General features: G+C 38.2%; 102 protein-coding genes and 1 other RNA gene (1 of these 103 only partly in view). 42 read left to right on the top strand and 61 right to left on the bottom strand.

The window, feature by feature from the left end:
• Positions 1-47: 47 nt before the first annotated feature.
• Positions 48-1,472 carry an NCS1 family nucleobase:cation symporter-1 gene (locus DM558_RS08780; RefSeq protein ID WP_407644314.1) on the bottom strand — a complete coding sequence of 475 codons (1,425 nt, stop codon included), beginning with the start codon at positions 1,470-1,472 and terminating at the stop codon, positions 48-50.
• Positions 1,473-1,837: 365 nt separating this feature from the next.
• On the opposite strand from DM558_RS08780, the gene DM558_RS08785 reads away from it, so the two are divergent.
• The 7 genes from DM558_RS08785 to DM558_RS08815 all read left to right on the top strand — a co-directional run bounded on the left by DM558_RS08785 (position 1,838) and on the right by DM558_RS08815 (position 7,453).
• Complete coding sequence (locus DM558_RS08785; protein ID WP_127163546.1) at positions 1,838-2,227, top strand: DUF423 domain-containing protein; 390 nt, start codon at positions 1,838-1,840, stop codon at positions 2,225-2,227.
• A gap of 9 nt (positions 2,228-2,236) precedes the next feature.
• Complete coding sequence (thiS, locus tag DM558_RS08790; protein WP_177412507.1) at positions 2,237-2,437, top strand: sulfur carrier protein ThiS; 201 nt, start codon at positions 2,237-2,239, stop codon at positions 2,435-2,437.
• A 16-nt stretch (positions 2,438-2,453) separates the two neighbouring features.
• On the top strand, positions 2,454-3,245 hold the full coding sequence (locus DM558_RS08795) for a thiazole synthase (protein WP_127163548.1): 792 nt from the start codon (positions 2,454-2,456) through the stop codon (positions 3,243-3,245).
• 404 nt (positions 3,246-3,649) lie between these two features.
• A complete protein-coding gene (trmB, locus tag DM558_RS08800; RefSeq protein WP_228411857.1) occupies positions 3,650-4,342 on the top strand; it encodes a tRNA (guanosine(46)-N7)-methyltransferase TrmB in 693 nt (230 codons plus the stop codon).
• Between the two features lies 1 nt (position 4,343).
• Entirely contained in the window at positions 4,344-5,489 is a 1,146-nt protein-coding gene (gene earP / locus DM558_RS08805) for an elongation factor P maturation arginine rhamnosyltransferase EarP (protein WP_127163550.1), read from the top strand.
• Positions 5,490-5,550: 61 nt separating this feature from the next.
• Entirely contained in the window at positions 5,551-6,117 is a 567-nt protein-coding gene (efp, locus tag DM558_RS08810; RefSeq protein WP_127163552.1) for an elongation factor P, read from the top strand.
• A 109-nt stretch (positions 6,118-6,226) separates the two neighbouring features.
• Entirely contained in the window at positions 6,227-7,453 is a 1,227-nt protein-coding gene (locus DM558_RS08815) for a hypothetical protein (RefSeq protein ID WP_127163554.1), read from the top strand.
• 278 nt (positions 7,454-7,731) lie between these two features.
• On the opposite strand, the gene msrA is transcribed toward DM558_RS08815, so the two are convergent.
• The 3 genes from msrA to panD form a co-directional block, all read right to left on the bottom strand.
• On the bottom strand, positions 7,732-8,289 hold the full coding sequence (msrA, locus tag DM558_RS08820) for a peptide-methionine (S)-S-oxide reductase MsrA (protein WP_127163556.1): 558 nt from the start codon (positions 8,287-8,289) through the stop codon (positions 7,732-7,734).
• Positions 8,290-8,341: 52 nt separating this feature from the next.
• The gene (locus DM558_RS08825; protein ID WP_127163557.1) at positions 8,342-8,818 is read right to left on the bottom strand and encodes a multidrug/biocide efflux PACE transporter; all 477 of its coding nucleotides are present in this window, start codon (positions 8,816-8,818) and stop codon (positions 8,342-8,344) included.
• A 380-nt stretch (positions 8,819-9,198) separates the two neighbouring features.
• A complete protein-coding gene (panD, locus tag DM558_RS08830; protein ID WP_127163559.1) occupies positions 9,199-9,648 on the bottom strand; it encodes an aspartate 1-decarboxylase in 450 nt (149 codons plus the stop codon).
• Between the two features lie 252 nt (positions 9,649-9,900).
• On the opposite strand from panD, the gene DM558_RS08835 reads away from it, so the two are divergent.
• Positions 9,901-10,104, top strand: coding sequence for a hypothetical protein (locus DM558_RS08835; protein ID WP_127163561.1), 204 nt, complete (start codon positions 9,901-9,903; stop codon positions 10,102-10,104).
• Positions 10,105-10,171: 67 nt separating this feature from the next.
• Here DM558_RS08835 and aceF read toward each other — a convergent pair whose 3' ends face one another.
• The 6 genes from aceF to rnd all read right to left on the bottom strand — a co-directional run bounded on the left by aceF (position 10,172) and on the right by rnd (position 18,309).
• A complete protein-coding gene (gene aceF, locus DM558_RS08840; protein ID WP_127163563.1) occupies positions 10,172-12,094 on the bottom strand; it encodes a dihydrolipoyllysine-residue acetyltransferase in 1,923 nt (640 codons plus the stop codon).
• A gap of 26 nt (positions 12,095-12,120) precedes the next feature.
• Positions 12,121-14,775: a pyruvate dehydrogenase (acetyl-transferring), homodimeric type gene (gene aceE, locus DM558_RS08845; RefSeq protein ID WP_127163565.1), complete on the bottom strand. Its 2,655-nt coding sequence runs from the start codon at positions 14,773-14,775 to the stop codon at positions 12,121-12,123.
• A 233-nt stretch (positions 14,776-15,008) separates the two neighbouring features.
• Positions 15,009-15,938 carry a lipid A biosynthesis lauroyl acyltransferase gene (locus DM558_RS08850; RefSeq protein WP_127163567.1) on the bottom strand — a complete coding sequence of 310 codons (930 nt, stop codon included), beginning with the start codon at positions 15,936-15,938 and terminating at the stop codon, positions 15,009-15,011.
• A complete protein-coding gene (locus DM558_RS08855; RefSeq protein WP_127163569.1) occupies positions 15,938-16,876 on the bottom strand; it encodes a D-2-hydroxyacid dehydrogenase in 939 nt (312 codons plus the stop codon). The genes DM558_RS08850 and DM558_RS08855 overlap by 1 nt, the downstream gene beginning before the upstream one ends.
• Positions 16,873-17,181: a YcgL domain-containing protein gene (locus DM558_RS08860; protein ID WP_127163571.1), complete on the bottom strand. Its 309-nt coding sequence runs from the start codon at positions 17,179-17,181 to the stop codon at positions 16,873-16,875. Before DM558_RS08860 ends, DM558_RS08855 begins: the two co-directional genes overlap by 4 nt.
• Positions 17,182-17,193: 12 nt before the next feature.
• On the bottom strand, positions 17,194-18,309 hold the full coding sequence (gene rnd, locus DM558_RS08865; RefSeq protein ID WP_127163573.1) for a ribonuclease D: 1,116 nt from the start codon (positions 18,307-18,309) through the stop codon (positions 17,194-17,196).
• A gap of 129 nt (positions 18,310-18,438) precedes the next feature.
• Between rnd and DM558_RS08870 the strand changes: the two genes are divergently transcribed.
• Positions 18,439-19,128: a lipopolysaccharide kinase InaA family protein gene (locus DM558_RS08870; protein WP_164731429.1), complete on the top strand. Its 690-nt coding sequence runs from the start codon at positions 18,439-18,441 to the stop codon at positions 19,126-19,128.
• On the opposite strand, the gene DM558_RS08875 is transcribed toward DM558_RS08870, so the two are convergent.
• The 5 genes from DM558_RS08875 to recO all read right to left on the bottom strand — a co-directional run bounded on the left by DM558_RS08875 (position 19,122) and on the right by recO (position 23,578).
• Positions 19,122-19,901, bottom strand: coding sequence for an ABC transporter ATP-binding protein (locus DM558_RS08875; protein ID WP_127163577.1), 780 nt, complete (start codon positions 19,899-19,901; stop codon positions 19,122-19,124). The genes DM558_RS08870 and DM558_RS08875 overlap by 7 nt on opposite strands.
• Positions 19,901-20,965, bottom strand: coding sequence for a FecCD family ABC transporter permease (locus tag DM558_RS08880; RefSeq protein ID WP_127163579.1), 1,065 nt, complete (start codon positions 20,963-20,965; stop codon positions 19,901-19,903). The genes DM558_RS08875 and DM558_RS08880 overlap by 1 nt, the downstream gene beginning before the upstream one ends.
• The gene (locus DM558_RS08885; protein ID WP_228411722.1) at positions 20,962-22,080 is read right to left on the bottom strand and encodes an ABC transporter substrate-binding protein; all 1,119 of its coding nucleotides are present in this window, start codon (positions 22,078-22,080) and stop codon (positions 20,962-20,964) included. Before DM558_RS08885 ends, DM558_RS08880 begins: the two co-directional genes overlap by 4 nt.
• A 105-nt stretch (positions 22,081-22,185) precedes the next feature.
• Positions 22,186-22,884, bottom strand: a complete 699-nt coding sequence (locus DM558_RS08890) for a VIT1/CCC1 transporter family protein (protein ID WP_127163581.1) — start codon at positions 22,882-22,884, stop codon at positions 22,186-22,188.
• Between the two features lie 4 nt (positions 22,885-22,888).
• On the bottom strand, positions 22,889-23,578 hold the full coding sequence (recO, locus tag DM558_RS08895) for a DNA repair protein RecO (protein ID WP_127163583.1): 690 nt from the start codon (positions 23,576-23,578) through the stop codon (positions 22,889-22,891).
• 133 nt (positions 23,579-23,711) lie between these two features.
• Between recO and DM558_RS08900 the strand changes: the two genes are divergently transcribed.
• Complete coding sequence (locus DM558_RS08900; RefSeq protein ID WP_164731430.1) at positions 23,712-24,806, top strand: J domain-containing protein; 1,095 nt, start codon at positions 23,712-23,714, stop codon at positions 24,804-24,806.
• On the opposite strand, the gene holA is transcribed toward DM558_RS08900, so the two are convergent.
• The 9 genes from holA to dksA all read right to left on the bottom strand — a co-directional run bounded on the left by holA (position 24,799) and on the right by dksA (position 34,643).
• Entirely contained in the window at positions 24,799-25,836 is a 1,038-nt protein-coding gene (holA, locus tag DM558_RS08905; protein ID WP_127163587.1) for a DNA polymerase III subunit delta, read from the bottom strand. The genes DM558_RS08900 and holA overlap by 8 nt on opposite strands.
• A 46-nt stretch (positions 25,837-25,882) precedes the next feature.
• Entirely contained in the window at positions 25,883-26,506 is a 624-nt protein-coding gene (locus DM558_RS08910) for a hypothetical protein (RefSeq protein ID WP_164731431.1), read from the bottom strand.
• Positions 26,507-26,538: 32 nt separating this feature from the next.
• Positions 26,539-29,145 (bottom strand): leucine--tRNA ligase, encoded by a 2,607-nt coding sequence (leuS, locus tag DM558_RS08915; RefSeq protein WP_127164856.1) that lies wholly within the window; start codon positions 29,143-29,145, stop codon positions 26,539-26,541.
• Positions 29,146-29,260: 115 nt separating this feature from the next.
• Positions 29,261-29,812 (bottom strand): NADPH-dependent FMN reductase, encoded by a 552-nt coding sequence (locus DM558_RS08920; RefSeq protein WP_127163591.1) that lies wholly within the window; start codon positions 29,810-29,812, stop codon positions 29,261-29,263.
• Positions 29,813-29,875: 63 nt separating this feature from the next.
• Entirely contained in the window at positions 29,876-31,285 is a 1,410-nt protein-coding gene (gene thrC / locus DM558_RS08925; RefSeq protein WP_127163593.1) for a threonine synthase, read from the bottom strand.
• Positions 31,286-31,301: 16 nt separating this feature from the next.
• On the bottom strand, positions 31,302-32,606 hold the full coding sequence (locus tag DM558_RS08930; RefSeq protein ID WP_109702043.1) for a homoserine dehydrogenase: 1,305 nt from the start codon (positions 32,604-32,606) through the stop codon (positions 31,302-31,304).
• Between the two features lie 78 nt (positions 32,607-32,684).
• On the bottom strand, positions 32,685-33,218 hold the full coding sequence (locus DM558_RS08935) for an outer membrane lipoprotein (protein ID WP_228411723.1): 534 nt from the start codon (positions 33,216-33,218) through the stop codon (positions 32,685-32,687).
• Positions 33,219-33,349: 131 nt separating this feature from the next.
• Positions 33,350-34,201, bottom strand: a complete 852-nt coding sequence (locus DM558_RS08940) for a glutamate--tRNA ligase family protein (RefSeq protein ID WP_127163594.1) — start codon at positions 34,199-34,201, stop codon at positions 33,350-33,352.
• A gap of 13 nt (positions 34,202-34,214) precedes the next feature.
• Complete coding sequence (dksA, locus tag DM558_RS08945) at positions 34,215-34,643, bottom strand: RNA polymerase-binding protein DksA (protein WP_228411859.1); 429 nt, start codon at positions 34,641-34,643, stop codon at positions 34,215-34,217.
• Between the two features lie 353 nt (positions 34,644-34,996).
• Between dksA and DM558_RS08950 the strand changes: the two genes are divergently transcribed.
• The 4 genes from DM558_RS08950 (at position 34,997) to DM558_RS08965 (ending at position 38,614) form a co-directional block, all read left to right on the top strand.
• Positions 34,997-36,169: a pyridoxal phosphate-dependent aminotransferase gene (locus tag DM558_RS08950; protein ID WP_127163596.1), complete on the top strand. Its 1,173-nt coding sequence runs from the start codon at positions 34,997-34,999 to the stop codon at positions 36,167-36,169.
• 3 nt (positions 36,170-36,172) lie between these two features.
• Positions 36,173-36,886, top strand: coding sequence for a DNA/RNA nuclease SfsA (gene sfsA / locus DM558_RS08955; protein WP_109702040.1), 714 nt, complete (start codon positions 36,173-36,175; stop codon positions 36,884-36,886).
• Between the two features lie 121 nt (positions 36,887-37,007).
• Positions 37,008-37,673, top strand: a complete 666-nt coding sequence (locus DM558_RS08960; protein WP_127163598.1) for a fumarylacetoacetate hydrolase family protein — start codon at positions 37,008-37,010, stop codon at positions 37,671-37,673.
• An 11-nt stretch (positions 37,674-37,684) separates the two neighbouring features.
• Positions 37,685-38,614, top strand: a complete 930-nt coding sequence (locus tag DM558_RS08965) for an SdiA-regulated domain-containing protein (protein WP_127163600.1) — start codon at positions 37,685-37,687, stop codon at positions 38,612-38,614.
• Here DM558_RS08965 and yccS read toward each other — a convergent pair.
• The gene (yccS, locus tag DM558_RS08970) at positions 38,607-40,805 is read right to left on the bottom strand and encodes a YccS family putative transporter (protein ID WP_127163601.1); all 2,199 of its coding nucleotides are present in this window, start codon (positions 40,803-40,805) and stop codon (positions 38,607-38,609) included. The two genes, DM558_RS08965 and yccS, sit on opposite strands and share 8 nt — an antisense overlap.
• Before the next feature lie 167 nt (positions 40,806-40,972).
• Between yccS and DM558_RS08975 the strand changes: the two genes are divergently transcribed.
• Entirely contained in the window at positions 40,973-42,208 is a 1,236-nt protein-coding gene (locus DM558_RS08975; protein WP_127163603.1) for a BaiN/RdsA family NAD(P)/FAD-dependent oxidoreductase, read from the top strand.
• On the opposite strand, the gene DM558_RS08980 is transcribed toward DM558_RS08975, so the two are convergent.
• Positions 42,186-42,806 carry an rRNA large subunit pseudouridine synthase E gene (locus DM558_RS08980; RefSeq protein ID WP_127163605.1) on the bottom strand — a complete coding sequence of 207 codons (621 nt, stop codon included), beginning with the start codon at positions 42,804-42,806 and terminating at the stop codon, positions 42,186-42,188. The genes DM558_RS08975 and DM558_RS08980 overlap by 23 nt on opposite strands.
• Positions 42,807-43,072: 266 nt before the next feature.
• Here DM558_RS08980 and DM558_RS08985 point away from each other — a divergent pair, with 266 nt between their 5' ends.
• Both DM558_RS08985 and DM558_RS08990 read left to right on the top strand, forming a co-directional pair.
• Positions 43,073-43,516: a transcriptional regulator, SarA/Rot family gene (locus DM558_RS08985; RefSeq protein WP_127163607.1), complete on the top strand. Its 444-nt coding sequence runs from the start codon at positions 43,073-43,075 to the stop codon at positions 43,514-43,516.
• Complete coding sequence (locus DM558_RS08990; protein ID WP_127163609.1) at positions 43,500-45,752, top strand: ATP-binding cassette domain-containing protein; 2,253 nt, start codon at positions 43,500-43,502, stop codon at positions 45,750-45,752. The genes DM558_RS08985 and DM558_RS08990 overlap by 17 nt, the downstream gene beginning before the upstream one ends.
• Before the next feature lie 158 nt (positions 45,753-45,910).
• Here DM558_RS08990 and DM558_RS08995 read toward each other — a convergent pair whose 3' ends face one another.
• Complete coding sequence (locus DM558_RS08995) at positions 45,911-46,849, bottom strand: LysR family transcriptional regulator (RefSeq protein WP_127163611.1); 939 nt, start codon at positions 46,847-46,849, stop codon at positions 45,911-45,913.
• Positions 46,850-46,960: 111 nt separating this feature from the next.
• On the opposite strand from DM558_RS08995, the gene DM558_RS09000 reads away from it, so the two are divergent.
• On the top strand, positions 46,961-47,707 hold the full coding sequence (locus DM558_RS09000; RefSeq protein WP_127163613.1) for an SDR family NAD(P)-dependent oxidoreductase: 747 nt from the start codon (positions 46,961-46,963) through the stop codon (positions 47,705-47,707).
• Between the two features lie 155 nt (positions 47,708-47,862).
• On the opposite strand, the gene DM558_RS09005 is transcribed toward DM558_RS09000, so the two are convergent.
• A complete protein-coding gene (locus DM558_RS09005; RefSeq protein WP_127163615.1) occupies positions 47,863-48,774 on the bottom strand; it encodes a LysR family transcriptional regulator in 912 nt (303 codons plus the stop codon).
• Between the two features lie 93 nt (positions 48,775-48,867).
• On the opposite strand from DM558_RS09005, the gene DM558_RS09010 reads away from it, so the two are divergent.
• Entirely contained in the window at positions 48,868-49,938 is a 1,071-nt protein-coding gene (locus DM558_RS09010) for an NADH:flavin oxidoreductase/NADH oxidase (RefSeq protein WP_127163617.1), read from the top strand.
• Positions 49,939-50,343: 405 nt separating this feature from the next.
• Here the strand turns inward: DM558_RS09010 and DM558_RS09015 are convergent, their stop codons facing one another.
• Entirely contained in the window at positions 50,344-51,357 is a 1,014-nt protein-coding gene (locus DM558_RS09015; protein ID WP_127163619.1) for a helix-turn-helix domain-containing protein, read from the bottom strand.
• A gap of 146 nt (positions 51,358-51,503) precedes the next feature.
• On the opposite strand from DM558_RS09015, the gene DM558_RS09020 reads away from it, so the two are divergent.
• Complete coding sequence (locus DM558_RS09020) at positions 51,504-52,445, top strand: alpha/beta hydrolase (RefSeq protein ID WP_127163621.1); 942 nt, start codon at positions 51,504-51,506, stop codon at positions 52,443-52,445.
• Positions 52,446-52,475: 30 nt separating this feature from the next.
• Positions 52,476-54,698, top strand: coding sequence for a TonB-dependent siderophore receptor (locus tag DM558_RS09025; protein WP_194295041.1), 2,223 nt, complete (start codon positions 52,476-52,478; stop codon positions 54,696-54,698).
• A 51-nt stretch (positions 54,699-54,749) separates the two neighbouring features.
• On the opposite strand, the gene DM558_RS09030 is transcribed toward DM558_RS09025, so the two are convergent.
• Together DM558_RS09030 and DM558_RS09035 are read right to left on the bottom strand one after the other, a co-directional pair.
• A complete protein-coding gene (locus DM558_RS09030; protein ID WP_127163623.1) occupies positions 54,750-56,804 on the bottom strand; it encodes a sensor histidine kinase in 2,055 nt (684 codons plus the stop codon).
• A gap of 2 nt (positions 56,805-56,806) precedes the next feature.
• On the bottom strand, positions 56,807-57,532 hold the full coding sequence (locus DM558_RS09035; RefSeq protein ID WP_228411724.1) for a response regulator transcription factor: 726 nt from the start codon (positions 57,530-57,532) through the stop codon (positions 56,807-56,809).
• 162 nt (positions 57,533-57,694) lie between these two features.
• Between DM558_RS09035 and DM558_RS09040 the strand changes: the two genes are divergently transcribed.
• The 3 genes from DM558_RS09040 (at position 57,695) to DM558_RS09050 (ending at position 61,413) form a co-directional block, all read left to right on the top strand.
• Positions 57,695-58,825, top strand: a complete 1,131-nt coding sequence (locus DM558_RS09040) for an SPFH domain-containing protein (protein WP_127163625.1) — start codon at positions 57,695-57,697, stop codon at positions 58,823-58,825.
• Positions 58,826-58,869: 44 nt separating this feature from the next.
• Complete coding sequence (locus tag DM558_RS09045) at positions 58,870-60,342, top strand: hypothetical protein (RefSeq protein WP_127163627.1); 1,473 nt, start codon at positions 58,870-58,872, stop codon at positions 60,340-60,342.
• A gap of 108 nt (positions 60,343-60,450) precedes the next feature.
• Positions 60,451-61,413, top strand: coding sequence for an alcohol dehydrogenase catalytic domain-containing protein (locus DM558_RS09050; RefSeq protein WP_127163629.1), 963 nt, complete (start codon positions 60,451-60,453; stop codon positions 61,411-61,413).
• Between the two features lie 32 nt (positions 61,414-61,445).
• On the opposite strand, the gene mgtA is transcribed toward DM558_RS09050, so the two are convergent.
• The 3 genes from mgtA to DM558_RS09060 all read right to left on the bottom strand — a co-directional run bounded on the left by mgtA (position 61,446) and on the right by DM558_RS09060 (position 64,660).
• Positions 61,446-64,163, bottom strand: a complete 2,718-nt coding sequence (gene mgtA, locus DM558_RS09055; protein ID WP_127163631.1) for a magnesium-translocating P-type ATPase — start codon at positions 64,161-64,163, stop codon at positions 61,446-61,448.
• A gap of 53 nt (positions 64,164-64,216) precedes the next feature.
• Positions 64,217-64,345, bottom strand: a complete 129-nt coding sequence (locus tag DM558_RS15925) for a hypothetical protein (protein WP_267128179.1) — start codon at positions 64,343-64,345, stop codon at positions 64,217-64,219.
• Between the two features lie 99 nt (positions 64,346-64,444).
• Positions 64,445-64,660 (bottom strand): hypothetical protein, encoded by a 216-nt coding sequence (locus DM558_RS09060; RefSeq protein ID WP_127163633.1) that lies wholly within the window; start codon positions 64,658-64,660, stop codon positions 64,445-64,447.
• A 391-nt stretch (positions 64,661-65,051) separates the two neighbouring features.
• On the opposite strand from DM558_RS09060, the gene DM558_RS09065 reads away from it, so the two are divergent.
• Positions 65,052-66,143 (top strand): NADH:flavin oxidoreductase/NADH oxidase, encoded by a 1,092-nt coding sequence (locus tag DM558_RS09065; protein WP_127163635.1) that lies wholly within the window; start codon positions 65,052-65,054, stop codon positions 66,141-66,143.
• A 25-nt stretch (positions 66,144-66,168) separates the two neighbouring features.
• Here the strand turns inward: DM558_RS09065 and ptsP are convergent, their stop codons facing one another.
• Together ptsP and rppH are read right to left on the bottom strand one after the other, a co-directional pair.
• Positions 66,169-68,439 (bottom strand): phosphoenolpyruvate--protein phosphotransferase, encoded by a 2,271-nt coding sequence (gene ptsP, locus DM558_RS09070; protein ID WP_127163637.1) that lies wholly within the window; start codon positions 68,437-68,439, stop codon positions 66,169-66,171.
• 19 nt (positions 68,440-68,458) lie between these two features.
• Positions 68,459-68,941 (bottom strand): RNA pyrophosphohydrolase, encoded by a 483-nt coding sequence (gene rppH / locus DM558_RS09075; protein WP_127163639.1) that lies wholly within the window; start codon positions 68,939-68,941, stop codon positions 68,459-68,461.
• A gap of 343 nt (positions 68,942-69,284) precedes the next feature.
• Between rppH and DM558_RS09080 the strand changes: the two genes are divergently transcribed.
• Together DM558_RS09080 and DM558_RS09085 are read left to right on the top strand one after the other, a co-directional pair.
• Entirely contained in the window at positions 69,285-69,941 is a 657-nt protein-coding gene (locus DM558_RS09080) for a histidinol-phosphatase (RefSeq protein ID WP_127163641.1), read from the top strand.
• A gap of 44 nt (positions 69,942-69,985) precedes the next feature.
• The gene (locus tag DM558_RS09085) at positions 69,986-70,549 is read left to right on the top strand and encodes an NADPH-dependent FMN reductase (protein WP_127163643.1); all 564 of its coding nucleotides are present in this window, start codon (positions 69,986-69,988) and stop codon (positions 70,547-70,549) included.
• A 64-nt stretch (positions 70,550-70,613) separates the two neighbouring features.
• On the opposite strand, the gene icd is transcribed toward DM558_RS09085, so the two are convergent.
• The gene (icd, locus tag DM558_RS09090; protein ID WP_127163645.1) at positions 70,614-71,864 is read right to left on the bottom strand and encodes an NADP-dependent isocitrate dehydrogenase; all 1,251 of its coding nucleotides are present in this window, start codon (positions 71,862-71,864) and stop codon (positions 70,614-70,616) included.
• Between the two features lie 194 nt (positions 71,865-72,058).
• Here icd and DM558_RS09095 point away from each other — a divergent pair, with 194 nt between their 5' ends.
• From DM558_RS09095 to hflD, 3 genes are read left to right on the top strand one after another with little or no spacing between them, the layout of a single operon-like run.
• Positions 72,059-72,493 carry an NUDIX hydrolase gene (locus tag DM558_RS09095; protein ID WP_127163647.1) on the top strand — a complete coding sequence of 145 codons (435 nt, stop codon included), beginning with the start codon at positions 72,059-72,061 and terminating at the stop codon, positions 72,491-72,493.
• A gap of 50 nt (positions 72,494-72,543) precedes the next feature.
• Positions 72,544-73,677, top strand: a complete 1,134-nt coding sequence (gene mnmA, locus DM558_RS09100) for a tRNA 2-thiouridine(34) synthase MnmA (protein WP_127163649.1) — start codon at positions 72,544-72,546, stop codon at positions 73,675-73,677.
• The gene (gene hflD / locus DM558_RS09105) at positions 73,670-74,290 is read left to right on the top strand and encodes a high frequency lysogenization protein HflD (protein ID WP_127163651.1); all 621 of its coding nucleotides are present in this window, start codon (positions 73,670-73,672) and stop codon (positions 74,288-74,290) included. Before mnmA ends, hflD begins: the two co-directional genes overlap by 8 nt.
• Before the next feature lie 9 nt (positions 74,291-74,299).
• On the opposite strand, the gene norR is transcribed toward hflD, so the two are convergent.
• A complete protein-coding gene (gene norR / locus DM558_RS09110; protein WP_127163653.1) occupies positions 74,300-75,862 on the bottom strand; it encodes a nitric oxide reductase transcriptional regulator NorR in 1,563 nt (520 codons plus the stop codon).
• Positions 75,863-76,013: 151 nt separating this feature from the next.
• Here norR and hmpA point away from each other — a divergent pair, with 151 nt between their 5' ends.
• The 4 genes from hmpA to allE all read left to right on the top strand — a co-directional run bounded on the left by hmpA (position 76,014) and on the right by allE (position 80,960).
• Positions 76,014-77,195: an NO-inducible flavohemoprotein gene (gene hmpA, locus DM558_RS09115; RefSeq protein ID WP_127163655.1), complete on the top strand. Its 1,182-nt coding sequence runs from the start codon at positions 76,014-76,016 to the stop codon at positions 77,193-77,195.
• A gap of 340 nt (positions 77,196-77,535) precedes the next feature.
• The gene (gene allC, locus DM558_RS09120) at positions 77,536-78,768 is read left to right on the top strand and encodes an allantoate deiminase (protein ID WP_127163657.1); all 1,233 of its coding nucleotides are present in this window, start codon (positions 77,536-77,538) and stop codon (positions 78,766-78,768) included.
• 83 nt (positions 78,769-78,851) lie between these two features.
• Complete coding sequence (locus DM558_RS09125; protein ID WP_127163659.1) at positions 78,852-80,105, top strand: MFS transporter; 1,254 nt, start codon at positions 78,852-78,854, stop codon at positions 80,103-80,105.
• 69 nt (positions 80,106-80,174) lie between these two features.
• The gene (allE, locus tag DM558_RS09130; RefSeq protein ID WP_109702011.1) at positions 80,175-80,960 is read left to right on the top strand and encodes a (S)-ureidoglycine aminohydrolase; all 786 of its coding nucleotides are present in this window, start codon (positions 80,175-80,177) and stop codon (positions 80,958-80,960) included.
• Between the two features lie 62 nt (positions 80,961-81,022).
• Here allE and DM558_RS09135 read toward each other — a convergent pair whose 3' ends face one another.
• The gene (locus DM558_RS09135; protein ID WP_127163661.1) at positions 81,023-81,571 is read right to left on the bottom strand and encodes a lipocalin family protein; all 549 of its coding nucleotides are present in this window, start codon (positions 81,569-81,571) and stop codon (positions 81,023-81,025) included.
• Positions 81,572-81,701: 130 nt separating this feature from the next.
• Here DM558_RS09135 and DM558_RS09140 point away from each other — a divergent pair, with 130 nt between their 5' ends.
• Positions 81,702-82,160 carry a nucleoside deaminase gene (locus DM558_RS09140; protein WP_127163663.1) on the top strand — a complete coding sequence of 153 codons (459 nt, stop codon included), beginning with the start codon at positions 81,702-81,704 and terminating at the stop codon, positions 82,158-82,160.
• Between the two features lie 21 nt (positions 82,161-82,181).
• Positions 82,182-84,284, top strand: a complete 2,103-nt coding sequence (locus DM558_RS09145; protein WP_127163665.1) for a TonB-dependent receptor — start codon at positions 82,182-82,184, stop codon at positions 84,282-84,284.
• Between the two features lie 53 nt (positions 84,285-84,337).
• Here DM558_RS09145 and DM558_RS09150 read toward each other — a convergent pair whose 3' ends face one another.
• A complete protein-coding gene (locus DM558_RS09150) occupies positions 84,338-86,791 on the bottom strand; it encodes a membrane-bound PQQ-dependent dehydrogenase, glucose/quinate/shikimate family (protein WP_127163667.1) in 2,454 nt (817 codons plus the stop codon).
• 250 nt (positions 86,792-87,041) lie between these two features.
• Complete coding sequence (locus tag DM558_RS09155; RefSeq protein WP_127163669.1) at positions 87,042-87,773, bottom strand: GntR family transcriptional regulator; 732 nt, start codon at positions 87,771-87,773, stop codon at positions 87,042-87,044.
• Between the two features lie 128 nt (positions 87,774-87,901).
• On the opposite strand from DM558_RS09155, the gene DM558_RS09160 reads away from it, so the two are divergent.
• Complete coding sequence (locus DM558_RS09160; RefSeq protein WP_127163671.1) at positions 87,902-89,191, top strand: SLC13 family permease; 1,290 nt, start codon at positions 87,902-87,904, stop codon at positions 89,189-89,191.
• 17 nt (positions 89,192-89,208) lie between these two features.
• Entirely contained in the window at positions 89,209-90,012 is an 804-nt protein-coding gene (locus DM558_RS09165; RefSeq protein WP_127163673.1) for an amidohydrolase family protein, read from the top strand.
• Between the two features lie 76 nt (positions 90,013-90,088).
• Here DM558_RS09165 and DM558_RS09170 read toward each other — a convergent pair whose 3' ends face one another.
• Positions 90,089-90,340 (bottom strand): DUF7660 family protein, encoded by a 252-nt coding sequence (locus DM558_RS09170; protein ID WP_109702003.1) that lies wholly within the window; start codon positions 90,338-90,340, stop codon positions 90,089-90,091.
• Positions 90,341-90,745: 405 nt separating this feature from the next.
• On the opposite strand from DM558_RS09170, the gene mtr reads away from it, so the two are divergent.
• Positions 90,746-91,999: a tryptophan permease gene (gene mtr / locus DM558_RS09175; RefSeq protein WP_127163674.1), complete on the top strand. Its 1,254-nt coding sequence runs from the start codon at positions 90,746-90,748 to the stop codon at positions 91,997-91,999.
• A 289-nt stretch (positions 92,000-92,288) separates the two neighbouring features.
• The gene (gene allB / locus DM558_RS09180; protein WP_127163676.1) at positions 92,289-93,653 is read left to right on the top strand and encodes an allantoinase AllB; all 1,365 of its coding nucleotides are present in this window, start codon (positions 92,289-92,291) and stop codon (positions 93,651-93,653) included.
• Between the two features lie 96 nt (positions 93,654-93,749).
• Here the strand turns inward: allB and DM558_RS09185 are convergent, their stop codons facing one another.
• Together DM558_RS09185 and DM558_RS09190 are read right to left on the bottom strand one after the other, a co-directional pair.
• Positions 93,750-93,959, bottom strand: a complete 210-nt coding sequence (locus DM558_RS09185) for a YdcH family protein (RefSeq protein ID WP_109702000.1) — start codon at positions 93,957-93,959, stop codon at positions 93,750-93,752.
• 149 nt (positions 93,960-94,108) lie between these two features.
• Positions 94,109-95,611 (bottom strand): helicase HerA-like domain-containing protein, encoded by a 1,503-nt coding sequence (locus DM558_RS09190; protein WP_127163678.1) that lies wholly within the window; start codon positions 95,609-95,611, stop codon positions 94,109-94,111.
• A 214-nt stretch (positions 95,612-95,825) separates the two neighbouring features.
• On the opposite strand from DM558_RS09190, the gene DM558_RS09195 reads away from it, so the two are divergent.
• Positions 95,826-97,094, top strand: coding sequence for a malic enzyme-like NAD(P)-binding protein (locus tag DM558_RS09195; protein WP_127163680.1), 1,269 nt, complete (start codon positions 95,826-95,828; stop codon positions 97,092-97,094).
• 42 nt (positions 97,095-97,136) lie between these two features.
• Here the strand turns inward: DM558_RS09195 and DM558_RS09200 are convergent, their stop codons facing one another.
• The 7 genes from DM558_RS09200 to DM558_RS09230 form a co-directional block, all read right to left on the bottom strand.
• A complete protein-coding gene (locus DM558_RS09200; RefSeq protein ID WP_127163682.1) occupies positions 97,137-97,940 on the bottom strand; it encodes a hypothetical protein in 804 nt (267 codons plus the stop codon).
• A gap of 12 nt (positions 97,941-97,952) precedes the next feature.
• Positions 97,953-98,618 carry an epoxyqueuosine reductase QueH gene (locus DM558_RS09205; protein WP_109701996.1) on the bottom strand — a complete coding sequence of 222 codons (666 nt, stop codon included), beginning with the start codon at positions 98,616-98,618 and terminating at the stop codon, positions 97,953-97,955.
• Between the two features lie 63 nt (positions 98,619-98,681).
• Positions 98,682-99,137 carry an azurin gene (gene azu / locus DM558_RS09210; RefSeq protein ID WP_127163684.1) on the bottom strand — a complete coding sequence of 152 codons (456 nt, stop codon included), beginning with the start codon at positions 99,135-99,137 and terminating at the stop codon, positions 98,682-98,684.
• Position 99,138: 1 nt separating this feature from the next.
• Entirely contained in the window at positions 99,139-100,626 is a 1,488-nt protein-coding gene (locus tag DM558_RS09215) for a leucyl aminopeptidase (protein WP_127163686.1), read from the bottom strand.
• A 294-nt stretch (positions 100,627-100,920) separates the two neighbouring features.
• Positions 100,921-101,277, bottom strand: an RNA gene (rnpB, locus tag DM558_RS09220) — RNase P RNA component class A.
• A 92-nt stretch (positions 101,278-101,369) separates the two neighbouring features.
• Positions 101,370-102,227 carry a 16S rRNA (cytidine(1402)-2'-O)-methyltransferase gene (gene rsmI / locus DM558_RS09225; RefSeq protein ID WP_127163688.1) on the bottom strand — a complete coding sequence of 286 codons (858 nt, stop codon included), beginning with the start codon at positions 102,225-102,227 and terminating at the stop codon, positions 101,370-101,372.
• 32 nt (positions 102,228-102,259) lie between these two features.
• Positions 102,260-103,228, bottom strand: a complete 969-nt coding sequence (locus tag DM558_RS09230; protein WP_127163689.1) for a M23 family metallopeptidase — start codon at positions 103,226-103,228, stop codon at positions 102,260-102,262.
• Positions 103,229-103,314: 86 nt separating this feature from the next.
• On the opposite strand from DM558_RS09230, the gene DM558_RS09235 reads away from it, so the two are divergent.
• Entirely contained in the window at positions 103,315-103,761 is a 447-nt protein-coding gene (locus DM558_RS09235) for a DUF721 domain-containing protein (RefSeq protein ID WP_109701991.1), read from the top strand.
• Positions 103,762-103,785: 24 nt separating this feature from the next.
• Here DM558_RS09235 and lpxC read toward each other — a convergent pair whose 3' ends face one another.
• The 10 genes from lpxC to mraY form a co-directional block, all read right to left on the bottom strand.
• The gene (gene lpxC, locus DM558_RS09240) at positions 103,786-104,697 is read right to left on the bottom strand and encodes a UDP-3-O-acyl-N-acetylglucosamine deacetylase (RefSeq protein ID WP_127163691.1); all 912 of its coding nucleotides are present in this window, start codon (positions 104,695-104,697) and stop codon (positions 103,786-103,788) included.
• A 151-nt stretch (positions 104,698-104,848) separates the two neighbouring features.
• Positions 104,849-106,030 (bottom strand): cell division protein FtsZ, encoded by a 1,182-nt coding sequence (gene ftsZ, locus DM558_RS09245; RefSeq protein WP_127163693.1) that lies wholly within the window; start codon positions 106,028-106,030, stop codon positions 104,849-104,851.
• A 183-nt stretch (positions 106,031-106,213) separates the two neighbouring features.
• The gene (ftsA, locus tag DM558_RS09250) at positions 106,214-107,452 is read right to left on the bottom strand and encodes a cell division protein FtsA (protein ID WP_109701988.1); all 1,239 of its coding nucleotides are present in this window, start codon (positions 107,450-107,452) and stop codon (positions 106,214-106,216) included.
• 115 nt (positions 107,453-107,567) lie between these two features.
• Complete coding sequence (locus DM558_RS09255) at positions 107,568-108,431, bottom strand: cell division protein FtsQ/DivIB (protein ID WP_109701987.1); 864 nt, start codon at positions 108,429-108,431, stop codon at positions 107,568-107,570.
• A gap of 1 nt (position 108,432) precedes the next feature.
• Positions 108,433-109,365 carry a D-alanine--D-alanine ligase gene (locus tag DM558_RS09260; RefSeq protein ID WP_127163695.1) on the bottom strand — a complete coding sequence of 311 codons (933 nt, stop codon included), beginning with the start codon at positions 109,363-109,365 and terminating at the stop codon, positions 108,433-108,435.
• Positions 109,352-110,809 carry a UDP-N-acetylmuramate--L-alanine ligase gene (gene murC, locus DM558_RS09265; RefSeq protein WP_407644315.1) on the bottom strand — a complete coding sequence of 486 codons (1,458 nt, stop codon included), beginning with the start codon at positions 110,807-110,809 and terminating at the stop codon, positions 109,352-109,354. The genes DM558_RS09260 and murC overlap by 14 nt, the downstream gene beginning before the upstream one ends.
• A gap of 37 nt (positions 110,810-110,846) precedes the next feature.
• Positions 110,847-111,920 (bottom strand): undecaprenyldiphospho-muramoylpentapeptide beta-N-acetylglucosaminyltransferase, encoded by a 1,074-nt coding sequence (gene murG / locus DM558_RS09270; RefSeq protein WP_127163697.1) that lies wholly within the window; start codon positions 111,918-111,920, stop codon positions 110,847-110,849.
• Complete coding sequence (ftsW, locus tag DM558_RS09275) at positions 111,910-113,133, bottom strand: putative lipid II flippase FtsW (RefSeq protein ID WP_109701984.1); 1,224 nt, start codon at positions 113,131-113,133, stop codon at positions 111,910-111,912. The genes murG and ftsW overlap by 11 nt, the downstream gene beginning before the upstream one ends.
• Complete coding sequence (gene murD, locus DM558_RS09280; protein ID WP_127163699.1) at positions 113,130-114,485, bottom strand: UDP-N-acetylmuramoyl-L-alanine--D-glutamate ligase; 1,356 nt, start codon at positions 114,483-114,485, stop codon at positions 113,130-113,132. Before murD ends, ftsW begins: the two co-directional genes overlap by 4 nt.
• A gap of 11 nt (positions 114,486-114,496) precedes the next feature.
• Positions 114,497-115,343: the 3' portion of a phospho-N-acetylmuramoyl-pentapeptide-transferase gene (gene mraY / locus DM558_RS09285; protein ID WP_109701982.1), read on the bottom strand. Its footprint extends 242 nt past the window's final position; 847 of the gene's 1,089 nt are visible here — the last part of the coding sequence; its start codon lies beyond the right edge, outside the window; its stop codon occupies positions 114,497-114,499.

Genomic DNA, 115,343 nt, shown 5'->3' on the forward strand with positions numbered 1-115,343 from the left:
CTGCTAAATGCAGGCTTTTTTTATAAGTAATGGCCTATTATCATCAGCTAACCATCTACTTTTGAATCTTTAGCCAAAAAGTAGTAAAGCGCACTACCAACAAACACACCAATAAACCAGCTAAAGTTAGCCAACTCTTTCAAGTGAGGAATAAGAATGATAGCAACTCCCACAACCACAGAAAGAATTAAAGCAATAATCGCTCTTGGATTAAAACCACCTCTATACCAATAGGGCTGCCCCGGTTGATCACTAAAAAGGGCATCAATATTAATTTTCCCTTTGCTGATGAAGTAATGTTGTACTAATAAAATACCAAATAAAGGGCCAATTACCGCCGCAAGGACATCCAGTGTATAGTGAATAATCTCTGGTGAGTTAAATAAATTCCAAGGGGTTACTAATACAGAACCAACGGCCGCAATTAAGCCACCTGTTCTAAAGCTTATTCGCTGTGGCGAGCAATTAGAGAAATCAAAAGCAGGTGATACAAAGTTAGCCACAATATTAATGCCTATCGTTGCAATAACAATAGTTAAAACACCGATAGCTATCACTAAGCCATTACCCATTCTTGAAACGGTTTCTAAAGGGTCTTTAATCATCTCACCAAATAAAGGAACAGTACCCGATACAATAACTACCGTGATCACAGAGAATAATAGAAAGTTAATAGGTAATCCCCAAAAATTTCCCTTTTTAAGCTCGTCCATACTTTTCATATAACGTGTGAAGTCGCCATAATTGAGCAAAGGACCCGAAAAGTAAGAAACAACTAACGCAATGGCCATCAGCATAAACCAGAACTGTTCGCCCATTGATAGCACTTTATCACTTAATGTAAAAGAAATATTAGAAGGGCCGACTTGATACACAATCCACCCCGCCAATAAAAACATAACAACATAAACGGCAGGTCCCGCAAAATCAATAAACCGTTTTATAGTCTCCATGCCATACCAAAAAACAACTGCTTGAGAGAACCACATGGCAACAAAGCAAAACCAACCTAAACCAGATAATCCCAACCATGACATTTCATTTAAATAACCTAACTCAGGAAAAAATTTAAGTAAAACAATCATTAATCCATGAGAGGCTAAATAAGTTTGAATACCATACCAAGCAACAGCAATAAGACCTCGTGTAACTGCTGGAATATTCGCACCAAATACGCCAAAGGCCTGACGACATAATACTGCGACAGGAACACCAGACTCCTGACAAGGCTTTGCCATTAAATTAGCGAAAAACAGCACAATACAAATGCCAATGAGAAGGCAAAGCAATACTTGCCAACCTGCTAATCCAAAGGCAAAAAGGCTAGCAGCGACAATATAACCACCAACACTATGCACGTCTGACATCCAAAAACTAAACATATTATACCATGTCCAGTTTTTGTTTTGAGCAGGTGCTAAGTCTGCATTATAAAGCCGTGGACTATAAGAACGTTTGTCATTAGGTGTCATGTGCTGCTCAGACATAATTAATAATTCAACCTCATGTTATAAAATTTCTTAGCTCTAAATTTGTAACTATTCATTAAACCGAAAATAATAAACTAAAAATATTTTTTTTAATATTAAAAGTTTTATTAAAAATAATTTTTCAATAACAAATAAGGATAATAAATAGCATTTAACTCTTTTTTATCCTAACAAATGCTATCTATAATTTATGATATAAAAAAGCCCTTCTGATTTTTATACATTAAGCCTAATAAAGATAAATAACTAATAAAAAATTAACTCACACCGACCAATAAAAGAGAAATTCTCTTATAATACTCAAACTTTGATACACTATCACTATACTTAAAAAAATGAGGCCACTAATGGTACGTATATTCTTAGCACTATCAGGTTTGTTTGGTTGTTCATCCGTTATTTTAGGTTCATATGCTTCACATGGTTTAAAATCTATCTTATCTGCTGAACAAATTTTAACGTTTAAACTCGGCGTACAATACCAAATGTACCATGCCATCGCCTTATTAGCAGTTGCTATACTTTGCCATCTCTTTACTAGCCGTCTCATTAAAACTGCGGGTTGGCTTTTTGTTATTGGTATCCTATTTTTCTGTGGAACACTCTACTCCATAACTTACTTTGGATTACCGAATTATAAAACAGCTCCCATTGGTGGCTTTGCATTTATATTTGGTTGGCTATTACTATTGATTGCTGCTTGGAAATTACCCATAAAACAACCTCGTATGGAGTAATAGATTACAATGAACATTTATATTAATGAAAAACCTCATGTACTGACTGCACCGACAACCCTTACCGAGCTTATTGAACAACTAGGGCTAACGGGGAAACGTATTGCTATTGAACTCAACCAAGAAATTGCCCCACGCAGCCAATATAGTCAAATCACGTTACAAGAAAATGACCAATTAGAAATTGTACACGCCATCGGTGGCGGCTAATAAAAAAGGAGTGCACATGTCAACAATTACAGATACACCTCTAACTCTTGCGGGCAAAACTTACCAATCGCGATTACTGGTAGGGACAGGTAAATATAAAGATTTTAAAGAGACACAAGCGGCCATTGAAGCCTCAGGGGCAGAAATTGTTACACTTGCTGTACGCCGTACTAATATAGGACAAAACCCTAACGAGCCGAACTTATTAGATATCATCCCACCGAGCAAATACACCATATTGCCTAATACTGCTGGTTGCTTCGATGCCACTGAAGCAGTGAGAACCTGCCGCTTAGCGCGTGAGTTGCTAGACGGACATAACTTAGTCAAATTAGAAGTATTAGCTGATCAAAAAACGCTTTTCCCCAATGTGATAGAAACGCTAAAAGCAGCAGAGATACTCGTTAAAGAAAACTTTGATGTAATGGTTTATACCAGTGATGACCCCATTATCGCACGCCAGCTTGAAGAAATCGGTTGTATTGCTGTCATGCCTCTTGCCGGGCTTATCGGTAGTGGCATGGGGATTTGTAACCCCTATAACCTACAAATTATTTTAGAAGAAGCCAAAGTACCTGTGCTTGTTGATGCAGGTGTTGGCACTGCGTCTGATGCAACCATAGCAATGGAGCTCGGCTGTGAGGCAGTACTCATGAACAGTGCCATAGCCCATGCCAAGCAACCTGTTCTAATGGCTGAAGCAATGAAGCATGCTATTATTGCTGGACGCAAAGCTTATTTAGCGGGCCGTATGCCACGTAAACTCTATGCAACAGCCTCCTCACCTTTAGATGGTTTAATTAAGTAAATCCTTTAGCCCCTCATTATTCCATGAATAATGAGGGGCTTTTTCTAACTATTTTATCATATTACTCTCAGCCTTTCTCACAAAACTTGATAAAGGTGGAAAAATTTCATATAAATAACTTAACAACATAATACCAATTAGAAAACTAAACTACTTAAAAAATGATAATCGCATTGAATATAACCCCTAGCTTTATGACTTTCCTATCCAATGTCTTAAGATACTCTTCTATCAGCCTATCTTTATGAGGTCTTTTCATATTAGCTGTCAATCCATTGAAAAATTGAAATAAATATTACTTAATCGCCTAATTATATGCGCTTATCCACGCTTAATGATAGAATATGTCGCTTAACCTTAAATACATGCCTATTACTATTCAATATACGCAAATTAGCTTAGTTATGACAGAAAAAAATATTCCACTACGCACCATAAAAAGTTTCGTTATTCGCGCAGGCCGCATGACACATGGGCAAAAACAAGCCATTGAAACAGGCTGGCCGCAGTATGGGCTTGAGTTACAACAAGGTTTATTAGACTACAGTGCCATTTTTAAACGCAATGCCCCTGTTACCTTAGAGATTGGCTTTGGCATGGGGCAATCACTATGCACCATGGCTGAGCAAGCACCAGAACAAGACTTTATTGGTATTGAAGTGCATAAACCCGGAGTTGGTGCACTAATTACACTACTACAAGAAAAACAAGTGACGAATGTACGTGTTTTTAACTGTGATGCCATTGAAGTTTTAAATAATAGCATTGCTGATAATAGCCTTGATCGCCTATTACTCTTCTTCCCAGATCCTTGGCACAAAGCACGTCATCATAAGCGTCGAATCGTACAGCCTGAATTTGCTGCACTCATCCGCCGTAAATTAAAACTGGGTGGTATCTTCCATATGGCTACCGATTGGCAACCTTACGCAGAACATATGTTAGAAGTGATGCAACAAGCTGAAGGGTATAGCAACCTCGCACAAGACAATACCTATGTACCTCGCCCATTAGAGAGACCAATAACTAAATTTGAAGCACGAGGTGAGCGTTTAGGCCATGGCGTATGGGACTTAAAATTTCAGCGAATAAGCTAACATGGTAAAGTTCCCTCCCCATACCCAATGGGATGTCTTTTGTAAAGTGATTGATAACTATGGGGATATTGGTGTTTGTTGGCGCTTAGCAAGGCAACTCGCCAATGAACAACAACAGTATGTTCGATTATGGGTAGATGATCTTAAAGCATTTAAAGAAATATGCCCCCATGTGAATACTAATCTTAACAAACAACTAGTAGAGAATATATTCATTTATCATTGGCAAGCCCATTGGCAACCAGTTTCTCCTGCTGATATTGTTATTGAAAGTTTTGCATGCAACCTCCCTGATGACTATATTCAAGCCATGTCACAAGCAAATAAAACTATTCTTTGGGTGAATCTTGAGTATTTAACCTATGAGAGGTGGTCCGTTGATTTTCACGCTATACCCTCTTTACAGTCACTTAATTTAAAAAAATATTTCTTTTTCCCAGGTTTACCTGAAACAGGCGGACTTATCAGAGAACACGCTATTATTGAGCAAGCAATAACTTTTCAAAATGACCCCATAGCCCAGCAGCAGTTTTTAAGCCAATTGCATGTCACTAAAAAACCAAATAGTTTTTTATTGTTTATTTTTAGCTATGCTAATCAAGCTATTGGTGAGTGGCTAGATACCCTCAAGCATGGTGAACATGCCTATCAGCTACTTATTCCACAAACTCCTTTATTAAAAAACTTAGCCGACTACCTCCACATTGATGTTAATACTTTAATACCTGACTATACAGTACAACTCAAGAACTTAACACTACAAATTATTCCTTTTATCACTCAAGTTGACTTCGACAAACTTCTTTGGTGTACAGACTATAATATTATTCGCGGTGAAGACTCGTTTATTAGAGCTCAATATGCAGGTAAACCCATGTTATGGCACATTTATCCACAACGAGAAAAGACCCACCTCATGAAACTAGAAGCCTTTCTTGAACATTATTTAGATGGCCTACCTAGCTCAGTGCAATTAATCATTAAAAACTGGTGGTTTGCATGGAATAATCAAGAAAACTTAGCAGAAAGCTGGCTAGCTTATTGCGAACAAATCTCAATAATTAAAGAACAAGCAAAAAAATGGACCGAAAAACAAAAAACTGTTACAGATTTGATAACAAAACTAGCCAAACTTTATAAAAATTAGCTATTATAGGCAGCTATAAAATATTATTTAAAGACTCATCGGATAATTAACGGATACATTAATGAAAACAGCTCAAGAATTCCGCGCAGGACAAGTCATCAACATCAACAATGCCCCATGGGTGGTGCAAAAAGCTGAATTTAACAAATCAGGTCGTAACTCGGCTGTTGTTAAAATGAAATTAAAAAATGTTTTAACAGGTGCTGTTACTGAAACAGTTTACAAAGCTGATGACAAATTAGAGCCTATTATTTTAGAACGCAAAGAAGTTACTTACTCCTATCTTGCTGACCCAAACTTTGTATTTATGGATAATGAATTCAATCAATACGAAGTGGAAAAAGATGATCTTGGTGATGCGGTGTACTTCATTGAAGATGGTATGCAAGATGTTTGCGAAGCTGTGTTTTATGATGGCCGTGTTATCTCTATTGAGTTGCCTACAACTATCGTTCGTCAAATTTCTTACACTGAACCAGCAGTACGCGGCGATACATCAGGTAAAGTAATGAAAGTGGCACGTTTAAATACAGGCTATGAACTAAAAGTTTCTGAGTTTTGTGACATTGGTGACTATATCGAAATCGATACACGTACTAATGAATACAAAGCCCGCGCTAAAGTTTAATTTCCACTTAAACTTTTAGCGATTTGTCTAAGTAGGGAAGCTACTTAGACAAAAGCTTAATTGTAGCTACGCAAGGATATTCATTTAAACCATTGTAGTATTGAATAAAGTGATTACAGAAAAAAAAATTCTCCGCTTACTATTTTTCTTAGCTATTTATCTTAGTTGCTTAAACATTAATGCACAGAACTATCCTATTGTCTATCAGCTCAAAACTTATTACTCCACTTCGCTTACAATGCGCATAGATGTCGTTACACAACATCTCGGTAAATTTATATTAACCCCATCTAGATTTTGGATTGGTGATAACAGACCGCGTAAAACTGTTTTTTGTGCTGATGATGGACGTGCAATTATTTATAATAGACCAGAAACTTGTCGTCTGATTTCCTGGGAGATTCCTTTTTTTAGAGAACCCATGGAGGGATTAGGAGGTAGAAGTAGAGGAGAATACTACTTTAACAATAACCAATGGCTATTAAAAGAAAGTAATAATTTTCCTCGGTTTGAAAACTACCCAAATGCCTTGGTATGCATTAATCCTAAAAATTGTGTACCCTTGCCTGAAGACAAACCAATCAATGGTGAACTTTTTTTAATATGGGGTAAAACACCAACTACCACTTATGCCAATAATTTAAAATTTAATTTTTTCACAGATAAGCTTGCAGAATCTATTGATAAACAAGCATTGTTAAATAAGATGGTTCCTCATTTAGAATACCTGAATAAATTATTTAACTACTCAAACCCTAACCCTATTAGAGTAGTGATGATAGCAAAAAATGATGGGGACTTTAAAGATGCTGGAGGAACAGCAGCTGATGATGCTTTTTTAATTAACTACTATGTAAAAAATGGCCAACTGATGGATAACTGGGAAAAAAATTTCATAGGTATTTTTTTACATGAATACGTACATATTATAACCCCTTGCAATAAATACCCAAGATGGGCTTGTGAAGGTTTGGCTGACTATTACTCTTACAAAGCGTTAACAAACGGAAAGGTCAATACCAAAGCATTAAAACTGTGGGGAAAATACAAAAATATCGATCCTAATTATCAACTCGGCTTATATGCGATGGATCAGCGATATAAACAAACAGGAAGTTGGGCATTTTATAAATTATTCTATCTCAAGGGAGCTTCCTTTTGGAATGAGCTCGACTTACTACTTCATAAAAAAAATCAAAACCTAGACAACTTTATCCCCTTGATAACCATTGACCCAAGCAGCAAACAAATTGAATTACCAAAAGCTTTTACAGATAAGATGATTGAGATACTTGGAGAGGAAGATTTTAAAACTTTAACGCATTATTATCTATAACTTCAGAAACATAATAAAAGGGGCCTAGGCCCCCTTTTTATCTTATATTATTATTCTTATTTTATTATTTAACTGCCTATTTATTATTTTTATTCTATCAGCTAGTACTTGCTAAATAGCACTCAGTTATTTTTCTTATTGTACCTATATATAAGCATTAACCATGCCAAACTTAAAAAATACAACCATATCAATAAATTGCTAAAAATATAAAATAAGTCTATTACTAACTTGTTACTTTTTGTCACACTCATGTTACTTTATCGTGACAAAATAACCTATTGATGAACACAATTAACCCCTGTCCCTTTGAGACCACAATAACCATTTGGATTTTTGTCTAAATAACGCTGATGATATGCTTCAGCAAAATAAAACACAGGTGCAAACTTAATCTCTGTAGTAATCGCTGTATAGCCTTTTAAAGTCAATTGTTGTTGGTATTGCTGCTTACTTAATAAAGAAGCTTGTAATTGCTCATCGCAAGTACAATAAATGACTGAACGATATTGGCTACCCACGTCATTGCCTTGGCGCATGCCTTGTGTAGGATCATGATTTTCCCAGAAAAGTGTTAATAAATCATTAAAATCGATCATCATTGGATCATAAACGACTAATACCACCTCAGCATGCCCTGTATCACCTGAACATACTTGCTGATAAGTTGGGTTATCAACATCCCCCCCAGCATACCCTACCGCCGTTCCCCATACACCCTTTTGCTGCCATAACAGCCGTTCAACGCCCCAAAAACAGCCCATACCCAAGATCACAGACGTTAAATGCGCTGGCAATTTTTTCAAAACATCATCAGTTAATTGTTTACATAACATAAAAGTTAATCCAAATTAAGTACATCAAGTTGAATAATAGTAACAGACATTATTAAAGTTTTACTTGTACACCTTGTCTAGCCATTTTTTTAATGAATAATTGCTCACGTAATTTGTCATAAACATAGTTAAATACAAAGGTATAAATTAAAAAAAACACCGTTAATCCAAAATCTAGAATAAAAGCCTCTAATAGCCCCATGGATAACCACCAGGCCGCTAACGGTACTGAAATAGCAACAAAACTAAATTCAAATAATATGGTATGTAATATACGTACTTTAATTGTACGCTTAAATCCCATACGGCGCTGTGCCAAATCAAATAGAAAATTAAAAATCATATTACAGAGTAGCGCAATAACAGCAAACATAATGGTTAATACTCCCATTTGACTTACTGACTGCCCCATTAGCAAAGCAGCCATTGGTGCTGTAATCAAAATTGCCAGAATCTCGAACATCAACGCATGAAATATTCTCTCCTTAATACTCCTGTCAGTGGGATCATAAATGATTGAACGTACCATACTAACAACCTTTCTATTTTATAAAGTCGAATACTATCGTTATGTTTTAATACAATAACAATACTCATTGGACTCTATTGTAAAATAATAGAACTATATCACAGTTAAAGAAATCATCATTGAAAATCAAACAAATAAATGGAGGTCCATACAAATAGCGAGATCAGTAATTCACATAATTTTTGAAAATTTGAAGTCTTAATCTAAAGCAAAAAAAGTTTATCCTTACCATAGAATTTAATTTACTCATAGCGTTAAGAAAACACTAAAATAATGACTACTGAAAATGTATTTAAAGTTAACTCAATGAAACTCAAAGCCATAATCTTATTAACAAACTAGCCCATCACTCTTCTAACAAGCTAGATAGATACCTATATTTATTTTATTTTAATACCATAAGGCTCATGAGCTCGGCTTGGTACTTCCCCATTGGCAAGCTGGGTTAAACTCGGAGTTTGATAAGTAATAACTTCAATAATTTGATTATTATGATCAACCATCACTGCCTTAGAAGCGCGTCCTACAAGCTGACTAATGGGGCATTGCTCATACGCCATAATGATGGCAAGGTCATTTTTACTAAACAGATGAGCTGCTGCCCCATTAAGGCAGATTTCGCCAGCACCTATATTACCTGGAATAACATATGTTTGTAGCCGTGCTCCATTGGTAATATTAACCACATCAACTTGAGTATAGGGTAGAATTCCTGTTGCATCTAACAATAAAGGATCTATTGTGATAGAACCCATATAATCCAAATTAGCTTCGGTTACTCGGCAACGGTGTATTTTGCCGTACATAAATAAGCGGGTAGACTCTTGCACAGATGAACCTTTTATAATTTAAGGGTTTAATAAAATACTATTATACCTGCTGTTTTCCATTTAGCCGATAGTTTTATCCATCTCCAGTATCTTCTCCAATTTTATACATTTATCTATTTTCAGTTATTTTTCAATACTACAACCATCACATAAAAAACTATAACATATTGTTTTAATTTGACTATTTTAAAATATCTCAACATATATTAAAGATAAATATGAAAACAATACTCGCTGTATTCTCTACTTTTTTTGTTAACAGCATGCAGCACGACTTCAGAGGGAACACTCTGTAAAGCCACTGCAAATGCTCTTAGCTTAGGTGAGCATGAGTTCACTATCTCTAATAAACAAGACTCAGCTACAGATATTAAATACGATGCCACCACTAAAGCAGGTAAACGTTATCAATGTACCTTTAGTGCATTAGAAACAGCACTCAATAGGTCAGACTGACTGTAAGCCAAAATAGCGAAGTACAAAAAACCCTCTTAATAGAGGGTTTTTTATAGACAAATAACGCTTACAATAACATTGAACGAATATCACCCAAAATGTCAGCAAGACGTTTTGTAAAACGTGCACCTGCCGCACCATTGATGACACGGTGATCATAAGATAATGATAACGGTAACATCAAACGAGGCTGGAATGCTTTACCATCCCAAACAGGTTGCATTGAGGCTTTGTTAACCCCTAAAATAGCTACTTCAGGCGCATTAACAATCGGTGTAAAGCCAGTACCACCAATATGCCCAAGGCTAGAAATAGTAAAGCAAGCCCCCTGCATTTCATCAGGTTTTAACTTTTTGTCGCGTGCTTTAGCTGCAAGCTCTGATGCTTCTTTAGCTAAGTCAAATAGACTCTTTTTATCCGCATCACGAATAACAGGCACTAACAACCCATCAGGCGTATCTACAGCAAAGCCAATATGTACATATTTTTTGCGAATAACTGCTTTACCACTTGGTGCAAGAGAGCTATTAAAGTCAGGCATTTCTAATAACAGATGTGCACACGCTTTAATTAAGAAAGGTAATAAAGTTAGCTTAACCCCTTTCTTCTCACCCAATGCTTTTTGAGCCACACGGAACTCTTCAAGATCAGTAATATCAGACTGATCAAACTGTGTCACATGAGGTAAGTTCACCCAACTGCGGTGTAAATTTACTGCTGCAATTTGCATTAAACGTGTTAATGGTACTTCTTCAACAGCACCAAAACGGCTAAAGTCAACCTCTGGGATTGGTGGAATACCCGAGCCACCAGAAGCAGCTGCTTTAGGTTTCTGCAACTCTTGCTTAACAAAGTTTTGTACGTCTTCTTTAAGGATACGTCCACGTGGGCCTGTCGCTTTTACTAATCCAAGATCAACACCAAAATCACGTGCTATCATACGTACAGCAGGACCAGCATGCACCTTAGCATTACTACCGGCTGTCGCAGCAGTTGGAGTACTGTCTACAACCTGTGCTTTTGCTGGTGCTGATGGGGCAGCAGATGGCGTTGATTGAGCAGCTTGTTTAGTAGGTGCAGGCACTGAGGCCACACTTCCTATCACTTCTAACTCAAGCATTGGGTCGCCATCTTTTAACGAATCACCCATTTTAAATAAAAGCTTTTTAACAATACCTGCTTTAGGCGTAGGTACTTCCATACTTGCTTTAGCTGATTCCAGCGTTACAATACTTTGGTCAGCCTCAACACGATCACCTACATTCACAAGAATTTCGATCACTTGACCTTCGCCACCAATGTTTGGCACATTGATTTGCTCTACTCCGCCTCTAACTTCAGGAGCAGGGGCTTGTGAACCATCTTGATCAACAACAGCCACATCTGAGAAAGTGATAGGTGCAGCTTCTACAGCGGCTGAATCACCATCAACCTCAAGCTCAAGCATTGGATCACCATCTTTTAATGAGTCACCCATCTTAAAGAGTAGCTTTTTGATCACACCTGCTTTTGGCGTAGGTACTTCCATACTGGCCTTAGCTGACTCAAGTGTTACAATGCTTTGATCAGCCTCAACGCGTTGTCCTACTCTTACGAGTATTTCGATCACTTGACCTTCACCGCCAATGTTAGGAACATTTATTTGTTCAACACTAGGAGTACCGGCAGAGGTTTGAGCAGCAGCTTTAGGCGCTGACTTAGCTTCTGCTTTAGGGGCCTCCTTAGCAGGTGCTGGAGCTTCTTTTGGTGCAGCAGTAGCACCTTCAGCTTCTAGCTCAATCATAGGATCACCTTCTTTTAAGGTATCCCCCATTTTAAAGAGTATCTTTTTAACAGTCCCTGCTTTTGAGCAGGGTACTTCCATACTGGCTTTAGCTGATTCAAGCGTTACGATACTTTGGTCAGCTTCAATACGATCGCCAACCTTAACAAGTATCTCAATAACTTCACCTTCACCACCAATATTGGGGACGTGAATAGTTTCACTCATTTCTTTATTCTCCTATTCCGCAACTACTAGCAGTCAAGTGGATTTGTTTTGTCTGGATCAATACCAAATTTCTTAATGGCATCAGCCACAACACTTGGTTTAATCTCTCCACGTTCCACTAACGCTTCTAAAGCAGAGACAACGATCCAATGACGGTCTACTTCGAAGAAGTTACGTAAGTTAGCACGGCTATCACTGCGACCAAAACCATCCGTTCCTAACACTTTGTATTGATCATTAGGAACCCATTGGCGTATTTGATCAGCCAATAACTTGATGTAGTCTGTTGAAGCAATAACAGGACCTTGTGTCTTTTCTAAGCACTCTGTCACATAAGCCTTTCTTGGTTTAGCTGTTGGATGTAAACGATTCCAACGCTCAACATCTAAACCATCACGGCGTAGTTCATTAAAGCTTGGAACACTCCACACATCAGCAGCCACTTTGTAATCTTTGCGTAAGATTTCAGCCGCGGCATTCACTTCTCTTAAGATAGAACCTGAACCCATTAATTGCACACGTTGTTTAGATTTTGACTTATCTGACTCTAATAAGTACATACCTTTAATAATGGCTTCATCAATACCCTTAGTTTTTGGCAATGAAGGTTGTTGATAATTCTCATTAAGTACAGTGATGTAATAATATAGGCTCTTGCCCTCTTCCATCATTTCTTTAATACCATGACGAATAATCACAGCAAGCTCATAAGCATAGGTAGGATCATAACTACGACAGTTAGGAATAGTACCCGCTAAAATATGGCTATGACCATCTTCATGCTGTAAACCTTCACCATTTAACGTTGTACGACCAGACGTACCACCGATTAAGAAACCATGCGCACGGCTATCACCTGCCGCCCAAGCAAGGTCACCAATACGTTGGAAACCAAACATAGAGTAGAACACATAGAAAGGAAGCATAGGCTGGTTATGGGTACTGTATGATGTACCAGCAGCAATCCAAGAAGACATTGCACCCGCTTCGTTAATACCTTCTTCAAGTATTTGACCTTTTTTGTCTTCACGGTAGAACATCACTTGGTCTTTATCTACTGGCTCATAAAGCTGACCAACAGAAGAATAAATACCTAGTTGACGGAACATACCTTCCATACCAAAGGTACGCGCTTCATCAGGTACGATAGGAACAATACGGCTACCAAGGTCTTTATCTTTCACTAAATGCGCTAAAATACGCACAAATGACATGGTGGTTGAAATTTCACGGTCACCTGAACCATCTAAAATCGCTTTTAATGTATCAAGTGATGGCGTAGGAATGCTAAAGCTCTTCGTACGACGACTAGGTACATAACCACCCAACTCAGCACGACGTGCGCGAATATATTTGATTTCAGGGCTTGTTTCTTCTGGACGGAAGAATGGAATATTCGGTAAATCTTTATCAGGAACAGGTACATCAAACTTGTCACGGAAGTTTTGAATCACCGCATCCGTCAACTTCTTATCATTATGGGCTGTATTTTGACCCGCAGTACCTAAGATACCGTAACCTTTAATAGTTTTTGCTAAGATAACACTAGGCTGACCTGTATGATTTACAGCTTGATGATAAGCAGCATAAACTTTAAACGGATCATGACCACCACGGTTTAATGCCCAAATCTCATCATCTGTCATATCCTTAACCATCTCTGATAACTCAGGATATGCACCGAAGAAGTGTTTACGTACAAACGCACCATCTTTAGATTTGTAGTTTTGGTAATCACCGTCCACTACTTCTTCCATACGGCGTTGCAATAAACCATCTTTATCTTTTGCAAATAGTGGATCCCATAGACGTCCCCAAATAACTTTGTTAACGTTCCAGTTAGCACCACGGAAGACACCTTCAAGTTCTTGAATAATTTTGCCATTACCACGTACAGGGCCATCTAAACGCTGTAAGTTACAGTTAATAACAAAAATCAAATTATCTAGTTTTTCACGACCCGCTAATGAAATAGCACCTAAAGTTTCTGGTTCATCAGTTTCACCGTCACCAATAAAGCACCAAACTTTTTGTTGGCCTGGCGTAATGAAACCACGGTGCTCTAAATATTTCATAAAACGAGCTTGGTAAATGGCTTGGATAGGACCTAATCCCATAGAAACCGTTGGGAACTGCCAAAAGTCTGGCATAAGCCATGGATGTGGATAGGAAGAAAGACCTTTGCCACCCACTTCTTGACGGAAATTATTTAATTGCTCTTCAGAAATACGGCCTTCTAAGAAAGCACGCGCATAAATACCTGGAGCAGTATGTCCTTGGAAGAATACAAGATCGCCACCGTGTTCTTCATTAGGCCCTTTAAAAAAGTAGTTAAACCCTACATCATAGAGCGTTGCACTGGAAGCAAAGCTACCGATATGTCCGCCCAAATCTGGGTCCTTACGGTTAGCACGTACCACCATTGCCATCGCGTTCCAACGAACCAATGAGCGAATACGGCGTTCCATAAACATATCACCTGGCATAACAGGTTCTTCTGAAACAGGGATTGTATTGCAATAGGGGGTATTGATTGCGTAAGGTAGTTTTACACCATTGCGCGCTGCCCAAACACCCATTTCGCCCATGATATACTGAGCGCGATCTTCGCCCTCATTTTTAACTACTGACTCTAGGGAATCAACCCATTCTTTTGTTTCTATGGGATCAAGATCTTGCATAGCTTGCTCCAGTCTCTATAAGTAAAGCTTCTTTTAAAAGCCGTGAAATCGGCAACCTTTTTGTGAGTTGCTTATAGTTAATTGTCATTTAATAAATTCTTGTTATTTGACTTATTTTACAGACCTTAGTGTTATCTGAAAAAATCGTCATTTAAGCGTATATATTATACTATATCCTTAATAACTTCCTATTCCCTAAATCGTAAATTATCTTTATTTCTCTTCAGATCACCTCATTTTTTGTATAACGATGTTTCACCAGCGGGTCTAGTTTTAAACCGGCGATGAGCCCATAAATATTGATCAAGCTGTTCTTTCACACATTGCTCAACCCATTGATTAATTCGTAAACAATCTTTTTCTTCAGATTCACTGGGAAAGTCATCAAGTGGTGGATAGATGACTAGGTGGTAACCACTGCCATCTTCTAGCGGTTTTTGTACAAAAGGGATCACTTTTGCCTTACCCAAACGGGCAAACTTACTGGTTGCTGTGACAGTAGCTGCAGAGATACCAAACAAAGGCACAAAAATACTTTGTTTTGCGCCATAATCTTGATCGGGGGCATACCAAATAGTTCCCCCTGAACGCATGACTTTTAGCATTGTTTTAATATCATCGCGCTCAATGGCTTCTCCTTCTAAATTATAAGTTTCTCGCCCTGCACGTTGTATATAATCAAAAAAAGCATTTTTATGCTGACGGTACATACCATTCATTGGATACATGGTACTTAACAACGCGGCACCAATTTCTAATGTTGTAAAATGCAATGACATAAGCAGTACACCTTGGCCTGCTTCATGCGCTTTTTTCAAGTGTTCTAAACCATCCACTTTCTTAGCAAGTTTGGCAAATTTCTTTTTAGGCCACCACCAACTAATGGCCATCTCAAAAAAAGCAATCCCCATTGCAGCAAAATTTCTTTTCACAATGAGGATACATTCTTGCTCCGTCAATTCAGGGAAACAAAGCTCAAGATTACGTAACGCAATCTTGCGGCGACTCTTGGCAAAATAATAAAGGAAGCGGCCTATTGCCGCTCCTAATTTTTTTAACCATTTAAAGGGTAATTGAATCAATAACCATAATACTCCTATTGCTAGCCATAATGACCAGTAACGAGGCTGAAAAAAACTCTTTTTAAAAACTGCTCTAGCCATTAATACCCTTTCTTAAAATCAACTTGCCCAATCAGTGGTTCTTGCTTTTCAAAATGTGTTAAGTTATGACGGAATAAATCAAAAATCAAGGAGGGAATCCCCATTGCTGCCGAATGCCCCGTTAATACAATATTAGGTACTTTCCAGAAAGGATGATCTGTTGGTAACGGTTCTGTTCTAAACACATCTAAGACAGCTAATGCAGGTTTATTATTAGCTAAAGCTGCAATTAAATCATCATCTACAATAGAAACACCACGCCCAGCATTAATAAATACAGCACCTTGTTTCATTTTACTGAATATATTCGCATTATAGATATTATGTGTATCAGGAGTATCAGGTAATAAGTTAATCACATAATCAGCGTCAGCCACATAAGTTGCTAAATCTGATTGCACCCCTACTTTATCAAATGGTTCAATTGCTCTTGCTTTATGAGCAATACCCAATAGATGCACGCCAAATGGTTTAAGAAACTTAGCAACACCTGTACCTATCGTACCAGCACCTACAATTAGAACTGTTTTATCATGTAGTGTAGCGGGCTCACCACGTAACCATTGCTGTTTATTCTGTGCTTCATAATGGGCAATGACAGTACGCTCATGAGCTAGCATATACGTTAACACATACTCTGCCATTAATTGATCAAATACCCCTACAGCACGACTTAGCTGATAATCTTTAGGCAAATCATTGGCTAATAAGGGCGTAATACCTGCTAAAATAGATTGAATCCACCGAGGAGATCTAACCCCTTGTTTAAGCAAATCAGCACAAAGATTTGCTGCTCCAAGCCAAATATCACACTCAGAGGCTTTATCTTTAATAGCTGCAACATTATCTCCTGCGAATACCTCACAGTTAGGATAGTATTTTTTCGCTAGTTCAACATAAGCGGGATAATGGTAGTCGATAATCAATAATTTATTCATACGGGATCATTAAACCTCAATAGTTCATCAGGTAAACTCATAAGCTCCTCCTCATCAGGAGGTGGAGGCATTTGTAGATGATAGCCCTGCTGTTCTATACTAGCTAATACCTGAGCAACATCTTCTCGAGCAAGTTTACGCTGAGCAGTTAATAATAAGTCAAAAACAGGCACTGGAGACCCAAAAATACTTAATAACTCTTCTGGAACACGATCCAGCCCTTCCTTCTTGTCAACATACAAATACATTTCATTTTTGCGAGGACTTTTAAAAATAGAACAAATCCGCTTTTCTATACTTGTCATTATAAACTCAATTTAGCTGATTGTTTGTACTAGAATATTAGATAATATGTGTTTACGCCAGCCTTGTAAACTATCAGAAAACTGTTCACATTGCTGCCCTGCGTCAGCAGCAATTAAAGGCTCAATAATTTTTTTGCGCCACAACAGCTCCGGACAAATACCCAAAACCTCTGCTTGTTCGAAAACTTTTTGTTTAAGTTGCTTGGCAAATTGGCTACTGTTCATAGAAACAGCTTTTTGTAATTGTTCAGGCCATGTTTCTGGAGGACTTTTGGCCGCTTTATCTATAACCGATAATAACTTTTCACCCTCTTTACGTAAAACACTAGGGTGTAACTCAGGTGTTTTGGCCAAAGAAACGATTGTTGCCGGCATATATTTCGCCATCATAAATAAACTATTATCTTTCAGTAAACGACCACGCGCTAGATTTCTGGCGATTGCCTCTTCTTCACGCCAAGCATAAAGTGCACGCAATACAGCTAACTGCTGTCTGGATAACCGCCACGCTTGCCTTGAGCTCTTATAGAGGTTCTGATAATCCGATTGCTCTGCATAGTGCTTTGCTAAAGAAAGTGTATCCTCAAACAACCACGCTTGCTTTTGCTTTGAGAGGTGAGTATCAAAATAATGATAAAGCTCAATAAGATACATCACGTCAGCAGCGGCGTATTGCTCCTGCTCGTGACTTAAAGGACGTCTCAACCAGTCAGAACGTTTTTCTTCTTTGCTCACTTCTTTATGTAATAATTGTTGAATTAAAGATGAATAGCCTAGCGTAATGCCCATATTTAGAAAAGCTGCCGCAATTTGCGTATCAAATACAGGTTCAGTAATCACACCTGTTAGTTGGTAAAGTAACTCTAAATCTTCTGAACAGGCGTGCAACACCTTAACCACCTGTTTACTCTGTAGAAGTATAGCAAGTGGAAGCCAATCTGTAATCGTCAAAGGGTCGATTAAATAGGGGGCTTTGCCGTCACTTAGCTGAATAAGCCCTGCAATAGGATAAAAAGTTGTTTCTCTAAAAAATTCAGTATCCAATGTAATAAAAGGTAACTGCTGCCACTGTTGGCAGTAATCATGCAAGGTTTCATTGTCACGAATCCACACTACATTAAATAACACTGAATTCTCCTCAGTACTTAATAATCACAATAATAGACTAGTATACGGATGAAAAGCATTATTCTACAATACTCACTTTTAGATTATTGCTAGTGTTTAATAAATAAGTTTGCTTATATGAGAATTCGTATGCCTCTTCCCAAATTAGATAGTACAGGACAGTTTTTTGAACAATGGTGGAGTACCCAGGGTGAATGGGTTGAACAGCCAAACCAACGCCGTGGGGGCGAAAGTGGTGTTTTGCGCACGACAACCGAAGACGGAAAAGTCATTTATATTAAACGCCAAGAAAATCATATCTATCGCGATATTTTCCACCCTTTTGGACAAGCCACAATCATCAGAGAATACAAAGCATACTGCGCCCTTACTAAAGCACAGGTTAATGTACCTAAACTTATTTATTGTGGTGTACAAAATAAAAAAGCTATTTTAGTCACCGAAGCACTGGATGGATTTATTGATCTTGACAGTTGGATGGAACAAAACCAAGGACAACCTTTTTATGCAGAAACCTTAAACAAGATACTCACAGAAACAGCGACCATGCTAGCAAAACTGCACTTAAATAAATTACAACATGGCAGTTTATATGGTAAACATCTTTTCGTAAAAGCAGAAACAAATGAACAGCCACTTGTAGAGGTTGCCTTACTAGATCTCGAAAAGATTAAGAAAAGAAATACTGCAAAAGAAGCTGCTTTGCACGACATACCCAAAATTAAGCGCCATTCATTACTGAACTCAGAACAATGGCACTTTTTTGTCAATGCTTATGAGCAAGCCTTTGGTAGCAAGCTACCTAAACTTCATCAGTGAGCATTTACCAAACCATCAATCATTACATGGGGCTTACCTTGCGAACAATGTTCTACACGCCCCTTCACACCATAAACTTCCGCTAACACCTCTGGAGTAATGACCTGATCAGGAATACCACTGGTAATTAAATGACCATTTTTTAGCATTAAAACATAATCTGTATGCTGCAACGCAATGTTAATATCATGCAACACAATCACTGTAATAATATTGCGCTCTCGAGTTTCTTGCTTAATCATCTCCATCACATGAAATTGATGATTAAGATCTAATGCACTTAGTGGCTCATCCAATAATAAAATTTTCGGTTTTCTTATTAATGCTTGAGCAAGCCCAACCAACTGCTTTTGTCCACCCGAAAGTTGATCAAGGTAACACATCCCTAAATTTTCGATGCCTAATTTTCGTAATAGCTCCATTGCTTCATCAATCACCTCTTCAGTCGATTGATTGTCTGAAGCTTTTCTAGCCACAAGCATCGACTCAAAAGCTCGTAAATGAACACTAGCAGGTAAACTTTGTGGTAAATAAACCACTTGTTTAGCACGCTCAGAAAAATGAGCAGCTAACAGATCTTTACCCTCAAACATCACCTTACCAACAGAGGGCGTCAGTCCTGCCATGGCCTTTAATAAGGTTGACTTACCACTGCCATTAGGCCCCAAAAGTGTAGTAACTTTCCCTTCAGCAATATGCTCAACGGTTAGATTATCAATAACTTTTCGTCGACCGTAGGAAACACTTAAGGTATCAATTAATAAATCGCTCATCAATTTCCTCTTGCTGTGGTACGGAAAATAATCGCTAAAAAGAAAGGAATGCCAATAAGCGAAGTAATAATCCCTACAGGAATTAACACACCGGGAATAATACTTTTAGACACCACAGATGCTAATGAAAGAATCAATGCTCCTGATAAAGCACTGGCAGGCAAATAAAACCGATGATCTTCGCCAAATAACATTCTAGCAATATGAGGCCCTACTAAACCAATGAATCCAATTGTTCCCACGAAGGCAACTGCTAATCCTGCCAACACACTGATTCTAAATAAACTAGCTAAACGTAGCCGTTTTATATTAATACCAAAACTGGCTGCTCTATCCTCACCTAGTCGCAAGGCTGTCAATTTCCAAGCAGAGTTCATTGAAAAAGGAAATGCTATAAATAATACAATGGCTAATAAACTTATATTTTGCCAATCAGCACGTGACATACTACCCATTGTCCAGAAAACCAATGCTTGTAATGCCTCAGCCGTCGCCACATACTGTAATAGAGCAACTAATGCACTAAAAGTAAAGCCGATAGCAATACCAAATAAAACGATGACGCTGGTATTTGCTTGCCGCCAACGCGCTAAAAGATCCAACAACATGGTTGCCAGTAAAGCAAAAACAAAGGCATTCCCCGCAACTAGCCACTTAGAATCAACACCAGGTATCCCAACATTAAGGATAAGCCCTAGTGCTGCTCCAAAGGCAGCAGCTTGTGAAACACCTAATGTAAAAGGGCTGGCTAGCGGATTATTAAGTACCGTTTGCATTTCTGCACCCGCCAAACCTAATGAAGCCCCCACTAAAACAGCTATTAATGCTTGAGGTAAACGAATATCCCAAATAATAATTCTATGGGTAACAGAAGCAGAACTTGGGTCGAAGATAATCCGAACTAAGTCAGTAAGACCCAATCCCGAGGAACCAATAGATAAATCAACTAATAATGAAATAAGAATGGCTAGCAGTAACATCGCTAGCCAAAATACTCGCTTTACAATAATTTTCTTATAATGATCAGCTATAGAGGATTTCTCGACAGTCATACCATCAATCATTTAGCATCCTTAAGATCTACCCAATAGGTACCTTCAATATTGACGGGTAAAAACTCTTGTAGCTCATTAAAGGTTTCTTGAACATCAACATCACTAAATAATTCTGGGTAGAACCATTTAGCAAAAGCTTCTATCGCAATAATATTATAAGGAGAGTTATAAAAATTATGCCAAATACCGTGAGTATTGCCATCTTTCACCGCGGTGAGAGCATTAACCCCTGTACGATTTGCTAAACGTTTCAGGCTTTGCGCAGCCGCTTCTTTATTAACACCTAACCCCTCTCTTAATCCAACCTTAACATCGTTTGAACCTGTACCACTCAAAATATACACTTTAGGGTCAACACTCAGCACATGTTCTAAACTAATCTCACCTATAACCGCGGGTAAAATATCAGCAGCTATATTATGCCCTCCCGCCGCCTCAATAAACTCACCTAAGTTACCATTACCCGCTGTGTGACAACAGGTAGGCGACTTAATTTCAGGTAACATCTCAATAAATACTGAAGGTCTTTGATCTGCGGGAATCTTAGCGACGCGTTCTTGTATACGGTTTAAGTGTTTTTCATAAAAGGCAATGTACTTATTTGCTATTTCTTCACGATGTAATACCTTACCTAAAATCTTCATGCTAGGAATTGTATTTTTCATAGGGTGTTGGCGAAAATCGATAAACACGACAGGCACACCTGCTTTTTGTAGTTTTTCAACAAGCGGGTTAGTGACTCCTGGCCCATGCCCAGCGATACCAAAAATAGCAATATCAGGATTAAGCGACATCACTGTTTCAGGGTTAACACTGGCCTCTGAGGTTTGCCCAATTAAAGGGATATCTTTTATCTGAGGGAATTTCTTTAAATACGCATTATAACCATTCACATCCGTTGTTTTTAATTCGCCTTGCCAACCAACAACACGTTTAACAGGATTTTCTTTATCTAAAAGAGCTAAACTATACAACATCCGCCCTTCACCTAAGATTATTCTTTCTACTTTTTCAGGTATTTCAACTGTTTTCCCTGTAATATCAGTAACGGTCTCGGCCTGCACCGTCCATGAGAACATCAATGCAAGTGCAGAAGCAGCGCAGACTTTAGGCAATTTAAACATTATAAAACTCCTATTAAATGAACGGAGTTATTATATGATAATAATTATCAAATGAGAATGCATTTTATTATCTTAAATATCGACAATCTCATAAACTAATAAAAACTACAATGGAATAAAATGACCTACTAAATAAGTGACTATCATCGTCAGCATCCCTACGATTACATTCCTCATAACAGCCTTCTGCTTGGGTGCGCCGCCCAAATAGGCACTAACATACCCAGTTAAAGCCAAGGCCAATAAAACAATAAAAAAAGTCACAACCACTCTTATAGGAATAGGCAATAATGTAATCGCTAGTAGAGGTAAAATAGCGCCACAAGTAAATGAAAACATTGAAGATAACGCAGCACTCCATGGATTAACATACTCATCTAACGTAATATTAAATTCAGCTTCCGTATGTGCGGCCAAAGCATCTTTATCCATTAACTCTTTAGCCACCTCTTTAGCCAAACGGGGAGACACGCCTTTTTTCTCATAAATATCGGCTAGCTCTTGCAACTCACCTTCATAATCTGTTTCTATCTCATCGGCTTCTTTTCTTACAGCAGCCTCTTCTGTATCACGCTGAGTACTGACTGACGTATACTCACCACCCGCCATAGAGAGTGCGCCAGCAACTAATCCAGCTAATCCAGCGACAAAAACAGTCATTGTATCGTGAGCGGCGCTGGCAACACCAATCACCAAACCGGCTATAGAAACAATACCATCATTAGCACCTAAAACTCCTGCTCGTAATACATTCAATCTATTTGTGATATCTTTATTTTCTTTAGTAACTACAGGCTGATTCATTTTACTACTCAATAGATAAATTATTAAATAATTGCCGACTCATTAATGGCTTACCTTGCAGATGAACAGCTAATACCTGCCGCATCAAACGTTTAGCCGATGCTAATACACTTGCCGAAGCCCAACTTAACTCATTCATCGCCAATAAGTCTCGGCCATAAAAAGCGCCTGATTGTAGTTGCATTATTTTTTGCAGACCATTTTCAGGGTTATACATGTAAAAATCATCGGCTTGCACAGGTTCTCCATCAACTGTTTCAACCAATGAAAAAACACCACCTAACTCATGCAATAATTGCCACTCAAAACCACGTAGCAAAGGTTCAATAAACGTTTCTGATGATAACTGTTGTAGTGTTTTTTGATAGTAAATAAACAATTGTGGACAAGCATCTTCAAGGGGAAGTAACTTAATGAGTAACTCATTCAAATAAAAACCGCTGAATAAATTTTTACCTTGCAACAATAAAGGATGATGAGTAGCCTCAATCGATTTAACAGTTTTTAACTCACCTTTACCTACCAAACTAATAGACAATGGCATAAAGGGCCGAGCAATCGATCCTGCACTTGTACGCGCTTTTCTCAAAACAGCACGGAAACGCCCCTCAGCTGTAAAGAAATCAACTAACGCACTTTGTTCTCGATATGGCTTACTGTGTAATACAAAAGCTTGCAAATCAAAATTATTCATTTAACAGTATACTACAACACCTTTATCTCTAACATACGATAATAGTCTCACATCTTGGATATAAGACTTTGGCAACTAAATGCTATTTAGATATAATGATAAAAAGCATTTATTATTTAAAAGATTATATACCATGGCCACGAATTATTATAAGATTTTACAGGTATCCACTACTGTATCAAAGGAAGAAATAGAAAACGCTTATCGTCAACTCATAGGGAAATGGCAACATCTTCGTGCGCAACAAACGCCTGAAATGAAAGCACGCTCTGATAAACTCATTGCGATGATAGAAGAAGCCTATCACATCCTCTCTGTTGAAAAAACACGTGCTATTTATGACCGTCAACTTCAACAAACAGAAGATACTAACTCACCCACAATTACGCCAAAAGAGCTTCCAAAAGAAACACCACCACCTACAAAAAAAAGCCCTATTCGTCTATTTGCCGCTTTAGCCGTTCTTTTGGTGATAGCAATCATCATTTACGTATTATTCATCCCCAATGGCCTATTTGAACAAGCTAACACGACAGTATTAGAGTCAACACCTGTACCAACGCCAAAACAACAGACTGCCGCCGCCCCACGAGGGAAACCTTTAAAAGAAGAAGAACCAACACCGCCCTTAAAAGATCAAACTACTCCCCCTCAAGTTAAAGAATCTACAGAGGAAACATCACAACAAATACAAAATAACATAGTTTTTAAAGAGCCCAAGGATAAGGAGGGTAAGGACATAATTCCCACAACAGCATCTGACACAACAGTAGTGGATACTAATCAGTTAAAAAATGCTAATGATCCGACCTTAAAAGAAACAGCTAAACGCTTAGCAGAACTGACCAACAACCATAAAAAGGTTGTAATTAATTTTAATACTCAATTTGTTGAGGCTAAAGCTTCAAACCAAAATGTCACACTAAATTTTATGGTGATTGATGGTATTAGCAACTCACGAACTATTTTGGATAGTTACCTCACTGAACGTTTTTTCTATGATAATCAAATCTGTGATGTTCAAAAAGACAATATAGCAAAAGGCATTTTATTCACATTCGCTTATTACAATACGCAAAAAGAGCTTATTGGAAAATATTATATAGATAAACAAGTCTGCGATTCACCCATGGAAAAACGATTGATTAAGACACCCACTAAGTATCAGTTAGACTCCATTGAAATAGGAGAAGATGGCAAACCTATTGCTGAGGATGAAACTAACTAAGCGCCCGATCTAATCCACTAGAAAGGCCTGCTATATTTAATAACATATCAGCAAGGCCTTCCCAACAATCACCACTGGCTTGCCCTTTTATTTGTGCATCAACTTGCTGTGCTTTAATTAACAGCTTACCCCATTGATTAGCGGTATATCGACTGACGGCTTGTTGAAATAATGCTTGGCGTTTTGACCAAATTGGCGGACGTACTTGGCCAAATGCCTTTTGTAGAGGAATACCTTGATCTGTTAACTGTGCTAATGTCATTAAAGCACGCAACTCTTTAGTTAATGTCCACAAAATCAATGTCTCAGCGGCCCCTTCTGATTTAAGACCCTGTAACATTCTTAAACTATGAGCAGCATCACCCTGTAAAGCAACATCAACTAAACCAAAGATATCAAACCGTGCGCTATCTACCACCATTGCTTGGATATGATCAAGATTAACAACTGTTTCATTGGTCTCCATTAGCAGCTTTAATTTTTCAATCTCTTGAGCAGCCGCTAATAAATTCCCTTCCACCCGTAGCGTAAATAACTCTAAGGCATCAGGCATGATAGACAATCCTAACAAAGCCAAACGCTGTTTAATCCACTGAGGTAGTTGCGCTACCTCTACAGGCCAAATTTGTATAAATTGACAAAGTGAACTTTCTAATAACGTTTTGACCCATTTAGTTTTTACATCAAGTTTAGGAGCACTGATAATTAACAACGTATCTTCAGGGGGATTTTGTAAATAATCCAGAAATGCTTGTCCTTTATCTGACAAACTTGCACTTTTTAAGCGAAATTCGAATATACGTTTCTCAGCAAATAAAGACATACTAGCCGCTTGGTCATATAACACTGACCAATCAAAATTAGCTTCCACATTAAATAGCTGCCGCTCAGAATAACCTGATGCTCTGGCAGCTTTTCGTATACAGTCTTCTGCTTCCATCGACAATAAGACTTCATCGCCCGTTACAATATACAATGGACTTAAGTGAGCCGTTAAATGTTGAGAAAGTTGGTTTAAATTTAACTTCATAACAATATGAAAGAGCCTGTTATTAACAGGCTCTTTTGGTTAGCGTTTACTGACTGTTTAACTGTTCAATTTCATCGAGTGGAATGCTTTGTAAAAGTAATTTACGGCGCTCTTCCGCTGCTTTTTGACGCTGCTGCTTAGCCTCATCTTGTAAGCGTTTTTGCTCTTGTGCTTTTTGCTGTAACTCTTCTAATTTCGCAGGAGAGATACTTTGTAAACGATAAATCAACAACGTAATCGCATTTCCTCTTAACTCTTGATCTAAGCGATTTTTTTGTAACTCATCTGCTACAATATTATTAATATCGCTAACATATTGCCCACGAGCCTCAACAGTATCTTCGACTAACAATAAATTATTCACACCGTAAATACGGTATTTTAATGTCAGTATTTGCTCAATATCGGTTCCACGAATAGAACTTGAAAAAGCTAATGTTCTACTATTAATCGACGACGTGATAACAAGTTTATACATTGCTGTATCATAAATTTTAACACCATGATCAGCGAGTCGCTCACGTAGCTCTTTAACAAGCGGACCATAGCGATCCCCTGCTGAAACAGCTAATTCTTTTATCTCTATTTTATCTTCACTAGTACCGCGTAAATGGAAACCACAGCCACTTAAAAGTGAAGCAATAATAAAAAAACCTACTAAACGCTTCATAAAATATGAAACTCCGCAATTAATTTCTATCATTAGTTAGCCACTATATTTACAAGCTTACCCGGCACAACAATTACTTTACGTACAGTGACTGACTCTATAAATTTTTGCACCGTTGGGTGCTCAAGTGCTGACTTCTCAAGCTCCTCTTTTGTTGCATTGGCAGATACTTGCATATCGCCACGCAACTTACCATTGACTTGAATAACGATAGTCAATACATCCTGTACTAAAGCAGTCTCATCCACAACAGGCCAATTGGCATCAATTACTGATTTATCATGCCCTAAAGCTTGCCATAACACATGACAGATATGAGGTGTAATTGGTGCTAAAATCAAGATGACCGTTTCAAGCCCCTCTTGTAATAAAGCACGATCAACCGCCGTAGTGACAGATGCTTTCTCCAAAACATTCATTAACGTCATCACAGCAGCAATGGCTGTATTGAATTTATGATTTTGGCCTATATCTTGTGTCGCCTGTTTAATCGCTAAGTGAATCGCACGTCGTATAGCTTTTTGATCATCCGTTAACTGCTTTATATCAGCCTTCGCAGGAATTCCCATCGAGGTATGCTGATAAGCCAAACGCCAAACACGGCGCAAGAAACGGCTAGCCCCCTCAACACCTGTATCAGACCACTCTAAACTTAAATCAGGAGGTGAAGCAAACATCGTAAATAGTCTACTCGTATCAGCACCATACTGCTCAATCATCGCTTGAGGGTCAACACCATTATTCAGTGATTTAGACATTTTTAACATGCCGCCAATCACCACAGGTAAACCATCTGATGCTAACTTAGCAGAAACTACACGCCCCTTACTATCTTTCTCAACCATCACATCTGTTGGGTTAAAATAGGTTTTAGAACCATTATCATGTTCACGATAATAAGTTTCAGCGACAACCATTCCCTGAGTTAACAAATTAACAACAGGCTCATCTGAATTTACTAACCCCTCATCACGCATTAATTTATGGAAAAAACGCGTATACAACAAATGTAAAATTGCATGCTCAATACCACCAATATACTGATCAACAGGTAACCAATAATCAGATGCTTTTTTATCGACCATACCCCCTGTGAAATGAGGTGATGCATAACGAGCAATATACCAAGAACTTTCCACGAAAGTGTCCATAGTGTCCGTTTCACGACGTGCTGGTTTACCACATTTAGGACAGGTTGTTTCATAAAATTCTGGCATTTTAGCTAAAGGGCTTCCAGAACCATCAGGGACTACATCTTCAGGAAGAACAACAGGAAGCTGATCCTCTGGCACAGCCACATCACCACAGCAATCACAGTGAATTACAGGAATAGGACACCCCCAATAACGTTGGCGACTAATCCCCCAATCCCTCAAACGGTATTGTATTTTAGATTTTCCTAATGCTTTAGCTTCTAAATCTTTACCAATGGCAGCGAATGCTTGTTCAAAATCTAAGCCATCGTATTTACCTGAATTAATTAATAAGCCATGCTCACCATAAGCGTCTTGCCATGGTTCAGCTACTGTATCACCAACACTCGTACGAACAACCGCCTTAATCGGTAGACTATACTTTTTAGCAAAGGCATAGTCACGTTCGTCATGTGCAGGTACAGCCATCACAGCACCTTCACCATAAGTCATTAACACATAGTTAGCAACCCATACACTAAGCTTATCGCCTGTTAGTGGGTGTTGCACGTAAAGTCCTGTTGCCATCCCTTCTTTTTCTTGGGTAGCTAAATCTGCTTCAGAAACACCACCTTTTTTGCACTTTTCTATAAAGGCTTGTAACGTAGGGTTATTCTTTGCTGCTTGCGTAGCCAATGGGTGTTCAGCAGCTACCGCCACATAAGTTGCACCCATTAATGTATCTGGGCGTGTTGTAAATACTTTTAGTTGCCCTGCATAACCAATGCTTTGCTCATCGTAAGGGAAACTTACTTCCATCCCTTTAGATTTACCAATCCAATTGCGTTGCATGGTCTTTACTTGTTCAGGCCAACCAGATAATTTATCTAAATCATCTAACAGCTCTTGTGCATAGGCTGTAATGCGGAAGTAGTACATAGGAATTTCGCGCTTCTCAACCAATGCACCTGAACGCCAGCCTCGGCCGTCAATTACTTGCTCATTAGCTAAAACCGTTTGATCGACAGGGTCCCAATTCACGGTACCATTTTTACGATAAATAACACCTTTTTCAAATAAGCGAGTAAATAACCATTGTTCCCAACGATAATAATCAGGTTTACACGTAGTAATTTCGCGCGTCCAATCAACCGCCAATCCTAAGCTTTTTAATTGCTTCTTCATATAGGCGATGTTTTCATACGTCCATTTAGCAGGTGCTACTTTATTTTTCATGGCTGCGTTTTCAGCAGGCATTCCAAAAGCATCCCATCCCATAGGTTGTAGAACATTTTTACCCAGCATACGCTGATAGCGACTGATCACGTCCCCTATTGTATAATTACGGACATGCCCCATATGCAACTTACCACTAGGATATGGAAACATGGAGAGACAATAATATTTCTCTTTATCGGCTTGTTCAGTTACAACAAAAGACTGATTATTGTCCCAATATTCTTGGGCAGTTGCTTCAACTTCTTGAGGTAAATATTGTTCGTTTATCATGGTTTTAACTGATTTCAATAAGTTCACTATAATAAAATGTCTAGCATACAACAGTTAGACAGAGATAAAAAGATAAAGACGCTAATCTCTATAAAAAACCTTTCATGGGTTATTATTTGCTATGCTTTAATTGGTTGATTTCACTAATAACACGCTCTATAGTTCGTGCTAAAAACGCTTCTGTATCATTATCAATCACCTTACCTTCCACGATTTTTTTGCCTATATGGCTTAAAGCAGCCTCTTTTATAGGAAGCAAATGACAAAGCATAGAAGCAAAGGTTTCACGCAATTGGTATTGCGCACGAACACCGCCTAACTCTCCCATTGATTGTGTCACAAAAAACACAGGTTTATGCAATAAACAACTCTCAAAAGCAGGACGCGATAGCCAGTCGAGCGTATTTTTTAAAACACCGGGAATACCATGATTAAACTCTGGACTGACGACAACAACACCATCACAAAGCGAGACTAATGAGCGGGCATCAGTCACCGACTTAGGCAAAACATCAAGCTCTAAATCACCATTATAATGAGGGAGACTACCAATATCTAATAGCTCTATAACAGCTTGTGGCTTAGCCTTCTCGATGAGTGTTTGTAAAATAGCACTAGAATACGAGGCTTTTCGTAAGCTACCTGAGATTCCAACTAAACGCATAATATCACCTTAAATAATCTAATAATTAAATAAGGGAGCATTTAGCTCCCTTATTCTTATCATTTATAGAGGCTTGCCTCTATTACCGTGCTGACTTACAAAACTTTGTACTTGGCTTAAATCATTTGCCAACACTGTACAACGTTCTTCCCGTTTGAATAAATCTACTAGATGAGCAGGTAATTCAATATTTTTAGCGATACCTGCTTTCTCTACCGCTTCTGGGAACTTGACAGGATGGGCTGTACCTAATGTCACCATCGGTAAAGCGAGGCTACGACGGCACATTCTTGCTGCACGCATCCCAATAGCCGTATGAGGGTCAAGTATCTCACCAGATTGTTTAAACACTTGAGTAATCGTTTCACAGGTTTCAGCATCAGAGACCGCTAATGAGTCAAACAGCTTACGCGTTTCTGTCCAACGGTCATCTTCAACAGATAATTTGCCTGTTTTCTTGAAATTATCCATTAACTCAGCGACTAATTGACCGTTTCTACCATGCAAATCAAATAGTAAACGTTCAAAGTTGGAAGAAACCATAATGTCCATTGAAGGTGATAAAGAGGGATGTAACTGATCTTTATCATAATGATTACCTGACATGAAGCGATGTAAGATATCATTACGGTTTGTTGCCACAATCAACTGATTGATAGGTAAGCCCATATTACGTGCTAAATAGCCCGCAAAAATATCACCAAAGTTACCCGTTGGCACCGAAAACGCCACCGAACGTAATGGCGAACCTAATTGTAAAGCCGCATAAAAATAGTAAACGATTTGCGCCATAATACGCGCCCAATTGATGGAATTTACTGCAACAAGGCGTGTTCCTTTCAAAAAGGCTTGATCTGCAAAACTGGCTTTAACCATTTCTTGGCAATCATCAAAATTACCTTCAATGGCAATATTATGAATATTGTCACCTAAAATAGTCGTCATTTGGCGGCGTTGCACTTCAGACACACGATTATGGGGATGCAGAATAAAAATATCGACATTATCACAACGGCGACAGCCTTCAATCGCGGCTGAGCCGGTATCGCCAGAAGTAGCACCCATAATTACAACGCGCTCATTACGCTTAGCGAGTACATAATCAAGCAAACGGCCTAATAATTGTAATGCGAAGTCTTTAAAGGCCAAGGTTGGGCCATGAAATAACTCTAGTACCCACTCATTACCGGCTAACTGACGTAAAGGAGCAACTGATTGATGAGCAAATACACCGTAGGTCTCTTCAAGAATCTTTTTAAAGTCTGCGTCAGGGATACAGCCATCTACAAAAGGACGCATTACTTTAAAGGCTAATTCATGGTAAGCCAAACCTGACCAACTGCTAATTTCTTCAACAGTAAAGCGAGGTAAACTTTCAGGTACATAAAGGCCACCATCTGAAGCGAGACCAGCCAATAAAACATCTTCAAAATTGAGTGCGGGAGCTTTTCCGCGAGTACTTATATAGCGCATAGTGACTACACTTTTATTAATTTAATTGTTCAACACGGATACGAACCACTTTACCTTCCACTCCCTCAAGAGCTTCAAGTGCAGTAATCGCATCATTCATTTTTGCTTCGCTTACTTTATGCGTTAATAAAATCATAGGAATCTTACCATCCATATGTTCTAATTCTTTCTGCATAATTGATTCAATATTAATCTCACGTTCCGATAAAATCGTAGCGACTTGTGCTAAAACGCCTGGTGAATCCTCTGCTTGAATTCTTAAATAATAAGCTGTTTCACACTGATCTATCGGTAGTACCGCCACATCAGACAACGAGGAAGGTTGGAAAGCTAAATGAGGCACACGATTCTCAGGATCAGAAGTCATCACACGCACCACATCAACAATATCAGCTACAACCGCTGAAGCTGTCGCCTCCATCCCCGCGCCAGCACCATAATACAACGTAGAACCTACGGCATCACCATTCACCATCACCGCGTTCATTACGCCATTTACATTGGCTAATAATCTTTCAGCAGGAATAAGTGTTGGGTGAACGCGTAATTCAATACCTTGTGGAGTACGTTTCGCAACACCAAGGTGTTTAATACGATATCCTAACGCATCTGCATACAGCACATCTTCAGAAGTTAATTTAGTAATACCTTCGGTATAGGCTTTCTCAAACTGTAGTGGGATACCAAATGCAATCGAGGCCAATATAGTGAGTTTATGGGCGGCGTCAATCCCTTCTATATCAAAAGTAGGATCAGCTTCAGCATAGCCTAATGCTTGAGCTTCTTTTAATACATCGGCAAAAGCTCGGCCTTTTTCACGCATTTCAGTTAAAATAAAGTTTCCTGTACCATTGATGATACCTGCAACCCAATTAATACGGTTACCTGATAGCCCCTCACGAATAGTTTTAATAACAGGAATACCACCCGCGACAGATGCTTCAAAAGCGACAATAACTCCCTTTTCTTCAGCTTTTGTAAAAATCTCATTACCATGTACAGCAATCAGTGCCTTATTAGCCGTGACCACATGCTTGCCATTTTCAATGGCCTTAAGTACTAAGTCGCGTGCTAAGGTATAACCACCAATCAGCTCTACCACAATATCTATATCAGGATTATTAACCACTTCAAAGACATCATCTGTAATAAGCGTTGACCCTGTTTGGCATAAAGGGTTGATAGAACGGGCCGCAATCTGTGCCACCTCAATTTCTCTACCAGCACGACGCGCTATTTCTTGTGCATTACGTTGCAACACATTGAAAGTACCACCACCCACAGTACCTAAACCGCATATACCCACTTTAACTGGATTCAAGCTAATACTCCCACTTACCTAACTAGTTTAAAGCATAACCTTAATAGTGTTATACCCTGTTAATCGTTCTAAATTATACTATTTTTTCGTATCTTGTTGATTGGCTATATTCTGGCCTGTTTGGGCAACACGTACATTATTATAACTATTAACAATAATATAAACGCGATCTCCCACACGTATAATCTGGTTAGGGTCTACTTCTTGTACAATAGAGATTAAACGGCCTTCTTCACCATCTTGCTTAATCACCATTTCCACGCCATCAGTGCGTGTAAAACCCTCTTCTGTCACTGAACCGATGAGTCCTACTGCAACAGCGCCGATCACTGCACCAACCACAGCACCTGCTGCATCACCATTGGTCGCACTATAACCACCTGCAGCACCACCAGCTAAACCAGCCACAGCTCCAGAACTTGCTCCAACCCCACTTCTTGATCCTTCAATACGAACAGGTCTTAAATTTAGAATTGTCCCCAATGTTACGTTTTGAATATTACGAACTTCGTCTCGACCATAAGTTTTACTATCTAGCTTAGGCATACACCCAACAATAGCTAAAACACTTAGCGCAATCCCCAATAATTGGAGTTTCCGTTTAATACTCATATAACACCCAATTGAGTAACTTTAAAAGCTTATATTATGCCATAGATATTGCAAGAGTATAAACCAAAAGATAAATCACAAATATTTTCTTATTTTAAGCACCCATCATTTCTGAGACTCTAACTTAAAAACTAGTGCCCCTTAGTAATCAACTCTACACACCAATGATCTGACGCATATAAAAGGAGCTGCTTAGGTGTTAAATTTTGTTGTTCAACGCTTACAGGTTGCCCTAACTGCTCTAATAAATGGATTAATAGCTTTACCCTTTCGCGTTCAGACAGTGCTAATAATGCGGCTAAGGAACTACTATTATCCTGATTATTTAATATGGTTGGCACATGTAAATAAGTAGGTGAGACAACCCCCAATAATTCTTGCATGTACAACTGTTTTACTACAGTAGACAACTGTTCGACTGGCCTTATGATTTGTGTGGCCCCACATCGAACAATCGCCAAAACCATAGCTAAATCAGGATCTATGACACCATGTTTATCCCTAATGACAAAGTCACCGATCTCTTTGCTTATATTTTGTTTAAAAACACCCTGCAAACGGTCTGTAAACTGATAAATTAGATCAGGTGTACGCAAGCGTATTGTTGCATCTTGTGTAGACATTAAAGCATCTCGACAAGAACCAGAATAAACTTGTGTTTCTTTCAGTTGATCTTCTGAACAATGACAAGCATAGGCTAAGCCTTGATTTAACCATTGATTAACAACTGCATCATCATTGATTGGGTAAATCGTTTTTTCAAAAATATCATTATCCCAATCAAACCCATATGCTTCTAAAACCGACAACCACTGCTCAGTCTGCTTTTTTAATAGAGGAAAATCGTTATCAGAAAAACCTATTAGCCATTTCCCTTTAGCTGAACGTATTTCTAGATAAGAAACTAATGCAATTGCCAATGCCCTTAAATGCATTCCCCCATCATAGACGGGGGAAAAATAACCGACACAGGGCTTAGACATAACAAAAAATAAACTACAATCCTGTTTGTTTTTCTTTAATTTCTGCTAGTGTTTTACAATCAATACAAAGCGTTGCTGTCGGTCTAGCTTCTAAACGACGGATACCAATCTCCACCCCACAAGAATCACACCAACCATATTCATTATCAGCAATCAGTTGTAAAGTATCATCAATTTTCTTTATGAGTTTACGCTCTCTATCACGGGTACGTAATTCCAAACTAAACTCCTCTTCCTGTGTTGCTCTATCAGCAGGATCAGGGAAGTTAGCTGCGTCATCTTGCATATGCTCAACGGTACGACTCATATCGCTCACAAGCTCTAAACGCCATTTCTTTAGTATATTTACGAAATGCTCACGCATCGCATCGCTCATATACTCCTCACCTTTTTTCTCTTGGTAAGGCGTAAACACCCCGTTATCACTCTTTTCAGCAAGAATATTTTCTACTGTTTTTTTAGCCCTAGCCACTATGTCATCCCCTCTTCAATAAAACAAATAAGCTAAAAGAAATATCCTTTTAAATCCCCAGCTTTAAGATCAAAATAAACGGCGCAAACTACCAGATCCTTAAAGGTTAATCTAGTACTACTTGTCCCTTTGCTATTTTTTTACATTTATTAATTAATAGTGCGATTATAGATAACTTTCTACAATATAATATTTTAAAAAAGACTACAAGATAAATATTACGATCGTAACGAATCGCTTTTAAATCTGAGACGAAGTAATCAATTTGTGCCATATGTTTGATATAATCAACCTATAACTTACACAGAATTAGGCATATTACCATGAGTAAAACATTCACTAGGCGTAGTGACTCTATAGAACCCTTTCAAGTTATGAACTTATTAGCACGTGCTAATGCATTACAAGCCGAAGGCAACAATGTTATTCACTTAGAGATTGGAGAACCCGACTTCACCACAGCACAGCCTATTTTAGATGCAGCAAAAGCAGCGATTGAAGCGGGGCATACACACTATACACCGGCTCTTGGTTTACCAGAACTAAGACAAGCCATTGCCACCCTCTATAAAACACGCTATAACCTTGATATTGATTACAACCGTATCCTTGTAACCTCAGGAGGTTCAGGTGCATTATTATTAGCTAGCGGCTTACTCGTTGAAGCAGGACAACATTTATTGATGGCTGATCCTGGTTACCCGTGTAATCGTAACTTTTTAAGGCTCATCGAAGCCGATGCTAAAATGGTAGCAACGGATCACACCACTAACTACCAATTGACACCAGAACTCCTTGATCAACATTGGGATAAAAATACAGCCGGTATTTTAGTTGCCTCCCCCGCCAATCCAACAGGGACTATTTTAAATAGAGCAGAACTCAGTGGATTGGCGAAAAGTTGTCAGCAACACAAGGGTTATTTAATCTCTGATGAGATTTATCATGGTCTTAGTTATGATACTGAAGCACCTAGTGCTTTAGAAGTGGACGATAATGCCTATATTCTCAACAGCTTTTCTAAATACTATGGGATGACAGGTTGGCGATTAGGCTGGTTAGTAGCACCACTGGACGCCGTAAGTAGCTTAGAAAAATTTGCGCAAAATATATACATAAGTCCAGCGAGTATTTCACAATATGCTGCACTTGCCTGCTTTACACCTGAAGCTCAAGAAATATTTGAAGCACGTAAAGCAGAGTTTGCTAAACGTCGTGATTTTTTATTACCTGCGCTAACTGAACTAGGTTTTAAAATAAAAACAAAACCTGACGGTGCCTTTTACCTTTATGCAGATATTTCCGCCTTTACAGACGATGCTTACAAGTTTTGCTACTACTTCTTAGAGAATCAACACGTCGCGTTCACACCCGGTTTAGATTTTGGAGCTTACAAATCCAATGCGCATGTACGTTTTGCTTATACAAAAAGCTTACCTGTGCTAGAAGAGGCAGTTGAACGCATTGCACGTGGATTACAAAGTTGGCAAGGATAATCTATGCAATTTGAACCACCACTCGAACACGCGACACTTATTAAGCGCTATAAACGTTTTTTAGCCGATATAAAAACATCAACTGGGGAACTACTAACCATCCACTGCCCTAATACAGGCTCTATGTTAAACTGCATGAGTGAGGGCTGTAATATTTGGTTTAGACGCTCTAATGATCCTAAACGTAAATCAGCAGGTACATGGGTTCTTTCAGAAACACCACAAAATCGGCTAGCATGCGTTGATACTCAACTGGCTAACAAACTGGTTGAAGAAGCTTTAAATGCAGGCGTTATAAAAGAGTTGGTGGGCTTTAATAGCCTACGGCGAGAGGTAAAATATGGGCAAGAAAACTCTCGTATTGATTTTTGTTTAAGCTATCCTAATCAAAAAGAAGTTTATCTTGAAGTCAAAAGTGTTACCTTAGGCTTTGACAACAATAATACTGCTGCATTTCCCGATGCAGTCACTACTCGTGGTGCCAAACATTTACGTGAATTGACAGCTTTAGCGAAGCAAGGTATTGATACAGTTCTTCTGTACTGTGTTAATCTGACCAACATCACGGCAGTTCGCCCTTGTACAGAGATTGATCCAAACTATACCAAGGCGTTACAAGAAGCCCATGATGCAGGGGTTAAATTACTTGCCTATGCTTGCGATATTTCAAACGCTACCATTTGTCTTACACACCCTATTAATGTAAATCTTAGGTAACATCACCTACAAAAAAAGTAAAATGATTATCATATTCACCTAAAATGCCCTGTTATAGAGACCGTTAAACTGCTAAAATTTAGCAACGACTAATAATAAACTATTCACTAGGCCAAAATTTATGAGTTATAAACACCAATATGTTGATGGGTCATCTATTCATTTTGCTGTAGGTAAAGTTGTTTGTATAGGCCGTAATTATGCAGAGCATGCTAAAGAGCTAAACAACCCAATCCCCACAGAACCACTTATATTTATTAAACCCTCTACGGCCATCGTCAGCAGCAATGGCGGCTTTACTATTCCTCATAATCAAGGAGCAGTTCATTACGAAGCGGAAATTGCTGTACTCATTGGCAAACCCCTTTCAGGCCCTGTAAATCACAAAGAAATACAAGAGGCTATTGTAGGTTTTGCTCCTGCCCTAGATCTTACGCTAAGAGATGTGCAATCTCGACTTAAAGAAAAGGGTTGGCCTTGGGAACTTGCAAAAAGTTTTGATGGTGCTTGTGTACTAACACCTTTTACACCAGCATCAAATTACCCTGACCTCACGGATATCAACGTTCGCTTAACGATTAACAATGAGGTTCGTCAAGAGGGCAATAGTAGCCAAATGCTCACACCAATTATTAATTTAATTGAATACATTGCCCATTACTTTACCCTATTACCGGGTGATGTTATTTTAACAGGAACACCACAAGGCGTTGGAGCGCTAAATACAGGTGATCGACTCATTATGGAACTACCTGAACACTGCCAATTCGTGACAGAAGTTATATAATTTACTGCTCTATGCACAAAAAGCTAACGGCCTTATTCACAATAAAACGTGTGATTCTACTACTCGTTTTATTGGCCGTCATCGGGCTGATCATCTTCAACCAACAATTTCATGTTTATGAGCGCCTCACTTTTAATTTCCAAGAATGGCGCCATACCAATGCATGGCGAAAAAAATCTTTATGGCTACCTGATTATCAAGTTGTTATCGAAGCAAAACCGATACAAGGCATTCATAATAACTTATCAGGCCTTACATGGAACAACGATACAAAAACGCTATTTGCTATTGTGAATAATCCCACCCAAGTCATTGAACTCTCTACAACAGGCGAACTGTTACGCAAAATTAATCTTATCAACATCAGTGATCCTGAAGCCATTGAATATATTGGTAATAATAACTTTATTATTGCTGAAGAAAGAAAACAAAAACTTATTAAGGTTGTAATTGAACCCTCTACAACAGAAATTAACGCTCAAGGGGCTCAACAACTCACGTTAGGCACAGGATTAACCGACAATAAAGGAATAGAAGGACTCGCATGGGATTTTGAGGGCAAAAAAATCTATGCGGCAAAAGAGCGTAACCCTGTTCATATCTATGAAATCACAGGCTTTCCTCAGTCACCCAATACATCTTTAGACATTATCGTAAAAAATAACACCCAAAGAGATCAGCGGCTTTTTATAAAGGATATTTCAAGTATTACGTTTAATAGCCATTATCAACATTTATTAGTTCTTTCTGATGAGTCTCGACTAATCATCGAAATCGATAAAAAAGGCCATCCTATCAGTAGCTTATCGCTTATTACAGGTCATAACCTAAAACAATCGATACCACAAGCAGAAGGGATGACTTTAGACGATCAAGATACCCTTTACCTCGTAGGCGAGCCTAATTTATTTTATGTCTTTAAAAAAGCTACCCCTAACTAGCCACTTTTGTTTGTTCAATTGCTTGATGTTGTAACTGCGCAGTAAGATTTCGTATACGTACAAGCTGCCTGCAAATGAGCGATAACTCTGTTAATATCAACTTCAAATTATCATCCATTTCTTCTGATAACTGATCAAGCTCTTTAGCTAACAGTTCCTCAATCTCATTAGTTACTTTTACGAGTCTTTTTTCCAATAAATCATTGGCTATTTCATCTAAATCATTCGCTATAGTAGTCGTAACTCGCTCAAGTAGGGCTTCAACTTCTGCATTTTCAGGCAATGTTTCTCTGTGTGCACCTAATGCTGATAAATAGCTCAATAACGTATGTGAAACGACTAAAAAGCGAAAACCAACTTCAACATCTTTTCTAAAATGCCCAGGTTCAAGCAACATACTGGCTAATGCACTTGATAGTGCGGCATCCGCATTATGCGCATTACGTCGTGCAACACGGTAATCTAAATCATCTTCTTTACCTGTATCGTACTGACTCATAATTTCCCGTAAATAGCGACTACTGCTACTTAAAGTGCTAGCTAATACACGATTTAGTTGCCGCCCCTGCCAATCTGGCAAAATAAAAAATACAGCTAAACCTGCTATAATGCAACCAATTAACGTGTCTGTTAATCGGGGAATAATCATCGTAAATGCAGAATTACCCATCTGATTAAAACAACATAAAATCATCAAGGTAATAAAAGCAGTCGATAACGTATAACGACTCAAGCGATAAGCAAAGAACAATATACCAGCAATCGTTGCAATAATTGACTGCATAATTAAGCTAGGAAATAAGCTGATCACTGCCCAACCACAAACAACCCCTATTGCTGTACCTACCATCCGTTGTACTAGTCTTACTCTGGTTGCACCATAGCTAGGACGACATACAAAGACTGTCGTTAATAAAATCCAGAAACCATATTCTGCATTCAACCAATGCATCACACCATAACCAGCCAGAAGAGCGATGGCAATACGGATAGCATGGCGACAAGTTAACGAGGTTAACGTTAAATTTTGCTTTAGTCGAAGAAACGCGTCTTTAAACGTATGTACTTCTCTGTCAAATAAGCTAACATCACCATTACTCAATGCATCAGGATTCTTTGCGTCCATCAACTTTTGTTCTAAAATGGTTAAATTCTTTGCTAAAGCGTACACAGAACGCAATAACCTTTTATTGGTTTCAGGTTGTTCACGAATATAATCAATAGATTTTTTTAAATCCTCCAATGCTTCTGTGCTTTCACTGTGATTAAACGGTTCCTTTAAACGAATGGCTTTAGCCAATAATTGGCAAGCTTTGCCTTGGTGGCTTAAAAGCAACTGACAGCGGAAAAGCACATCACTGTGGAAAAAAGCCTCACTCAATGCATCATAAGGATAATGTGATGAATTAGCACGCTCATGAATATCCTGTGCAATAAAATAAAGTTTTAAATAACGGCTAACTTGTGGGTTATGACGACTTCCTTTCATTCGATTTAAAATCGTTTCTTTCGCGATATTTAATGCATCAACCACCTTTCCATTCTTTTTAGCTAACGCAAGATGTCTCTCTTCAATATCTGAACATCTAACGGGCTCAATTAAGGTAGCTTTTAATTTTAAATACCCTCCAAGCTCATTAAATAAATTAACTAACGCATACAATACAGGTTGATGAGCAAAAATAAAATTCCATACAATCGACAAAAGCCCATACCAAGCAGCGCCTACTAGCAGCGCTATAGAGTCACGCCACACATCATGATTATTCGTCTGAATATGTTGACTTACACTAATCATGGTATAAATTGATAAAATCAACGTAGCAAAACCAATACTACTATACCGACTTCCTATTGCACCGAGCAATGTTAAGCCAAAGGCAGAAATGGCAAGACCTATTGCAAACAGCCAAGGAAAAGGGAAAAGAAGTGTTACAGAAACAGACGTAATACTAAAACAGATCAGCATTACCACAACAGCTTTTAAGCGGCCTTGCCAATTATCATCTGTTTCAGCCATGGCGCTAGCAATAATCCCTAAAAATAGAGGCACAACCAGGGATAACTCTCCCCTCCACCAACAAAGTACCATCACTCCCGTCAAGGCAATAAATACCCGCACACAATAAGCGACACGCTCAAGTGACCATAATTGATGAAGTGTATTGACTAATGAACGACTGCTAGCCATGGTGTATAAAACTCCAATCGATTCCTATTTTTATATTTCACAGAATAAACGAAAACAGCTCTACTATTTAAATATTATGTTAGCATATAACTTTTGTTCAGCTTACTGTTTGTTTTTATATGACTATAGAAACACTCCGTATCATACAAATTATTTGTGGCATTTTTATGACAAACGATAAAAACTCTCCCTCTGTTGCTATTATCGGAGCAGGTCCTGCGGGCCTCATGGCGGCAGAAGTCATTAGTCAACAAGGTATAACCGTTCATGTGTTTGATCGTATGCCCTCGGTGGCTAGAAAGTTTTTACTGGCAGGTATTGGTGGTTTAAACATTACCCACTCAGAACCTTATGAACAGTTTTGTGAACGCTACCTACCTAAACATAGTCTAACCCCTTTTCTACAAATATTTGGTGTGGAGCAACTTCTTCAATGGTGTCATGGGCTAGGTATTGATACTTTCATAGGTAGTTCTGGCCGTATTTTTCCAAAAGAAATGAAAGCAGCCCCCTTATTAAGGGCATGGCTCAAACGTCTACGTCAACAAGGGGTACAGTTTCATTTAAAGCACACATGGCAAGGTTGGGATAAAGACCACCATCTCGTCTTTCAGTCATCCGAGGGTATTTCATGCATCGCTCCTGATGCGACACTCTTAGCTCTAGGCGGAGCTAGCTATCCTAGACTTGGAAGCGATGGAACATGGATTAATGATCTACAAACACTTAGTATCCAATGTAACCCTTGGCAGCCAGCCAACTGTGGTTTTGAAACCGCTCCTTGGTCTGCTATCTTTACAGAGCGCTACGCAGGTATTCCCGTTAAAGCAATTGCTTGTTATTTCGTAGATAAACAGGGTAATCACCACCATAAACTGGGCGAAATTATGCTAACACGTTATGGTGTGGAAGGCAGTGCTATTTACGCACTCTCTCAAGCGCTAAGAGAAACGATCAACCAACAAGGTTCTGTTACATTATATCTAGATTTATTCCCTAAACTCACACGACAAGAACTACAAGCAAAACTTACCAAGCCACAAAGCAAACAATCACTTAGTAATTTTTTACGCAAACAGATCAACTTAAAAGACATCAAAATGGGATTAGTCCGAGAATTAGCCTCAGAGTCCTTGCAAGATATAACAACCTTGGCTGATAAATTAAAAGCTATCCCTCTCACGTTAACAAAACCACGCCCGATTGCCGAAGCTATTAGCTCAGCGGGAGGTATCTGCCTAAACGAATTAAATAATCAATTAATGCTTAAAAAACATTCAGGAGTATTTTGTGCAGGTGAAATGCTCGACTGGGAAGCACCTACAGGCGGCTATCTATTGACAGGCTGTTTCTCAACGGGCTACTGTGCTGGACTCGGTATTATCGATTGGTTAGCAAAATAGCGGGCACCTCTCGCCATTGGCCTTGTGCTAAGCCATCAATTGACCAGTCACCAATTTTAACCCGTACTAATCGTAATGTTGGTAAACCAACAGCAGCAGTCATGCGACGCACCTGCCGATTACGCCCTTCACGAATGGTCAGCTCAAGCCAAGAGGTAGGGATTGCTTTACGAAAACGAACGGGGGGATTACGTGGCCATAATTCAGGGTCAGCAATACACTTTGCTTGTGCTGGTAATGTAGTTCCATCTTTTAATTCAACACCCTTTCTTAATTGCTCGAGTTGAACTTCTGTCGGCTCCCCCTCTACCTGTACCCAATACGTTTTGGGCAATTTAAATTTAGGGTCAGCAATACGCGCTTGCAATCGACCATCATTAGTCAATAGCAACAACCCCTCACTGTCACGGTCTAAACGCCCAGCAGGGTAAACACCTGCAACAGGGATAAAGTCTTTAAGCGTTTTACGCCCTAAATCATCGGTAAATTGTGTGAGCACATCAAATGGCTTATTAAAAAGTAATAACTTACTCTCCACAGGAAGCGTTACTTTCTTATGAACTGTTTTTTTATAATAAGGACGTTTTGATAAAGCCATATAATTAAGACATATCCAATAAAGTAATATTCAATCATACCATAGAACAAGAGAATTATTTAAAATCCTACATCGCCTAGATATGTATTTACAGGGTTTTAGGGTAGGTGTAGCAAAGTTATATCAAATCTAACTACACACTAATAACGATACGCAGATATATCATAACTCTTATAGCTAAATCAAAATTTAAAGTAAATAAGAAACTTGGAAAAGATAAAATTTAGCGATATAATTTCCAAATAGAAACTATATTTATAATTAATATGATTGATGAATCAATAAAAACAGCTGTTATGCACTTGCAATGTGAGCTGGTTGCAGAGAGAAACTTAGTTAATCCAGAAGAACTTTCATGGCTGCAATACGATATTCTCTCAAGACTCTCTCAGGTAGACTATATGCTTCCTTCAGAGCTATGTATATTATTGGGCATATCAAGAGTCAAACTTGCTAAATCACTGAAAAAACTAAAACAACAACACTATATTAAACAAAATCGATCTGATGATGATAGTAGATCGCTGTTGACAAAGATTTCCCAAAAAGGGACTGATTTTCTAAAAGGCATCTATATTAAACATAATGATTTAGCACAAATTGTTGGAAATACAATGAGTAAAGAAGAACAAACAATTTTCATCCAACTTTCTAACCGTTTGAGCGAAGCCTTAAGAAGCAGGAGAGTAAAATATGAAAAATCAGATTAAAATTGTAGGCGCTACACAAAATAACTTAAAAAATCTCTCTTTTATTATTCCTAAAAATAAAATCACTGTTTTCACGGGGGTTTCGGGCTCAGGAAAATCTTCTCTCGTTATTGACACATTGGGGGCAGAGTCCCAACGTTTACTCAACGAGACATATTCACCATACATCCAAAACTTACTGCCTCATTATCAAAGACCTAATGTTGAAATCATTGAAAATCTTCCTGTTTCAATCATCATTAATCAAAAAAAACTGGGAGGAAATGCTCGTTCGACAGTCGGAACAATGACTGACATATATTCTTCATTACGCCTGCTCTATTCTAGGATTGGTACTCCTTTTGTAGGATACTCCATGGTTTTCTCATTTAATAATAAACAAGGCATGTGTTCCCACTGTGAAGGGCTAGGAACTGTAAAAAAAATTGACCTAGAAAAGCTCATTGACTTTACAAAAAGTTTAAATGAAGGTGCTATTAAATTTCCAACATTTAATCCTGGAGGATGGCGACTTGGTCGTTATACAGAATCAGGATTTTTCGATAATGACTTACCTATAAGAAAATACAGTGAGGCCCAAAAAAAGTTACTTTTTGAGGGGAAAGAGCAAACTCCTCCAGCCCCTAGCAAGCAATGGCATAAAACTGCAAAGTATGTAGGTTTAATCCCTCGAATAGAACAAGCCTTCATCAAGAAAGAAAACTATCGTTATGGAGATGCCTTAGCAAAAATTATCACATCACAACCTTGTCCTATTTGCCACGAACAAAGGCTTAATGAAACAATTTTGTCTTGTAAAATTAAAGAAAAGTCTATTGGGGACTGTGTTTTTATGCCACTTACTCAGTTGTTTAATTTTATTTCACAGATAAAAAAACCCATTACTGATGATTTAGTAAAACTTATTTTAAAGCAAATCAATACGTTAATTAGACTGGGTTTAGGATATCTAACATTGGGCAGAATGACTAAAACACTTTCAGGTGGTGAATCACAAAGAGTAAAAATGAGCAAATATTTAAACAGCAGTTTAAGTGATGTTTTATATATTTTTGATGAGCCTAGTATTGGGTTACATCCACGTGATTTACATGGGGTTACCATCATACTAAAAGAGTTAGTGCAAAGAGGTAACAGTGTCATCATTGTAGAGCATGATCCAGATATCATTAAAGCAGCAGATCATATAATCGATATGGGGCCAGAAGCCGGCGAAAATGGTGGTCATATTTGTTTTCAAGGCAATTTTCAAGATCTATTACTTAGCCGCACTAAAACAGGGGTGGCTCTAGGAGAAATACATACTTTAAAAGCGCAACGTATGGAATTTAAAGACTTTTACACTCTTGAGCAAGTGTCTTTATTTAACGTTAAAAATGCGAGTGTAAAAATTCCTAAGCATGCACTAACAATTGTTACAGGTGTTGCAGGGTCGGGAAAAAGCACACTTATTTCAAAATTATTTATGAAGCAATACCCACAGAGTGTACTTCTTAATCAAGACCGAGTTCATGCCAGTGATCGCTCGAATATAGCCTCTTTTTTAGATGTATTTGATGAGATAAGAAATATTTTTGCCAAAGAATCAGGTCAACTTCCCGCTTTTTTTAGCTTTAATAGTAAAGGGGCTTGTCCCCTCTGTAAGGGAAAGGGGATTTTAAAAACCGATCTAGCTTTTCTAGGCGATGTTGAGTCTGAGTGTGACAAGTGCCATGGTTCAAGGTATTCAAATGAAGCTCTAAGTTACACCTATAAAGGCTACAGTATACATCAAGTCTTACAAATGACAGCAACACAAGCATTGCAATTATTTAATAACGAAAAAATAAAAAAAATATTAACTATGATCGGACAAGTTAACTTGGGTTATATCAAACTTGGACAATCACTAGATACATTTTCTGGAGGCGAACTACAAAGGTTAAAGCTTGCAAAAGTATTGCTATTATCCGACTCCAAAATTTTAATACTCGATGAACCAAGTACTGGTTTGCATGAGTTTGATATAAAAAATTTACTCAAACTATTTGATTTTATTATATCTGAAGGAAAAACTCTCATTGTTATTGAACACAATCTTTCCGTAATGTGCCATGCTGATTGGATTATTGATATGGGACCTGATGGAGGAACACAAGGTGGAAAGGTCTTATATATGGGCTATTTAGCTGGATTATTGTTAAACACGGAATCTTACACTGCTAAATATTTAGCAAACTATACTTTGAATCGATAAATTACTAATCACAGCTTGTGGAACAGAACCTAGACGTGTTGTTTGATAATTTTTTAAAAAAAAGCCAAACAACTATTTTTTTTATTAGTACCAAAACATCTTTAGCTACTATGGGTTACTGATTGAGTATAAAACAATTAATTATTGTAATAAGCCCTTCACACACTCATGAATAAATCATGATCTTTAGTATTTATATATTCTATTAAATTATCAATAAATAACCTTACACACAAGGGTAGATATTTAGCGTGCGGATATAATAAAAAAAATGGACGTGTTGCTCCATTGAAGTCTTTTAAAACCTCTATCAGTTCACCACTTTTTAATTCTTTCTCTACTGAAAAACGATAAACTTGCATGAGGCCTGCATGATTTTTTACTAATTCGTTAGTTGCTAAAAAATCATCAAGAACAGTAAAGTTACCCTTTATTTCTAATTCTATTGGTTTTCCTTTTTCACAGAAATGCCACAATACTTTACGCCCAGTACTAGGTAATTCAAACTCAATGCAATTATGTTTTTTTAAATCATCCAAAATAACTGGGACTCCCATATTTTTTAAATAATTAGGTGTAGCAACAACTATTAATGCCGAGTCCTCTAACTTTCTTGCTATCAGATTAGAGTCTTTAGGTTCCTGCCCCCTAATTGCTATGTCAAAGTTATCTTCTGAAAAAATTATATTACGATTACTTGAATGTATATCAATATGGATATTTGGAAATTTTTCTTGGAAAAATAATAAAAAGGGTATTAGTCTAAAATGAGTGAACGGAGTTGGCGCACTTACCCTAATCAAGCCATGCAAAGAGCCTTGGGCATTCTTAATAGTAAGCTCTGCATCATTTAGCTGATTTAAGGCTTGTCGGCATTGCTCATAATAAACTTGCCCGAAAGATGTAATACGTAAATGCCGTGTGGATCTTACAAATAAACGAACGCCTAGTCTAGCTTCTATACGAGCTATTGACCTGCTAACAGCTGCCGGTGTTATACCTATCATATTTGCAGCAGCAGTAAAACTTCCTTTCTCAACAGTTAGGCAGAAATGTTCGATACTACTTAATTGAAAATCTTTAAAAAGACGAGACATAATTTCATTAATTACATTATGTAAAAACTATAATTAATTATAGCTTATTTTTCAATTTTAAAACAAAGATTACAGTATTGGTTAACATTAAATACATTACTGGAGAGTATTATGAGTATTTCAAATAAAACAGTTATCATTACTGGTGCTGCGGGTGGGCTAGGCTCTGCCCTAGTGAAAGCATATTTGGAGCTAGATTATAATGTTGTGGCTAATGGTCTTAATATTACCAATTTAGAGGTAATGGCAGCCCGTTTGGAAAATCCTAACAACTTACTTCTTATTCAGGGGGACATAGGTAAGCCAGAAACATCAAAAAAATTATTTGATAAAGCGATACAGCATTTTAATAAAGTGGATATATTAATCAATAATGCGGGAATATTTATTGCGAAACCTACCACTGATTATACCGAAGAAGAAATAAATACCATTATCAATACTAATTTGAAAGGCTTTATCTACCCATCACAAGCAGCTGCTAACCATATGATTAATAGTGGCTCAGGTCATATTATTAACATAACTGCATCAATTGCTATTCAGCCTAATGCAAAGTTACCTGCATTATTGCCTGTGTTAGTAAAAGGAGGGATAAACCAAGCCACTCGCGCATTGGCTCTAGAACTATCCCCATCAAATATACAAGTTAATGCAATTGCTCCAGGTGTTATTGATACTCCCCTTCATACTATTAATAATAGGCAAGATAAAGAAAGCTTAGCTAAGATGTCACCTATGGAAAAAATAGGAAATCCTCAAGATATAGTTGATGCAGCTCTCTACTTAACGAAAAGTAAATTTGTAACAGGAACTACCATAGCAGTAGATGGAGGTGCTTCAGCAGGCGTTTGGTAGAAAAATAACTAAAACTCATTAAATAAAAGTAGCGAGTATATAAACTCGCTATGTTCTATAACTCTTTCTATAAGTTAATATGATTAACTTCTTCAATAAAAATACTCTTTTTTATGGAATGCATTGTCATGGGTATTTACTAAAAAAAGAAACTATCATTCTGTCTTTTCACCATTAAATTGAAGATAAATAAGGTTTCTTAGCCATTGCTGTATTGGATTATTGTGCGTTCTGTCGTGCCACGCCATTATTTTAGTATATCCACTAACATTTACAGGAGGTTCCATAATTGCTAAGTCTTTCATATGACAAGTCAACCGCTTAGGAACGACAGCTATAAAATCGCTGTGCTTTAAGATACTGGGCAATAATAAAAAACTAGTAACAGATAAAGAAACATTTCTGGTACGCCCCACCTTTGCTAATGCCTCATCCGTTACACCTTCAAACATCCCACCCATATAGGAAACAAGAACATGCTCATACTCACAAAACTTATCTAATGTTATCGCATCATTTTTAATTGCAGGATGACCTTTACGCATTATACAAACATAACGCTCATTATATAAAATTCGACTATGTAACGATTCAGGAGAGTTCACAGGGTCAATTAAAATTAAATCCAAGTCCCCTCGTTCTAACATAGTGTGAATATCTAGTTGATGAAAAGATAAAAAAGAGACTTTAACAAGCGGGGACTGTTTTTTTAGTGTCAATACAAACGGTAGTCCAATTGTTTGCATATCATGATCATTTGCAGCAATTTTAAAAGTCGTCTGTAACTTCTTGGGATCAAAATCAATAGGTTGTAATAAGTCGTTAATACTGCATAAAATTCGCTTTACTGGCTTTTCTAAAGCTAACGCTCTATCGGTTGGAATCAGCCCATGTTGTGCACGCACAAATAGAGGATCATTAAATTTCGTACGCAACTTATTTAGCATATTACTCACAGCAGGCTGTGTTAATGCTAGTCTAGCAGCTGCCCGAGTCACATTACGCTCATCAAGTAATGCATCCAATGCCTTTAATAAATTAAGATCAAGGGATCTAATATCATTCATATTTATACCAATCATATTAAATATTAATTAGATTTATAACAGAATCAGCTCTATGATTCAATACAACAAGATGACTCTAATGAGGATTAAACAATGGCTAAACTACGCCACCTTACGACGCCCTATACAATTAAAAACTTATCACTTAAAAACCGCATTGTTATGCCTCCTATGTGTCAATATCAAGCTAAAGAGGGTATGCCTAATGACTGGCATTTCGTTCACTATGCTTCACGTGCAGTTGGTGGGGTTGGGCTAATTATTATTGAAATGACAAACATTTTACCTAATGGCCGTATATCCCCCAATTGTTTAGGATTATGGAACGATGCACAACGTGATCAATTCAAACGCATAGTGGATATTGTTCATAAAAATGGAAGTAAAATAGCCATTCAAATTGCTCATGCGGGACGAAAAGCGCTGGGCGAAGAAAACGTTGTTTCTTCTTCTGAAATGATTTATGAAGGTAGCGCGGATGCTGGAGATGGAAAATGGGCCTATAAAAAGCCCAGAGCGCTTTCTAAAGAAGAGATCCACCAATATATTCAAGCATTTCAAGACTCAGTAAAAAGGGCCGTTGAAGCAGGTTTTGATGCCATCGAACTTCATGGAGCTCATGGTTATTTAATCCATCAATTTTATTCCCCAAAACTTAATCAACGAACTGATGAGTATGGGCAAGATAAAATGCTATTTGGTGAGCAAGTCATCAAAGCGGCTAAAGCCGTTATGTCTGCTAGCATGCCTTTAATTATTAGAATTTCAGCACAAGAATACGGTAAAGATGGGTTTGACCTTGCTTATGGCTGTGAAGTAGCTAAACGCTTTGCTGAGGCCGGTGTAGACATGATAGATGTAAGTGGCGGTGGTGATGGCCAGCTAGACCCACAGCATACACCTGTATTTAATGCAGGCTATCAAGTATATCTAGCAGAAGCGGTAAAAAAAGCAACCAACTTACCTGTTATTGCCGTAGGTATGCTGGAAGATGCACAGGTTGCTGACCATGTATTAAATTCAAAAAATATAGAACTAGTGGCTATAGGACGAGCTTTATTACGTGATCCTTATTGGCTTTTAAATGCACAATACAATCAGGTGGCTAAAGATAACAACGGTGTTGAATTTGTGCCTGAATCCTATAAAGGCAGTTTCTTATAATAACTCTTGAGATTAAAGGATAATTTTTACTTTAATCTTGCTCCACAAGGATCAATATATTGGTTCTTAATAATAGACATAGCACGCATAAATAAAGGAGGCCACCCTCCTTTATTTGTGTGTAAATCACTGATTGAAAAAATGGCATCATTGAATAGAAGTGATTATTTAGTATTTATAATGCATGTAACTATTATTTTTGAGTAGTTGGTTTCTTTTTCTATTTTTTGACCTGCTTGAGCTCTCGTCATGTTTGGTAAAGTCATCTTAACTAATTTTTGTGCTCTATCATGCATAACTTCCGCGTTACAACAACATACTTTTAACCTTCTTGCTTCTAACCAACTGTCAGATCTAACTACTCAATTATAGCCAAGATTCTGATTATATATGGGTTAGTCATTTTTATCCTATATAGCAACGTTTTATTTGATTAGGCGATACACCAAACTGCCTCTTAAATGCTGTACTAAAATTAGCCGCGCTGCCATAACCTGCTAATAAGGCTGCCTCTAATACATTGACCTGATTATTTTCCAAGGCGTTTTTGGCTTGGGTTAGCTTATGAGAGCGTAAATAATCAAAAATTGTCATGCCCATGACATGGCGAAAACTGCGTTGCAGTGTATTGCTGGTTGTGCCTACTTCTTTAGCCAAAAGATCTAACGAAACCTCTTTTATCTCCGTACTGTTTTCTAATAGTTCTAATACTTTATTAACACGCTTACGTTCATAGGGATGTAATTTATCTCTCCCAACAATAGATTGATCTGTTGTTAGCGCTTTAAATGCCTCTGCCACCACTTCTAAGGTAAGCCCTTCAATGTATAAATTCTTTAAAAAAGCAGGCGTATCTGGAGGGTTTAAGATTTTCTCTGTAATACTTCTCATTTGTGGCGTCATTAAATGTCGCTCAACCGCCAGATGTTGCTTAAAAAACTGAGTTACCTTTTGATAGCCTTCAAGCCCATCAAAGCCACCTTTCTCTAACCACTCAGGCTCAATAGCTACTACTATTTTTTTTAAATAGCGCCCCTCTTGAGCCTCTCGACTAAAGGTTTCTTGGCGATTAACAGAGACCAACACCATTTCAGGGACAATTACTTGGTTTTTCTTTTGTTTAACCCCTAACGTTATTTTACGTTCTCCATAGCAAGCATCGCACTGACCGTTTAAAAATAACATTAAGCCAATTCTAGGGTTAATCTGCGTTTGTGTGGTTAAATTATGGTCATCATAACCATCTGCACTATGCAGTGTTAAGCCATCCCTTAACTTAATTAAATTAAACTGCCCTTTGAAAATTGGGGTTTCTTGTGGGTTTAGTTTATCAATCACATGACAGTCTCGCCCCACTTCTCGAGTTAAATCAAGTAACTGTTTACGACTTACAACACCATCACAATAAGAAGCTGTCATTAATATGCCTAGAAAAGATTTTCATTAATGTTCTTTTAACAAACAAATTTGTTGCTTGTACAAAATAAAAAATAAAAAAAATAAATAATAATAGCGTTCTATTATATGATAACAATTATCATTTACATAAATTTTTTGAGAGAACCATGGATTTAAATCATCTTATCCGCATTAAAACGCCAAAGATAAGTCATTTCTTACTCATCATGCTGTTTATAATTCAACCAATCTCCAGTTTATCAGCTAAGACAACAGAGATAGAAAACAGTCATATAAAACAGGTAATGCTGCAATCTAAAATCACTCATCAGTCATATGCCCTCTCAATTTATACACCTAATCAGCCTGCACCTAAAAAAGGTTTCCCAATCCTTTATTTATTAGATGGGCATTTAACATTTCCTCTTGCTCAAAAAATAGCTGATAACCTCATTAATGAGAATCAAATAAAACCTATCATCATTGTCGGCATTGATTACACCGAGCAATCGCAATGGATAAATTTACGTGCCCAAGACTACACCCCACCCCATAACACAACCATAACCAACGATCCGTTTATAAAGGGTGAGGCAAATGGCGGCGGCGCCCCCTTATTTTTAAGCTTTATTAATAAAGAATTAAAGCCTTTTATCGAACAAAATTTCCATGTTAACCCAAAACAACAGGCAATATTTGGCCATTCTTATGGTGGGTTATTCACACTCTACACTCGCTTTACACAACCCGATAGCTTTCAGTATTACTACGCTGCTAGCCCTTCTATTTGGTGGGATAACAAAGTGATTATGCAAACAGTTGATCAATTTATGCGTAATACAAGCCCCTCTAGCTCTATACCAAAATTTATTATAAGTGTAGGTAGTTTAGAGCAAACAGCTCCCGACAACAGTCCTAATGAAAGAAAACAAAAACTGATAAAAAGAAAACAAGTCAACAATGCCACCGTATTAGCTAACCAACTTAATAGCGCTACCCCAGACAAGTTGTTAACTGCATTTATTATTTTTCCCGATCAGAATCATGGAACTGTCATTCCTCTTGCTATAGAACAAGCGCTCATGCACTTTTTTAAAAAAAGTCATTGATCACTTTATTCGATAAAAGGTATAACTCTTATGCATTACCCTAAACACGTCAATAAACAAAACTTAATGTTTAGTTTAATCACCAGTATTTGCTTGCCTGTTATGGCTGCCAATAGTAGCTCACCCGAGTCTGATGAAACCATTCAACTCGATACACTAGAAGTATTAGGCACCGCACAAGAAGAGTTAAAACAAGCGCCTGGGGTCTCTATTATTACCGCAGAAGATATTAAAAAAAGCCCACCAGCGAACGATATAGCTGACTTACTGCGTAAACAACCAGGCGTTAACTTAACAGGTAACAGTGGCTCTGGTGCAAGAGGGAATAATCGTCAAATAGATATCCGTGGAATGGGACCTGAAAATACATTAATCTTAGTAGATGGCAAACCTGTTTCCTCCAAAAATGCTGTACGTTACGGTTGGCGTGGGGACAGAGATACACGTGGCGATACTAACTGGGTGCCGGTTGATCAAATTGAACGGGTCGAAATTCTGCGTGGTCCAGCGGCAGCAAGATACGGCTCTGGAGCAGCGGGTGGTGTGGTTAACATCATCACCAAAAGTACAACCACAGAACATCACGGTAGCCTAACCGCTTATCAAAACTTCCCACAACATAAAAAGGAAGGTGCCAGTAAACGTATTGATTTTGGGTTAAGTGGCCCTCTTGCTGAAACACTCTCATACCGTGTTTACGGTAACTTTAATAAAACAGATAAAGATGATCTAGGTATTAATAAAAATCATACAGTAGGTAACTTTATTACAGCAGGTCGGGAAGGTGTTCGTAACAAAGATATTAATGGGTTACTTAAATGGCAATTTACGCCCGAACAATCTTTAGAGTTTACCGCAGGTTTTAGCCGTCAGGGTAATATCTATGCAGGCGATAGTATGAATAATACGGCTTCCGCCGCCTTGCAAGCAAAGCGTGAGCCTTGGATTGGTCATGAAACGAATATTATGTATCGTCAAAACTTTGCGATTACTCACCGCGGGGAATGGGAAAAACTATCTTCTATGAGCTTTTTCCAGTACGAAAAAACACGTAACAAACGTCTCGAAGAAGGGCTAGCAGGAGGCCCTGAAGGCAGTATTAACAGTGATGTCTTTAGAACTATTGAGCTACGTGACTTAACAGCTCATAGCGAAGTCAGTGTTCCTTTCTACATTGGGTTTGACCAAGTACTTACGGTAGGAGGAGAATGGAATGAGCAAAAAATGGATGATCCTTTCTCTAATACACAAACCACAACAGAAGGTGGTAGTGTTGCAGGTATTTCTGGCACTAACCGCAGCACAAAATCTTCAGCGACCATTAGTTCATTATTTATTGAAAATAATATGGAGCCCTTTGCAGGAACAATCATAACCCCAGGATTACGTTACGATCACCACACAGTAACAGGAAGTAACTGGAGCCCCTCTTTAAATGTTTCTCAAGAACTCACTGATACTCTGACATTAAAAGCAGGTATTGCCCGTGCCTACAAAGCCCCCAACCTCTACCAAACAAACCCTAACTACTTACTTTATAGCCGTGGTAATGGTTGTTGGAATGGTGGTGGCAGTTGTTATCTGATGGGGAATAAAAACCTAAAAGCAGAAACCAGTGTGAATAAAGAACTGGGTATAGAATATAAAAAAGATGACTGGGTAGCGGGTATTACTTGGTTTAGAAATGATTATAAGAACAAAATAGAAGCAGGCCAAAATATTGTAGGTATAGCCTCTGGTGGTACTGGATCGTACGTTGACTCAGATATATTTAAATGGAGCAATGTCCCTAAAGCTGTAGTTGAAGGATTCGAAGGAAACTTGACCATTCCTTTACATGATCGTCTAAAATGGTCAAATAACTTTACGTATATGATTCAATCAAAAAACAAAACCACAGGAGACCCCCTCTCTATTATTCCTAAATACACCATTAACTCAACACTCGATTGGCAAACAACAGAAGCATTATCATTACAAACGACGGCTACATGGTATGGTAAGCAAAAACCACCTAAGCTTGATTATCAAGGTAAGCCAGTGGGTAGAGATGGACAACGCCAAATCGCACCGTATATTCTGATTGGCTTTTCAGGTAGTTATGAACTATCTAAAAACTTACGCCTAACAGCGGGTGTCAATAATGTGTTTGATAAACGTTTATACCGTGAGGGTAACAGTAAAGATGCAGGAGCTTATACGTATAACGAACCTGGACGCACTTACTTTACATCAATAACCGCTTCATTCTAACTCAATAAAAGGCACTCTACCGTGCCTTTTTACTCACTACACAAAATCTAACTATTGGCGCTGCAAGGTTAAAATAAACGTCACTCCCTCGGATTCATTTTTCACTTGAATACTGCCACCCATCTTAGCCATATAGGTTTTAGCAACAAATAAACCTTGCCCTCGATGTGATTTATCTTCAACAGTTGATGGTTCAGAAACACCGTACTCAAAAATGTTATTGATTAACTCAGGTTTAATATTATCACCTTGATTATAAATATGAATTTGTGCCATCGTTGTGGTTGTTTCGATATGAATATCAATAGCACTGTCTGCAACTCGATAACGGTCAGCATTGCGCAAAATATGGGTTACCGTATCCTCTAACGAGAACTCATCGGCCCGAACCATAACAGGTTCATTATAAGGTATAAATTGCACGTTATGAATATTAACAAAGCCTGCGTTATCAGCAACCGTCACTAAAAACTCATTAAGATTCAATAAACCCAATTGCAAGGTAGCTTCGGTGAATGCTTCACTAGGTGAGGCTGTACCATAAATTACTTGAATAGCTTGCTGCATACGCTTTACATAACGATAACTTGCTTCTTCTTTATCATTGTGAAGCACCATGAGTGATTGTAGTGGTGACATAATTTCATGCCCCACAGCATGCCACATATCACGCTCTTGCTGGGCACGAATGGCTTCTCGTTGTAGATCATCTTTTACCCGTTGTAAAAGATGATCTAATACCGTAGCTAAAATACCTACTTCATCTTTTCCTTTTAAATGGCTAAAATCCAATTGAGCTAGACTCACTTTAAGATCAGATTGCTGCATATTATCCGCTAATTTAACCGCTTGTTTTGTAAGGCGAACAATAGGACGAATAACTCCTAATTCAATGGCTATCCATGCTAAAACAATCGCTAAAATCATACCTCCTACATACCAAGCCATTCGATAGGACGTCACTGCCAATACACTATCAACAGTTTGCGTATCACCTGTTAGCTGAATTTCGTATTGTCCAAGTGGTGTGGAAATCACATCATTCAAAGTAATGGTAGATAAGTTACTGTTAGTGGGTAGACGCTTAATTAACCCCTGATACCATGCTGAAGTTGTAGCCAACTGATGGCTCGAACTTAGTGTCAACATAGTGTCGTTGGTTGTGCCTAGTTTATGAATCTTTAGAGTCTCACCCGGTGTTAAAATTTGGCTAATATCTTCTAATGTAGGGGGTAATATTACCTCTGTATTATTACTATCAAATAATGGTCGATTTTGCCCTGCAGCAAAGGCTTGTAATTGTATCTTTACCTCATTAAGAGGAATGGGTGGCCATGATAATTGCTTTATATTAGATTTATTTAGCTTGAAACGATCTACGGGAATGCGTATTGCAAAAAACGTTTCTTTTGCACACTTTTCACTAAGCTTTGATGGATCAATGCAACCCTCATTTTGCCAGATCCACCCTCTAAAATCTCTATCTGCCTTAGACCAAGCAGTAAAACGGTCTTCTTCTGTTTTAAAACCGGGTAATCTTCCCCACTTACTTGGTTCAGTTTCTTTACTATGGTCTTCAAAGGGAACAACCCAGCGCGTATTCTCTTCAGGCAAATTAACATGGATAATTAAGTGATCAACATTCTCAAAATCACGTTGTTTTGGCTCACGACCAACAAGATCATGCGCTTTATAATTACCCACTAAATAAATAAAGGCACCAGCATAAGGGTTATATCCCATCGCCGCGCAAATCGATGAACCATCTTTATATTGGGCAGCACACCCCGTTAACTCTACAGCTTGCAACGCTTTATTTCGATCCGTAAAATCAATCGCGCTATAAGGAATAATTAAAGGGCTTAATGGCGCTTTATTTTGTCTACTATGCTGAGGGTTAAGCAACATCAAGCGCCCCGTAGGATGGCGCAAGCGCGCCATAATCTCAGCATAAGTTTTTTGTAGCACTTGCTGGTAGTTAACATAACTACGCTCTTTCTCTTCAGTGAGTAAAACTAGCGCAATGGACAAGGTAGCTAAAATTAAGAGTAAAAAGACGCCCCTAAAAATAAGGCGTTGCCTAAAAGCTGCTAATCGAAAACTCACGATTATGACTTCCTTACAGCATCACTAACCCAGCGGAAACCTCGCATAGGTACATTTTCAATTCCCATGAAATCAGGGTCAATCTCCTTAAAAGCTTCACGAATAGTGCTCACATGTTTACGAATGTTGTCGCGATTACGGCCACTTTTTACAACTTTATACAGGTCTTCGTAAGAAACGACCTGATCCTTATTCTCATACAAGTTAGCTAAAATTCGTTGTGCGGTTAAAGGTAAATTAATATGCTGACCTCGCCATAAGGGAGTACGTTGCCATAAAGGGTCAAGGGATAATTCATCTTGCACTAATGTTCCAGTAGGAATATCTGTTTGCTTATTGCGTGATGAACGTAAAATATCCAAGAATGTTTCAATAAAATCACTTTCTTCAAAGGTAGTTTTTTGTAAATAATCCCATGCATCCAAGGCTTTCATAATACTTCTATAAATAGTGGCAGGCATAGCAGAAACCACAAGCACAGGTGTGTTATAGGTTTGTTTATTAATGGTATTAATCAGTGCAACACCCGCGTGGCGCTCACGACCTAGCTCAATATCCAATACCACTGCATCATAATGTTCTTTGGCTAATGCCTCTTCAGCGTCATCTCGATTAAACCATTGATCTACCGTAATATCTGGCTTAGCTATTTTAATCCACCCCACCAATTGATTACTGGTTGGAATATCATCTTCAATTACAGCGACTCGTACCATATCACTACCCATGTAATTTAACTCATAGTAATTATCGCTTAATTAAATTATTTTTGCTGTGAGTTTTTCTTCCTTCGGAGGAAGATTTTAACCCCTAGCCTGCATTGTTACTTCCGCCACTATTTCAAATAATAGCAACCATCAACACACCTTACTAAAAATAGGAAGAAAACAATGAAACCTTTACTATCAAAATGCACAAAATTGAAATGGCCTTTAATTACAATCGCTGTATTAGGTGCTATTGGTTATGGTGTGTATAAGAAGCCGCCGTTTACAACAGTTCACAGTAATGAGTTAGGTATTCGTACCAATCTTTTAACAGGTAATACAACTCAATTTAAACAAGGTAGCGCTATTGTCATACCAGGCATTAATAGTTTTAAGCGCATATCCTTAAAAGACCGAGTACTACAACCTAAAGCCATTGCATCATCGGCTAGTAAAGAGGCATTACAATCTCTTGAAGGGCTTTCAATCGGTGCTAATGTCATTATTCGCTATAATGTTAACGAAACCAACCTGCTCAACACTTATGCTTCTATCCCAGATAATGACAAGCAAGTGGTTGAATCCGCTTTTTATGGTATTGCCTATAAAATCTTTTCTAAATACACCGTCAGAGAAATTTTTTCGAGTAAGCGTGATGAAATTACAGAAACCCTTGAAAACTCACTCAAACCACTATTAGCACATGATGGATTAGCTCTTAAAAGTATTCAGCTAGGCAGTATTGATTTACCTTCTGATTATCGCAAAGGGATGGATTCTCTGTTAGCTGAAGAGCTAGCTTCTGAAAAAATGCGCTATACCATTGAGTTGCAAAAAAAGAAACTACAGGCTAAAGAGTTAGAAGCTGAATCAGAAAAACAACGTAGAGAAATTGCAGCTCAAGCAGAAGCAAAAACACAAATCATTGCAGCGCAAGCACAAGAAGAGGCAATGAAACACATTATTCCATTCAAACAACGCCAAATTGAACAACGCAAGCTAGAAGCTGAAGCCGATACCGCCGCACGTATTCAAGAAGCACAAGGAAATGCTAAAGCACGCATTATCGAAGCAGATGGCGAAGCTTCTGCTAGGAAGAAATTGGCTGAATCTGATGCCTATCGCATAGAACAAATCGGTAAAGCAAATGCGAACCAAATGGCTAAAGAGGGAGAGTTAATCTCCAAACATCCAGGACTTATACAAAAAGCAATGGTTGATAAATTATCTGACAAAATACAGGTCATTATTGCACCCCCTTCAACATCTGGCTTTGTGGGTGATAACTTACTCGGTAATGGTTCACGTGACTAATATTATTACTGTTAAATAGCACTCAAAAGATTAAGGATAAACATATGTTATTCACTTCAGTAGTAGCAACGGTCGCAATGAATACTGCTATCGTTATTCAAGATCAATCATCCATGCTTTCAGCACCAAAAGACTCTGCAAGGCAACAAGCCATCTTGTGGTCAGGTGAGTTGGTTGAGGTACGTGGAGAAAAACAAAACTATCTGCAAATCTATGACTATAAAAGAGAACGTCCTGGTTACATATTAAAAAGTAAAGTAAAAACCTTAAACCTTAGCGAACAAGAAGCACCTCAATTACTCTCTGCGCTACGCTATGTCCAATATCAAGATAATAGCGAAGCATTGAGTATAGGTATTGCCGCAGCATGGTTACAGTCGGCAACTACTAACGTAATTAATGGTTCCGAAGGCGCAGAAGTATTTAATATTTTAGGACTAAAAGCACAGCAATTGGCAGATAAAGCCTCACGAGATATACAACTTGGTAATTACGCAGCCGCACGCCAAGCAGCTTACTTTGATGTTGTCAAAGGCTATGGTGTTAAATTTAATAGTTATGAATATGGCGATAAAATACGTGTTTGTTATGGTGGCGAAGCTTTTCGCCGTGTATTAGCTCTGCCAGCAACTGATGAACAAAAAGCTGATGCAGCAATCGCCTTAACACGCTCAGAATGTAGCGACCCTAATCTATCAGTTACAGATAAACAGATTGTCAACCAGTGGCAAGCTGATATTTTGGATAAAGTTGATGACACCAAATTACCCGCATGGAAAGCGAATCAAATTAAATTAAGACGTGCTATTGTTTGGAGTAACTTAGCGTTTCGCCGTACCTTAATGGAGAAAGAAGAAGCTGGCAAAACAGCCACTATGGCCGCTGAAAATGCCATTGTATCTTTAGCAGGTGTTAATAAAGAAGAACTTATTGAGAGCGATTTAAAAGACTATAATAATGCCATCATGGCTGTTAACGCTTCGCGCTGGGCATTACTACCTAAAAATAACTCCCCCTTAACAAAGGCAGGTAAAAACTTATACGTAGAAGTTATTCCTAAAGAAACAGGAGAGTCTTGTGTCACCCTACTCGATGAAAAACACAACCTTGAAAAACATTTAGCACAACGTTGTACTTTCAGTAAAGTGTGGCTAAGCTCTGCCACTAAAAACAAAGAAAATACTGCGCTATCCATTGCTGTACAACCCACTGAGCAATGGCGTGAACTATGGGTGTTTTATAAAAAAGGTGATAATTGGGACATTAATATATTACCACCAGCGCCTTCCACCCCCGATATAGGTTACGCAGAGTTCGCAGGTTGGGTGCCCGGCGGTAAAAAAATATTAGTTGCTCAAGAGGCTAGATCAGAAGGCAAATACTATCCTGCCCGCTATATTATTATGGATATTGGTTCACTCAGTGCTGAAAGACAACACAACACGTCTTCTGAGTTAGGTGCATTCAAACGCTGGCAAGATCCTAGTTGGAAGCAACAGTCCGTTTCTATCCGTTAAATCTAATCAGCATTAACACGCTAATTTTGTATTATTCTTTCATAGGTTATATGATGATACTAGAACAGTGCAATACTTTATAATGATAGCGTAGCAGAGGAGTTATAAATGAGTCACATGAACGCATGGCTATGGAATAACAATGAAATTACCCTAGCAACTAAAGCGGTTCCAACTATTGGTGATTATTCTGTTTTAGTAAAAAATACGGCTATTGGTATCAATCCTGTTGATTGGAAATTGATAGAAGGGAACTTAGGGTCATTAAGCCAAGATTATATTCCAGGGGTAGATGGTACAGGGACTATTATCGCCGTTGGTGAAAAAGTACAACACTTAGAAATAGGGGCAAGGGTTACTTATCACACAGATCTACGCAGAGATGGCAGTTTTAGTGAGTATACTGCTGTAGACGCACGCGCACTACTTCCTGTGCCTTCTTGTGTTAATAATGTTGCCGCCGCCGCTTTCCCCTGCCCAGGGCTGACAGCACTACAAGCTATACAAAAACTACCTGAAATTATAGGACAACGTATTTTAGTCAATGGTGCAGGTGGTGCTGTTGGCAATTTTATTTGCCAACTACTGACACAACAAGGGGCTAAAGTCTATGTGGTTGCAAGTGCCAAGCGACACGAAGTACTCAAGCAAATAGGCGTCATTCAATGTATTGACTATCACAATAAAAACTGGCTAAACGAGCTGTCAACAACGAGATTCTTTGCTGCGTTTGACATGGTCAATGGAGAGAGTGCAGCAAAACTAGCTCCTTTACTTGAATACTATGGACACTTAATTAGTGTGCAAGATCGTGTAGACTCATCTCCCATTGCACCTTTCACAACCAGTATTTCTATTCATGAAATTGCATTGGCTGCATTGCATGCTTACGGTACAAATGCTCAATGGCATAAGTTAATACAAGGAGGTATAGCACTATTAAAACAGATAGAAATTGGTCAATTAACTTTACCCTCTATAAAGACCGTACCATTTAATAAAATTGATTCTGCGTTAGAAAAACTCAAAACGAATAATGATGGAACTAAATATATTGCTGTAATGGATTAAATAAAAAAGGCACTTTAAGGTGCCTTTTTGCATTAGAACCATTGACCAAATCGGCGGATATAGAACATTTTCATTCCTTGTGCTACAAAGCAGTAGCAAAGTAAAGTGCCTACTAACCATGGGAAGTACTCCCAAGGCAATGGCTGTAATCCTACTGCCGCACCTAACGGAGAGAAAGGAATATAAATACCAATCGCCATGATTAAGAATGTCATCAACATCACTGGTAACGCCGCTGTACTTTGGATAAATGGAATTTTTTGTGTACGTAACATATGCACAACAAGAGTTTGAGACAATAAGCCTTCAATAAACCAACCAGATTGGAATAAAGATTGTAACTCTGGTGTATTTGCAGCAAATACGTACCACATTAACGCAAAGGTAGTAATATCAAAAATAGATGAGGTTGGGCCAATCCACACCATGAAGCGACCAATATTTTTAGCATCCCATTTACGTGGTTTGCGTAAAAACTCTTTATCCATTTTATCCCAAGGCAACGCCAATTGAGAAATATCATACATTAAGTTTTGGATCAATAAATGAATTGCAAGCATTGGTAAGAAAGGTAAAAACGCACTAGCAACTAATACAGAGAACACATTACCGAAGTTAGAACTTGCTGTCATGTTAAGGTACTTCATGATATTACCAAAGGTTTCTCTACCTTTAATAACACCTTCCTCTAAAACCATTAAGCTTTTTTCTAACAAAATAATATCAGCTGACTCTTTAGCAATATCTGTAGCAGAATCCACTGAGATTCCGACATCGGCATCCCGTAATGCGGGGGCATCGTTAATACCATCACCCAAGAAACCAACAGTATGACCATTAGCTTGCAATGCTTTTAATACCCGTGATTTTTGTAAAGGTGTTAATTTAGCAAAGATAGTATGTTCTTCAACTTTTTGTCTTAACATGGACTCATCAAATTGCTCAATGTCTTTACCTAATAAAGGTTCCCCCACTTCAATGCCCACTTCACGGCAAATTTTAGAGGTAATGATTGGATTATCACCTGTTAAAACTTTTACGCCAACACCATTGTCACGCAATGCAGTAATAGCTGAGCTTGCTGAATCTTTAGGTGGGTCTAAGAAGGTTAAAAATCCTTCAACAACTAAATCTGACTCATCAGCCACACCATATTGATGGCGATTATCATCTTCAGGTAATACACGTGTTCCTAACACTAGTACACGGAAACCATCATTATTGTATTCATCAGCAAGAGTAAGAAGATGTTGGCGACGCTCATCAGTTAAAGGTAGTAATTGTCCATTTTCACGAACATGACTAGAAACAGATAACATTTCTTCAACGGCGCCTTTACACACCAATAGTTTATTTTCTTGATTTTTTACAATTACAGAGAGGCGACGACGAATAAAGTCAAAAGGTAACTCATCCACTTTTTGCCATTCTTTAGGTTTTTTAAACTCAGGATTTTTCTTAGCAAAACGGACAATCGCCTTATCCATTAAGTTTTTAACACCACTTTGATGATGGCTATTTAACCAAGCAAGTTGTAAGAGCTCATCACGCTTAGCACCATTAATGTCCACATGGCGCTCTAAAATAATTTTATCTTGCGTTAATGTACCTGTTTTATCAGTACAAAGAATATCCATTGCCCCAAAGTTTTGAATAGCATTTAAACGCTTTACTACGACTTTACGACGAGACATTGCTACCGCACCCTTGGCTAAGTTAGCGCTAACGATCATCGGTAACATTTCAGGAGTTAAACCTACTGCAACTGCTAAAGCAAACATTAATGCTTCAGTCCAATCACCTTTGGTAAAACCATTGATAAAAAATACAATAGGTACCATGATAAGCATAAAGCGAATCAATAACCAACTAACACTATTAACACCACGATCAAATGCTGTTTGAGAACGTGAGCCCACAATAGATTTAGCCAATGAACCAAAATAAGTATTAGCACCTGTAGCGACTACAACGGCTGTTGCTGTACCACTGACGACATTGGTTCCCATAAAGCACATATTGGGTAAATCTAAAATATCGTAATCGCCCGCAGCTACAGCTACCGCACCTGCTGTTTTTTCTTTTACATTGCCGAGAGTATCGTATTTCTCAACTGGGATAGACTCCCCTGTTAATACTGCTTGGCTAATAAATAAATCACGGGAATCAATCAAGCGAACATCCGCTGGAATCATGTCTCCCGCAGAAAGCTGTACAATATCACCTACAACGATATTGCGCATATCCACTTCTTCTAACTTAGGATTTTCTCCTGCTTTATTACGACGTAAGACAGTGACAGTTGTTTTAACCATCGCTTTTAATGCTTCAGCGGCCTTATTTGAACGATACTCTTGCCAAAAACGCATCAATCCACTCAATACCACCATGGTAACAACAATAATAACACCCGTTAGATCAGTTTCTTCACCACTGCGGTAAGGTAACCAAAAATCAGTATAGAAATTAATGGCACTTAGCGCCATCAGAACATAAATAAAAGGATTATTAAACGCCATTAATAACTGAATAAAAGCAGGTGGCGCTTTATCGTGAGCGACTTCATTCGCTCCATGTTGTAAGAGTCTGTCCTCAACCTCTAGAATATTTAGTCCTTCACGGCTTGTGTTGAGGTTGTCTAGGGTTTTTTCTAATGTATTTTTTGCTTCTTCAACAACGGGTAAATGCTGTTGATTACTTTTGCGCATGTCTTGATTTTTTACATGCTCTTTATTCACTGCTACAGTCATTACATCTTCTCCTGCCCACTGTGGACAAGAGAAACTAACTGTCTAACTAAATATTAGGCACGAAAGATCCCATTTACCACAGTGGTAAATAAAGTTATTGATAGATTGTTTAATCGTTTATTCCGAAAAGACCAAATACTAGGGTCAGGTTCAGAAAGATCACAACTCGGTGGTTCTTCCATGGTTACTCCTTAATATTAAATAATAATCAAGCATCGCTATCGCTTAAACAACGTTGCCTAATGAATTGAAAAGTAGATTGAGTTAATCAGACCAATACACTAGCACACCAATAAAAAACTTCTCGGCGACTCTTCTTCTGGTTGATTAGAGAATAGAAAACTACGTTCTAAATGCTTTGAGTTAGCATTCTTTTTCCAAACTGTTGCTTTAGGAAAAGTTGGTAAAATACCATTAGAACTTTCTTTAACAGAGGTTACTCTGTTCTTGAAAAGATAAACAAAAATGTTTAAAGGAATTATAGTGTTAAAACTCATACTATTCACCAGTAACCTAATGGCCACAGATGAATTGTGAAACCTATTAGGCAGTTACTAAATTATTGTCAAGGCCAGTCAATACTGGCAACCGTTTCTGTCCGCTGTCCATATTAGGTTTGTTTATTACCCTTTAAATTAATGTAAAATAAAAATAAGATCATTTGAAACGCGCAAATTCTATGCCTTATCAATAAGTAGTGTCAAGCTGTTTTGTTTAAGTACTTGTCTGGTATCTGAACAAGTTAACATTATAAGCAATAACTGCTCACTTTTTCATAAAGATACGTTTACCACTTCATGGTAAACATACCAATACCACTAAAGCATTGATAAAGTTTATTGGTGCCCTCATATAGTATAAATACTCTTCAAGATTAGGATGTTAATTATGAGCAAATTATTTTCTCCCATTCAAATTGGACAAAAAAGCTTCGAGAATCGCATCGTTATCCCTCCTATGTGCCAGTATTCTGCTATCGACGGTAAGGCAACCGATTGGCATACAATGCATTATGGTTCACTCGCACAATCTGGAGCCGCCTTATTAATATTTGAAGCCACGGCGATTTGTCCAGAAGGTAGACTTTCTCCCTATGATTTAGGATTGTGGGATGATGAAACGGCCAAATCCATGACAACACTGGTTGAATCCATCAAAAAATATTCAGCTATGCCGTTAGGTATTCAACTGGTTCATGCAGGTCGAAAAGCATCCATGCCTGAACCATGGAAAGAGAACCAATATATTCCTGCATCACAAGGAGGATGGAAGACTTTTGCCCCATCCACTATTGCTTATGATAACCATCATGACACGCCGAAAGAACTTAGTACTGATGAAATTCAAATCATTATTAAGCAATTTATTGAAGCGGCCAAACGTGCTGATCAAGCAGGATTTGACGTCATCGAAATACATGGTGCCCATGGTTATCTAGTGCATCAATTCTTATCCCCTCTTAGTAATCAGCGTACCGATCAATATGGAGGCTCTTTAGAAAATAGAATGCGTTTTGCTATAGAGATATTTAAAGGTATTCGTCAAGTCGTTTCTGCCGAAAAAGCTGTGGGGATTCGTATTTCTGCAACAGATTGGGTTGATGGCGGATGGGATTTAGAACAATCCATTATCCTCTCTAAAACACTTGAAGAGCTAGGCTGTGATTTTATTGATGTTTCTACAGGTGCTCTTGATGCACGGCAAAAAATCCCTACAGGGCCTAACTATCAAGTTCCTTTTTCGGAGGCAATTAAAGCACAGGTCAATATACCAACAATTACTGTTGGTTTGATCACTGAACCAGTACAAGCAGAGGCCATCATAAACACACAACAAGCCGACATGGTCGCTATTGGCCGTGGCATGCTTTATAACCCCCATTGGCCGTGGTTTGCTGCGGCAGAGTTAGGTGCCCAAGTAACCGTACCACCACAGTATTTACGCAGCCAGCCACATTTACAAAAACATCTATTCAAATAAAAAAAAGGCAGATATTTCTGCCTTTTTAATTCATTATCTTTTTGGTCGTCGTTATAGCACGCTGTAAACCCAATGCTGAAAGCTCCAAATTAATAATACTTTTTATCACCTGAGGATCATCTTGTTTTAAAACCTCATCTAAAATCTCTTTTGCTTTTGCTAAGGTTATTTGGCGTAGCATTGATTTTACTTTAGGAATATTAGTTGAGCTCATCGATAATGAGTCAAATCCCATAGCCATCAATAATACAGCAATAACAGGGTCACCTGCCATCTCGCCACAAATACTGGCAGGTTTCCCTTCTGCATGACAATCTTTTACCGTTTTATATAAACTATGTAAAACAGCTGGATGATAATAATTGTACAAGTCAGCGACCCGTGCATTATTACGGTCAACTGCTAATAAATACTGAGTTAAATCGTTAGAACCGACCGAAACAAAATCAACTTCTTTTGCCAACGTTCTAGTTAAAAAGACAGCACTAGGTACTTCAATCATCACCCCAACAGGAGGCATGGGTACTTCTATCCCCTCTTCTTTTATTTCATACCAAGCACGGTTAATCATTCTTAAAGCATGCTCAACCTCCCCTATGGAGGAAATCATGGGTAATAAGATTTTGAGATTATCTAACCCTTCACTCGCTTTAAGCATCGCCCTGATTTGTAAAATAAAAATTTCTGGGTGGTCTAAGGTAACACGAATACCACGCCAACCTAAAAAGGGATTTTCTTCTTTGATCGGAAAATAAGGCAGTGATTTATCTCCGCCTACGTCTAACGTTCTCATCGTAACAGGGTTAGGGTGAAAAGCAGCCAACTGTTCTCGATAAATAGCCATTTGCTCTTTTTCACTCGGAAAACTACTGCTCATCATAAAAGGTACTTCTGTCCGATAAAGACCAATACCTTCTGCACCGCGTTGCTGAGCCTTGTCTACGTCTGCTTGTAACCCCGTATTAACCCATAAAGAAATACGGTGTCCATCTAGTGTTACACAGGGTAGGTCACGCAAAATACTTAGGCTCGCAAGGAGTTGTTTTTCCTCCTCGGCCATATTTTCATAATATTCACAGAGCTCATCCGTTGGATTAGTAATGACTTCTCCGAAAAAGCCATTCAAAGCAACTTTCAAACCATCCATCTTACGGTAAGGTAACTCAGCAACTCCCATCACTGCTGGAATTCCCATGGCACGGGACAGAATAGCTACATGGGAGTTACTTGATCCTAAAACCGACACAATACCTACCAGCTTACCCTCAGGAATTTCGCTTAGCATCGATGGACTGATTTCTTCACTGACTAAAATAGTTTTATCTGGATAGTCTGTATTTTCGTGGTCTTGCTTTTGTAACTGCGCAAGTAAACGCCGCCCTAAATCTTTGATATCTGCTGCACGTTCTTTTAAATAAGGGTCATCCATTGCCTCAAAGCGTTGTGTGTATTTAACAACGACCTCTCTTATCGCCCCTTGTGCCCATTGCCCGTCACGGATAGTTTTTTCAATATCACCTATTAACGCGACATCTTCAAGCATTAAAATATACGCATCAAAAAGAGCTAACTCGTCAGGACGTAACTGTTTCGCTAATTTAGTTGAGGTTTTTTGAATATTCTTTTTAACCGACTCAATTGCATCAGCAAATAAATCCAATTCGATTTGTATTTCTTTCGTTTTGCGATCAGGTACAGCATCTAAGTCAGCGGGTGGCAACACGACCACAGCCTGCCCAACAACAGCGCCTGGAGCTCCTACAACCCCAACAAAGCGAACTTCTTGCGGCGTTCTTTTGGAAGAAGACATGCTACCAGAAGCCTCAGCATGAGCAATAACTCCCGCTAACTGTGTCCCCATCGTTACAATAAAAGAAACTTCTTCTTCACTGAACTCACGACGTTCTCGCTGCTGAACAACAAGTACCCCCAAAACTTCACCGTTATGTATAATGGGTGTTCCTAAAAAAGAAGAATAACGTTCTTCTCCCGTTTCTGCAAAATAACGATATTGAGGGTGATCAGAGGCATTGGATAAGTTTAATGGTTCTTGACGTGTTCCCACTAAACCAATTAACCCCTCATCACTATCCAAAGATACTTTTCCTATTGCACGCTTATTTAAACCCTCCGTAGCCATCAAGACGTATCTGCCTGTTTCTTCATCATGTAGATAAACAGAGCAAACTTGCACCGACATCTTTTCTTTAATGCGCAACACAATAATGCCTAGTGCCGCTTTTAAATCTTTGGCACTATTAACTTCCTGAACAATTTTACGTAGCGCTTCAAGCATAATAGAGTGATACTCCGCTTTACTTAATTATTTGAGGGGCTCTTAAGATCAACTCTTTCATTGCTTTACGATATACCTCTCGTTTAAAATTAACCACCTGCTGCAAAGGATACCAGTAACTAACCCATTGCCAGCTATCAAACTCTGGTTTTTCACTATTAGTTAGACAGACTTTACTATCATCGGTTAATAACTTTAATAAAAACCATTTTTGTTTTTGTCCTATACAACGAGGCTGTGTTTTTGAACGAATTAACCATTCAGGTAAGCGATAACGTAGCCACCCACCCGTACAAGCCAGAACTTGAACATCTTGCTTACACAACCCTACTTCTTCATACAGCTCACGGTAAAGTGCATCCTCAGGCTGCTCACCTATCTGGATACCTCCCTGAGGAAATTGCCATGCATCTTGATGAATACGTTTGGCCCACAAAACTTGACCTTGGTTGTTAGTAAGAATGAGTCCAACATTCAGGCGAAAACCATCTGAATCTATCATTCCAACAATCTCCAAAAATTATTACTGCCATTGTTCCACAAAATGACATTATTCAAAAGCAGATAATGATAAAGATCGACAAATTTATATATAAAAATATTAATGTTTACTACAATCTAGAATAAATATACTCAAAAATTATAAAATATACTTTTATTATAATATTTAAAAATAATCTAAATTTATTACTATGGATTTGAATATAAAATAAAGAAATGGCATTAAGACTTTTACACTAAACCAACAAATAATTCACCATTAAGTCATATACATCAATGAAAGCCCGTGACGTTATTTTTATAAGTTGCTAGAATTAGACCATATCTTTTACTTGAGACATCTTATGAAACTAGCATTATTTGATCTTGATAATACACTCCTCGCTGGTGACAGTGATCATGCTTGGGGCGATTGGCTCTGCAAATGGGGTATCTTAAATAAAACAACCTACAAAGCAAAAAATGATGAATTTTACCAACAGTATCTAGAAGGCAATCTTAATATAGAAGACTATCTAAACTTTAGTTTATCGATATTAGGTCAAGCTTCGATGAAGCAACTTAATGAATGGCATCAACAATTTATGAAAGATACCATTGAGCCAATGATTCTAAAAAAAGGTGAAGCCTTATTAGAGCAGCACCGTAAAGAAGGACATCGGATCATTATTATTACAGCCACTAATAGCTTTATTGTTGGCCCTATAGCAAAACGACTAGGGGTGAAAGATTTGATTGCTACTGAGTGTGAAATGAAAGATGGACGATACACAGGCAAGATAGCAGGAACTCCTTCATTTCAAGAAGGGAAAGTAACGCGTCTTAATAGCTGGCTTAAACAGCACGATATCGGATTAGAAGGTAGTTATTTTTACAGTGACTCAATTAATGATTTACCTTTACTGTCTATTGTTGAAAATCCTACAGCAGTGGACCCTGATGAAAAACTTAAAGAACATGCAAAACAACAAGGTTGGCCAATTATTTCTTTACGGAGTTAATCAGTTTACAATTAGGCTATAAACTTAAATGATGGGAAAAATACATGATGACAACTTATAAAGTTTCTGTTCTCGTGGGTAGCTTACGCAAGGCTTCATACAATAGAAAGCTAGCTGAACTCATGGTAAAAATAGCACCCATAACACTCTCATTAGAGATAATTGAAATAGGTGACTTACCGCTATACAACGAAGATCTTGATGAAAATCCTCCGACAAGCTACACAAGCTTTCGTGAAAAAATCAGAGCTTCGGATGCTATTTTAATTGTGAGCCCTGAATATAATCGCTCAGTACCTGCCGTTCTAAAAAATGCATTAGATGTCGGCTCTCGCCCTTATGGCAAGAGTGTTTGGAATGAAAAACCAACCGCTGTCATTACAGCATCAACAGGCTCAATTGGTGGATTTGGTGCTAATCATCATATTCGTCAATCATTATCTTTCTTAAATATGCCTTGCATGCAACAGCCTGAAGCCTACCTTGGTCATATAGATGATGCATTCGACAATCTAGGAAATTTAAATGAGCGTACTCACACTTTTGTCAAAAACATTATTGAAGCTTACGATAAATGGGTCAGACGATTACTCGATATTCCCGTTTAATCTAATTTCCCCATAAAAAAAGCCCGTATTTACGGGCTTTTTTTACAATGACAAAGACTATTATTTACATATTCGCAACTATAGCATCACCAAATTGTGAACTAGAAAGTAACTTAGCTCCTTCCATCAAACGCTCAAAGTCGTAAGTTACTGTCTTAGCAGCAATGGCTCCATCAATTCCTTTGATCACTAAATCAGCAGCTTCTGTCCAACCCATATGACGTAGCATCATTTCAGCTGAAAGGATAATAGAACCAGGATTAACTTTATCTTGTCCTGCATACTTAGGTGCTGTACCGTGCGTTGCTTCAAACATAGCAACAGAATCAGAAAGATTAGCTCCAGGCGCAATACCAATACCACCCACTTGAGCCGCTAAAGCATCTGATAAGTAGTCACCATTTAAGTTTAATGTTGCTATCACATCATACTCAGCGGGTCGTAATAATATTTGTTGTAACATTGCATCTGCAATCACATCTTTTACAACAATCATCTTACCTGTTTTAGGATTCTTAAATTGCATCCATGGACCACCATCCAACAACTGGGCACCAAACTCTTCTTTAGCCACTTCATAAGCCCAATCTTTGAAAGCACCTTCGGTGAATTTCATGATGTTTCCTTTATGAACAATCGTGAGTGAGTTGCGATCATTATCAATCACATATTGTAGTGATTTACGCACTAAACGCTTTGTACCTTCCTCTGAAACAGGTTTAATGCCGATACCACAATGATCTGTGAAACGAATCTTCTTAACACCCATTTCTTTGGTTAAAAATTCGATTACTTTCTTTGCCTCTGGAGAATCTGCTTTCCATTCAACACCTGCATAAATATCTTCTGAGTTCTCACGGAAGATAACCATATCAACTAAACCTGGTTCTTTCACAGGACTAGGAACACCTTTAAACCAACGAACAGGGCGTAAGCAAACATATAAATCTAACTGTTGACGTAATGCAACGTTTAATGAGCGAATGCCACCACCCACTGGCGTTGTTAATGGGCCTTTAATAGAAACAACATAATCACGCACAGCGGCTAAGGTTTCTTCGGGCAACCAAGTGTCTTTATCATAAACTTGCGTAGCCTTTTCACCTGCATAAACTTCCATCCACTCAATTTTACGTTTACCTGTATAAGCTTTTTTTACTGCGGCATCTACTACTTTAATCATAACAGGGCTGATGTCGACACCAATACCATCACCTTCAATAAATGGAATAATCGGATTATCAGGAACATTGAGAGAAAAATCTTGGTTTACTGTAATTTTCTTACCACTTGTAGGAACTTTAATTTTAGTCATTACAAAACTCCATCGTTGTTTTATTATGTATTAATTGAGAGGTACGTACTAAAAATACAACATTTTATTATCTATATAAAAATAGTTCCTCAATGCCCATAGGCCACTATTTTTTGCTGTCTACCCTATTACAAAGTTTAATTTAAACTATCATAATACTGCGAGTATACCACTTAAATAACAATGAGGAAATTATGCGCTTTTTACCACATGTTACAGTTGCAACCATTGTCGAAGATCAAGGTCATTTTTTAATGGTCGAAGAAGTAAAAAACAATAAAAACGTATTAAACCAACCCGCAGGGCATCTTGAACGAGATGAGACATTACTCGCTGCGGCACGCCGCGAAGCTTTAGAAGAAACGGCATGGGAGATTGAGCTAACAGGTGTCGTGGGTATTTACTTATTTACAGCCGATAATGGCATAAATTATCAACGGGTTTGTTTTAGCGCCAGCCCCATATTACACCACCCCAATAGACCATTAGATGAAGGTATTGTCAGAGCTGTTTGGCTAACACGAGAAGAGCTCACAAACAGACAAAGTCAATGGCGTAATCCATTGATCATGGCCTGTATCGATGATTATTTAGCAGGACATATTTATCCATTAAGCATTATTCGTTGATAATTTCTGCTAAAATAACTTTTATTTATTGATAATATTGATGATTTATAATGTTTAATCCAAGTGGTACTAAAGTAATTGTTGGCATGTCTGGTGGCGTAGATTCATCGGCCTCAGCTCTTCTTCTACAGCAACAGGGCTTTCAAGTAGAAGGCCTATTTATGAAAAACTGGGAGGAAGATGACGGTACAGAATACTGTACAGCTAAAGAGGATCTAGCCGATGCTCAAGCAGTCTGTGATAAGTTAGGTATAAAACTTCATACCGCTAATTTTGCAGCAGAATATTGGGATAATGTTTTTGAGCACTTTTTAGAGGAATATAAAGCTGGTCGAACACCTAATCCTGATATTTTATGTAATCGTGAAATCAAATTTAAAGCTTTTTTAGATTATGCCCTCATGCTAGGCGCTGATTTAATTGCTACTGGCCATTATGTGCGTCGCCGTGATGTGAATGGCCAAACATTGCTACTTAAAGGGCTAGACGTTAACAAAGACCAAAGCTATTTTCTCCATGCAGTAGCAGGTGAACAATTGGCCAAAAGCTTATTTCCTGTGGGAGAAATGGAAAAACCTGCTGTCCGAGCATTAGCAGAACAATATGATCTCATAACTGCCAAAAAAAAAGACTCCACGGGCATTTGCTTTATTGGTGAACGCCGCTTCAGTGATTTTTTAAAACAATACTTGCCTGCACAACCCGGTGCTATTGAAACACTAATGGGCGAAGTCATTGGCAAGCATAATGGCCTTATGTATCACACTATTGGTCAACGTCAAGGCTTAGGAATCGGCGGGTTAAAAAATGCAACGGACGATCCCTGGTATGTTATGAGCAAAGATTTAAAGCGTAATGTTCTTATTGTTGGTCAAGGGAACGATAATCCTTGTTTACTCGCCAACGCTTTAACGTGTAAAGAAATTTACTGGGTTAATCCATTAAATCTCTCAGCACCTTTAAAATTAAAAGCTAAAGTTAGGTACCGTCAAGCAGATCAAGACTGCCTACTTGAAAAAACAGACAATGGCTACCATATTAGTTTTAATGAACCTCAACGTGCCGTTACACCAGGTCAATCCGTGGTACTTTATGATGGAGAAATTTGTCTAGGCGGTGGCGTTATTGAATCTGTAAAACCCGATCCGCTTATGCTCATTAAAGAGTCACGTATACATGAATAGACAACAAGAACAACTCGTTGCATTAGGTGCAATTTTCACAGCAGCTATTCAAGCTGATAAGATAGCCAGAACGGGGCAATATGATGAAGGTCCGACAGAATGCCTTCTCAAAAGTCTACTAGTCACAAACCCACAAACCACCCTAGACGTTTATTGCGGTGATGACTATGAGCTACTTGATGGTTATCGTTTTCTTTGTAAATTTTTAGAACGCAACGCAGGGATTTCTCGAGAAATACTGCGTTATGGATTATCAATAATTTTGTTGGAGCGTAAACTAACAGCCAATAACAGCATGTTGCAAACAATTGCTTCAAATTTAGAACAAGTTTCTAGCAAGGTAGAACATTTTGGTCTTTTTCATGACAATGTCTTTTCAGCTTGTGGCGGACTCTACGAACAAACGATCAGTACATTTAACCATCGAATTCAAGTCGTCGGTGATATGGCCTACCTCCAACAACCACATATTGCAGCGCAAATTCGCACCCTACTTTTGACAGGGATACGATCAGCAATGCTATGGAACCAATTGGGCGGTAGACGTTGGCATTTACTATTAAAAAGAAAAAAACTCCTCAACGATTTACTTGGACGTATTCACTCTGAATAAAAGCGCTTTTTATGAGCGCATATTTAAACGTTTTAATAACCTCGCTAAATTTGCCCGATTCACACCTAACTCACGTGCTGTCGCTGAGAGATTATTTTGGTGAGCGTCTAATCGCTCACTAATGTAATGGCGTAAAAAATCATCTTGTATCGTTCTTAAATCCTGCCCTTTCAATGCCAAAGGCACTTTATCAATGCTGTTTTGCGTATCCTCTATATTACTCTCTGTTAACTGCATGTCTATTGCACTCATAGAAACAATAGACTGTTTATCAGCACCAGAATGACCAAAAACTTTTAGTGCAGCACGAGCAATAACATGCTCAAGCTCCCGCACATTTCCAGGCCAAGTATAATTTAATAAGGCTGATTGAGCCAAAGGATCTAACCTTAAGGCTCTAAGTCCTAATCTTGCTCTATTTTGCTCTAAGAAATAGCCTGCCAATAGTAAAATATCATGGCCACGTTCACGTAAAGGAGGAATAAGCATAGGATACACACTCAAGCGATGGTATAAATCCGCCCGAAAACGCCCTTGCTTTACCTCATTAGCTAAATCACGGTTAGTTGCAGCAAGAATACGTACATCAACATGTATTTCTTTTTCGGCACCTAAACGCTGTAACTGTCCACTCTGTAGTACTCGGAGTAATTTTGCCTGAGCAATCAGAGGTAACTCCCCCACTTCATCAAGAAAAAGTGTTCCGTTATTCGCCTGCTCAAACTTTCCCATGCGATCGCTAACAGCACCAGAAAAGGCACCTTTAACATGCCCAAACAACTCGCTTTCGATAAGATTCTCAGGAAGAGCGGCACAGTTGACAGCCACGATAGGCTTTTTTGCTCTCTGTGATAATCGGTGAATTGACTGTGCCACCAACTCTTTACCAACCCCGGTTTCTCCCATAATTAAGACAGTCAAATCACTTTGTGAGACAAGCTCTATCTCTTTTTGTAAATTTAACATGGGTTCGCTTTGCCCTAACCATTCACGAGCTGTCTGATGAGTAATCGCTAAACGATAGGACTCTGCCTGCTCTTGTGCTAACCGAGCTTGTCCTCTTAATTGCTCTATTCGCTCCCCTACATTGACAGTCGCAACAGTTAGGCTCGCTATTAATTGTAATAGATCAAAATCAACATGATTAAAACTATCTTGCATCAAAGCATCCAGTGTCAAAAGTCCCCATAGCTTGCCATGATAGAACAGTGCGCACCCCATGCAGTCATGCACTTCTAACTGCAGACTTGTCACTCCTTCAATAAGACCATCATAAGGATCAGACAAAGCACTATTAGCAGGAAAACGCATTGGATTAGGACTATCTAATAACACTTTAAACCGTGGATGATCGTCAATTAAAAAACGCCGGCCCAATGTATCCTTACTTAAACCATTGACAGCTAAAGGGACAAGATAATCACTCTCTAACCTTAATAAAGCGACGGCATCGCAAGGAATAAGTTTACGAATACCCAATAATAAGCGTCGATAACGTTCAACTGGAGATAATTCAAGCGCTAAATCATCAACAAGCGAGGAAATACTATTAAACCACGGTAATGAAGTCATAATAACCTATCTGTGTTATAAAAACTCATATTCTAATGCATCATAATAACATACTTTAAATATATCTTATTGATAAACATATAATTAACTATTGGCACAGTGTTTGCTTTTTAGCTCTGTAAAATTAAAATAACATGACGGAGATTAATTTATGTTAACTGATACACAACGCGCCATTATTAAACAAACGGTTCCTCTACTTGAAACAGGTGGTGAAACATTGGCCAAGCATTTTTACAATATCATGCTAAACGAATATACCGACGTTAGACCCTTATTTAACAAAACTAATCAAGTAACAGGCGACCAACCCCGTGCATTAGCTAATAGTGTTTTAATGTATGCAAAGCATATTGATGATATTGACGCACTAAATGAACTCGTTTCAAGAGTAACCAACAAACATGCTGCTCTACAAGTCTTACCTGAGCATTATGACATTGTAGGTACTTGTCTTTTACGTGCGATACGTGAAGTGCTAGGTGCAGAAATAGCTACTGACGAAGTTATTGCGGCATGGCATGCTGCTTATAACCAGTTAGCCGATATTTTAAAGTCTATTGAAGAAAATCTATACCAATCACAAGAAGATGCTGAGGGTGGCTGGCGTGGAGAAAGACTTTTCAAAGTCATTAAAAAGGTTCCTGAAAGCACCGAAATCACCTCCTTTTACTTAGCACCTAAAGATGGTAAAGCCATTATAAAACATAAACCAGGGCAGTACTTAGGTTTACGCTTTATACTCTTAGAGGGAGAGCAACGTCGCAATTACTCAATATCTGATGCCCCTAATGGTAAATATTATCGAATCAGTGTAAAACGTGAACACAATGGCGTTATTTCTAACCACCTACACAATAGTGTGCAAGTAGATGATATTGTAAGGGTTTTTCCACCCTTTGGAGACTTTACATTACAAGAAAGCAATAAACCTCTAGTATTTATTTCTGGTGGTGTTGGTGCAACACCGCTCTTAGCTATGCTGCAGACAGTTTTACAAGATAATAATCAAAGACCTATTTATTTTATTCATGCAGCCAGAAATGCTGAAGTAGACGGTTTCAGTCATTGGCTAAAAGAGCAACAAAAGCAACATCAAAACCTTCATTGCTACTTTTGTTATGATGAAGATGCTCAGCATATGGCAGACATAGAAGGTAGAATCAACAAAGAATTACTCAGCCAATGGATACCTCAAAATCGAGATGTTGATGCTTACTTTTTAGGCCCTAAAGCATTCATGATCGAAATAAACAAACTATTAAAAGAAATAGGAATACCAAAACAACAAACACATTTTGAGTTTTTTGGCCCTGCCAGTGAGCTAGCATAATTGTTTAGTCTATCTGGGTAATGTTACCTAGGTAGACATTGATTTAATGGCGTAAATCAAACAATCCCCTAAACAATTACAATACACTTTACTACCTTAATTTTACATTTGCTTATCGACCAAATTACCCCACCATATTATCAAATATTTTTTAACAATTAATCACTTATTACCTAAAAAATTCTAAAAAAAGGGCGTATTGATACCTATCACTTTCATATCGTTATCGCTCTTTGTATATTGGTAATATAGAATAAATAAAAGTTAAGTATGAACACTCTTTTAACAACTTAAACTTAGCTGACAAGATTCTATTCAATAAACCTAAGGAGCCTATAACATGATTAATTTTACTGAACGTTACTCAGATTTTTCTAAATGGTTATCAGCAATCGGTTCAGACCCGACAGGTGGAATGACCCGTCTCCTTTACACAGATGAATGGCTTGCCGCTCAAAATGGATTAAAAGAGAAGTTCCAAAAAGCAGGATTTGAGGCAAAGTTTGATGAGGTAGGCAATCTATTTGGGCGTGTTGAAGGTAGTAAATACCCTAATGAGACTATCCTCTCAGGCTCGCATATCGACACTGTTGTAAATGGTGGAAACTTAGATGGTCAATACGGTATTGAAGCTGCTTTTTTGGCAATACAATACTTAAAAGAGAAACATGGTCAACCTCTGCGCTCAATGGAAGTTGTTTCATTAGCGGAGGAAGAAGGCAGCCGCTTCCCATACGTATTCTGGGGTAGTAAGAATATCGTAGGCATTGCTAAAAATGCTGACGTAATGAATATTCAAGACAAAAAAGAAACTAAGTTTGTTGACGCGATGAGAAAAGCGGGGTTTGATTTCCGCGATGAAAAGAAACCAATGCGCGATGATATTAAAGCCTTTATAGAAATCCATATTGAGCAAGGTAATGTCCTTGAGATGGAGAAAAAACAAATTGGTGTTGTAAACGCAATTGTAGGTCAACGTCGTTATAATATTATTCTAAAAGGCCAAGCAAACCATGCGGGTACAACCCCTATGGGTTATCGTAAAGATACTGTTTATGGCTTTAGTAAAATCTGCTACGAATCTATCAATAAAGCGAAAGCTGTAGGTGATCCTCTTGTTTTAACTTTTGGTCGTGTTGAACCTAAGCCTAATACCGTAAACGTAGTACCTGGTTATACATTATTTACAATGGATTGCCGTCATACTGATAAAGCTGCATTAGTTGCCTTTACCACAGAAATTGAAGAGGACATGAAGCGTATTGCTAAAGAATTAGGCTTAGAAATTGAAATTGATCGTTGGATGGATGAAGATCCTATTCCTATGGATAAAAAATTAGTTGAAACTTTCGAAGCTATCTGCAAGCGAGATAATTACAATTATCGTGTAATGCATAGTGGTGCAGGCCATGACTCCCAAATTTTTGCGCCCAAAGTTCCAACTGCTATGCTCTTTGTTCCTAGTATTAAAGGTATTAGCCACAATCCAGCAGAAGCAACAAAGCTTGAGGATCTAGCAGAAGGTATTAAAGTGTTTGCAGAAGCATTTTATGAGCTAGCATATAAGGACTAAGATACTTTTTAAAAGAAATTTCTTGTAGAGATAGTTAACTATCTCTACACCTACTTAATAATTTAAAGTTCAGAGGTATTAGAATGAACACAGAAGGCTCCTTGAAGCAGACGACGGGCATGTCTTATTGGATGAAGCTCATTATTGTGCTTTGTCTTGGTTGGACAGTCATGTGGATTTATAGACAATCATTACCTGGTGTCTACACAGAAATGGGATTTGATTTAAATGTCTCCAATACACAATTAGGGTTCATCGCAACCTGCTATTTCTTTGCCTATACCGCTATGCAAATTCCTGCTGGGATACTGGTTGATAAGTTTGGTCAGAAAATCATCATGATCCCTGGCTTTATTTTATTTATGATTGCACCAGTGATGATTGCAACCGCTAGCTCTATTAACATGATCTATTTTGCAAGTGTTTTAGCGGGGATCGGTTGTGGTACTTATTACGGTTCAGCGTACTCTCTTTCTTCCCAAAATATTCCAGCTGACAAAAGAGGCTTATCAACTGCAATTATCAATAGTGGTTCTGCTCTTGGTATGGCAGTTGCTCTTATCGGCTCAAGCCTTTTAGTAAAAGCCATGGGCATGAAATGGCAAGTAATGATGTTTATTGCTGCAGCACTTATTTTAGTTATGGTGCTTGTTTTCGCTGCAATCATCAAAGGTGGTAACCCAAATAAAGCCTCTGCAAATAATGCAACTAACACAACTGCTGATGAAAGTGCTGAAGAAGAAAAAGGATCAATTATCAAAAGATTATTTTCTTTAAAAATGATCTCTATTTACTTCCTCTATTTTGGAACATGTTATGGCTATTACATGATTGTAACTTGGCTTCCAAAATTCTTACAATCAGAAAGAGGATTCGAAGGGGTTGCTATCGGGTTTTCTGCTTCTTTAGTTGCCATCGCCTCTATTCCTGGTGCCTTACTATTCAGCCGGATTTCAGATAAATTCCGTCATAAGAAAGTAGCTCTCATTATTGGACTTGAAATCGCAGCAGCCATTATGTTGTTTGCCATTGTTAAGTTTGACAACTACACTGCATTATTAGTTGCTTTAGTACTTTATGGATTATTAGGGAAATTAGCAGTTGAACCTATTATCATTTCATTTCTAGCAGACGTTGCGCCTAAAAAGGGCTACGGCACTACATTAGGTGTATTTAACTGTTGTGGTATGGCTTCATCAGTTGTTGCCCCTCCACTAACCGGTGCTATTATTGATGCAACAAATAGTCAGCTATACGGATTCTATGTTGCTGTTGCCTTTTTAATCATTGGCGCAGTGTCATTTGCATTATTTAATTTAAAAACTAAAGTTCAGTAACGATTAATTAAAGCTTTTATCTTATTTAATGAGATAAAAGCTTTTTATTTTTTTATAAAAGGAGTAAACATGGGTTATTTAAATAATCAAACTGGCTATCCAAAAGATATTTTAGCCAGCCGTTCTTTCGTTAAATATGGTAACTGTGCTCTTTTAGAGCCTAATGGTTTAGTTAAGAATGTGATCCCAGGATTTGAAAACTGTGATATCACTATTATGGGCTCACCAAAAATGGGCGCAAGCTTTGTCGATTACCTTGTTACTATGCAACCTAATGGCAAAAATGCTAAAGGTTTTGGTGGCGGTGAAATCGAAACATTTGTGTATGTGATTGAAGGCAAAATCAAAGCAGCTGCTGACAAAGACGTTCATACGTTAGAAAAAGGTGGATATCTTTACTGCCCTGCTGGCGTAAAAATGTTCCTAGAAAATGATAATGGCAACAATAACAGTAAGCTATTTCTTTACAAACGTAAATATGTTCCTATCGAAGGATATTCTGCTCGCGTAATTGCTGATAACATCAAAAATGTTGAAGAAATTGAATACGAAGGCATGAAGAATGTAATCATTCAAAACTTCCTCCCAGCTGAACTAGGTTTTGATATGAACATTCATATCCTTAACTTTAAAATGGGTGGTTCTCATGGTTATATTGAAACCCACGTACAAGAACATGGTGCATTAATCCTTTCAGGTAAAGGTATGTACAATCTAGATAATCAATGGCTACCTGTTAAAGAAGGTGATTACCTTTTCATGGGTTCTTACTCTCTTCAAGTTGCCTATGCTGTAGGCGAAGAAGACTTTAGCTATATCTACTCAAAAGATTGTCATCGTGACATTGAGCTATAAGCCCTGACGTGTAAAAAGGCCTCTTTTTAAGGGGCCTCTTTATTTTCTGTCTTATAAATTAACTACAAGCAATTAGCCTCTGTTTGAATATCAAAATTCAGCAAACTTGTATCATAACCAATTTCAGCTGCTTTTTTTACATAAGCTTGCTTTATCTCTTCACTGATACATGGTTTTCTTGAAAGAATCCATAAATACTCTTTACATGAACCTGCAACAAGAACTGTTTGATAATCTTCATCAAGTTTGACAATATTATAACCACCATAAAATGGGCCAAAAAACGATACCTTCAGTGCCCCTATATTAGGTGATTTAACAAAATAGGCTTTACCAACACTTTCAGCCCATTTTTGACTCACCGTATTAAAACCTCTATTCACTACTTTGATTCCCCCATCATCACGTAACGAATAGTCAGCGGTCACTTGTGTCATATTTTTTTCGAACTTATTATTAATACGAGCAATTTCATACCACTTGCCCAGGTATTTATTTGCCTGGAAATTCATGACAGGCTCAATACCTTGCGGTATTTTTGTCTGACATCCCAATAAAGCAATAGAGCTCAACGATGCATACAACGCTGTTAATAACTTAAAAAGTTTCATAGGACTTTCCTTAAAAAAGGCTGATAATATAAGATCTAAAACACCTTCAAGAACAATCTCTTTAGCTAAATAGTATCGAATTGATTATAATTTATAAATATAACAATCGTAATAAATACGGATAATAAATATGACAACAGAACAACAATTTTTAGAGAAAGCTATCATGCTAGCAAAAGAAAACCCCATTGATGAGGGAAGCCCTTTTGGTGCTGTTTTAGTCAAAGATGGTAAAATTATCGCAGAAGGTGTTAATAAAGTCTTTGCGACGTTTGACTCTACTTCACACGCAGAATTAAATGCATTAAGAATAGCAGAAAAAAAACTTAAAACAACTCGATTGGATAGTTATGAAGTCTACGCAAGTGGTCAACCTTGCCCTATGTGCTTAGCAGCTATGCGCATGGCTGGCATCACTAAAATAGTGTTCGCATACTCTAATAAGCAAGCTGAACCTTTTGGATTATCTTCCCAAAAAGTTACGGATGATTTAAATTCTTCCATAGAAAAACAAACATGGGCAACTATTTTTCATATGAATTTAGATCCTGAAGCAACGCTTTATAAACACTGGCAAACCATTAAATAGTAACTTATTAGCTCTCGAATTATGCATTATAAAAAACTAAAACTATTACCACTTTACCTACTATTATTATCCAATAAGTTAATCGCGGACGATAATATTGTGTTACCTACATTGGAGGTTAATACCCCCATTACGAATGACTTATTCAATGTACCTGCATCAGTCGATATTATCACTGGAGAACAAATTAGGAACAGTAAACTTCAAGTTAATTTATCTGAAAGTTTAATGGGCATCCCTGGCGTTCAAATACAAAATAGAAATAACTATGCACAAGATTTACGGCTTTCTATTCGGGGGTCAGGTGCCAGATCGGCATTTGGTGTTCGAGGGACTAGAATCTATGTCGATGGTATTCCCTCATCCATGCCTGATGGACAAGCGCAAATTTCTAACATTGACTTAAGCAGTGTTGACCATATTGAGGTTTTACGAGGCCCTTTCTCGTCACTTTATGGAAACTCCTCAGGTGGAGTTATACAGATTTTCACAGAAGATGGATCTGATAGACCAACCCTAGAAGCAAGTTCAGCCGCTGGCAGTTACAATACTTTCCGCAATAATCTCAAGGCTACAGGGTCTACTACAACGGACAATGGCACATTTAATTACACCTTAAGTGGTAGTCATTTTTCTACAACGGGTTATCGGGATCATAGCGATACCCAAAAAAATCTGCAAAATATGAAACTCAGCTGGCAGATCGATCCTTCTAAAAAAGTAACCTTTGTAGTCAATAGTATTGACTTAAAGGCGCAAGACCCTTTAGGGGTAAGCCGAGAAACCTTAAAACATCACCCAAAACGTATTGATGATAATAGAGCACAACTTTACGATACTCGCAAAAAAGTCACTCAAACACAAGGAGGTCTTTTATACGAGCAAACCATTGATGATAACAATGAATTAAGTGCCATGTTTTATTATGGAGTGAGGGATAATACACAATACCAAGCTATCCCTAAGGCAACTCAGGCAAATAAAGGACATGCAGGTGGGGTTATCAATTTTCAACGTCAATACGGTGGCGCAGATTTTCATTGGACATCTTATCTTAATTTATTCGATCAACCTTTAACCGTAGTATCGGGTTTAAGCTATGACCTAATGAGTGATGACAGAAAAGGTTATGAAAACTTTATTCTAGCTAATAACAATATCCCTATTTATGGTGAAAAAGGTAATCTTCGTCGTAAAGAAAAAAATACACTCTATAATCTTGATCCTTACATGCAAGCATCATGGCATTTTTTACCTAAATGGCATTTTGATGCTGGCATTCGCTACAGTACTGTACACTTCAAGTCTGATGACCACTACCTCGCTAATGGGGACGACAGTGGGTCAAAAACCTATCATCGTGCCCTCCCCGTTTTTGCATTGCATTACGAAGTATCCCCCATTATGAATCTTTACACCTCTTATGGTAAAGGCTTTGAGACTCCTACGTTTACTGAACTTTCTTATCGCCCCGATGGAAAAGCAGGCCTTAATCTAAGTTTAAAACCCGCTGTAAGCGATAACTATGAAATGGGAATGAAGCTATTAGTACCCAATGGGCTAATCACTGCTGATGTATTCCAAATTAATACGAAAGATGAAATCGTTTCTGCTGGCAGCATGGGCGGGCGAACAACTTATCAAAACGGTGGTAAAACAAAGAAAACTGGTTTTGAGTTGGGTTGGCAAAATACTTTTGCGAAACATATTCATACTCAGGTTTCTTATACTTGGCTTGATGCTTATTATGACGAAACGGTATCACAAACCATTAAAAAAGATAAAAAAATTCCCGGTATTGCTAAAGAATCGTTTTATGCTTCTATCGAGTGGAAACCAGAGACGGGTTGGTATATTGGTACAGATGCTCAATACATGAGCAAAATCTATGTCAACGATGAGAATTCTGCCGCTGCGCCTTCTTATATGAATAACGGGCTATACACTGGCTACACGTGGGCGAGCAATGATCATTGGAAAATAAATGGTTTTATTCGGGTAGATAATGTATTTAATAAGAACTATGCGGGGTCTGTGATTGTTAACGATCGCAATGGTTATTATTATGAGCCTGCTGCTAAACGTAATTATTTGGTGGGAGTAACCACTGACTTCAAATTTTAACACTATAAAAAATCCCCCAATACAGGGGGATTTTTTTATCACTCAAAAAACAATTACTGACCTAATTCCCATGCCATCACATAATCACCTCTAGCAGGCGATTGTCTAGCACCACTAGCAGTAAGCACAATATATTGCTTACCATTTTTAGGTGAAATAAAGGTAATTGGCGTTCCTTGGCTACCCACAGGTAGACGGTACTTCCATACTTCTTTACCAGTATGACTATCATAAGCACGTAAGTAAAAATCTTGAGTGCCAGCAAAGAATAATAGACCTGATTTTGTGGATAACGAGCCCCCTAAGGTTGGCATACCAACTGGAGCAGGTAAATGCATAGGAATCCCCATAATACCTGTATCCTCTACAGTTCCCACAGGTACTTTCCATACCACTTGACGAGTTTTTAAATCAATAGCACGCATTGTGCCATAAGGAGGCGCTTGGCAAGGTACACCAATAGGTGACATAAAGCGTAGTCTCATCGCACCAAATGGAGTACCTGATTGAGGAACAACACCCATTTCAATACCACTGGCATTAGGGCTAATATCTTTACGAGGAATCATCCAGTTAACAAGGCCGATTCGCATATCATTAATAAACATGTAATCTGTTGTAGGATCAACTGAAACACTTCCCCAGTTCATACCACCTAAAGAACCCGGCCATTGTAGTGTTTTGTTCATACCTGGCGGTGTAAACAATCCGTTATAATCCATGCTGGCAAACTCAATACGACACCATAATTGATCAAACGGTGTTGCCCCCCACATATCAGACTCTTTAAGTGTTTGATTACCAACAGATGGCATACCTACAGAGAAAGGTTGTGTTTTTGAATAACGCTCGCCTTCTACATTACCTTGTGTAACAGGCTTTTCAACAACCTCTGCTAAAGGCTTACCTGTTTCGCGGTTTAGCATGAAGATTTCACCCGATTTAGCCGTTTGTAATAAAGCAGGTACTGTGCCACCTTTACCATCGGGGATGTCATATAACAAAGGTTGTGAGGGTAAATCATAGTCCCATAGGTCATGATGTACCGTTTGGTATTTCCAACGAATCTTACCTGTTTTTGCTTCAATAGCGACAATAGAAGAGTTAAACTCATCATCATACTTCGTCCGCTCACCTGCCCAGAAGTCTGGTGTTGCATTACCGGTAGGGGCATAAATCAAATCTAACTTAGGGTCATATGCCATCGTAGCCCAGACGTTGACACTTCCACGGGTATACATCTTACCGTCAGCAGGCGTTGTTTTAGTCTCAGGATTACCTGGATCCCAAGCCCATACTAAGTGACCATCATGAACACTGTATGCACGAACAACACCACTTGGTTCACCAGTAGAGTAGTTATCCGCGACGCGCCCAGCTACTACCACAACTTCGCCAGCAACGGTGGGTGGAGCTGTTGGCCCATGATAACCTGGTGGGATATCTCCCATATTAAGTTTAAGATCAACAACCCCTTTATCGCCAAAATCTTCGCATAATTTACCTGTAGCAGGGTCTAATGCCACCAAACGATCATCTGTCGTATTCATAAAAATACGCGCGCCACAAGCGTTTGCCTTATCGCTTGAAGCAGTAACATTAGTTTGTGTAAACTCATTAGGCGCGGCTAATTCTTTTTCTTGATCCATCGTTGGCGCATTAGCCAAATCAGCTTGATTGATCTCAGTTGCTACTGGCGTATAGTAAGCCAACCCACGGCAACGCTGCCAATTAGGTGTTGTTATTTTTGGGTCATATTTCCACAATTGCTTACCTGTTTCAGGCTCAATAGCAATCACTTTATTAAAGGGTGTACAAACAAACAATGTATTATCGATAAATAGTGGTGTATTTTGATCTTCAGGGCCTGCACCACTGTTCTCGGGAATATCACCTGTACGGAAAGTCCAAGCAGTCTTTAACTTATCAATATTGTCGGGTGTAATTTGCTCGGCACCAGAAAATCTTGTTCCTTTGGTTGTATTTGAATATTGTTGCCAATCTTTTGGAGCATCATCATTAGAAACTGTTTTACGAACAGGTTTTTCTGTTGCAAGATACCCATAGTGTGTTTGTAACGATTGGAAAAAAACCACACCTAAGCTAGCCAATAATAAAATACCTAAGACATATCCTCCCCAATAAGACTTTTCACCTTTACGGTATTTCATAATAGAGGGATAAGCAAATGCAACCAATGCAGCAAAACCTGTCAAGGCCACAAGCCTTGGTACTAAAGGCCAAAAATCAAGCCCTACCTCCCATAATGCCCATGCAACAGTTGCAATATAAGCTAGCGCAAAGAGGACTACTCCCCATGACCTTAAAGTGAAGATACTTACACCAGATAAAAATAAGGCGATCCCCATAGGTAAATAATAAAAACTACCACCGTAGGAAATTAAAAAACCTCCTCCAACTGCTAATATAAGACCACTAAGGATTAATACAATCCCAATTAGCCTGACATACAGCTTTAAAAGTGTTGAAATACTTTTATGCTCCATTAATTTATACTCCTATATTTTTATTAATAACAAATTAATTACGACACCCTCAATATTCGGGCGGTAAATAAGGCATACATTATCTTATTAGTTATTTTATGTAGTCTAATAACATAATAAACCAGACACTTTTTTATAGTTGTTTTTATAACCTTGATAAAAATCTATTACAAAGTACATCGTTTATATAATATCTTAATCTCATAAAATTAAATATAACTCTCCATAAGAGAATTAAAATAAATACTATTTAAACAATATTGACCTCATAATGAAAATTGGTAGTACACCCGAATGACTCTCTATACTCAACAGGAATATGTTCTAAGTTATTAGCAATACGACAAATTTTTAGCAATGTCTCATCCGCAGGATTGTCCAAATACATATCTCGGTACCCCTTAACAAAGGTAAGTTTTTCATTAGCAGAAGCAATTAGTTGATTGCATCTATCATAATAAAATGGATAAAGTAAATTTCCAAAGTCTTGTAATGAGATATCTAAAAGTGAGTTAAATAAATCGTACGGTAGCCAGATTTTTTCACTCAGCATAATAGCGCCATCAATAAGACGAACACGCTCTAAATAAATAAGAGAGTCCGTAGGTGCTAATTTTAAAATCCCATTAATCGCTGGTATTGCAGAAATTTTCTCGACTTTTTTCAACACACCAATAGGTTCTATTAGCTCCCCTTGAGTATTTCTATATCTAAAAAATTTCATCAATGAAGCTGAAAAATTAGGTTGTTTAACAAAAGTACCTTTACCCTGAATTTTTACGAGCAAGTTATCTTCAACCAAACGTTCAATAGCCTTTCTTACCGTGCCAACAGACACACCATACTCTTCGCTTAATTCTGACTCAGAAGGAATTGGTTGGTTAATATCCCAAACATGTTTTGATAGCCTTTCTTGTATTTGCAAACGAACTCGTTCATAAAGGGGTAATTTAAACCCATATGAAGCAATTGACTGAAACATTGATTTTTATTCTCTTTAAGCAAGAATCATGAATATTATCTTGACAATTATATCATACTCCCATTTAATACAGTCATATATATGACCATATGACTACATGATTTATAAAAATAAGAGGGAAACTCATTATGTTACTCACAATTATATTAAGTATTTTAATAGCCATTGCTCTAGGCTATTTTACTAAAATAAACATTGGTATTTATGCAATTGTTTTTGCCTATATAATAGGCTGCTATGTGTTGGATTTAAAATCTTCACAAATTATTGATTTTTGGCCAATTAAAATATTCTTCATTATTTTCTCTGTAACTCTTTTTTATAATGTTGCTTTAGCTAACGGAGCTCTCGAGAAACTAGCAGGCCATTTGCTCTATAAATGCAAAAATTTTCCTCAACTCCTTCCATTGGTTGTTTATTTCTCAGCCACATTAATTGCTGCACTAGGTGCAGGATTTTATACAGTATTAGCCTTCATGGCGCCAATCACCTTACTCCTTTGCCAACGAACCAACATGAGCATTTTAATAGGAGGGATGGCTGTCAACTATGGTGCTCTCGCAGGAGCAAATTTCATGAGTTCGCAAAGTGGTATTATTTTTAGAGGGATACTCGAAAATATTGGTATTAATAATGCTACTGCTTTTACTTACTCTATCTATATTTTTATTGTGACGTTTATCTTACCTATCATTTTAATTGGTGGTTATACCTTTATTTATAGAAATACTAACAATATACAAATTGAAGATAAACAACCCGAGCCCTTCACCGTTAAACAAAAAACATCACTTATTATGATTATATTGATGATGGTAATTGTTCTGGTATTTCCTATCCTCAATCTTATATTTCCAAGTAATGCAAACATTACTTTTATAAATAATAAAATTGATATCAGCTTCATTGCGGTTATTTTTGCCTTAATCAGTTTAATACTCCGCTTAGCAGACGAGAAAAAAGTGATTGCGCTTGTCCCTTGGAGTACACTAATTATGATCTGCGGAATGGGTATGCTCATTGCTGTAGCTGTGAAAACGGGGGTTATTGATGCGCTATCAGGATGGATTTCTGGTAACGTCCCTATTTGGATGATCCCAGTTATTATTTGCATTATCAGTGCCATTATGTCTATTTTTTGTAGTACTCTTGGAGTCGTTACACCTACGCTATTTCCAATTGTTCCCGCGATTGCGAGTGCATCAGGGATAGAGCCTGCTCTATTATTTGTCTGTATCGTTGTAGGCGCACAAGCCACAGCAATTTCACCATTTACTTCCGGCGGTAGCTTAATTTTAGGTTCTTCTCCCGAAGGAATTGATAAAGACTCTTTATTCAATCAATTACTTTTTAAAGCCGTTCCCATTGGAATGGTAGCCGCTATCATTGCCATTATAGTTTTTAGCTTAGTTATCTAATCATGGAGAAAAATAAAATGAAATTTGTAGACTCACACGCTCATGTTTTTACCAATAATTTAAACTTCATCCCTACAGCAAGGTATACTCCTAATTATGATGCGACACCAGATAACTATATTAGTAATTTAACCACCTATGGATTTCAATATGGTCTACTTATCCAGCCTAGCTTTTTAGGCTTTGATAATAGCTATATGATTGCTGCTATTGCTCAGTTCCCTGATCGACTAAAAGGTGTAGCTGTTGTTCCAATGGATACGTCTCTGGAACAGCTAAAAATGATGAAAAAACAAGGAATTATAGGAGCACGATTAAATTTATTCGGCGTTCCCTTACCTGATCTTACTACTCCCGAAGCTAAACATTTTTTACATAATTTACAAGCAGTTAATTGGCATCTAGAGCTACATTGCCCACCCAGTTTCTTGGTAAAACTATTACCTCAACTTCAATTATTTGATATACAAGTGGTGATTGATCATTTTGGCCGAATTGATCCCAAAAAAGGTTTTGATGATCCTGATTATCAAACAGTATTAAGTTTATTAAACACAAAACAACATTGGGTCAAAGTATCAGGTTACTATCGTCTTGGCAAACGTCCTGAATCAATAAAACTAGCTCAAAAAGCCTACCAAGCATTAAAAGAAAGGGGGTTATTAAGCCGTTTGATATGGGGCAGCGATTGGCCAAATACACAACACGAGGCAGATGAAACTTACAAAGGAAACCTTGATGCTTTCAGAACCATTGTAACGGATCCAAAGGAACAGCAAGCTATTTTAGGAGACAATGCAATAAAATTCTTAACATTATAGCTAAATTAAAAAAGCGTTATCTTCAAGATAACGCTTTATATTCTAAAGGAATTTTAGTCCCGTTTAGATTATTTAACTACTCATAGACTCTAGCAATAGACAGCATATCGGCAAAAACTTGCCAAGTTATATCTTTCTGATTTCCTGACTCATCTAAATAAAAGCTCCCCATATCTTCAACCCATGAAGACATTGCCCTTAAAAAACTGGTTAAATCTGTATTTTTCCAACTGTCTGGGTGTGCTTGGAGATCTGACATTAAAGCAGTTAAAAAACAAATAAAATCATCCTTACTCTTTACTTCACGCCGTATAACATCACGTTCCATAGACTCTACTCTACTCCATCTTATTCGTTAATAAGTAATTAAATTACCTCATAACATAACTACGAAATAACCTTTAACTAATCAATACTTTCTAATGATGTTTAATAAAAAAATCCTCATGGCACACGGATAACAATATTGTTATTATTATAACCAAAGTATGATTTTCTACGTTTAACCTAGTTTATTAGATAACGCATTAATGATTTCGCTCATATTTTTCTTATCAAACGTAATTATATCGCCTAATATTGTGTAATATCTTAATTCTATTTAATTATTGGGTAGAGTCATAGCCTAATAAGACTAAAGTATAAACAAAACACTCACTCATAAACTCACTTTTTCAATATAGCCTTTTACTTTATTATAGACACCATATAAAACAACCGAGAAACAAGAAATATGCCCGCACTAGAACCTGCGAAAAATAAACTAAACGCCCACTCACTGTTCGGCGGCTCAATGATCATTGCTGGTACCATTATCGGTGCTGGAATGTTTTCACTACCCGTCGTTATGTCTGGTGCTTGGTTCTTTTGGTCTGTTACTGCATTAATCGTTACTTGGTTTTGCATGCTTCATTCGGGGCTTATGATTCTAGAAGCTAATTTAAATTACTCGCCAGGTGCAAGTTTTGACACCATAACCAAAGATTTACTTGGAAAAAGTTGGAATATTATCAATGGACTAAGCATTGCCTTTGTTCTTTATATTTTAACCTATGCTTACATTTCAGCCAGTGGCTCTATTATTGAGCATACTCTAAAAGAATTATCTATCACTTTTCCTGCGCGACTAGGTGGGTTCGTCTTCGCATTGATCGTAGCATTTATTGTTTGGTTAAGCACCAAAGCTGTGAGTCGGCTAGCCGCCATTTTTTTGGGAGCTAAAATATTAACTTTCTTACTAACATTTGGTGGGCTATTCTTACACATAAAACCACAAATACTGCTTAATACGACTGAAGCTAACCCTCATTATTTACCCTATGTACTCATGACACTTCCCTTTTGTTTAGCGTCCTTTGGTTATCATGGGAATGTTCCTAGCTTAATGAAGTATTATGGTAAAAACCCTCCAAAAATCAAAAAATGTCTTTTATATGGAACACTCATAGCCCTAGCCCTCTATATTATTTGGATGGCCGTCACTATGGGTAATATTCCGCGCCCAGACTTCATTGAAATTGCAGAAAAAGGCGGGAATATTGATGTGCTTGTACAAACATTAAGCAGCCTACTCAATAGTCCTATCATCGACTTATTACTCATCATATTTTCTAACTTTGCCGTTGCGTGTTCTTTTTTAGGGGTCACCTTAGGTTTATTTGATTATCTTGCTGACTTATTTAAATTTGATGACTCAGGAAAGGGTCGCTTCAAATCAGCTACTGTTACCTTTCTCCCCCCTATTATTGCAGGGCTAATTTATCCTAACGGTTTTATTTATGCTATTGGTTTCGCAGGGTTGGCAGCAACTATCTGGGCTGTTATCGTCCCTGCTTTACTAGCCAGAGCTTCCCGACAACGTTTTGGCAGCCCTCTTTATCGTGTTTGGGGTGGGAGTACAATGATCATTCTAATTTTATTGTTTGGTGTACTCAATGCAGTAGTTCATATTTTTGCTAGTTTTAACTTATTGCCGATTTATCAATAAATATTTTCCTACTAAGGTTAAAATAATTAAAGTGAGTAACCATCTTACTCACTTTAAACTATCACTCATCTTGATATGATTCATTATTTTTTATATATATTTTCAAAAAAACTCTAAAAATCTTGTTAGACCTTTCGCATAGAAACTGTGGTTGTAACAAAAAGATGTACAGCACAACAAGAAATAAACTACTAAACGTAGGGGTATAAATCAGAAGTAAATTGATTTACATAAATTACGTTTTCTCAACGCCCCTAATTGAGAAATATATAATAGAAGGAAATATATTATGAGTTTTGATTTAATCATTAAAAACGGCTTAGTAATCTTGGACTCTGGCGAAGTTAATACCGACGTAGCTGTAAAAGATGGAAAAATTGCCGCGATTGGAAATGACTTACACTGTGCTGATGAAGTTGTTGATGCCAGTGGCTTAATTGTAAGCCCTGGGATGGTTGATGTTCACGTCCATATCACTGAACCTGGTGGTGTACGAGCAGACTGGGAAGGTTATGTAACAGGAACTAAAGCCTGTGCAAAAGGTGGTGTAACAACTATTGTTGAAATGCCTCTAAACCAACTTCCTGCAACAACAAACAAAGACAGTATCCGCGCTAAATTTGCTGCGGGTAATAAAAAACTACATGTGGACGTAGCTTCTTATGGTGGTCTTGTTCCTTATAACCTAAATGGTGGAATCCAAGAGTTAGACCAAGAAGGTGTAGCTGCTTACAAATGCTTCATGGCCACTTGTGGTGATCCAACCATAAAAGGTGACTTTGCTAATGTAACAGACTATGAACTCTATGAAGGAATGAAGCAAATTGCCAAAACGGGTAAATTACTTTGTATCCATGCTGAAAATGCGACCATTACAGATGGCTTAGGTAAAGCAGCAAAAGCACGCGGTGAATATACCTTGGCACAATATGTGGCATCACGCCCAGTATTTACAGAAGTTGAAGCTATTCGTCGTGCAATATTCTTTGCGAAACTAACAGGCTGTCGTATTCATATTTGTCACGTTGCTTGCCCTGAAGGCGTAGAAGAAGTAATCAAAGCACGTGCAGAAGGTGTTGACGTAACTTGTGAAACTTGTGTTCATTATTTATATTTCACAACAGATGAACTTGATGCAATTGGTATGACATCAAAATGTTCACCACCTATCCGTGATCTAAAAGCACAAGAAGGACTATGGAGATATGTCTTCTCTGGCGCTGCAATTACAGCAGTTTCAGACCACTCTCCTTGCACACCAGAACTTAAAGATAAAACTAATGCATTTGATGCTTGGGGTGGTATCGCAGGCGTTCAAAATAATGTTGATATCCTTTTCGACGAAGGTGTTCAGAAACGTGGATTATCACTTAAGAAATTTGCTGATCTTATTGCAAAAAACCCCGCTGAACGCTTTAACTTAGCCTCAAAGGGCGAAATTGCTGTGGGTAAAGATGCAGATATTATTCTAATTGCTCCAGAAACACCTTATGTTATCGAAGCAGAAAACTTAGAATACCGTAACAAAATTAGTCCATATGTTGGTAGAACTGTTAATGCACAAATTACAAAAACATTCTTACGCGGTAATATGGTTTATTCTCAAGATACAGGCGTTATCAATACTGCGAAAGGCTTATTTATTCGTAGATAATTTATACCTTAATAAAAAAGCTTAGTTATTAGCTTGAAGTTGCAGATAAAGTTTTTATCTGCAACTTTTCTTAATAGCTATCGATAAAAACACTAACTAATTATCATTTTTCTTTAAAATGACATAAATCTCATCTTTTAGTTTTAACTTTTCCTTTTTCAAAGTATCTATATCATTACTTGAAGCATAGTTAGCTTCTAAATTCTTAATTTTTTGGTCTAAATCATTATGTTTTTCAAATAGTTTTGCAAAACGTGCATCTTCAGTTTTCAACTGAGAAATTAAGTCGCGATACTCTGGAAACATTGTGACTGCCCTCATAAGTATTGATTAGTTAATATAAAATCACCTTTTCAAAACATATCATCAATTGTTATAAACAATATGCTTAACTTAAATATATAAGATGCTCCACCAAATGAATACCTAAAAATATAAAGAACTGTAACGAGTTGTTATTTACGACGCTTACCACCTAATAGAGCGTTTAGTATTTGATTAATAAGTTTTGTTGTCATACGTTTAGATGTTTTTTGAACAATACCATCATACTGCCCACCACGAGGACCTGTTCGCCCAAATAAAAACTCTTTTATCACTTGTAGCAAACCACCGTCTTCATTGGTAGTTCCTGGTTTCGTAGTTGTATTGACGCTACTAGGTGATGAGTTAGGTATTTCTTTATTTTCTGATAACTTTTCAAATGCTGAAATACGATCAACTCTCTCTTCATACTTACCATACAAAAAAGAATGATTAATCAGCGTATTACGCTCCTCTTTTGTCAAAGCACCCATCCGAGAACAAGGCGCGATAATCATCGCTCGCTGAACAATTGCTGGAGTCCCTTTTTCTTCTAAAAAGGATATTAATGCTTCACCCACTCCCAACGCAGTAATAGCCTCTTCTGCATCAAAATCAGGATTTGCACGCATGGTTTGTGCCGCAGCTTTAACCGCTTTTTGATCTCGAGGCGAGAAAGCTCGCAGAGCATGCTGAACACGATTCCCCAACTGTCCTAAAACACGATCAGGAACATCTAAAGGATTTTGCGTCACAAAGTAAACACCTACCCCCTTAGAACGGATAAGCCTGACGATTTGCTCAATTTTTTCCAACAACGCGTTATTCGCATTCGTAAATAATAGATGTGCTTCATCAAAGAAAAAAACTAATTTTGGCTTTTCTAAATCACCAACCTCCGGTAATGTGTCATATAAGCTTGACAGTAACCAGAGTAAGAAAGTGGAGTAAAGCGTTGGAGAATTATAAAGTTTATCTGCTGCTAAAATATTAACAATACCACGCCCCTCTTCATTGATTCTCATTAAATCATTGATGGCTAGCATAGGTTCACCAAAGAACTGATCGCCTCCCTGCTCCTCTAATGTTAATAATCCACGCTGAATGGCACCAATAGATGCCATGCTCACATTGCCATAATTAATCTTGATATCATTAGCATTTTCGCCAACATAACGCACAACTGCTTTTAAATCTTTTAAATCTAATAACAAAAGTTTTTTATCAGAAGCCACTTTAAAGACAATCTGTAACACGCCTGTTTGCACATCATTCAAACCTAACAAACGGCTAATCAGTAAAGCACCTAAACTTGTAACTGTAGCACGCACAGGGTGGCCTTGCTCACCGTAAACATCCCAGAAAGTAACAGGTACAGCATTGGCTTGCCAGTCATCTACTTTTAAACTAGTCAAGCGACTTTGTAGCTTTTCAGACAACACTCCTGATGCACCAATCCCTGATAAATCCCCTTTTACATCAGCCATAAATACAGGAACCCCGATGGACGAAAACGATTCTGCCATCTTTTGCAATGTTACCGTCTTCCCTGTTCCCGTTGCACCTGTTATTAGACCATGACGGTTTGCCATATTAGGTAAAATAGCTAAAGGATCTAAGTTTGCCGTTTTTGCAATAACAATTGGTTTAATCATAAAAATACCTTTCTAAATAATCCGCTTATTTTACTGTAAACTCATTGTTTTTCCAAAGTTGCCCAGAATATATTTGATAACTTAAATATCGATTGCTCTACAATAGTTAAAATTGATAACTCTTTTTATAGCAATCTGGTTGTTGAAGTTTTAATTATCAAGTATTCTTCGCAACTCAACTTTCTAAAAAACTGATTACGATAGAACAACGCTTATGACAGACTTAAAAAAACTAGCACTCGAATATCATAGCCAACCAAGACCTGGCAAAATATCCATCAATGTTACCAAACCAACTGCAACAGCCAAAGATTTAGCTTTAGCTTATAGCCCAGGCGTAGCAGAACCTGTTCGTGAAATCGCTAAAGATCCTGAGCTTGCTTATAGCTATACTACCAAGGGGAACTTAGTCGCTGTTATTTCAAATGGTACCGCTATTTTAGGGCTTGGAGATTTAGGTGCGTTAGCCTCTAAACCTGTTATGGAAGGAAAAGGCGTATTATTTAAACGCTTTGCGGGTGTTGATGTTTTTGATATTGAAGTAAATACTAAAGACCCAAAAGCATTTATCGAAACAGTTAAAAACATTGCTTGTACCTTTGGTGGAATCAACCTTGAAGATATTAAAGCACCTGAATGCTTTGAAATTGAAGAAAAACTAATAGAGTTGTGTGATATTCCCGTTTTCCATGATGACCAACACGGCACCGCTATTGTTACTGCAGCTGGCATGCTCAATGCGTTAGAAATTGCCGGAAAAACAATCGAACAAGCTAAAATCGTTTGTTTAGGCGCTGGAGCAGCCGCTACTTCTTGCATGAAATTATTAGTTAGCATTGGTGCAAAAAAAGAAAATATATATATGGTTGACCGTCAAGGCGTTATCCACTCAGGCCGTAATGACTTAAACCCTTTCAAAGCACTTTTTGCTAACGATACAGACAAGCGTACCTTAGCTGATGCACTAAAAGATGCAGATGTTTTCGTCGGTTTATCTGGCCCTAACTTATTATCTGCTGACGGTCTAAAATCAATGGCTAGCAACCCTATTGTGTTTGCTTGCTCAAATCCTGACCCAGAAATCAGCCCTGAATTAGCACACGCTACACGCTCTGATGTTATCATGGCAACAGGGCGCTCTGACTACCCAAACCAAGTTAATAATGTGTTAGGCTTCCCCTTCATTTTCCGTGGCGCGCTCGATGTAAGAGCCACAGCAATCAACGAAGAAATGAAAATTGCAGCTGCCTATGCTTTACGTGATCTAGCTAAACAACCTGTACCTAAAGAAGTTTGCGAAGCGTATGGTGTTGATAGCCTAAGCTTTGGCCGTGAATACATTATTCCAAAACCAACAGATGCTAGGCTAATCACTATTGTATCTGATGCTGTAGCAAAGGCTGCTATCGACTCAGGTGTTGCCACATTACCCTATCCAAAAAACTATCCTCTACAATCTGTAGATGATGTGTTTAATAAGTAAATATAGCCATATGAAAAAGGAGATCGTAATGATCTCCTTTTTTTATTCCATTAATAATTTAGGTAAATTATTCAGCGCAGACATACCATTCACCACACAATAGGGTAACTCCTCACGCAGCGAGGCTATCTGAGCTTGCTTACCTGCAATAGTAAGATACCTTAAGTGCTTTAGCTTAAGTAGCTGTTTAACTGTTTTGGGATTATCCAATACATGGGTATCCAATAGCTGTAAAATAACCACCTGACTACTCGCCATTAAAAAACTCAAGTCTGTTATTTGTTCATTACCTGATAAGTCGAGCCATAATAATTTTTTTAACTTTTTAATAAAACTGAAATTACTCAACATTGGACAATGATTAATGGTTAAATACAAAAGCGAGGTTGTTTCCTCGATACTTTGAACTGTCTTTAACTGTGGTAAATAACTTAGCTCCAATGCCTCCAATTTTTCAGTTAATGGAAGCTTTATGATATTTAGCTGTCTTGATGCACTAATCAGTAATTTTGTTAACTGCGCCAATGCTATTAAATCTAGGCAATGACTTTGGTCCTCATACAACGTAAGGGCTGTATAATCATCCTGTACATTATCACTCTCAAGTGCTTGCTCAAAATGGTCATCAAATAAATTATAGGCAGGACCATCCTTAATATAACGCTGTCTAAATAAGACAATAAACGCTAACCATTGTTTTCTTGAAAGATTTTCAAATAATAACGGTCGCATCGAGGTTAATGTTTGAATGTGAGGTATTTCTTGTAACCACACACCTAAATCAGCAGGTCCAAAACCTGCTGGGGCTTCTTGTAATTTTTCTTTTAAAAAAGTTAAATCCATCATCAGACGTGTCGGCTACAACTGTTCATCATCATAGCCATAAAATTTAACACCAATACGGATCACATCACGCTCTTTAGAACGACGCCAGCGATTCGTATCACGTAATGAATAAATACACCCACAATATTCTTGCTGATAAAACTTCTCACGCTTACTGATTTCTATCATCCGTTGTGAACCACCCTTTTTACGCCAATTATAATCCCAATAGACTATTTCAGGGTATTTAGCTGCGGCACGCATACCACAACCGTTAATTTGATTCATATCTTTCCAGCGAGAAATACCTAATGAGCTACTAATTACTTTGAAACCATGTTCATGCGCATACAAAGCCATACGCTCAAAACGCATATCAAAACACATGGTACAGCGAATACCTCGTTCGGGTTCATCTTCCATCCCTTTTGCACGTTCAAACCAGTTGTCTGTATCATAGTCAGCATCGACAAAAGGAATATTATGCTTTTCGGCAAAACGAATATTTTCATCTTTACGAATCAAATACTCTTTTTCGGGATGAATATTAGGATTATAAAAAAACACCGTGTAATCAATGCCCGAAGCATGTAATGCCTCCATTACTTCCCCAGAACAAGGAGCGCAACAGGAATGTAACAATAATTTATCTTGCCCATTAGGTAACACTAACTTTTCACGGATAACAGCTGTACTCATTATTAAATACCGATACGACTAAAATTAAAGTCAAAAATTATAGCATTTTCTAGCATTACAACACTAATCTTCTATTAGCTCTAATGTACCATGCATAAGCCCTACATGCTCAGGATAGCTACAAAAGAAACTATAAGCTTGCCCTAATTGCAACTTGCTCACCTCAAATGTCACCATACTCACTTGGCCACCACCTAATAATTTAGTATGGGCAATAATGCGCGGATCATCACTGAGGTAATCATTACTTTTCTCAGTAATCAACGCTCTCAATAATGGCTCACTATCTTCAGTTTTAGCTAATACCCAATTATGCCCCATCACGTCTTTGCTAAGCTGCCCATCATGAATCAATGTCACTGTAAAGTTTTTACAAGCATTACTCACCTTAATATCAGATACATCCCAATATATCTGATCATCACTGTGTATAGTTAATTGACACTTAGGAGAGGCTGCACTAACCCCCGTAGCCCCTAATAGCACTCCAACAAAAAGGTATCTAAATAAACCTTTCATATCAGTGATCAACTTGACTTAGTAAATACTCTACCAATAATGGTACGGGTCTTCCTGTGGCCCCTTTATCTTTACCGCCGCTGATCCAAGCTGTTCCAGCAATATCAAGGTGAGCCCAAGGATACTTGGCAAAACGTGATAAGAAACAACCCGCCGTAATAGTTCCCGCTTTAGGCCCACCAATATTTGCCATATCTGCAAATGGACTGTCTAATTGCTCTTGATACTCTTCAAATAAAGGTAATTGCCATGCTTTATCATCGACTTGTTTACCGGCACTAAGCAATGAGGCAATCAAATCATCATCATTACCCATTAAACCGCTGGCTTGTGTACCTAGTGCAACAATACAAGCTCCTGTTAAAGTAGCAATATCTACCACTGCTTTCGGTTTAAAGCGTTCGGCATAGGTCAATGTATCGCATAAAACCAAGCGACCTTCTGCGTCAGTATTAAGAATTTCAACACTCTGACCACTCATGGTTTGCACGATATCGCCGGGTCTTGATGCGTGACCACTGGGCATATTTTCAGCGCAGGCCATTAAACCCACAACATTGATTGGTAACTGTAACTCGATCAACGATTTAAATACACCTAAAACAGATGCGGCTCCACACATATCATACTTCATCTCGTCCATGCCCGCACCAGGTTTCAGACTGATACCGCCTGTATCAAACGTAATGCCTTTACCCACTAAAACAATAGGTTGTTCAGATTTCTTTTTAGCACCGTTATACTGTAAAACGACTAAACGAGGAGCTTGTTCACTGCCTTGTGCAACCGCTAAAAATGCTCCCATTTTTAATGATTTCATTTTCTTTTCATCTAGCACTTCAACTGACACACGCTTATCTAACTTAACTAAAGCCTCTGCCTGTTTAGCAAAATAAACAGGATGGCACACATTAGGTGGAGTATTACCGAGATCACGCGTCAATGCCATTCCTGCTGCAATAGCTTGAGACTCTTTTACGGCTTTTTCAACTTGCTTACTTACCGCTTTTTCTACACAAAGTGTTATTTTTGCAAGTCGGCTAGGTTCTGCTTTGGTACTCTTATACTCATCAAAACAATAAGTATTAGATTCTAATGTTTCAACAAGTAAACGCGTCTTGCTATAAATGTCTCTCTGTTTAACATCCACATCATCCGCAACTAATAAAGCGTCCGTACCACCTAATTGTTTTAATACACGAAAACCTGCTATTAACCATTTACGGTATTGGGCATCAGTCAACGCTTTATCACCGGTTCCTACTAATAATACACGATGTGCTTTTAATGTATCTTGCGTTTGTAAAATAAAAGTTTGCCCTAAACTGCCCTTAAAATCACCCCATTTTAAAGTATTTTGAATAGCCCCATTAGTTAGCTTATCAACCAACTGTGCTGTCACATTGAGCTTCTGATCTTTACCAATAGCCAAAATCCATGTAGCGGCCTTTAAGGTCTCAGGCTGATTGCATTTAATTAAAAATTGCATAGTAATCCTCTGATCTTTTGATTTTCTTTAAACTAAATAAAAATTTTCTAACTACATGATATAACTTATCGCCCATCGAATAAAGGGCAGTTAAAAGAGAAATCGTTAAAGAAAAATTCAGATATCAAATAAATCAGCAATTTGATAAATAATACCTATCTACATCAGTGAAAATTAGCAACAAGAAATGGCTTACAACTACTATTTACATCTCTACAAAGATATTATTTAATTGTATAAGAGTTGAGTCTTATATTGGATGACGCTTTCTACCTGAGCGCATAAGCAAAAAGAAACAAGAGTCGGTCGATAAGCCGGGTTCTGTCGCGAACAGTCATTCATCTACGATGGCCATCACTGGACATCTTTAGCAACCTACCCGAATCCTGTACGGGCCGCACGTAGGATTCCTATTTGGTCTTGCTCCAAGTGGGGTTTACCTAGCCACAAACTGTTGCCAGTTGCGCGGTGCGCTCTTACCGCACCTTTTCACCCTTACCGTTAGCCAAAGCTACTTAGGCGGTTGTTTTCTGTGGCACTTTCCGTAGGCTTTCACCTCCCAGGCGTTACCTGGCACTTTGCCCTGTGGAGCCCGGACTTTCCTCCCCCCTTTATACAAGTATAAAAGGCAGCGACTGTTTAACCGACTCTTGCGGTGGCAAGGATACCCGTTTAAATAAAGAGAAACAAGTTATTTAAAAAACTTCTTATGCCTCTAGCCACAATATGATACTGACAGCACATTATTTATTTTTATCTATACACTCAATCGCATATTGGTATAGCTTATTTTTGCGCTCACCTGTTATTTCTGCGGCTAACGCTGCTGCTTGTTTGACAGGAAGTTCATTTAATAAAACTTTTAATACTCTTAACGATTCTTGATTAAAACTCTCTTCTTCAGGAGCTTTCCAAGGAGAGATCAATAACACGCACTCTCCCCGCTGCTGATTAGCATCTGAAGCAACCCAATTAACTAATTCCGCTAGTGAACATTGTTTTATAGTTTCAAACGTTTTTGTTAACTCTCTTGCTAAAACAGCCACTCGGTCAGAACCAAAAATAGCTGATAAGTCTTGTAGACTCTCTAAAAGTCGATGAGGGGCTTCATAAAAAATAAGTGTTCGCTGTTCTTGCTTTAAACTTTCAAGTGTATTTTTCCTAGCTACCGATTTAGCAGGTAAGAACCCCTCAAAACTGAAACGATCTGATGGTAATCCTGCAGCTGATAATGCAGTAATTACAGCACAAGCACCGGGAACAGGCACAACTTTTATATGTTTCAATTGGGCTTCTTTTACTAAATGAAAACCGGGGTCTGAAATGAGTGGAGTTCCCGCATCCGACACTAATGCAATATTTTTACCCGATAATAAGAGGTTGATCAAATAGCCCTGCTGCTCTCTCTCATTATGATCATGGCAAGGTTTTAATGGCGTACTAATTGCAAAATGCTGCAATAGCTTTGAAGTGTGTCGAGTGTCTTCTGCTGCGATAAGATCAACCTCACGTAACACGTTGAGTGCACGATGCGTTATATCTTCCAAATTACCAATAGGTGTTGCAACAACATACAAGCACCCTATTTGATTACATTCCAATGAAGTACCTTTGTTAGATTAAAATGGGCATTTTACTCTGCTTTTGCCATTTGTATAGTTGGATTGGCTACTTTATTCACACGTGTAATATAACTTATTGGACTAATCGCTTGGCTATTTCTAACAACCTCAAAATGGACATGAGGCCCTGTTGCACGTCCAGAACTGCCAACAAGTGCTATTGGCTGATCTGTTTGCACTAAATCACCTGCCTTTACTAAATTGCTTTGATTATGCGCATAAATTGTTTTATAACCATCGACATGGCTAATTTCAACTACATTACCATAGCCATTTTTCACACCAGAAAAGGTAACAACGCCAGCTGCAACAGCCATAATTTTTGAACCTCTAGGAGCTGAAAAATCAATCCCCTTATGCCCTCTTGCCTTTCCTGTAATAGGATCAATTCTGACACCGTAGGGAGAACTAATATAGGCATTTTTAACAGGATAGCCTGAAATGTAGTTTTCTTGTCTGATCGTACTCTTCACAATCAATGACTGCAAAACTGATAATTGTTTTTCTCTTGTTGAGATTCGATCAGATAACTCGTTGAGTTTTTGCATAAAGTCAGGAGGAGAAAAAGTTTGGTTGTTATCTCCTTCATCAAGACCTTCCTCAACACCTCCTAAGCCTACATTTTCAGAAAAATCAAACTCATTCTCAATACCAGCCAAATTAGTTAAGCGTTGCCCCATCGCATCTAAACGAATTAGACGTGCTTGAATATTAGCCAGATACACATTATAAGCATCCAACTGTGCTTGCGCTTCGGCTCGAATCGTCTCTACTTCAGCTTGAGAATTACTCAGGACTGATGTTAATCGCTCTTCTGAAACTAAGACCGTTGGTGTTGTAATAGCTTTTACAAACAAACACCCTAAACCAGCAGATATTAGACATAACATAGCAATGCCTAAAACCAAAATAGAAATATCTACTGAAAAAGTAGATCGATTACGCTGACCGTTTTTATCAGAAATTAAAATAAGTCGCATTATTGATGTATTCCTTTCATGAGTATTAGATTACAGATTCTTGAGATTTTGCTAGAATAACATTGTTATTTTAATACAGAGGCCTTATGTCTTTTCGACCCTTATATGCAAAGCGATCTAAATCAATACTGACTCAAATGGCGCCAGTTAAGGTTCTTATGCAAAAAGCATCTTACCTTAACAAGTTGCAACAATGTTTAAATCTTTATTTATCCGCAACATTACAAGAACACTGCGCTGTTGCCTCCTTCCAAAATGGAGTATTAACTATTTTGATGAGTAATGCGCAGTGGGCTACACGCATGCGTTATCAACAAAACAAGTTAAAACAACAACTACAAGCACACCATGAATTTCATGATATCGTAAAAATTATCGTTAAGGTTTCACCTAAGCCACTAAAGCAAACTGAGGAAACTAATGATCTGTCACTCTCTTTAAATACCGCTACGATCATTAGTGAAACCGCTAAAGGGATAACAGACCCAGTGCTTAAAGAAGCACTGGAACGTTTAGCCAAACATACCCACTAAACTTTCGGGTTAGATTTTAACAGATTACGCGGTTGTGGCAAGTTGAATATAAGAAATAGGCGCTTTTTCACTTTCATCAAATGTCACCATTTCCCAAGCATCGGTCTGACTGATAAGCGCTCTTAATAGTTTATTATTTAACGCATGCCCTGATTTAAAGCCAATAAACTCACCCACCAAACTATGACCAAGAAGATAAAGGTCACCAATAGAATCTAGTATTTTATGTTTTACGAACTCATCTTCATAACGAAGACCGTCTTCATTCATTACGCCGTCATCGCCAACAACAATGGCATTATCTAAACTGCCCCCTAAGGTTAAGTGTTTAGAGCGTAAGTATTCAATCTCTCTCATAAAGCCAAAGGTTCTAGCTCGGCTTACTTCTTTCACGAATGTAGTACTAGAAAAATCAATAGTTGCTGATTGTGTATGCTTTTTAAACGCAGGATGGTCAAAGTCGATTTCAAAACTAACTTTAAAACCATCAAATGGTAAAAATGTTGCTTTTTTACCATTTTCTTCAACAGATACTTCTTTTTTAATACGAATAAATCGCTTAGGTGCCTCTTGCTCTTCTAAACCAGCTGACTGAATTAAGAAAACGAAAGGACCTGCACTACCATCCATAATAGGTACTTCTGAGCTTGACAACTCAATTCTTGCATTGTCGATACCCAACCCTGCCATAGCAGATAATAAATGCTCTACGGTATCAACGCGCTCATTATTTTTCATCAATGTTGTGGATAGGGTTGTCTCACCAACATTTTCAGCACGAGCAGGAATCTCTATCACAGGGTCTAAATCTGTACGACAGAAAACAATACCTGTATCAACCGGTGCTGGTTTTAGCGTAAGATAAACCTTTTTACCTGAGTGCAACCCTATACCTGTTGCACGAATAGTGTTTTTTAATGTGCGTTGCTTAATCATACTATATTTTGTTCCTGCAAAATGCGAATTACTATCAATAATAGCAGATAGACCCTTGCCTGAATACCCTTTGAATGATTGAAAAAATAAAATAGCGTTATAGATAAAAACCTATAACGCTATTTCTTTAATACTAAAAGTCAGTCATTAATTAGTCAGCTTGATTTCTTAAAAAAGCTGGAATATCTAAATAGTCAAGGTCTTCTTGTGCTTGTAAGTTAGTTGCTGTATTACCTTGAGCACCACGATTACGCATGACAGTTGGACGGTCAAAATCACGATAGTTAGTTTCTGTTGAATTAACTTCCACACGTGGAGCAGTAGGAACATCATTCGTATTTAAAGTGGGAATGGTATTATCAATTACTTTAATAGGCTTCATTTCTTGGCCTAAACCAGTCACAACCACTGTTACATTAAGTTCATCACCCATGGTTGGGTCGATAGCTGAACCAATTTTCACTGTGGCGTGATCAGACACTAAATCTTCAATAATCTCACCCACATCATTGAATTCACCAATGGTCATATCACTGGCAGTGATATTAACGAGTACACCACGTGCACCTTGTAAATTAATGTCTTCAAGTAAAGGATTACGAATAGCGGCTTCGGCGGCTTCACGCGCACGGTTAGGACCACTTGCACTACCTGAACCCATCATTGCCATTCCCATTTCACTCATTACTTCCTTCACGTCTGCAAAGTCAATATTAATAAGTCCTGGGCGTTGCATAATGTCAGAAATACCTCTAACAGCTCCTGCTAGGACATCATCAGCCTTAGCAAAAGCAGAGAGCAAGCTTACATCTTTACCTAAAATGGTAATAAGTTTTTCATTAGGAATAGTGATAAGAGAGTCAACATGTTCAACAAGTGCGTCAATTCCCTGATCAGCCACTTTACTACGTTTACGTCCTTCAAATAAAAATGGGCGTGTTACAACGGCAACTGTAAGAATACCCATTTCTTTAGCCACTTGAGCAATAATAGGCGCAGCACCTGTACCAGTACCACCACCCATACCTGTGGTGATGAATACCATGTTGGCACCTTGCAAGGCTTCAGAAATACGTTCGCGATCTTCTAGAGCGGCTTCGCGTCCAATATCAGGATTAGTACCCGCACCTAGTCCCTTAGTAATATTAGCGCCTAGTTGAAGAATTGAACCACCATGAATGCCTTTTAAGGCTTGCGCATCTGTATTTGCACAAATAAACTCAACACCTTCAATATCGCTACGAATCATGTGGTTCACGGCATTCCCGCCACCGCCGCCAACACCGATTACTTTAATTACCGCATTAAGCTGGGCTTCAACCATCTCAAACATTGCCTCTCTCCTAAACCTAAAACAACATGCCTTGCCGTCTATATATAGTTATTTTACCGTTAGATGGCTCGAATATCTAGTGTTCTTTGCTTTATATTAATATAAATATTGATTTTTTTATAGCTTATGGTCTCAAAAAGCAAATTTATGAGTTATTAATTGATACATCATCAATTAATTGGCTTAGAAATTACCCTGTACCCATTTTTTTAGACGGCTAAAAACAGATACTGAATGGCGTACTTCTTTTTCGCTAATAGAGACAGTGTCCACATGCTGCTGTGCACCATAAAGCAACAAACCTACCGCTGTAGAATAAATGGGATTATGAATCACACTCTCTAACCCATTGATGTTATAAGGAACACCCAACCTTACAGGCATATGGAAAATCTCCTCTGCCAGTTCTACAGCGCCCTCCATTTTTGAAGTACCTCCGGTTAATACAATTCCCGCGGGTACCATATCTTCATAACCACTGCGACGTAATTCTTTTTGAACGAACTTGAATAACTCCTCATAACGAGGCTCGACTACCTCTGCCAGTGCCTGACGAGACAATTCTCTTGGCGGACGTTCGCCCACACTAGGCACCTTAATCATTTGTCCCGCACCCGTTAACTTAGCTAAAGCACAGGCATAGCGAATTTTAATTTCTTCCGCATATTGCGTTGGTGTACGCAATGCCATTGCAATATCATTGGTAATTTGATCCCCCGCAATCGGGATTACTGCGGTATGACGAATAGCACCTTCAGTATAAACGGCAATATCTGAAGTACCACCGCCAATATCAACCAAACAGACACCTAGCTCTTTTTCATCATCGGTCAGCACAGAGTAAGAAGAGGCTAATTGCTCTAATATGATGTCATCAACATCTAAGCCACAACGTCTAACACATTTTTCAATATTTTGTGCCGAGTTAACAGCACAGGTCACCACATGAACTTTCGCTTCTAAACGAACACCATACATACCTAATGGTTCACGCACACCCTCTTGGTTATCAATCACATAATCTTGAGGTAGTGTATGAAGTACTCTTTGATCAGCTGGAATTGCAACCGCTTTTGCAGAGTCTAAGACGCGCTCGATATCAGCTTTTGTTACTTCGCCTTCTCTTATTGCAACAATACCATCTGAATTTAAACTGCGGATATGACTGCCCGCGATACCTACATATGCAGAATAAATCTGACATCCAGCCATCTGTTGCGCTTCATCAATAGCATATTGAATGGACTGAACAGTCGATTCGATGTTGACAACAACACCTTTCTTCAAACCGCGAGAGGCATGTGTACCTAGACCAACAACCTCTATTTCACCATCAGCAGAAATCTCACCTACCAAAGCAACGACTTTAGAAGTACCAATATCTAAACCAACAATCATCTTGCTACTTTGCTCATGCGCCATAAGACTCTGTATTCTCCCCGAGGCACTCTTATTTAAGAACAATGGCAAAAAGCCACTTCTTACAGACCTAACGAATTATTTAGTATCTAAAAAATGGCTTATTATGAAGCGTTTTTTATTGCCTTGCTAGCATCTTAGTTGCTTTATTCGTTTCAATTTCTTTACTTGGATCTTTCCAAGCAACAGCCATAGCATTATTGTAACGTAAATCAACACGTGCGATATTATCTATTTTATCTTTTAGACTAAAATCATAAGCTCTATTAAAACGTCTTAATCTATCAACAATATCGTTATTACCTAAGACCAATTCCAGCCCTGTATTAGTAACTACCGTCCAATGCCCTGTATCTTCAAGCGTTAACGATGCAATAAAAAAATCCATCGGACGCAACAATTGACTAATAATTTGATACTGTTGCATAACTTGAACATGTGCATCATCAGGACCAGCGAGCAAAGGAAGATCCTTATAGGCTGAAACATCTTTTACCAAGAAAGGTTCACCCACATTATTTAGCAACCCATGAGCACCCCAACGTGCAATAGGTTGGCGTCCATTCAAATTTATTTTTAGCTCATTCGGCCATACACGCTCAATTTCAACATGAGAAATCCAAGGTGTTGTTTCTAATTTGTGGCGTAACTGTTCTAAATTCACATCTAAAAAACCAGTATTTACAAAAGGCTCTATGCGATTTTGTAAAGTCTGTTGGTCAATGTACCCAAACTCACCTAAAACAGTTACTTTAGCAATAGGCTGATTAATATAAGCGGCTATTCTATTCACGACATTATATACAACCACCGCGAATACTAACGATAGTACGATATAACCGATTATCTTAAAATAATCCGTCATCACACCTAAACGCGCTATAATGCTTTTTCTAGGCATTACTCGGCTAGCCCCTCGCTGACTCGCTTTTTGCTTCCAGTGGGGTATGGATTCTCCATATCTTACTCGTACATCTAACATATTAACCTTCTTGTTCTAATGTTGTTCCTAATATAGTTAATACCAATTGCTGATAATTCATACCTATTGCCCTAGCAGCCATTGGTACTAAACTATGATCAGTCATTCCTGGGGCTGTATTAACCTCTAATAAATAGAAATCACCTTGTTGGTTTTGCATGACATCAACACGCCCCCACCCCTCAACATTAATTAATTGGCAAGACTTCTTAACTAATGCCTTTAATTCATCTTCTTTCTGCACATCTAAACCACAGGGAATCTGATAAACAGTATCTGCTGCTATATATTTAGCATCATAATCATAAAAGCTATGTGTTGTTCCTAAACGAATAGCGGGTAGAACTTCATTATCGACCATACTAACCGTAAACTCAGCACCTGTGATCCACTCTTCCACGAGTACTTCTTTGTCATAAATAAGTGCTTCACGCCATGCGTCGATTAACTCAACTAATGTATTAACTTTAGCCATGCCAACGCTAGAGCCTTCATGACTCGGCTTTACAATAAGAGGGAAACCTAAACGGTCAGCAACTTGGTTACAGTCCTCTTCCGTGACTAACATTGCATATCTAGGGGTTGGCAGTCCAAAACTTGACCATATTTGTTTGGTACGTAGCTTATCCATAGCTAAAGCAGAGGCTAAAATACCACTGCCAGTATACGGTATTTTCAAGGTTTCTAAAAGCCCTTGAATACAACCATCCTCACCGCCTCGACCATGTAAAATATTAAAAACACGGTCTACTTTTTCTGTCAAAAACTTAGCAAGCCAATTACCTTTTGTATCAACGCCAAATGCATCAACACCAGCATCAAGCAAGGCTTGTAAAACCATTTTACCTGAGTTTAAGGAAACCTCACGCTCAGCGCTTTCCCCGCCGAAAAATACAGCAACCCGACCAAAATCTTTAGGATTATATTTTTTCATTTTTCTTCTTTCCTGCTTTAATCGTCTTAACATTTGGGACATCCTCTATAAAACGAGAGGCTTTCTCCATAATCTGATTAGAAATAGCACCAATATCGCCTGCTCCCTGGCACAGCAATATATCATCTGGTTTTAATAACGGTTTTAATACTTCAATAATGTCGGCATCACGCTCAACATAAATAGGGTCTAATACACCTCGTTGGCGGATACTGCCACAAAGTTGCCGACTATCAGCTCCTGGAATAGGCTCCTCACCCGCAGGATATACTTCCATCAAAAAGAGTAGATTAACTGTGGAAAGTACTTGGACAAAATCTTCATACAAATCACGTGTTCGTGTGTATCGATGAGGCTGGTAAAGCATTACTAAACGCCTATCCGGCCAGCCGTCTCGCACCGCTTGAATCACCGCCCCCACTTCTGTCGGATGGTGCCCATAATCATCAACAACCATGACAGAACCATCTTCGATAGGAAGTTCACCATAAACTTGGAAGCGCCGCCCTACTCCTTCAAATTTGCCAATACCTGATAGAATCGTTTTATCATTTATACCATCATCAGAAGCAACGGCTAACGTTGCTAACGAATTGAGCACATTATGCTTACCAGGCAAATTAACAGAAGCTTTTAATGGCTCATGGCCTTTTCTTAAAATAGTAAAGTAGGTACGTAACTCTTCTTGATAAACATCCACAGCACGTATATCCGCATCTTCACTAAACCCGTATGTGACGATAGGTCGACTGATTTGTGGAATGATTTCTCTCACAACTGGGTCATCAATGCACATGACCGCAAGCCCATAAAAAGGTAAATTATGTAAAAAGCTGATGAATGTTTTCTTTAATTTATTAAAGTCGCCATCATAAGTTGCCATATGATCTGCTTCTATATTAGTCACAATGGCAACCATCGGCTGCAAGTGTAAAAAGCTAGCATCACTTTCATCGGCTTCAGCAATTAAATATTGCCCTTCACCTAACTTTGCATTAGTCCCTGCTGCATTTAAACGCCCGCCAATCACAAAGGTAGGATCACGTTTTGCGGCTGCATAAACAGATGCTACTAAACTTGTAGTGGTTGTTTTACCGTGGGTTCCAGCGACAGCAATACCATAACGATAACGCATTAGTTCACCCAGCATTTCTGCACGAGGAACAACAGGAATACGTCTGTCCAATGCAGCAGCTACTTCAGGATTCTGTCTATTAATCGCACTAGATACCACTAAAACACTGGCATTTGCTTGATTTTCAACACAATGACCAATATGGATAATCGCACCCATTTCACTTAATCGTTGTGTAATAGAAGATGCTTTAATATCTGAACCTGATACCTTATAGCCTAAATTCAAAAGTACCTCAGCAATACCACACATCCCTGAGCCACCAATACCCACAAAATGGATCCAATGAACTCGGCGCATACGGCGCATGCGACGTGATTCTGGCTGTAATACTTCATAACGATGCTTAGCCATTTGTAGCCTCCAAACAAATATTAACCACTGTCGTTGTGGCATTAGGCTGTGCTAATTTCTTTGCTATATTTCCCATATCAACTAACTTTTTCGAATCTTTAAATAAATTACGTAAATGATTTGCCATTACTTGAGGCGTTAACTCAGCCTGAACTAATTTTATTGCTGCTTCATGGCAGGCTAAATAATCAGCATTAAAACTTTGGTGATCATCAATAGCTGTTGGTAATGGAATTAAAATGGCAGCGGACCCCGTTGCGGCTAATTCACTAACCGTCAATGCACCGGCGCGGCAAACCACGAGATCTGCCCATTGATAAGCTTGCAACATATCGCTGACAAAAGGTTCAACTTTTGCTGACACCGCCACTTTTTGATAACGCTCAACCGTTATATCCGCATGATTTTTACCACTTTGATGAAAAACTTCAGGCCGCTCAGCCGCATCCAATAATGCCAAGGCATCAGGCAATAGTTTATTAAGCGCTTCAGCCCCCAAACTACCACCAATAATCAATAAATGAACTTTTCTCCCATCAATCGCCGTACGCTCAAAGGCTGTAAATAGTTCTTTACGCACAGGGTTGCCTGTAGTTACTGGATGTACCTTTGCATCAAAAGCATTAGGAAATGCTTGGCACACTTTAGTTGCAATATTTGATAAATAGCGGTTGGCGGTTCCGACTTTAGCATTTTGTTCATGAATAATCAGGGGAATACCTGCAAGCTTCGCTGCTAAACCACCAGGACCTGTTACAAAACCACCAAAACCAACAACGCACACAGGATTTAGTTCTTTTAAAAGTTTACGGGCTTGCATTAATGCGCCCAATAATAAAAAGGGGGCTTTTAACAACGTTTTAATATTTTTACCACGTATACCAGTGACATTAATCGAATGAAGAGGAAAACCTGCTTGGCTAACCAACTCATTCTCCATTCCTTTAGGTGTTCCAAGCCAATGAACCGCGTAACCTCTATCTTGAAACTCTTTTGCGCAGGCAAGTGCTGGAAAAACGTGCCCACCTGTACCTGCGGCCATAATAAGTACATTTTTAGCGTCCATGTTTCACCTCTAATGACTCTTCTGGGAAATCTTTATCACTAAACTCATAGGATATATCGGGTGCTGGATATCTTCTTTCCCAGTCAATCCGTAACAACAGCCCCAGACAAACACAACAAATAACCAATGAACTACCACCGTAACTTAAAAAAGGCAGTGTTAACCCCTTGGTGGGTAATAGGCCTACATTCACACCCACATTGATCAAAAACTGACCAATCCATAAAATAGCAATTCCGTAAGCTGTGTATGCTGAAAAATATTGTTTATCCTGTTCTGCATGAAGTCCAATTAATAGAGCTCTTACACCAACGAAAACAAATAGGATAACAGTACACAGAGACCCCACTAGCCCTAACTCTTCTGCTAGCACAGCAAATACAAAGTCCGTATGCGCCTCTGGTAAATAGAACTGTTTTTGAATACTATTCCCGAGTCCTAAACCAAACCAATCCCCTCGACCAAACGCAATCAGTGATTGGCTTAATTGATAACCTGATCCAAACTGATCAGCAAATGGATCTGTAAAGTTCATTAAACGATGCATACGGTATTCCTGTGTCAATACAAGAAAAATAACCGCCCCGATACTAATTAGTACCATTAATAAAAAACGCCCCATACTTACTCCACCCAAAAACAGCATAGCAAGTGCAGCGCCCATCATGACTACAGTAGCGCCGAAGTCAGGTTCTAAAAGGAACAACCATGCAATGGGTAAAATAACCACAAAGGGTTTAAAAAAGCCAGCCCATGTGTCTCTCACCTGATCTTTTCGGCGAACTAAATAACCTGCCAAATAGATAACGACAAAGAGCTTACCTAGCTCGGAAGGTTGAATATTAAAGAAACTAACCCCAATCCAACGATTAGCACCATTAACATTACGTCCAATACCAGGAATCAATACTGCAACCAGTAATACAACAGCAAAAATCAATAAATGTGCACCATACTTTTGCCATATTTTAAGCGGTATCGTCAATACAACGAGGGTGGAGCATAACCCCAGCAGAACATAAATCAAATGTCTTGTTAAATTATAAAAACTGTTTCCTGTTTGTACCGACGCTACTTCAGACGATGCGGAAGCAATCATCACCGTTCCTAGTCCTAATAAAAGCAAACAGCCTGCTAATAAAGGAAAATCAACATCAAATCCACGCCGACTAAATAGTGGCGAAGGATTTAAACAAAAGAGTGACTGCTTCATAGCAACAGCCCCCTAACAGCATCTTTGAAGAAACGACCACGTTCTTCAAAACCATTAAACATATCCCAACTTGCACAAGCTGGCGCTAATAAAACGGCATCATTTTTTTGTGCCAATAGTGCTGACTCTTTTACCGCTTGTTCAATACTATCCACATAAATTCTTTGTACTGTCGACGGTAATACTTGCTCAATTAATTTTGCATCTCTGCCCATTAAAACCACTGCACGACAGAACTTCCCAATTGGGCCCTTCAAACTTGAGAAATCAGCACCTTTGCCATCACCACCTGCAATTAAAATAAGCTTGCCTGTAATATCGCCACCCAAACCATCAATAGCTGCTAGCGAAGCGCCTACATTAGTAGCCTTAGAGTCATTATAATAGTCAACATCATCTATGTTAGCGACCCACTCACAACGATGCTCAAGTCCCTTAAAATCTAGCAAGGCACTGATCATATGCTCAAATGAAAGACCAGCTGCATGTCCTAATGCAAGTGCTGCCATCGCATTAGCATAGTTATGAAGCCCTTTTATTTTCATTTTTTCAATAGGCAGTAGGGGTTGATTATTAAAAGCAATCCAAGTCTCACCGTGTAATGACATTAGTTTAAAACCTAAAAAATCATCTGCTTGTGGTTTTACTGAAAACGAATAGCATTCGGTCGGACTACCTGACCATTCTAAAGGACTAGAGTAGTGATCATCCACATTGATAACACAATGTTTAGCACCTATAAAAATACGCTGTTTCGCTTCGATATATTCTTTTATACCGGCGTAACGATCCATGTGATCTTCACTGATATTTAATAATGTAGCGACTTCAGCATTCAAATGCTGACAACTTTCTAGCTGAAAACTCGATAACTCCAAAACATAAAGCTCTACATCATCAGATAAAAGATTTAATGCAGCTTCGCCTAAATTTCCGCCTACCGCTACTTTTTTACCAACAGCTTTTGCCATTTCACCTACTAGTGTGGTTACGGTACTTTTACCATTCGAACCTGTAATAGCAACAATAGGCGCTTTTACGACTTGTGAGAATAAGTCAATATCACCTGATAAAACAACACCCCGACGCGAAGCTTCTTGTAAAGCGGGTGTTTTTAAATCAAGACCAGGGCTCACAAACAATATCTTTGCACGACATAAGAAATTAACATCCAAATTCCCACAGCGAACTTCAAGTTCAGGGTACTCACATTTTAATCTCGCTAATTCTGGAGGATTACTACGTGTATCAACCACAGCAAAAGAAGCACGCTGACTCGCTAAATAGCGAACCAATGACATACCACTTTTGCCTAGACCGACAACAATATAAAAATCATTTGCAGTAATCATTACACTCTCTTTTACCTAATTTTTAAGGTAGCTAAGCCTATCAATACTAAAATCACCGTAATAATCCAGAAACGTACAATAACGCGTGGTTCTGGCCAACCTTTTAGCTCAAAATGATGATGAATAGGTGCCATTTTAAAAACACGTTTACCTGTTAACTTAAAGGAAGCAACTTGTATAATCACTGAGAGTGTTTCCATTACAAAAACGCCCCCCATAATAAATAATACGATTTCTTGATGAACAATAATGGCAATAGTCCCTAAAGCGGCGCCTAATGCTAAAGCTCCAACATCACCCATAAAAACTTGTGCGGGGTAAGTGTTAAACCATAGAAAGCCAAGCCCTGCACCTATCATTGCAGAGCAAAAGATCACCAACTCCCCAGAGCCATGAACATAGGGTATCAGTAGGTACTTAGCGAACTGCGCATTGCCTGATAAGTAGCAAAAAACACCTAATGCACCGCCCACTAGCACTGTTGGCATGATGGCTAGGCCATCTAGGCCATCGGTTAAATTAACGGCGTTACTTGAGCCAACAATTACAAAGTAAGCAAAAACAATGAAAAATATACCTAACGGATAAATGCCATTTTTTAACAACGGTAAATACAATGAGGTATCTTGCGAACCTTTTGCGGCTGTTACGTATAGAAAAATACCTGCAGCTAAAGCAAATACTGACTGCCAGAAATATTTCCAGCGACTAGGAAGACCTCGAGTATTTTTTTCTATCACTTTACGGTAATCGTCTACCCAACCAATTGCACCAAATAATAAAGTGACAATAATGACAACCCAAACATACTTATTATCTAAATTTGCCCATAATAATGTACTGAGGGTAATGGAGCTT

It is taken from the genome of Entomomonas moraniae (assembly GCF_003991975.1).
Taxonomy (GTDB): Bacteria; Pseudomonadota; Gammaproteobacteria; order Pseudomonadales; family Pseudomonadaceae; genus Entomomonas; species Entomomonas moraniae.

Coding starts and splice junctions, on each gene's coding strand:
- DM558_RS08780 (WP_407644314.1), bottom strand. CDS start 1,472: ATGACACCTAATGACAAACGTTCTTATAGTCCACGGCTTTATAATGCA.
- DM558_RS08785 (WP_127163546.1), top strand. CDS start 1,838: ATGGTACGTATATTCTTAGCACTATCAGGTTTGTTTGGTTGTTCATCC.
- thiS (WP_177412507.1), top strand. CDS start 2,237: ATGAACATTTATATTAATGAAAAACCTCATGTACTGACTGCACCGACA.
- DM558_RS08795 (WP_127163548.1), top strand. CDS start 2,454: ATGTCAACAATTACAGATACACCTCTAACTCTTGCGGGCAAAACTTAC.
- trmB (WP_228411857.1), top strand. CDS start 3,650: ATGACAGAAAAAAATATTCCACTACGCACCATAAAAAGTTTCGTTATT.
- earP (WP_127163550.1), top strand. CDS start 4,344: ATGGTAAAGTTCCCTCCCCATACCCAATGGGATGTCTTTTGTAAAGTG.
- efp (WP_127163552.1), top strand. CDS start 5,551: ATGAAAACAGCTCAAGAATTCCGCGCAGGACAAGTCATCAACATCAAC.
- msrA (WP_127163556.1), bottom strand. CDS start 8,289: ATGTTATGTAAACAATTAACTGATGATGTTTTGAAAAAATTGCCAGCG.
- DM558_RS08825 (WP_127163557.1), bottom strand. CDS start 8,818: ATGGTACGTTCAATCATTTATGATCCCACTGACAGGAGTATTAAGGAG.
- aceF (WP_127163563.1), bottom strand. CDS start 12,094: ATGAGTGAAACTATTCACGTCCCCAATATTGGTGGTGAAGGTGAAGTT.
- aceE (WP_127163565.1), bottom strand. CDS start 14,775: ATGCAAGATCTTGATCCCATAGAAACAAAAGAATGGGTTGATTCCCTA.
- DM558_RS08850 (WP_127163567.1), bottom strand. CDS start 15,938: ATGGCTAGAGCAGTTTTTAAAAAGAGTTTTTTTCAGCCTCGTTACTGG.
- DM558_RS08855 (WP_127163569.1), bottom strand. CDS start 16,876: ATGAATAAATTATTGATTATCGACTACCATTATCCCGCTTATGTTGAA.
- DM558_RS08860 (WP_127163571.1), bottom strand. CDS start 17,181: ATGACAAGTATAGAAAAGCGGATTTGTTCTATTTTTAAAAGTCCTCGC.
- DM558_RS08870 (WP_164731429.1), top strand. CDS start 18,439: ATGCCTCTTCCCAAATTAGATAGTACAGGACAGTTTTTTGAACAATGG.
- DM558_RS08875 (WP_127163577.1), bottom strand. CDS start 19,901: ATGAGCGATTTATTAATTGATACCTTAAGTGTTTCCTACGGTCGACGA.
- DM558_RS08880 (WP_127163579.1), bottom strand. CDS start 20,965: ATGATTGATGGTATGACTGTCGAGAAATCCTCTATAGCTGATCATTAT.
- DM558_RS08885 (WP_228411722.1), bottom strand. CDS start 22,080: ATGTTTAAATTGCCTAAAGTCTGCGCTGCTTCTGCACTTGCATTGATG.
- DM558_RS08890 (WP_127163581.1), bottom strand. CDS start 22,884: ATGAATCAGCCTGTAGTTACTAAAGAAAATAAAGATATCACAAATAGA.
- recO (WP_127163583.1), bottom strand. CDS start 23,578: ATGAATAATTTTGATTTGCAAGCTTTTGTATTACACAGTAAGCCATAT.
- DM558_RS08900 (WP_164731430.1), top strand. CDS start 23,712: ATGGCCACGAATTATTATAAGATTTTACAGGTATCCACTACTGTATCA.
- holA (WP_127163587.1), bottom strand. CDS start 25,836: ATGAAGTTAAATTTAAACCAACTTTCTCAACATTTAACGGCTCACTTA.
- DM558_RS08910 (WP_164731431.1), bottom strand. CDS start 26,506: ATGAAGCGTTTAGTAGGTTTTTTTATTATTGCTTCACTTTTAAGTGGC.
- DM558_RS08920 (WP_127163591.1), bottom strand. CDS start 29,812: ATGCGTTTAGTTGGAATCTCAGGTAGCTTACGAAAAGCCTCGTATTCT.
- thrC (WP_127163593.1), bottom strand. CDS start 31,285: ATGCGCTATATAAGTACTCGCGGAAAAGCTCCCGCACTCAATTTTGAA.
- DM558_RS08935 (WP_228411723.1), bottom strand. CDS start 33,218: ATGAGTATTAAACGGAAACTCCAATTATTGGGGATTGCGCTAAGTGTT.
- DM558_RS08940 (WP_127163594.1), bottom strand. CDS start 34,201: ATGTCTAAGCCCTGTGTCGGTTATTTTTCCCCCGTCTATGATGGGGGA.
- DM558_RS08950 (WP_127163596.1), top strand. CDS start 34,997: ATGAGTAAAACATTCACTAGGCGTAGTGACTCTATAGAACCCTTTCAA.
- sfsA (WP_109702040.1), top strand. CDS start 36,173: ATGCAATTTGAACCACCACTCGAACACGCGACACTTATTAAGCGCTAT.
- DM558_RS08960 (WP_127163598.1), top strand. CDS start 37,008: ATGAGTTATAAACACCAATATGTTGATGGGTCATCTATTCATTTTGCT.
- DM558_RS08965 (WP_127163600.1), top strand. CDS start 37,685: ATGCACAAAAAGCTAACGGCCTTATTCACAATAAAACGTGTGATTCTA.
- yccS (WP_127163601.1), bottom strand. CDS start 40,805: ATGGCTAGCAGTCGTTCATTAGTCAATACACTTCATCAATTATGGTCA.
- DM558_RS08975 (WP_127163603.1), top strand. CDS start 40,973: ATGACAAACGATAAAAACTCTCCCTCTGTTGCTATTATCGGAGCAGGT.
- DM558_RS08980 (WP_127163605.1), bottom strand. CDS start 42,806: ATGGCTTTATCAAAACGTCCTTATTATAAAAAAACAGTTCATAAGAAA.
- DM558_RS08985 (WP_127163607.1), top strand. CDS start 43,073: ATGATTGATGAATCAATAAAAACAGCTGTTATGCACTTGCAATGTGAG.
- DM558_RS08990 (WP_127163609.1), top strand. CDS start 43,500: ATGAAAAATCAGATTAAAATTGTAGGCGCTACACAAAATAACTTAAAA.
- DM558_RS08995 (WP_127163611.1), bottom strand. CDS start 46,849: ATGTCTCGTCTTTTTAAAGATTTTCAATTAAGTAGTATCGAACATTTC.
- DM558_RS09000 (WP_127163613.1), top strand. CDS start 46,961: ATGAGTATTTCAAATAAAACAGTTATCATTACTGGTGCTGCGGGTGGG.
- DM558_RS09005 (WP_127163615.1), bottom strand. CDS start 48,774: ATGAATGATATTAGATCCCTTGATCTTAATTTATTAAAGGCATTGGAT.
- DM558_RS09010 (WP_127163617.1), top strand. CDS start 48,868: ATGGCTAAACTACGCCACCTTACGACGCCCTATACAATTAAAAACTTA.
- DM558_RS09015 (WP_127163619.1), bottom strand. CDS start 51,357: ATGACAGCTTCTTATTGTGATGGTGTTGTAAGTCGTAAACAGTTACTT.
- DM558_RS09020 (WP_127163621.1), top strand. CDS start 51,504: ATGGATTTAAATCATCTTATCCGCATTAAAACGCCAAAGATAAGTCAT.
- DM558_RS09025 (WP_194295041.1), top strand. CDS start 52,476: ATGCATTACCCTAAACACGTCAATAAACAAAACTTAATGTTTAGTTTA.
- DM558_RS09035 (WP_228411724.1), bottom strand. CDS start 57,532: ATGGGTAGTGATATGGTACGAGTCGCTGTAATTGAAGATGATATTCCA.
- DM558_RS09040 (WP_127163625.1), top strand. CDS start 57,695: ATGAAACCTTTACTATCAAAATGCACAAAATTGAAATGGCCTTTAATT.
- DM558_RS09045 (WP_127163627.1), top strand. CDS start 58,870: ATGTTATTCACTTCAGTAGTAGCAACGGTCGCAATGAATACTGCTATC.
- DM558_RS09050 (WP_127163629.1), top strand. CDS start 60,451: ATGAGTCACATGAACGCATGGCTATGGAATAACAATGAAATTACCCTA.
- mgtA (WP_127163631.1), bottom strand. CDS start 64,163: ATGACTGTAGCAGTGAATAAAGAGCATGTAAAAAATCAAGACATGCGC.
- DM558_RS15925 (WP_267128179.1), bottom strand. CDS start 64,345: ATGGAAGAACCACCGAGTTGTGATCTTTCTGAACCTGACCCTAGTATT.
- DM558_RS09060 (WP_127163633.1), bottom strand. CDS start 64,660: ATGAGTTTTAACACTATAATTCCTTTAAACATTTTTGTTTATCTTTTC.
- DM558_RS09065 (WP_127163635.1), top strand. CDS start 65,052: ATGAGCAAATTATTTTCTCCCATTCAAATTGGACAAAAAAGCTTCGAG.
- ptsP (WP_127163637.1), bottom strand. CDS start 68,439: ATGCTTGAAGCGCTACGTAAAATTGTTCAGGAAGTTAATAGTGCCAAA.
- rppH (WP_127163639.1), bottom strand. CDS start 68,941: ATGATAGATTCAGATGGTTTTCGCCTGAATGTTGGACTCATTCTTACT.
- DM558_RS09080 (WP_127163641.1), top strand. CDS start 69,285: ATGAAACTAGCATTATTTGATCTTGATAATACACTCCTCGCTGGTGAC.
- DM558_RS09085 (WP_127163643.1), top strand. CDS start 69,986: ATGATGACAACTTATAAAGTTTCTGTTCTCGTGGGTAGCTTACGCAAG.
- icd (WP_127163645.1), bottom strand. CDS start 71,864: ATGACTAAAATTAAAGTTCCTACAAGTGGTAAGAAAATTACAGTAAAC.
- DM558_RS09095 (WP_127163647.1), top strand. CDS start 72,059: ATGCGCTTTTTACCACATGTTACAGTTGCAACCATTGTCGAAGATCAA.
- mnmA (WP_127163649.1), top strand. CDS start 72,544: ATGTTTAATCCAAGTGGTACTAAAGTAATTGTTGGCATGTCTGGTGGC.
- hflD (WP_127163651.1), top strand. CDS start 73,670: ATGAATAGACAACAAGAACAACTCGTTGCATTAGGTGCAATTTTCACA.
- norR (WP_127163653.1), bottom strand. CDS start 75,862: ATGACTTCATTACCGTGGTTTAATAGTATTTCCTCGCTTGTTGATGAT.
- hmpA (WP_127163655.1), top strand. CDS start 76,014: ATGTTAACTGATACACAACGCGCCATTATTAAACAAACGGTTCCTCTA.
- allC (WP_127163657.1), top strand. CDS start 77,536: ATGATTAATTTTACTGAACGTTACTCAGATTTTTCTAAATGGTTATCA.
- DM558_RS09125 (WP_127163659.1), top strand. CDS start 78,852: ATGAACACAGAAGGCTCCTTGAAGCAGACGACGGGCATGTCTTATTGG.
- allE (WP_109702011.1), top strand. CDS start 80,175: ATGGGTTATTTAAATAATCAAACTGGCTATCCAAAAGATATTTTAGCC.
- DM558_RS09135 (WP_127163661.1), bottom strand. CDS start 81,571: ATGAAACTTTTTAAGTTATTAACAGCGTTGTATGCATCGTTGAGCTCT.
- DM558_RS09140 (WP_127163663.1), top strand. CDS start 81,702: ATGACAACAGAACAACAATTTTTAGAGAAAGCTATCATGCTAGCAAAA.
- DM558_RS09145 (WP_127163665.1), top strand. CDS start 82,182: ATGCATTATAAAAAACTAAAACTATTACCACTTTACCTACTATTATTA.
- DM558_RS09150 (WP_127163667.1), bottom strand. CDS start 86,791: ATGGAGCATAAAAGTATTTCAACACTTTTAAAGCTGTATGTCAGGCTA.
- DM558_RS09155 (WP_127163669.1), bottom strand. CDS start 87,773: ATGTTTCAGTCAATTGCTTCATATGGGTTTAAATTACCCCTTTATGAA.
- DM558_RS09160 (WP_127163671.1), top strand. CDS start 87,902: ATGTTACTCACAATTATATTAAGTATTTTAATAGCCATTGCTCTAGGC.
- DM558_RS09165 (WP_127163673.1), top strand. CDS start 89,209: ATGAAATTTGTAGACTCACACGCTCATGTTTTTACCAATAATTTAAAC.
- DM558_RS09170 (WP_109702003.1), bottom strand. CDS start 90,340: ATGGAACGTGATGTTATACGGCGTGAAGTAAAGAGTAAGGATGATTTT.
- mtr (WP_127163674.1), top strand. CDS start 90,746: ATGCCCGCACTAGAACCTGCGAAAAATAAACTAAACGCCCACTCACTG.
- allB (WP_127163676.1), top strand. CDS start 92,289: ATGAGTTTTGATTTAATCATTAAAAACGGCTTAGTAATCTTGGACTCT.
- DM558_RS09185 (WP_109702000.1), bottom strand. CDS start 93,959: ATGTTTCCAGAGTATCGCGACTTAATTTCTCAGTTGAAAACTGAAGAT.
- DM558_RS09190 (WP_127163678.1), bottom strand. CDS start 95,611: ATGATTAAACCAATTGTTATTGCAAAAACGGCAAACTTAGATCCTTTA.
- DM558_RS09195 (WP_127163680.1), top strand. CDS start 95,826: ATGACAGACTTAAAAAAACTAGCACTCGAATATCATAGCCAACCAAGA.
- DM558_RS09200 (WP_127163682.1), bottom strand. CDS start 97,940: ATGATGGATTTAACTTTTTTAAAAGAAAAATTACAAGAAGCCCCAGCA.
- DM558_RS09205 (WP_109701996.1), bottom strand. CDS start 98,618: ATGAGTACAGCTGTTATCCGTGAAAAGTTAGTGTTACCTAATGGGCAA.
- azu (WP_127163684.1), bottom strand. CDS start 99,137: ATGAAAGGTTTATTTAGATACCTTTTTGTTGGAGTGCTATTAGGGGCT.
- DM558_RS09215 (WP_127163686.1), bottom strand. CDS start 100,626: ATGCAATTTTTAATTAAATGCAATCAGCCTGAGACCTTAAAGGCCGCT.
- DM558_RS09230 (WP_127163689.1), bottom strand. CDS start 103,228: ATGCGACTTATTTTAATTTCTGATAAAAACGGTCAGCGTAATCGATCT.
- DM558_RS09235 (WP_109701991.1), top strand. CDS start 103,315: ATGTCTTTTCGACCCTTATATGCAAAGCGATCTAAATCAATACTGACT.
- lpxC (WP_127163691.1), bottom strand. CDS start 104,697: ATGATTAAGCAACGCACATTAAAAAACACTATTCGTGCAACAGGTATA.
- ftsZ (WP_127163693.1), bottom strand. CDS start 106,030: ATGTTTGAGATGGTTGAAGCCCAGCTTAATGCGGTAATTAAAGTAATC.
- ftsA (WP_109701988.1), bottom strand. CDS start 107,452: ATGGCGCATGAGCAAAGTAGCAAGATGATTGTTGGTTTAGATATTGGT.
- DM558_RS09255 (WP_109701987.1), bottom strand. CDS start 108,431: ATGTTAGATGTACGAGTAAGATATGGAGAATCCATACCCCACTGGAAG.
- DM558_RS09260 (WP_127163695.1), bottom strand. CDS start 109,365: ATGAAAAAATATAATCCTAAAGATTTTGGTCGGGTTGCTGTATTTTTC.
- murC (WP_407644315.1), bottom strand. CDS start 110,809: ATGCGCCGTATGCGCCGAGTTCATTGGATCCATTTTGTGGGTATTGGT.
- murG (WP_127163697.1), bottom strand. CDS start 111,920: ATGGACGCTAAAAATGTACTTATTATGGCCGCAGGTACAGGTGGGCAC.
- ftsW (WP_109701984.1), bottom strand. CDS start 113,133: ATGAAGCAGTCACTCTTTTGTTTAAATCCTTCGCCACTATTTAGTCGG.
- murD (WP_127163699.1), bottom strand. CDS start 114,485: ATGATTACTGCAAATGATTTTTATATTGTTGTCGGTCTAGGCAAAAGT.